General features: G+C 72.9%; 112 protein-coding genes, 1 tRNA gene, 3 pseudogenes and 1 riboswitch (2 of these 117 only partly in view). Of the genes and pseudogenes, 59 read left to right on the top strand and 57 right to left on the bottom strand.

The genetic code is table 11. The features are described 5' to 3' along the window. From fbaA to ACWGSR_RS04650, 7 genes are all read right to left on the bottom strand, one after another. Positions 1-909, bottom strand: the 5' portion of a protein-coding gene (fbaA, locus tag ACWGSR_RS04680; RefSeq protein ID WP_366373486.1) for a class II fructose-bisphosphate aldolase. It extends 114 nt beyond the left edge of the window; the window shows 909 of its 1,023 coding nt (coding positions 1-909); its start codon is at positions 907-909; its stop codon lies off the left edge, out of view. Positions 910-1,131: 222 nt separating this feature from the next. Beyond that, on the bottom strand, positions 1,132-1,671 hold the full coding sequence (gene pyrE / locus ACWGSR_RS04675; RefSeq protein ID WP_376233021.1) for an orotate phosphoribosyltransferase: 540 nt from the start codon (positions 1,669-1,671) through the stop codon (positions 1,132-1,134). A gap of 52 nt (positions 1,672-1,723) precedes the next feature. Further along, the gene (locus tag ACWGSR_RS04670) at positions 1,724-2,509 is read right to left on the bottom strand and encodes an aldose epimerase family protein (protein ID WP_376233175.1); all 786 of its coding nucleotides are present in this window, start codon (positions 2,507-2,509) and stop codon (positions 1,724-1,726) included. Positions 2,510-2,618: 109 nt separating this feature from the next. Then, complete coding sequence (locus ACWGSR_RS04665; protein ID WP_453563494.1) at positions 2,619-3,542, bottom strand: SRPBCC domain-containing protein; 924 nt, start codon at positions 3,540-3,542, stop codon at positions 2,619-2,621. A gap of 73 nt (positions 3,543-3,615) precedes the next feature. Further along, entirely contained in the window at positions 3,616-5,277 is a 1,662-nt protein-coding gene (locus tag ACWGSR_RS04660) for a polyamine aminopropyltransferase (protein WP_453563492.1), read from the bottom strand. 74 nt (positions 5,278-5,351) lie between these two features. Continuing rightward, positions 5,352-5,870, bottom strand: coding sequence for a DUF2617 family protein (locus ACWGSR_RS04655; protein WP_453563490.1), 519 nt, complete (start codon positions 5,868-5,870; stop codon positions 5,352-5,354). A 460-nt stretch (positions 5,871-6,330) separates the two neighbouring features. Beyond that, positions 6,331-6,651 (bottom strand): hypothetical protein, encoded by a 321-nt coding sequence (locus ACWGSR_RS04650; RefSeq protein ID WP_453563487.1) that lies wholly within the window; start codon positions 6,649-6,651, stop codon positions 6,331-6,333. Between the two features lie 91 nt (positions 6,652-6,742). Here ACWGSR_RS04650 and ACWGSR_RS04645 point away from each other — a divergent pair. Continuing rightward, a pseudogene (locus tag ACWGSR_RS04645) lies at positions 6,743-7,240 on the top strand (aminotransferase class I/II-fold pyridoxal phosphate-dependent enzyme); the annotation flags it as partial. A gap of 110 nt (positions 7,241-7,350) precedes the next feature. After that, a complete protein-coding gene (locus ACWGSR_RS04640; RefSeq protein WP_453563486.1) occupies positions 7,351-8,544 on the top strand; it encodes a pyridoxal phosphate-dependent aminotransferase in 1,194 nt (397 codons plus the stop codon). A 603-nt stretch (positions 8,545-9,147) separates the two neighbouring features. Here the strand turns inward: ACWGSR_RS04640 and ACWGSR_RS04635 are convergent. Beyond that, positions 9,148-9,681, bottom strand: coding sequence for a type III secretion system chaperone family protein (locus ACWGSR_RS04635; RefSeq protein ID WP_366373475.1), 534 nt, complete (start codon positions 9,679-9,681; stop codon positions 9,148-9,150). 121 nt (positions 9,682-9,802) lie between these two features. Between ACWGSR_RS04635 and ACWGSR_RS04630 the strand changes: the two genes are divergently transcribed. After that, on the top strand, positions 9,803-10,240 hold the full coding sequence (locus tag ACWGSR_RS04630) for a hypothetical protein (RefSeq protein WP_453563482.1): 438 nt from the start codon (positions 9,803-9,805) through the stop codon (positions 10,238-10,240). A 7-nt stretch (positions 10,241-10,247) separates the two neighbouring features. Here the strand turns inward: ACWGSR_RS04630 and clpB are convergent, their stop codons facing one another. After that, positions 10,248-12,842, bottom strand: coding sequence for an ATP-dependent chaperone ClpB (gene clpB / locus ACWGSR_RS04625; protein ID WP_453563480.1), 2,595 nt, complete (start codon positions 12,840-12,842; stop codon positions 10,248-10,250). Between the two features lie 153 nt (positions 12,843-12,995). Here clpB and ACWGSR_RS04620 point away from each other — a divergent pair, with 153 nt between their 5' ends. Continuing rightward, positions 12,996-13,400, top strand: coding sequence for a pyridoxamine 5'-phosphate oxidase family protein (locus ACWGSR_RS04620; RefSeq protein WP_376233043.1), 405 nt, complete (start codon positions 12,996-12,998; stop codon positions 13,398-13,400). A 160-nt stretch (positions 13,401-13,560) separates the two neighbouring features. On the opposite strand, the gene ACWGSR_RS04615 is transcribed toward ACWGSR_RS04620, so the two are convergent. Together ACWGSR_RS04615 and ACWGSR_RS04610 are read right to left on the bottom strand one after the other, a co-directional pair. Then, positions 13,561-13,881: a Rieske (2Fe-2S) protein gene (locus ACWGSR_RS04615; RefSeq protein ID WP_030206166.1), complete on the bottom strand. Its 321-nt coding sequence runs from the start codon at positions 13,879-13,881 to the stop codon at positions 13,561-13,563. Next, on the bottom strand, positions 13,878-14,174 hold the full coding sequence (locus ACWGSR_RS04610; RefSeq protein ID WP_366373468.1) for a hypothetical protein: 297 nt from the start codon (positions 14,172-14,174) through the stop codon (positions 13,878-13,880). The genes ACWGSR_RS04615 and ACWGSR_RS04610 overlap by 4 nt, the downstream gene beginning before the upstream one ends. A gap of 127 nt (positions 14,175-14,301) precedes the next feature. Here ACWGSR_RS04610 and ACWGSR_RS04605 point away from each other — a divergent pair, with 127 nt between their 5' ends. Together ACWGSR_RS04605 and ACWGSR_RS04600 are read left to right on the top strand one after the other, a co-directional pair. Next, positions 14,302-15,294, top strand: coding sequence for a helix-turn-helix transcriptional regulator (locus tag ACWGSR_RS04605; protein WP_376233046.1), 993 nt, complete (start codon positions 14,302-14,304; stop codon positions 15,292-15,294). Positions 15,295-15,302: 8 nt separating this feature from the next. Beyond that, complete coding sequence (locus ACWGSR_RS04600) at positions 15,303-15,788, top strand: hypothetical protein (RefSeq protein WP_453563659.1); 486 nt, start codon at positions 15,303-15,305, stop codon at positions 15,786-15,788. Between the two features lie 73 nt (positions 15,789-15,861). Here the strand turns inward: ACWGSR_RS04600 and ACWGSR_RS04595 are convergent, their stop codons facing one another. The 4 genes from ACWGSR_RS04595 to dnaK are packed head-to-tail and all read right to left on the bottom strand — an operon-like array spanning position 15,862 to position 20,019. Further along, a complete protein-coding gene (locus tag ACWGSR_RS04595; protein ID WP_121830304.1) occupies positions 15,862-16,305 on the bottom strand; it encodes a heat shock protein transcriptional repressor HspR in 444 nt (147 codons plus the stop codon). 4 nt (positions 16,306-16,309) lie between these two features. Continuing rightward, positions 16,310-17,485 carry a molecular chaperone DnaJ gene (gene dnaJ, locus ACWGSR_RS04590; protein WP_376233050.1) on the bottom strand — a complete coding sequence of 392 codons (1,176 nt, stop codon included), beginning with the start codon at positions 17,483-17,485 and terminating at the stop codon, positions 16,310-16,312. A gap of 30 nt (positions 17,486-17,515) precedes the next feature. Further along, positions 17,516-18,178, bottom strand: coding sequence for a nucleotide exchange factor GrpE (gene grpE / locus ACWGSR_RS04585; protein WP_376233053.1), 663 nt, complete (start codon positions 18,176-18,178; stop codon positions 17,516-17,518). Next, positions 18,175-20,019 carry a molecular chaperone DnaK gene (dnaK, locus tag ACWGSR_RS04580; RefSeq protein WP_376233056.1) on the bottom strand — a complete coding sequence of 615 codons (1,845 nt, stop codon included), beginning with the start codon at positions 20,017-20,019 and terminating at the stop codon, positions 18,175-18,177. Before dnaK ends, grpE begins: the two co-directional genes overlap by 4 nt. A 261-nt stretch (positions 20,020-20,280) precedes the next feature. Between dnaK and ACWGSR_RS04575 the strand changes: the two genes are divergently transcribed. From ACWGSR_RS04575 to ACWGSR_RS04565, 3 genes are all read left to right on the top strand, one after another. Then, the gene (locus tag ACWGSR_RS04575) at positions 20,281-20,829 is read left to right on the top strand and encodes a sugar transferase (RefSeq protein WP_453563475.1); all 549 of its coding nucleotides are present in this window, start codon (positions 20,281-20,283) and stop codon (positions 20,827-20,829) included. Between the two features lie 128 nt (positions 20,830-20,957). Next, entirely contained in the window at positions 20,958-23,219 is a 2,262-nt protein-coding gene (locus tag ACWGSR_RS04570) for a (Fe-S)-binding protein (RefSeq protein WP_453563472.1), read from the top strand. A 139-nt stretch (positions 23,220-23,358) separates the two neighbouring features. Beyond that, positions 23,359-24,237 carry a Yip1 family protein gene (locus tag ACWGSR_RS04565; protein ID WP_376233066.1) on the top strand — a complete coding sequence of 293 codons (879 nt, stop codon included), beginning with the start codon at positions 23,359-23,361 and terminating at the stop codon, positions 24,235-24,237. Positions 24,238-24,306: 69 nt separating this feature from the next. On the opposite strand, the gene ACWGSR_RS04560 is transcribed toward ACWGSR_RS04565, so the two are convergent. Continuing rightward, positions 24,307-24,804 carry a phosphoribosyltransferase gene (locus ACWGSR_RS04560; protein ID WP_062754055.1) on the bottom strand — a complete coding sequence of 166 codons (498 nt, stop codon included), beginning with the start codon at positions 24,802-24,804 and terminating at the stop codon, positions 24,307-24,309. A 13-nt stretch (positions 24,805-24,817) separates the two neighbouring features. Further along, entirely contained in the window at positions 24,818-25,393 is a 576-nt protein-coding gene (gene dcd / locus ACWGSR_RS04555) for a dCTP deaminase (protein ID WP_362104232.1), read from the bottom strand. 411 nt (positions 25,394-25,804) lie between these two features. On the opposite strand from dcd, the gene ACWGSR_RS04550 reads away from it, so the two are divergent. The 4 genes from ACWGSR_RS04550 (at position 25,805) to ACWGSR_RS04535 (ending at position 30,178) form a co-directional block, all read left to right on the top strand. Then, a tRNA-Gly gene (locus ACWGSR_RS04550) sits at positions 25,805-25,875 on the top strand. A 238-nt stretch (positions 25,876-26,113) separates the two neighbouring features. Further along, entirely contained in the window at positions 26,114-28,324 is a 2,211-nt protein-coding gene (locus ACWGSR_RS04545) for an MMPL family transporter (RefSeq protein ID WP_453563467.1), read from the top strand. A 5-nt stretch (positions 28,325-28,329) separates the two neighbouring features. Then, entirely contained in the window at positions 28,330-29,511 is a 1,182-nt protein-coding gene (locus ACWGSR_RS04540; protein ID WP_453563465.1) for a sensor histidine kinase, read from the top strand. 1 nt (position 29,512) lies between these two features. After that, positions 29,513-30,178 (top strand): response regulator, encoded by a 666-nt coding sequence (locus tag ACWGSR_RS04535; protein WP_453563462.1) that lies wholly within the window; start codon positions 29,513-29,515, stop codon positions 30,176-30,178. 207 nt (positions 30,179-30,385) lie between these two features. On the opposite strand, the pseudogene ACWGSR_RS04530 reads toward ACWGSR_RS04535, so the two are convergent. After that, positions 30,386-30,607: pseudogene (locus ACWGSR_RS04530) on the bottom strand (NUDIX domain-containing protein); the annotation flags it as partial. Positions 30,608-31,248: 641 nt separating this feature from the next. Here ACWGSR_RS04530 and ACWGSR_RS04525 point away from each other — a divergent pair. Both ACWGSR_RS04525 and ACWGSR_RS04520 read left to right on the top strand, forming a co-directional pair. Next, the gene (locus ACWGSR_RS04525) at positions 31,249-31,908 is read left to right on the top strand and encodes an SMI1/KNR4 family protein (protein WP_453563460.1); all 660 of its coding nucleotides are present in this window, start codon (positions 31,249-31,251) and stop codon (positions 31,906-31,908) included. A 4-nt stretch (positions 31,909-31,912) separates the two neighbouring features. Next, the gene (locus ACWGSR_RS04520) at positions 31,913-32,239 is read left to right on the top strand and encodes a hypothetical protein (protein ID WP_376233084.1); all 327 of its coding nucleotides are present in this window, start codon (positions 31,913-31,915) and stop codon (positions 32,237-32,239) included. Positions 32,240-32,537: 298 nt separating this feature from the next. On the opposite strand, the gene ACWGSR_RS04515 is transcribed toward ACWGSR_RS04520, so the two are convergent. Next, positions 32,538-33,431 carry a hypothetical protein gene (locus ACWGSR_RS04515; RefSeq protein WP_453563457.1) on the bottom strand — a complete coding sequence of 298 codons (894 nt, stop codon included), beginning with the start codon at positions 33,429-33,431 and terminating at the stop codon, positions 32,538-32,540. Between the two features lie 61 nt (positions 33,432-33,492). On the opposite strand from ACWGSR_RS04515, the gene ACWGSR_RS04510 reads away from it, so the two are divergent. Further along, positions 33,493-33,939, top strand: a complete 447-nt coding sequence (locus ACWGSR_RS04510) for a hypothetical protein (protein ID WP_453563454.1) — start codon at positions 33,493-33,495, stop codon at positions 33,937-33,939. A gap of 652 nt (positions 33,940-34,591) precedes the next feature. Then, positions 34,592-34,930 carry a MerR family transcriptional regulator gene (locus ACWGSR_RS04505; protein WP_376233093.1) on the top strand — a complete coding sequence of 113 codons (339 nt, stop codon included), beginning with the start codon at positions 34,592-34,594 and terminating at the stop codon, positions 34,928-34,930. A gap of 84 nt (positions 34,931-35,014) precedes the next feature. Here the strand turns inward: ACWGSR_RS04505 and trhA are convergent, their stop codons facing one another. Further along, positions 35,015-35,680 (bottom strand): PAQR family membrane homeostasis protein TrhA, encoded by a 666-nt coding sequence (trhA, locus tag ACWGSR_RS04500; protein WP_376233181.1) that lies wholly within the window; start codon positions 35,678-35,680, stop codon positions 35,015-35,017. 743 nt (positions 35,681-36,423) lie between these two features. Between trhA and ACWGSR_RS04495 the strand changes: the two genes are divergently transcribed. Continuing rightward, entirely contained in the window at positions 36,424-36,975 is a 552-nt protein-coding gene (locus tag ACWGSR_RS04495) for a DUF5994 family protein (RefSeq protein WP_376233096.1), read from the top strand. A 4-nt stretch (positions 36,976-36,979) separates the two neighbouring features. Beyond that, positions 36,980-37,189, top strand: a complete 210-nt coding sequence (locus ACWGSR_RS04490) for a hypothetical protein (protein ID WP_376233099.1) — start codon at positions 36,980-36,982, stop codon at positions 37,187-37,189. A 206-nt stretch (positions 37,190-37,395) separates the two neighbouring features. On the opposite strand, the gene ACWGSR_RS04485 is transcribed toward ACWGSR_RS04490, so the two are convergent. Beyond that, a complete protein-coding gene (locus tag ACWGSR_RS04485; protein ID WP_453563449.1) occupies positions 37,396-37,920 on the bottom strand; it encodes a DUF5994 family protein in 525 nt (174 codons plus the stop codon). Positions 37,921-38,219: 299 nt separating this feature from the next. Between ACWGSR_RS04485 and ACWGSR_RS04480 the strand changes: the two genes are divergently transcribed. Together ACWGSR_RS04480 and ACWGSR_RS04475 are read left to right on the top strand one after the other, a co-directional pair. Then, positions 38,220-38,525, top strand: a complete 306-nt coding sequence (locus tag ACWGSR_RS04480; RefSeq protein ID WP_376233104.1) for a hypothetical protein — start codon at positions 38,220-38,222, stop codon at positions 38,523-38,525. A 164-nt stretch (positions 38,526-38,689) separates the two neighbouring features. Beyond that, on the top strand, positions 38,690-39,895 hold the full coding sequence (locus tag ACWGSR_RS04475) for a PP2C family protein-serine/threonine phosphatase (RefSeq protein WP_453563447.1): 1,206 nt from the start codon (positions 38,690-38,692) through the stop codon (positions 39,893-39,895). 97 nt (positions 39,896-39,992) lie between these two features. Here the strand turns inward: ACWGSR_RS04475 and ACWGSR_RS04470 are convergent, their stop codons facing one another. From ACWGSR_RS04470 to ACWGSR_RS04405, 14 genes are all read right to left on the bottom strand, one after another. Next, entirely contained in the window at positions 39,993-40,577 is a 585-nt protein-coding gene (locus tag ACWGSR_RS04470) for a hypothetical protein (protein WP_376233110.1), read from the bottom strand. Positions 40,578-40,584: 7 nt separating this feature from the next. Further along, positions 40,585-40,845 (bottom strand): hypothetical protein, encoded by a 261-nt coding sequence (locus tag ACWGSR_RS04465; protein ID WP_376233112.1) that lies wholly within the window; start codon positions 40,843-40,845, stop codon positions 40,585-40,587. 33 nt (positions 40,846-40,878) lie between these two features. Further along, a complete protein-coding gene (locus ACWGSR_RS04460; protein WP_376233114.1) occupies positions 40,879-41,778 on the bottom strand; it encodes an EamA family transporter in 900 nt (299 codons plus the stop codon). Positions 41,779-41,781: 3 nt separating this feature from the next. Then, a complete protein-coding gene (locus ACWGSR_RS04455; RefSeq protein ID WP_453563657.1) occupies positions 41,782-42,288 on the bottom strand; it encodes a flavin reductase family protein in 507 nt (168 codons plus the stop codon). Between the two features lie 17 nt (positions 42,289-42,305). Next, entirely contained in the window at positions 42,306-43,799 is a 1,494-nt protein-coding gene (locus ACWGSR_RS04450) for an MFS transporter (protein WP_453563442.1), read from the bottom strand. Further along, positions 43,796-44,890 carry an LLM class flavin-dependent oxidoreductase gene (locus tag ACWGSR_RS04445; RefSeq protein ID WP_453563439.1) on the bottom strand — a complete coding sequence of 365 codons (1,095 nt, stop codon included), beginning with the start codon at positions 44,888-44,890 and terminating at the stop codon, positions 43,796-43,798. Before ACWGSR_RS04445 ends, ACWGSR_RS04450 begins: the two co-directional genes overlap by 4 nt. Beyond that, positions 44,887-46,170, bottom strand: a complete 1,284-nt coding sequence (locus tag ACWGSR_RS04440) for an ATP-grasp domain-containing protein (RefSeq protein WP_376233121.1) — start codon at positions 46,168-46,170, stop codon at positions 44,887-44,889. The genes ACWGSR_RS04445 and ACWGSR_RS04440 overlap by 4 nt, the downstream gene beginning before the upstream one ends. Next, complete coding sequence (locus ACWGSR_RS04435; protein ID WP_453563435.1) at positions 46,170-47,522, bottom strand: ATP-grasp domain-containing protein; 1,353 nt, start codon at positions 47,520-47,522, stop codon at positions 46,170-46,172. Before ACWGSR_RS04435 ends, ACWGSR_RS04440 begins: the two co-directional genes overlap by 1 nt. A 38-nt stretch (positions 47,523-47,560) precedes the next feature. Beyond that, positions 47,561-48,937 (bottom strand): ATP-grasp domain-containing protein, encoded by a 1,377-nt coding sequence (locus ACWGSR_RS04430; protein WP_453563433.1) that lies wholly within the window; start codon positions 48,935-48,937, stop codon positions 47,561-47,563. A gap of 237 nt (positions 48,938-49,174) precedes the next feature. Then, positions 49,175-49,939 (bottom strand): hypothetical protein, encoded by a 765-nt coding sequence (locus ACWGSR_RS04425; protein WP_376233127.1) that lies wholly within the window; start codon positions 49,937-49,939, stop codon positions 49,175-49,177. A gap of 59 nt (positions 49,940-49,998) precedes the next feature. Next, entirely contained in the window at positions 49,999-50,298 is a 300-nt protein-coding gene (locus ACWGSR_RS04420; RefSeq protein WP_376233130.1) for a 2Fe-2S iron-sulfur cluster-binding protein, read from the bottom strand. Positions 50,299-50,493: 195 nt separating this feature from the next. After that, positions 50,494-51,684 carry an NAD(P)/FAD-dependent oxidoreductase gene (locus ACWGSR_RS04415; RefSeq protein ID WP_453563429.1) on the bottom strand — a complete coding sequence of 397 codons (1,191 nt, stop codon included), beginning with the start codon at positions 51,682-51,684 and terminating at the stop codon, positions 50,494-50,496. 1 nt (position 51,685) lies between these two features. Further along, positions 51,686-52,615 (bottom strand): 2-dehydropantoate 2-reductase, encoded by a 930-nt coding sequence (locus ACWGSR_RS04410; protein WP_453563427.1) that lies wholly within the window; start codon positions 52,613-52,615, stop codon positions 51,686-51,688. A 239-nt stretch (positions 52,616-52,854) separates the two neighbouring features. Beyond that, a complete protein-coding gene (locus ACWGSR_RS04405) occupies positions 52,855-53,019 on the bottom strand; it encodes a hypothetical protein (RefSeq protein ID WP_376233137.1) in 165 nt (54 codons plus the stop codon). Between the two features lie 229 nt (positions 53,020-53,248). On the opposite strand from ACWGSR_RS04405, the gene ACWGSR_RS04400 reads away from it, so the two are divergent. From ACWGSR_RS04400 to ACWGSR_RS04385, 4 genes are all read left to right on the top strand, one after another. Then, the gene (locus ACWGSR_RS04400) at positions 53,249-54,220 is read left to right on the top strand and encodes a hypothetical protein (protein ID WP_376233139.1); all 972 of its coding nucleotides are present in this window, start codon (positions 53,249-53,251) and stop codon (positions 54,218-54,220) included. A gap of 144 nt (positions 54,221-54,364) precedes the next feature. Next, a complete protein-coding gene (locus ACWGSR_RS04395) occupies positions 54,365-55,165 on the top strand; it encodes an alpha/beta fold hydrolase (RefSeq protein ID WP_376233142.1) in 801 nt (266 codons plus the stop codon). Between the two features lie 66 nt (positions 55,166-55,231). Next, positions 55,232-55,456: a hypothetical protein gene (locus ACWGSR_RS04390; RefSeq protein ID WP_453563423.1), complete on the top strand. Its 225-nt coding sequence runs from the start codon at positions 55,232-55,234 to the stop codon at positions 55,454-55,456. A gap of 62 nt (positions 55,457-55,518) precedes the next feature. After that, positions 55,519-56,082, top strand: a complete 564-nt coding sequence (locus ACWGSR_RS04385; protein WP_453563421.1) for a hypothetical protein — start codon at positions 55,519-55,521, stop codon at positions 56,080-56,082. Here ACWGSR_RS04385 and ACWGSR_RS04380 read toward each other — a convergent pair. Next, positions 56,076-56,672 (bottom strand): RBBP9/YdeN family alpha/beta hydrolase, encoded by a 597-nt coding sequence (locus ACWGSR_RS04380; protein WP_453563418.1) that lies wholly within the window; start codon positions 56,670-56,672, stop codon positions 56,076-56,078. The two genes, ACWGSR_RS04385 and ACWGSR_RS04380, sit on opposite strands and share 7 nt — an antisense overlap. A gap of 336 nt (positions 56,673-57,008) precedes the next feature. On the opposite strand from ACWGSR_RS04380, the gene ACWGSR_RS04375 reads away from it, so the two are divergent. Then, the gene (locus tag ACWGSR_RS04375; RefSeq protein ID WP_453563416.1) at positions 57,009-57,422 is read left to right on the top strand and encodes a pyrophosphohydrolase domain-containing protein; all 414 of its coding nucleotides are present in this window, start codon (positions 57,009-57,011) and stop codon (positions 57,420-57,422) included. A 158-nt stretch (positions 57,423-57,580) separates the two neighbouring features. On the opposite strand, the gene ACWGSR_RS04370 is transcribed toward ACWGSR_RS04375, so the two are convergent. Further along, on the bottom strand, positions 57,581-57,991 hold the full coding sequence (locus tag ACWGSR_RS04370) for a VOC family protein (RefSeq protein ID WP_383329434.1): 411 nt from the start codon (positions 57,989-57,991) through the stop codon (positions 57,581-57,583). A gap of 170 nt (positions 57,992-58,161) precedes the next feature. After that, complete coding sequence (locus ACWGSR_RS04365; protein WP_453563413.1) at positions 58,162-59,550, bottom strand: glutamate decarboxylase; 1,389 nt, start codon at positions 59,548-59,550, stop codon at positions 58,162-58,164. Positions 59,551-60,018: 468 nt separating this feature from the next. Here ACWGSR_RS04365 and ACWGSR_RS04360 point away from each other — a divergent pair, with 468 nt between their 5' ends. The 5 genes from ACWGSR_RS04360 to ACWGSR_RS04340 all read left to right on the top strand — a co-directional run bounded on the left by ACWGSR_RS04360 (position 60,019) and on the right by ACWGSR_RS04340 (position 63,683). Continuing rightward, entirely contained in the window at positions 60,019-60,810 is a 792-nt protein-coding gene (locus tag ACWGSR_RS04360) for a class I SAM-dependent methyltransferase (RefSeq protein ID WP_453563410.1), read from the top strand. Between the two features lie 278 nt (positions 60,811-61,088). After that, a complete protein-coding gene (locus ACWGSR_RS04355; RefSeq protein WP_030206327.1) occupies positions 61,089-61,292 on the top strand; it encodes a cold-shock protein in 204 nt (67 codons plus the stop codon). Between the two features lie 195 nt (positions 61,293-61,487). Further along, positions 61,488-62,930 carry a DEAD/DEAH box helicase gene (locus ACWGSR_RS04350; protein WP_453563407.1) on the top strand — a complete coding sequence of 481 codons (1,443 nt, stop codon included), beginning with the start codon at positions 61,488-61,490 and terminating at the stop codon, positions 62,928-62,930. Positions 62,931-63,101: 171 nt separating this feature from the next. Beyond that, positions 63,102-63,380 carry a CBS domain-containing protein gene (locus ACWGSR_RS04345; protein WP_453563405.1) on the top strand — a complete coding sequence of 93 codons (279 nt, stop codon included), beginning with the start codon at positions 63,102-63,104 and terminating at the stop codon, positions 63,378-63,380. Between the two features lie 42 nt (positions 63,381-63,422). Further along, positions 63,423-63,683, top strand: a complete 261-nt coding sequence (locus ACWGSR_RS04340) for an SCO5918 family protein (RefSeq protein WP_376233163.1) — start codon at positions 63,423-63,425, stop codon at positions 63,681-63,683. 81 nt (positions 63,684-63,764) lie between these two features. On the opposite strand, the gene ACWGSR_RS04335 is transcribed toward ACWGSR_RS04340, so the two are convergent. Beyond that, positions 63,765-64,127: a hypothetical protein gene (locus ACWGSR_RS04335; protein ID WP_376231833.1), complete on the bottom strand. Its 363-nt coding sequence runs from the start codon at positions 64,125-64,127 to the stop codon at positions 63,765-63,767. A 105-nt stretch (positions 64,128-64,232) separates the two neighbouring features. Here ACWGSR_RS04335 and ACWGSR_RS04330 point away from each other — a divergent pair, with 105 nt between their 5' ends. The 4 genes from ACWGSR_RS04330 (at position 64,233) to ACWGSR_RS04315 (ending at position 68,038) form a co-directional block, all read left to right on the top strand. Then, positions 64,233-64,565, top strand: a complete 333-nt coding sequence (locus tag ACWGSR_RS04330) for a MerR family transcriptional regulator (protein ID WP_376231832.1) — start codon at positions 64,233-64,235, stop codon at positions 64,563-64,565. Positions 64,566-64,814: 249 nt separating this feature from the next. Then, complete coding sequence (locus tag ACWGSR_RS04325; protein WP_453563401.1) at positions 64,815-66,287, top strand: APC family permease; 1,473 nt, start codon at positions 64,815-64,817, stop codon at positions 66,285-66,287. After that, positions 66,284-66,721: a hypothetical protein gene (locus ACWGSR_RS04320; RefSeq protein ID WP_376231828.1), complete on the top strand. Its 438-nt coding sequence runs from the start codon at positions 66,284-66,286 to the stop codon at positions 66,719-66,721. Before ACWGSR_RS04325 ends, ACWGSR_RS04320 begins: the two co-directional genes overlap by 4 nt. Positions 66,722-67,078: 357 nt before the next feature. Next, complete coding sequence (locus ACWGSR_RS04315) at positions 67,079-68,038, top strand: D-2-hydroxyacid dehydrogenase family protein (RefSeq protein ID WP_376231826.1); 960 nt, start codon at positions 67,079-67,081, stop codon at positions 68,036-68,038. A 35-nt stretch (positions 68,039-68,073) separates the two neighbouring features. Here the strand turns inward: ACWGSR_RS04315 and ACWGSR_RS04310 are convergent. The 3 genes and pseudogenes from ACWGSR_RS04310 to ACWGSR_RS04300 form a co-directional block, all read right to left on the bottom strand. Then, positions 68,074-68,427, bottom strand: a pseudogene (locus ACWGSR_RS04310) (GntR family transcriptional regulator); the annotation flags it as partial. 2 nt (positions 68,428-68,429) lie between these two features. Then, the gene (locus tag ACWGSR_RS04305) at positions 68,430-69,383 is read right to left on the bottom strand and encodes a DUF1648 domain-containing protein (protein ID WP_376231825.1); all 954 of its coding nucleotides are present in this window, start codon (positions 69,381-69,383) and stop codon (positions 68,430-68,432) included. Between the two features lie 328 nt (positions 69,384-69,711). Beyond that, positions 69,712-70,158: a MarR family winged helix-turn-helix transcriptional regulator gene (locus tag ACWGSR_RS04300; protein WP_453563397.1), complete on the bottom strand. Its 447-nt coding sequence runs from the start codon at positions 70,156-70,158 to the stop codon at positions 69,712-69,714. A gap of 92 nt (positions 70,159-70,250) precedes the next feature. Between ACWGSR_RS04300 and ACWGSR_RS04295 the strand changes: the two genes are divergently transcribed. Next, positions 70,251-70,598: a DoxX family protein gene (locus ACWGSR_RS04295; RefSeq protein WP_376231822.1), complete on the top strand. Its 348-nt coding sequence runs from the start codon at positions 70,251-70,253 to the stop codon at positions 70,596-70,598. Between the two features lie 140 nt (positions 70,599-70,738). Here ACWGSR_RS04295 and cobN read toward each other — a convergent pair whose 3' ends face one another. After that, positions 70,739-74,356, bottom strand: coding sequence for a cobaltochelatase subunit CobN (gene cobN, locus ACWGSR_RS04290; RefSeq protein WP_453563395.1), 3,618 nt, complete (start codon positions 74,354-74,356; stop codon positions 70,739-70,741). A 39-nt stretch (positions 74,357-74,395) separates the two neighbouring features. After that, positions 74,396-74,533: riboswitch (cobalamin riboswitch) on the bottom strand. Positions 74,534-74,791: 258 nt separating this feature from the next. On the opposite strand from cobN, the gene ACWGSR_RS04285 reads away from it, so the two are divergent. The 3 genes from ACWGSR_RS04285 to ACWGSR_RS04275 are packed head-to-tail and all read left to right on the top strand — an operon-like array spanning position 74,792 to position 78,167. Beyond that, the gene (locus ACWGSR_RS04285; protein ID WP_453563655.1) at positions 74,792-76,027 is read left to right on the top strand and encodes a cobalamin biosynthesis protein CobG; all 1,236 of its coding nucleotides are present in this window, start codon (positions 74,792-74,794) and stop codon (positions 76,025-76,027) included. After that, positions 76,024-76,674 (top strand): precorrin-8X methylmutase, encoded by a 651-nt coding sequence (locus ACWGSR_RS04280; RefSeq protein WP_351971109.1) that lies wholly within the window; start codon positions 76,024-76,026, stop codon positions 76,672-76,674. The genes ACWGSR_RS04285 and ACWGSR_RS04280 overlap by 4 nt, the downstream gene beginning before the upstream one ends. Next, positions 76,671-78,167: a precorrin-2 C(20)-methyltransferase gene (locus tag ACWGSR_RS04275; protein ID WP_453563391.1), complete on the top strand. Its 1,497-nt coding sequence runs from the start codon at positions 76,671-76,673 to the stop codon at positions 78,165-78,167. The genes ACWGSR_RS04280 and ACWGSR_RS04275 overlap by 4 nt, the downstream gene beginning before the upstream one ends. Before the next feature lie 173 nt (positions 78,168-78,340). Here ACWGSR_RS04275 and ACWGSR_RS04270 read toward each other — a convergent pair whose 3' ends face one another. Beyond that, positions 78,341-79,072 carry a cobalt-precorrin-6A reductase gene (locus ACWGSR_RS04270; protein ID WP_453563389.1) on the bottom strand — a complete coding sequence of 244 codons (732 nt, stop codon included), beginning with the start codon at positions 79,070-79,072 and terminating at the stop codon, positions 78,341-78,343. A gap of 12 nt (positions 79,073-79,084) precedes the next feature. On the opposite strand from ACWGSR_RS04270, the gene ACWGSR_RS04265 reads away from it, so the two are divergent. After that, positions 79,085-80,209 (top strand): cobalt-precorrin-5B (C(1))-methyltransferase, encoded by a 1,125-nt coding sequence (locus ACWGSR_RS04265; protein ID WP_453563386.1) that lies wholly within the window; start codon positions 79,085-79,087, stop codon positions 80,207-80,209. Between the two features lie 81 nt (positions 80,210-80,290). Beyond that, positions 80,291-80,365: a 50S ribosomal protein bL37 gene (locus tag ACWGSR_RS04260; protein WP_372460710.1), complete on the top strand. Its 75-nt coding sequence runs from the start codon at positions 80,291-80,293 to the stop codon at positions 80,363-80,365. Between the two features lie 140 nt (positions 80,366-80,505). Here the strand turns inward: ACWGSR_RS04260 and cobM are convergent, their stop codons facing one another. After that, positions 80,506-81,255: a precorrin-4 C(11)-methyltransferase gene (gene cobM / locus ACWGSR_RS04255; RefSeq protein ID WP_376231812.1), complete on the bottom strand. Its 750-nt coding sequence runs from the start codon at positions 81,253-81,255 to the stop codon at positions 80,506-80,508. Next, positions 81,252-82,580 (bottom strand): precorrin-6y C5,15-methyltransferase (decarboxylating) subunit CbiE, encoded by a 1,329-nt coding sequence (gene cbiE / locus ACWGSR_RS04250; RefSeq protein ID WP_453563383.1) that lies wholly within the window; start codon positions 82,578-82,580, stop codon positions 81,252-81,254. Before cbiE ends, cobM begins: the two co-directional genes overlap by 4 nt. 191 nt (positions 82,581-82,771) lie before the next feature. On the opposite strand from cbiE, the gene ACWGSR_RS04245 reads away from it, so the two are divergent. From ACWGSR_RS04245 to ACWGSR_RS04230, 4 genes are all read left to right on the top strand, one after another. Continuing rightward, the gene (locus ACWGSR_RS04245) at positions 82,772-83,851 is read left to right on the top strand and encodes an LLM class flavin-dependent oxidoreductase (RefSeq protein WP_376231845.1); all 1,080 of its coding nucleotides are present in this window, start codon (positions 82,772-82,774) and stop codon (positions 83,849-83,851) included. A 4-nt stretch (positions 83,852-83,855) separates the two neighbouring features. Then, positions 83,856-84,479 (top strand): FMN reductase, encoded by a 624-nt coding sequence (locus ACWGSR_RS04240; protein ID WP_453563380.1) that lies wholly within the window; start codon positions 83,856-83,858, stop codon positions 84,477-84,479. Positions 84,480-84,553: 74 nt separating this feature from the next. After that, complete coding sequence (locus tag ACWGSR_RS04235; RefSeq protein WP_376231808.1) at positions 84,554-84,979, top strand: universal stress protein; 426 nt, start codon at positions 84,554-84,556, stop codon at positions 84,977-84,979. A 119-nt stretch (positions 84,980-85,098) separates the two neighbouring features. Next, a complete protein-coding gene (locus tag ACWGSR_RS04230) occupies positions 85,099-85,473 on the top strand; it encodes a VOC family protein (RefSeq protein ID WP_376231807.1) in 375 nt (124 codons plus the stop codon). A 20-nt stretch (positions 85,474-85,493) separates the two neighbouring features. On the opposite strand, the gene ACWGSR_RS04225 is transcribed toward ACWGSR_RS04230, so the two are convergent. The 5 genes from ACWGSR_RS04225 to ACWGSR_RS04205 all read right to left on the bottom strand — a co-directional run bounded on the left by ACWGSR_RS04225 (position 85,494) and on the right by ACWGSR_RS04205 (position 90,462). Then, positions 85,494-86,579: a MerR family transcriptional regulator gene (locus ACWGSR_RS04225; protein ID WP_453563375.1), complete on the bottom strand. Its 1,086-nt coding sequence runs from the start codon at positions 86,577-86,579 to the stop codon at positions 85,494-85,496. Positions 86,580-86,754: 175 nt separating this feature from the next. After that, on the bottom strand, positions 86,755-87,621 hold the full coding sequence (locus ACWGSR_RS04220; RefSeq protein ID WP_453563373.1) for an ABC transporter permease: 867 nt from the start codon (positions 87,619-87,621) through the stop codon (positions 86,755-86,757). After that, positions 87,618-88,586 carry an ATP-binding cassette domain-containing protein gene (locus ACWGSR_RS04215; protein WP_376231804.1) on the bottom strand — a complete coding sequence of 323 codons (969 nt, stop codon included), beginning with the start codon at positions 88,584-88,586 and terminating at the stop codon, positions 87,618-87,620. Before ACWGSR_RS04215 ends, ACWGSR_RS04220 begins: the two co-directional genes overlap by 4 nt. A gap of 36 nt (positions 88,587-88,622) precedes the next feature. Next, entirely contained in the window at positions 88,623-89,030 is a 408-nt protein-coding gene (locus tag ACWGSR_RS04210) for a hypothetical protein (RefSeq protein WP_376231802.1), read from the bottom strand. A gap of 97 nt (positions 89,031-89,127) precedes the next feature. Then, positions 89,128-90,462, bottom strand: a complete 1,335-nt coding sequence (locus tag ACWGSR_RS04205) for an aminotransferase-like domain-containing protein (RefSeq protein WP_376231801.1) — start codon at positions 90,460-90,462, stop codon at positions 89,128-89,130. 76 nt (positions 90,463-90,538) lie between these two features. Here ACWGSR_RS04205 and ACWGSR_RS04200 point away from each other — a divergent pair, with 76 nt between their 5' ends. From ACWGSR_RS04200 to ACWGSR_RS04190, 3 genes are read left to right on the top strand one after another with little or no spacing between them, the layout of a single operon-like run. Beyond that, positions 90,539-91,336 (top strand): alpha/beta fold hydrolase, encoded by a 798-nt coding sequence (locus ACWGSR_RS04200; protein ID WP_376231800.1) that lies wholly within the window; start codon positions 90,539-90,541, stop codon positions 91,334-91,336. Positions 91,337-91,373: 37 nt separating this feature from the next. Further along, complete coding sequence (locus ACWGSR_RS04195; RefSeq protein ID WP_376231798.1) at positions 91,374-91,874, top strand: DUF7144 family membrane protein; 501 nt, start codon at positions 91,374-91,376, stop codon at positions 91,872-91,874. A gap of 4 nt (positions 91,875-91,878) precedes the next feature. Continuing rightward, the gene (locus ACWGSR_RS04190; RefSeq protein ID WP_453563368.1) at positions 91,879-92,307 is read left to right on the top strand and encodes a hypothetical protein; all 429 of its coding nucleotides are present in this window, start codon (positions 91,879-91,881) and stop codon (positions 92,305-92,307) included. A 55-nt stretch (positions 92,308-92,362) separates the two neighbouring features. Here the strand turns inward: ACWGSR_RS04190 and ACWGSR_RS04185 are convergent, their stop codons facing one another. Then, positions 92,363-92,731, bottom strand: coding sequence for a hypothetical protein (locus tag ACWGSR_RS04185; RefSeq protein WP_453563366.1), 369 nt, complete (start codon positions 92,729-92,731; stop codon positions 92,363-92,365). Between the two features lie 142 nt (positions 92,732-92,873). Between ACWGSR_RS04185 and ACWGSR_RS04180 the strand changes: the two genes are divergently transcribed. The 6 genes from ACWGSR_RS04180 to ACWGSR_RS04155 all read left to right on the top strand — a co-directional run bounded on the left by ACWGSR_RS04180 (position 92,874) and on the right by ACWGSR_RS04155 (position 99,429). Next, entirely contained in the window at positions 92,874-93,926 is a 1,053-nt protein-coding gene (locus ACWGSR_RS04180) for an endonuclease/exonuclease/phosphatase family protein (RefSeq protein ID WP_453563363.1), read from the top strand. 18 nt (positions 93,927-93,944) lie between these two features. Then, positions 93,945-94,181: a DUF2630 family protein gene (locus ACWGSR_RS04175; RefSeq protein ID WP_376231792.1), complete on the top strand. Its 237-nt coding sequence runs from the start codon at positions 93,945-93,947 to the stop codon at positions 94,179-94,181. Positions 94,182-94,229: 48 nt separating this feature from the next. After that, positions 94,230-94,607 (top strand): nuclear transport factor 2 family protein, encoded by a 378-nt coding sequence (locus ACWGSR_RS04170; protein ID WP_376231791.1) that lies wholly within the window; start codon positions 94,230-94,232, stop codon positions 94,605-94,607. A gap of 123 nt (positions 94,608-94,730) precedes the next feature. After that, positions 94,731-96,689 (top strand): FUSC family protein, encoded by a 1,959-nt coding sequence (locus tag ACWGSR_RS04165; RefSeq protein ID WP_376231790.1) that lies wholly within the window; start codon positions 94,731-94,733, stop codon positions 96,687-96,689. 194 nt (positions 96,690-96,883) lie between these two features. Continuing rightward, complete coding sequence (locus ACWGSR_RS04160) at positions 96,884-98,356, top strand: APC family permease (RefSeq protein WP_376231789.1); 1,473 nt, start codon at positions 96,884-96,886, stop codon at positions 98,354-98,356. Positions 98,357-98,421: 65 nt separating this feature from the next. Next, on the top strand, positions 98,422-99,429 hold the full coding sequence (locus tag ACWGSR_RS04155; protein WP_453563360.1) for a hypothetical protein: 1,008 nt from the start codon (positions 98,422-98,424) through the stop codon (positions 99,427-99,429). Between the two features lie 25 nt (positions 99,430-99,454). Here ACWGSR_RS04155 and ACWGSR_RS04150 read toward each other — a convergent pair whose 3' ends face one another. Next, positions 99,455-101,506 (bottom strand): PhoX family protein, encoded by a 2,052-nt coding sequence (locus ACWGSR_RS04150; protein ID WP_453563358.1) that lies wholly within the window; start codon positions 101,504-101,506, stop codon positions 99,455-99,457. Between the two features lie 259 nt (positions 101,507-101,765). On the opposite strand from ACWGSR_RS04150, the gene ACWGSR_RS04145 reads away from it, so the two are divergent. After that, positions 101,766-103,451: a VWA domain-containing protein gene (locus tag ACWGSR_RS04145; protein ID WP_453563357.1), complete on the top strand. Its 1,686-nt coding sequence runs from the start codon at positions 101,766-101,768 to the stop codon at positions 103,449-103,451. A 3-nt stretch (positions 103,452-103,454) separates the two neighbouring features. On the opposite strand, the gene ACWGSR_RS04140 is transcribed toward ACWGSR_RS04145, so the two are convergent. Both ACWGSR_RS04140 and ACWGSR_RS04135 read right to left on the bottom strand, forming a co-directional pair. Further along, positions 103,455-104,543, bottom strand: a complete 1,089-nt coding sequence (locus ACWGSR_RS04140) for a sensor histidine kinase (RefSeq protein ID WP_453563355.1) — start codon at positions 104,541-104,543, stop codon at positions 103,455-103,457. Continuing rightward, positions 104,540-105,193 (bottom strand): response regulator transcription factor, encoded by a 654-nt coding sequence (locus ACWGSR_RS04135; protein ID WP_376231783.1) that lies wholly within the window; start codon positions 105,191-105,193, stop codon positions 104,540-104,542. Before ACWGSR_RS04135 ends, ACWGSR_RS04140 begins: the two co-directional genes overlap by 4 nt. 90 nt (positions 105,194-105,283) lie before the next feature. Here ACWGSR_RS04135 and metG point away from each other — a divergent pair, with 90 nt between their 5' ends. Then, a complete protein-coding gene (gene metG, locus ACWGSR_RS04130; protein ID WP_453563353.1) occupies positions 105,284-106,891 on the top strand; it encodes a methionine--tRNA ligase in 1,608 nt (535 codons plus the stop codon). A 70-nt stretch (positions 106,892-106,961) separates the two neighbouring features. Here metG and ACWGSR_RS04125 read toward each other — a convergent pair whose 3' ends face one another. Then, positions 106,962-107,300 carry a DoxX family protein gene (locus ACWGSR_RS04125; RefSeq protein WP_453563351.1) on the bottom strand — a complete coding sequence of 113 codons (339 nt, stop codon included), beginning with the start codon at positions 107,298-107,300 and terminating at the stop codon, positions 106,962-106,964. Between the two features lie 448 nt (positions 107,301-107,748). Between ACWGSR_RS04125 and ACWGSR_RS04120 the strand changes: the two genes are divergently transcribed. Next, positions 107,749-108,618, top strand: a complete 870-nt coding sequence (locus ACWGSR_RS04120) for a helix-turn-helix domain-containing protein (RefSeq protein ID WP_453563349.1) — start codon at positions 107,749-107,751, stop codon at positions 108,616-108,618. Between the two features lie 14 nt (positions 108,619-108,632). Here the strand turns inward: ACWGSR_RS04120 and ACWGSR_RS04115 are convergent, their stop codons facing one another. After that, a complete protein-coding gene (locus ACWGSR_RS04115; protein ID WP_453563348.1) occupies positions 108,633-109,277 on the bottom strand; it encodes a hypothetical protein in 645 nt (214 codons plus the stop codon). Between the two features lie 74 nt (positions 109,278-109,351). Here ACWGSR_RS04115 and ACWGSR_RS04110 point away from each other — a divergent pair, with 74 nt between their 5' ends. Both ACWGSR_RS04110 and ACWGSR_RS04105 read left to right on the top strand, forming a co-directional pair. Further along, positions 109,352-109,804 (top strand): hypothetical protein, encoded by a 453-nt coding sequence (locus ACWGSR_RS04110; RefSeq protein WP_453563346.1) that lies wholly within the window; start codon positions 109,352-109,354, stop codon positions 109,802-109,804. After that, on the top strand, positions 109,755-109,890 hold the beginning of the coding sequence (locus ACWGSR_RS04105) for a hypothetical protein (RefSeq protein WP_453563345.1). Its footprint extends 332 nt past the window's final position; only the first 136 of its 468 coding nucleotides appear in the window; the start codon lies at positions 109,755-109,757; the stop codon falls past the right edge of the window. Before ACWGSR_RS04110 ends, ACWGSR_RS04105 begins: the two co-directional genes overlap by 50 nt.

The following is a 109,890-nucleotide window of genomic DNA, read 5'->3' as shown; positions in this document are numbered from 1 at the left end:
GCCGACCTCGCCGTCGACCTTCAGGACGCCGTCGTAGTTGCGGAACATGTGGTCCACGACCGGACGGGTGAAGGCGTACTGGGTGTCGGTGTCGAGGTTCATCTTCACGACGCCGTTCTCCAGGGCCGTGGCGATCTCCTCGGCCGTGGAGCCCGAGCCGCCGTGGAAGACGAAGTCGAACGGGTCGGCCTTGCCGAACTTAGCGGCGACGCCGGCCTGGAGGTCCTTGAGCAGCTCGGGGCGGAGCACGACGTTGCCCGGCTTGTAGACGCCGTGCACGTTGCCGAAGGACGCGGCGAGCAGGTAGCGGCCCTTCTCGCCCAGGCCCAGGGCCTCGGCGGTGCGGATCGCGTCATCGACGGTGGTGTACAGCTCGTCGTTGATCTCGTGGGTGACGCCGTCCTCCTCGCCGCCGGTCGGGGTGATCTCGACCTCAAGGATGATCTTGGCGGCGGCGGCCTTCGCGAGCAGCTCCTGGCCGATGGCCAGGTTGTCCGCGAGGGTCTCGGCGGAGCCGTCCCACATGTGCGACTGGAACAGCGGGTTCTCGCCCCGGGCGACGCGCTCGGCGGAGACGTCGAGCAGCGGACGGACGTAGCCGTCCAGCTTGTCCTTCGGGCAGTGGTCGGTGTGGAGGGCGACCGTGATGTCGTACTTCGCGGCGACGATGTGCGCGAACTCGGCCAGGGCGACGGCGCCCGTGACCATGTCCTTGTTGTACTGACCGCCCAGGAACTCGGCACCGCCGGTCGAGATCTGGATGATGCCGTCGCTCTCGGCCTCCGCGAAGCCGCGCAGAGCAGCGTGCAGGGTCTGGGACGAGGTCACGTTGATGGCCGGGTAGGCGAACTTGCCTGCCTTCGCCCGGTCGAGCATCTCGTTGTAGACCTCGGGGGTTGCGATGGGCATTCGTCCGCTCCTTGTGATGTGCGGGGTGTGTGCTGTTGCTGTCCCTGACCTGGGGGCGACGTCATCGTCGCCCCCATCCTTCCAGACTCTTGTCCGGGCTCCCATGGGCCCGGCACGCCGAGGGGCGGGGTGTTTCACGTGAAACACCCCGCCCCTGGCAGAAAGTGCAGGTCAGGACCGTTCTCGCCCTGCCCCGGACCCTAAGTCACGACTTCGCGGCAGTTACGCCAGGCCGAGGTCGCCGAGCTGGTAGCCGGTGAGGTACGGCAGCCCCGCCCCGGCGATGGCGTCGGCGGCGCCCCGGTCCACGATCGTCGCCACGGCGACGACCTCGCCGCCCGCCTCGCGGACGGCCTCGACGGCGGTCAGCGGCGAGCCGCCGGTGGTCGAGGTGTCCTCGACGACGAGGCAGCGGCGGCCCTTGACGTCCGTGCCCTCGATGCGGCGCTGCATGCCGTGCGCCTTCTGCGCCTTGCGCACGACGAAGGCGTCCAGGCGCTGCCCGCGCGCGGCGGAGGCGTGCAGCATCGAGGTGGCGACCGGGTCGGCGCCCAGGGTCAGACCGCCGACGCAGTCGAAGTCCAGGTCGGCCGTGAGGTCGAGCATGACCTGACCGACCATCGGCGCGGCCTCGCCGTCCAGCGTGATCCGGCGCAGGTCGATGTAGTAGTCGGCTTCCAGACCCGAGGAGAGGGTCACCTTGCCGTGCACCACGGCCTTGTCCTTGATCTGCTGGAGCAGCTCAGCGCGTACGTCAGTCATGTTCCTGAGCTTAGGGCCTGGCCCGCCGACCAGGCCCTGAGGGGCTCACCGGTCAGAGGCGGCGCCAGCTCCACGTGCTCTCGATCTCCAGGGGGTCGATCGGGGTGACCAGGCGCGGGTGGGTGTTGAGGCCGTTCGGGGGACCGGACTGCGGCTCGACGCAGACCGCCTCCGCCTGCTCGTCGTAGATCACGACCCACTCGGTACGGCCGGTGACCCTCAGCTCCAGCTCCTCCGGCCAGGTGAGGGCGACGTCGACGCCGCCGGGCATGCCGAAGCAGTCGTCCCAGGGGCCGGGGAGGGGGTCGATCCGGCGGCCGGTGGGGAGGTGGTCCTCGCCGCGCTCCTCCTGCCAGGCGGGCGTGAAGTCGACCCGTACGTCCTGACCGCCGCGCCCGAGGTTGCGCAGGAACCAGGGGTGCCAGCCGGCCTGGGCCGGGAACGAGTCGTCGTAGGCCTCGACGCCGAAGCGGAGGCTGAGGGAGTCCTCGGCCAGCTCGAAGACCTGGGTGACCCGGCCCCCGTACGGCCAGGGGTCGCCGAGCTCGCAGACGAACACGGCCTCGGTCGCGGAGGTGCGGGCGGTCTTCCAGGCGAGGTCGCGGACGGTGCCGTGGATGGCGTGCGGAGGCGCGTTGACCGGGAGCCGGTGGGTGGTGGCGCCGTTGCGGAAGCGCCCGTTCCCGGTCCGCCCGCACCAGGGCGCCATCGGGAAGCACCCGTACCGCTCGCCCTGGCGCAGCACCTCGGTGCCGCCGATGCGCAGGCCCTCGATCCGGCAGCCGTTGTCGGGGTTGATGGTCAACTCGGCGTCGCCCGCCGTCAGTCGCGTCTGCATGCTCACGCTTCGACCCTAAGCCCGCGCGGCACGGAACGCGGCCGACCGTTTCGGGGGCGGCGCCGGGGTGTGCGGCAAGGCGCCCCCGGCGGCTTCGCCGGGCGGTTCCTCAGCGGCGTCGCCGCAGGGCCCGGCCGACGACGACGGCGGAGGCGAGCGCGAGGGCCGCGGCCGGGGCGATCCAGCGCAGGGTGGCCCCGGCGCTGGTCGTCTCCGGCGCGGGGACGGGGGCGTACCGGCCGCGCGGCGGGGCGTGGTCGACCTCCTCGGCGCTCCGGCCGATCATGGTCCGGCGCGCGTGGGCGGCCTCGGCGGCGGGCTGCGGGGCGGGGAACTCGGCCGGCGCGTCCCCGAAGCCCTCGTCGGGAAGGGGGTCGAGGGCGGGGGGCGGCACCGGGGCGTCGAAGACGGCGCCGTGGTCGGAGGGCTCCTCCACCCCGTCGTCGACACCGTCGTCGTCGGCGCCCTCGGCGCCCTCGGCGTCTTCGGCGTCTTCGGCGTCTTCGGCGTCTTCGGCGTCGAGTGCGTCGGGCCCATCGAGCACGTCCGGTGCGTCGGGCCCATCGAGCGCGTCGAGTACGGGATCGGCACCGGCGCTCTCCCCCGGCTCCTCCCCCGCGACCTCCGTCAGCGACTCCACGAACCGTTCGAGCAGGCGCGTGCCCGCCGCCTCCCTGGTCGCGTCCGTCTCCTCGGCGAGCCGGCCGGTCGCCGTCAGGGCGCCCGTGAAGCTCAGGTTCGTGCCCTCGGCCAGCGGAGTGAGGACCACGGTGAGGGACAGCTCCGCCTCGCCCTTGCCCCGGGCCTCGGTGCCCTCGCCCTCGTAGGTGATGGCGCCGTCCCGCTCGACGATCCGCAGCGCGCCCCGGTAGGTGATGGTGTGGCCGCCGACCCGGACCTTGAGCCTGCCCGCGAGGGGCTCCGCGTCGGCGTCCCGCTGGAGACCGGGCACGCAGCGCACCACGCGGACCGGGTCCGTGAGCGTCGCGCGCAGGGCCTCGGCCGGTACCGGGACGAACACCTCATGCTCCATGGGAGCCGAGCCTACTCAGACCGGGGCTCCGCGTCGCCTGTTCGCTCCGCATCGGAGGCCCCGGGCCCGGTCCTCAGTCGCCGTACCGCGGGTGCACCAGCGTCGAGGAGGGCGGGGCCTCGGCGCCCCGGGTCCGTTCGGCGCGGACGGCGGCGACCGCCAGGGCGTCCGCGTCGAGCGAACGCGGCCGGGGCGCGTCGGGGGCGAGGCCGAGGGCGGGCGGCCGGTCGCCCGGGACCGCCAGGAGGAAGCCCCAGTCGCAGGGTCCCGGCCCCGTACCGGTGGCGCGGTCGGCGCGGTCGGGGCCCGCGGCGAAGCCGGGGGTGCGGCCGCTCGCGCTGTAGGGCCGGGTCGCGAAGCCGGCGGCGCGCAGGGTGGTGTCGACCGTCCAGTAGGTGCGGGACCGGTCGGTGACCGAGCCGGCGTGGACGGCGAACCGCCCGGACGGACCGAGGACCCGGGCCACGAGCCCGTAGAACTCCTCCGAGTACAGCTTGGTGCTGGAGGTGATCCCGGGGTCGGGCAGGTCGGAGAGGACCACGTCGTAACGTTCCCGCACCCGGTCGGCGGCGCCCCGCAGCCAGTGGAAGGCGTCCTCGTGGACGACCCGGACGCGCGGGTCCAGGAACGCCCGCGCGTTGAGCCGGGCGAGCGCCGGATCGGTGCGGGCGAGGCGGACGACCACGGGGTCGAGCTCCACGACGGTCACGGACCGGACGCCGGGGTGGCGCAGCACCTCGCGGACGGCCATCCCGTCCCCGCCGCCGACGATCAGGACGCGCGCGTGCGGGCCGTTCATCGCGGGGTGGACGAGCGCCTCGTGGTAGCGGTACTCGTCCCGGCCCGAGACCCGCAGCCGGCCGTCGAGGAACAGGTCGGGCGGCCCCTCCGGGCCCCCGGTCACCACGACCTCCTGGAGGTCGGTGTGGACGGCGACCCGCACGTCCTCCCCGTAGACGGCCCGGCGCGCGGCCTGTTCGAAGTCGTCGACGAGGACGGTCGCGGTGGCGAGGACGGCCAGGACGCCCAGGTTCACGGCGAGGAGCAGGGCCCGGGAGCGGGCGGTCAGGTCGCGGCGGAACACCCAGAGGACGAGCCCGCCGCCCGCGACGGCGTTCACCGCGCCGGTGACGAGCGCGCCGGTGAGCTGGCCGAGCCAGGGAAGCAGCAGGAACGGGAAGGCGAGGCCGCCGACCAGCGCGCCGACGTAGTCGGCGGCGAAGAGGTCGGCGACCGTCCCGGCCGCGTCGTCCGGCTCCCCGGCCCCCGCCTTCCGCCCGGTCCGCTGCATCAGCGACATCAGGAGGGGGATCTCCGCGCCGATGAGCACCCCGATCGCGAGCGAGAACGCCACGACCACGTACCGCGACTCGCCGAACCAGGCGAAGGCCGCGTACAGCACCATCGCCGAGCAGCCGCCGACCAGCGCGAGCGCGGCCTCGACCAGGCCGAAGCCGACGGCGGCGCGGCAGCGCAGCCGCTTGGCGAGGAGCGAGCCCACTCCCATCGCGAAGACCATCACGGAGAGCACGACGGAGGCCTGGGTGACCGAGTCCCCGATCAGGTACGAGGAGAGCGCCACCAGTTCGAGCTCGTAGACCAGGCCGCAGGCGGCGCAGACGAAGACCACCGCGAGGACCGGGAACCGTACCGCCTCGCGCGGCCGGACGGGCCGCCGCGCGGGCGCCCGCCGTGCCCGTTCCTCGGGTGGCACGGTCAGGGTCGGCTCGATCATGCAGTAACGCTACGTCACGCCCCGAGCGCCCCCGGTCACCCGGACGAGTGCGCAGGGGGCTTTCGGGGGGCGCATCAGAGTGCGGCGGGCATGCGCGCGCCGATCCTGGTCCTGGTCACCACCAACTGCCCTTCCTGCGGGTAGGCGTGCCAGGTGCGCCAGCGGACCTGGCCCTCGTGGCGCTGGGCCAGCATCGCGGTGAAGGCGTGCGGGGAGCCGGGGAAGGTGCCGGCGAGACCGTGGGGGTGGTCGGCGACGAGGGCGAGCAACTCCTGGGCGCGGCCCGCGAAGGAGCCGTCCGAGAGCGTCTCGACGCGCGCGGCGAACTCGTAGTCCCAGCCGCCGACGCGCTTGGAGACGCCGAGCGGGAGCGGGGTGCTGCTGCCGGGCATGCACGCCACGGTCTCCGAACAGGTGCGCCCCTCCTCCTCCAGGAGAACCTGGTGGGAGGCGCCGAGCAGCCTCAACTGGAGCTTGGCGCCGGAGAGTTCGAGGTCGAGGGCGGCGAGGGCGGGCAGCGGCTCGCGCCCGAGCGCCCAGGCCAGGTCGGCCGCGCGCGTGTCGGTGTAGGAGGTCTTCAGGGTGGTGAGCATGGGTCGGCTCCGCAAACACGGTTTGACGGGTGGGCCGGGGGCGCCCCGGTGAAGGATTTCAACGGGAGTGGGGAATCGCCGGCTCGGGTCCACACACGGTCCGAGGGCTGTCTCTGTCAGGAGCGAGAGAACCACGGACGCCGGACGACTCGCAGCGTTTTTACCCAACTTGCCGTGGTTTCCAACCCCTTCGGGGACCCCACAGTTCAATTGTTCAACCGGAACCGACCGCCGGGGCGCACGCCGGCGGACGGCCCCGTGTGCTCGGTGCCGCCGCCCGCCGACGGTCCCCGCGCGCTCGGAACCGTCGACCTCGCTCGGGACCGTCGACCGCGCACCGGACCACCGCCCGCACACGCGTACCGACGGACCACCGCCCACACAGGCGTACCGACAAACCACCACCCGCACACGCGTACCGACGGGCCGCCGACACCCCCGTGGCCGGCGGCCCGCCCGCTCAACTGCCGCCGCAGCCGCCGCCACCGCAGCTGGAGCCGCTGGAGCCGCTGGAACCACAGGAGCTGCTGGACCCGCAGGAGCTGCCGGAACCGCAGCCGCCCCCGGCGACCCAGCCGCTGCTGCCGCTGCTGCTGCCGCTCTTCCGCCGGCCGCTCCGCTTCGTGCTCCCGGAGCGGGCGGCCGCGACGCGATACGCGGCGAGGGACTTGCGGATGGCGGCGCGCTGCGCGGCGGCCTTACGCCGCTTCTCGGCGGTGGCGACGAGAACGATGACGACGACGACCGCCACCGTGAGGACGATGCCGATGATGAGTGCCATGAGTACTACCCCCGTTCTTCTGTGCGAGGGAGATTCCCATGCCGTTCCCGGCCCAAAGCACACTTGAGCAAGTCCAGAGCTTGGGCCCAGGATGGCGGGCATGACACGGCCGCCGCTCAACCGCCGCCTCGCCGAGTTCGGCACGACGCTCTTCGCCGGGACGTCCGCGCTCGCCGCCAGGACCGGCGCGATCAACCTCGGCCAGGGCTTCCCCGACACCGACGGTCCGGAGGAGGTCAGGGAGGCGGCGGTGCGCGCCCTGCGGGACGGCCGGGGCAACCAGTACCCGCCGGGGCCGGGCGTCCCCGAGCTGCGGGCCGCCGTCACCGACCGGACGCGGCTGATCCCGCTCAACACCCCGCACAACCCCACCGGCACCGTCCTCACCCGGGCCGAGCCGACCGCCGTCGTCGAGCCGGCGGTCGAGCGGGACCTGCTCGTCGTCACGGCCGAGGTCTGCGAGCACCTGGTCCTCGACGGCGCCGAGCACGTGCCGATCGCGAGCCTGCCGGGCATGCGGGAGCGCACGGTCACCCTCTCGTCGGCCGGCAAGACGTCCTCGTTCACGGGCTGGAAGGTCGGCCAGGTCGATCCCCTTTCACCCGCCCGTTGGGCACTGGCCGCGTGACCTCCCCGCCCGGCATCGGCCAGGATGGCGCTCGAAGCATCGACGGACACTCGAGTGAGGACGGTGGAGACATGAGCGGCAGGCCGCTGCTGAACCGCAGGCTGGACGGGCTCGGGACGACGATCTTCGCGGAGATGTCGGCACTGGCGACAGCGACGGGCGCGATCAACCTGGGCCAGGGGTTCCCCGACACGGACGGCCCGGAGTCCGTACGCGAGGCTGCCGTACGAGCGCTGCGCGACGGCCGCGGCAACCAGTACCCGCCGGGCCCGGGCGTCCCGGAGCTCCGCCGGGCGATCGCCGACCACCAGCGCCGCTTCTACGGCCTGAGCCTCGACCCCGACACGGAGGTCCTGGTCACCGCGGGCGCGACGGAGGCGATCGCGGCGGCCATGCTCGCGCTGCTGGAGCCCGGTGACGAGGTGATCGCCTTCGAGCCCTTCTACGACTCCTACGCGGCCTGCGTCGCCATGGCCGGCGCGAAGCGGGTACCGCTCACCTTGCGGGCCCCGTCCTTCCGCCCGGACCTGGACGAACTGCGATCCAAGATCACCCCGCGCACTCGCCTCCTGCTCCTCAACACCCCGCACAACCCGACCGGGATGGTCCTCACCGCCGACGAGCAGAGCGCCATCGCCGCGCTCGCTGTCGAGCACGACCTGCTCGTGGTCACCGACGAGGTGTACGAGCACCTGGTCTTCGACGGCGCCGCCCACGTCCCCATCGCGAGCCTCCCCGGCATGCGGGAGCGGACCGTCACCATCTCCTCGGCCGGCAAGACCTTCTCCTTCACCGGATGGAAGGTCGGCTGGGTGACGGCGGACGGCCCGCTCGTCTCCGCGGTCCGGACCGCCAAGCAGTACCTGACGTACGTCAGCGCGGGCCCCTTCCAGTACGCGATCGCCGAGGCGCTCCGGCTGCCGGACGCGTACTTCGACGGCTTCCGCGCCGACCTGCGGCGCAAGCGCGACCTGCTCGGCGACGGCCTGCGTGCGGCCGGCTTCGAGGTCTACCAGCCGGAGGGCACGTACTTCATCACCACCGACATCACGCCCTTCGGCGAGAAGGACGCCCACTCCTTCTGCCGCACCCTCCCCGAACGCTGCGGCGTCGTCGCCATCCCCAACTCCGTCTTCTACGACGACCCCGACGCCGGCCGCAGCCAGGTCCGCTTCACCTTCTGCAAACGGGACGACGTCCTCACCGAGGCCACCACCCGCCTGCAGCGCTTGGCGTCCTCGACCGACGCCCTTCGTCCCGCATGAGGTCCGGCAGGGCCCTCGGCCCGACCGTGTTGGCAAAAGCACAGGTCAACAGCTTGGTATAGGTCTCCCCGCGGAGAGCCCGGAACCCCCGCCGGGACGTGACGGGGGTGCGGGCCGGGGCGGGGTGGCGTTCCACTTCAAGGTGGTCCCGCCACCGGACGCGCCGCCGCCGGTCGTCCCGCCACCGGACCGGCCGGCACTCGTCGAGCGCCTCACGGAGGTGCCGGGCGTGGGCCTGGTGGACATGACGGAGATTCCCGTACCGTCCGGACGGCGCGTCGGTACGGCCGGAGCCGTCGGTGTCGTGTACGGCTCCGCCCCGGCCCCAGGGAGGCCCGACGGCCCGGCCCGGCCCGCCCCGGACGGCCAGGAGCCGGTCATCGTCCGCCTGCTCGCCGACGGCGTGAAGGACGGGGCGATCGCCCGCCGCCTCGGCGTCTCCTCCCGCACCCTGAGCCGACTGGTCTCCGGCCTCCTCGACACCCTGGGCGTCCAGACCCGCTTCAGGTCGGCGAGGTGGGACGGGGTGCCCGGCAAGGGAGTAAGGAAAGGAGCCCGGCCCCCTGTGACAGGGGGCCGGGCTCCTTCGCGCTCGGGCGGGGCTCAGGCCTCGTCGCCGCCGGCCTTGTCCTCCGGGGACTCCAGGCCGAACTGCTCCACGATCCACTTGTCGAACTCGATGGAGGCGCGGACCCAGCTGACCGTGGAGGACACGAAGTGCTCCAGGGCGACGCCGGTGCCGATCAGCATCTGGGCCTCGCCGATGAGGCGGAGGGTGGCGGAGCCGTCCTCCTCCTCGTGCAGGTGGGTGTAGACCTTGGGCCACAGGGTGCGGCGGTTCCAGTCGTCGATCGCGTCGAGGATCTTCACGCGGTCGTCGGCCGAGTGCGGGCGGTCGTAGAACGTCCGGACCGAGAAGACCTGCTGCTCGTCCTCGCCGCGGAACATGAAGTAGGTGCGGAACTCCTCCCACGGCGCCGCGAGGTCACCCTCGTCGTCGACGACGTACTTCAGCTCCATCTGGTCGAGGAGCTGCTTGACGAGGTCCTGGTCGGGGACGACGGGGCCCGCCGGTCCTGCGGCCTGAGGCTGGGGCTGGCCCCCGAAATTCGGAATCGAGGACGGGTCGATGCTCACCGTGTATTTCCCTTCGTACGGATGCTCGCCATCCTCCCCCATCCCGGCCGGTCCATGGCAACCCCCGCTCCCGCGATCCGCTGCGGGCTGACAAGATCTGGTGCACATGGGGGAAGAAGCGGTGCCGAAACGGAAGCCGGTGAAGGCGCGCCCGTGGACCTGGGTCTGGGCGACGGCCGTGGTGACGGTGGTCTGCGGCGGGCCGATGGCCCTGCTGGCCTGGGGCGCGACGGCCTGGAGCGAGATGGGCCGGACGCAGCAGGTCGACTGCACGAAGGCCATGGAGTTCGCCCGGGGGACGCTCCCGGCGGACGCCCGGGACGCCCGGTGCACGGCGGCGCACTTCCAGGACACGCAGGTCGAGGCGGAATTCCGGACGGGCCGGGCCGGGGTCGGGGCCTGGCTGGCCGCGACCTATCCGGCCGGGGAGCCCGAGTCCTTCTGCGAGGTGGACGTATGCGTGCGGGCGTCGTACGACGAGGTGCTGTTCGTGGACGTCTCGATCGCGTACGAGGACGAGGGGACCGCCCTCGTACGCGTCAAGGCCTTCGACCTCTGACCTGCGGCTAGCGGGCCGCCGGGCCCACGATCAGGCCGTCCTCGAACCGGTCCACCCGGACCGTGTCGCCGTCCTGGACCTCGCCCGCCAGGATCTCCCGGGCGAGCCGGTCGCCGATCGCCGTCTGGATCAAACGGCGCAGCGGCCGGGCCCCGTACGCCGGGTCGTTGCCCTCCTCGGCCAGCCACTCCAGGGCCTCCGGGGTGATGTCCAGGGTGAGGCGCCGCTCGGCGAGCCGCTTGGCGAGCCGGTCGATCTGGAGCCGGGCGATCCGGCCCAGCTCGGCCCGGTCGAGGGCCGAGAAGACCACCAGGTCGTCCAGCCGGTTGAGGAACTCCGGCTTGAAGCTGGCCCGCACGACCTCCAGGACCTGCTGCTTCTTCACGTCCTCGGAGGTCGCCGGGTCGACCAGGTACTGGCTGCCCAGGTTCGAGGTCAGGATCAGGATGGTGTTGCGGAAGTCCACCGTCCGGCCCTGTCCGTCGGTGAGCCGGCCGTCGTCCAGGACCTGGAGCAGGACGTCGAAGACCTCCGGGTGCGCCTTCTCGACCTCGTCGAGCAGGACCACGCTGTACGGGCGGCGGCGGACCGCCTCCGTGAGCTGGCCGCCCTCCTCGTAGCCGACGTAGCCGGGAGGCGCGCCGACCAGGCGGGCGACGGAGTGCTTCTCGCCGTACTCCGACATGTCGATGCGGATCATGGCCCGCTCGTCGTCGAAGAGGAAGTCCGCGAGCGCCTTCGCCAGCTCGGTCTTGCCGACGCCGGTCGGGCCGAGGAAGAGGAAGGAGCCGGTGGGCCGGTCGGGGTCCGCGATCCCGGCGCGGGTGCGGCGCACCGCGTCGGAGACGGCCCGGACGGCCTCGGACTGGCCGATGAGCCGCTTGCCGAGCTCGTCCTCCATGCGGAGCAGCTTCTGCGTCTCGCCCTCCAGGAGGCGGCCGGCGGGGATGCCGGTCCAGGAGCCGACCACGTCCGCGATGTCGTCGGGGCCGACCTCCTCCTTGACCATGGTGTCCTTCGAGGACTCCTGCCGGGCCTCGGCCTCCGAGGCCTCCTCCAGCTCCCGCTCCAGGGCCGGGATCTCGCCGTAGAGCAGCTTGGAGGCGGTGTCGAAGTCGCCGTCGCGCTGGGCGCGCTCGGCGCGGCCGCGGGCCTCGTCCAGGCGCTCCTTCAGCTCGCCGACCCGGTTGAGGGACTGCTTCTCCTTCTCCCAGCGGGCGGTGAGGCCGCGCAGCTCCTCCTCGCGGTCGGCGAGGTCGCGCCGCAGCTTCTCCAGGCGCTGCTTGCTCGCCTCGTCGGTCTCGTTCTTCAGGGCCAGCTCCTCCATGCGGAGCCGGTCCACGGAGCGCTGGAGCTCGTCGATCTCGACCGGGGACGAGTCGATCTCCATGCGGAGCCGGGAGGCGGCCTCGTCGACGAGGTCGATGGCCTTGTCGGGCAGGAAGCGGGAGGTGATGTACCGGTCGGAGAGGGTCGCGGCGGCCACCAGGGCGGAGTCGTTGATCTGCACCTTGTGGTGGGCCTCGTACCGGCCCTTGAGGCCGCGCAGGATCGCGATGGTGTCCTCGACCGTCGGCTCGGCGACCAGGACCTGCTGGAAGCGGCGCTCCAGGGCGGGGTCCTTCTCGATCCGCTCGCGGTACTCGTCCAGGGTGGTCGCGCCGACCATGCGCAGCTCGCCGCGGGCCAGCATCGGCTTGAGCATGTTGCCCGCGTCCATGGCGGAGTCGCCGCCGGCGCCCGCGCCGACGACCGTGTGCAGCTCGTCGATGAAGGTGATGATCTGGCCGTCGCTCTCCTTGATCTCGGAGAGGACGGTCTTCAGGCGCTCCTCGAACTCGCCGCGGTACTTCGCGCCGGCGACCATCGCGCCGAGGTCGAGCGAGACGAGCCGCTTGTTCTTCAGGGACTCGGGGACGTCGCCCTTCACGATCCGCTGGGCGAGTCCCTCGACGACGGCGGTCTTGCCGACGCCGGGCTCGCCGATGAGGACCGGGTTGTTCTTGGTGCGGCGGGAGAGCACCTGGACCACGCGCCGGATCTCGTGGTCGCGGCCGATGACCGGGTCCAGCCTGCCCTCGCGCGCGGCGGCGGTGAAGTCCGTGCCGAACTTCTCCAGCGCCTTGTACTGCCCTTCCGGGTCGGGTGTGGTCACCCGGCGTCCTCCCCTGTTCGTCTCGAAGGCGTCCAGCAGCCTCTTCGCGCTCGCGCCCTGCCGGTCGAGGATCTCACCGGCCCGGCCGCCCCGGGCGGCGACACCGATGAGGAGGTGCTCGGTGGAGAGGAAGTCGTCCCCGAGCTCCTCGGCCCGCCGCGCGGCGTCCGCGATGACCGCGAGCAGCTCGCGGTTGGGCTGCGGGGGCGCGACCGTGGAGCCGGTGACGCTCGGCTGGGCGGCGAGGAGCCGCTCGGCCTCGGAGCGCACGGCCGCCTGGTCGGCCTCGACGGCGGCGAGCAGGTCGGTGATGTTCTCGTTGTCCTGGCCGGCGAGGAGGGCGAGCAGCAGATGGGCCGGGGTCAGGTCCGGGTGTCCCTCGGACACGGCGCGGCTGGTGGCCGCGTTGATCGCGTCCCGGCTCCTGTTGGTCAGTTCGGCGTCCATGTGCGGTTGCTCCTCCTCGGCATGCGTCGCCTGCGCGGTCCCGTACGGGTGCGGGTCCGCTCCACGATTTCCGTGACCCTTACAGGGTACACAAAGTTGAGCCGAAGGCGCTCAAGTTAACGGAGGGGGCGGTCCGGCGGGTACTTTCCGGGTATGGCAACGGATCCCAGGAACCCCTCCGACTCCTACCTCGCCTTCTGGCGCGAGAAGCACGTGTGCACCCTGACCACGCCGCGCCCGGACGGCACGCCGCACGTGGTGGCGGTCGGCGTCACGTACGACCCCGAGGGCGGGTACGCGCGGGTGATCGCCAACAGACACAGCCGGAAGATCGCCAACGTCCTGGCGGCGGGCGAGGAGGGCGCGCGGGTCGCGGTCTGCCAGGTCGACCGGGCGCGCTGGGCCACCCTGGAGGGCGTCGCCCGGATCCGCACGGAGCCGGAGGCCGTCGAGGACGCCGTGGCCCGCTATGCGGAGCGCTACGGCCGCACGCCGGCCCCGAACCCGGACCGGGTCGTGATCGAGATCGCCCTCACGCGGGCGATGGGCCGCGCCTGAGGCGGACCGGGGGCCCGGAAGGAACACGGGCGCCCGGGAAGAACACGGGCGTCCGGAAAAAACACGGGCGCAGCACAGCGGCGCCATCGCGTTTCAGGTCCGCGATGGCGCCGCTGTGTGGGGGAAGTACCTGGGCGACCTACAACGACGGGGGGATCGCTCAGGCACTGCGGGGGGTGGCGGTGATGGTCTCGGGTTCGATCAGCTGGTGGTCACGCTGGTCGAGGTTGACGAAGATCATGCCGTACCGGATGGCACAGCGGATGGGCTGCGGGGCGCCGCGCGGCCGGCGCAGGCACCGGTAGGCGCGGACGTCCTCGTCCTGCTCCCGTGCGACGACGATCGGTTCTCCGAAGAGGGTGACCTTCAGCGAGTCGCCACGGTGGGGGATGGCCGTGGCGAGGTCGACGAAGTGCCAGCCCGACCGGTAGGCCGAGGCCATCTCCCGACGGAACCTGCGGTCGTCCGGTGGGACGCTCACGCTCCGACGCCCCTGGGCGCGATCTCCCAGGAGGGCTCCCCCTCCAGCGGGGCGACCTCCCACGAGGGCTCGCCCGGCTTGGCGAGCACCCCATGTGCCGGGGCGGTCTCCCACGAGGGCTCACCGGGCTTGGCGAGCAGCTCGCGCGCCGGGGCGGTCTCCCACGAGGGCTCGTTCTGCCCCGCCACCGAGTGCGCCGGGTGCGTCTCCCACGAGGGCTCGCCAACGGCGAGCGCACCGAGAGCAGCCGCCGCAACGGCTATGGCGCCAAGTGCACGAACCATCCTGGTCATGGCCGATCTCCACCTCTTTTGATCACTACCTCCCCCCCGCGCTTTAGACGATGGCTCACACCAGCTCCTTTTCACCACCCAAGCCGGGCATCATGTTCCTGTAATGCATGACCCTGAGGGGGTGTAAATGGGGCTTGAATGTGACGCTTCCACACATAAGCACAGTCGCGGGGAACTGTGCGCCGTGGGCAAGGACCTGTACGCGAAAGCCCTCCGCACGGGCCGAATAGCCCGTTCCGAGGCCGAGGCCGCCCCCTGCCTGAAGGAACTGTCGCTCCTGCACCCGGATCCGGACGACAGCCAGTGGCTGCACCCGATCCCGCCCACGATCGCCCTGAACCAGCTCATCCACCCCATAGAGCAGGAGATCCAGGCGCGCCGCCAGCACGCCATCGCCCTGGCCGACGTGTTCGAGCCGTTCCTCGCGATCCACACGCCGGACCCCTCCGCCACACAGGCGATCACCGTCCTCGAAGGCCTCAGCGTCATCAACGCCACGCTGGACCGCGTCATCAACGAGTGCACGACGGAGCTCCTCACCGTCCAGCCGGGCAGCGGACGCCGGCCCGAGACCCTCGAAGCGGCCCTGCGCCGCATGGAACCCCTGCTCGACCGGGGCGTCCGCATGCGCACGCTCTACCAGCACACCGCCCGGCACCACCCCGCCACCCTGGCCTACGTCGAGCGGGTCGCCCCCTACGGGCTCGCCCTGCGCACCCTGGAAGAGATCATCGACCGGCTGATCATCGTCGACCGGAAGGTGGCCTTCGTACCGGCCCGCAGCGACCGCCAGGTCGCCCTGGAACTGCGCCACGAAGGGCTCGTCCAGTACCTCGTCGGCGTCTTCGAGCAGTTCTGGCTGCACGGCGTGCCCTGGGACGAGGAGATCCCCTACAAGCCGTCCGTGGACGGCATCGGCGGCGTCCAGCGCTCCATCGCCCGGCTCCTCGTCGAGGGGCACGTGGACGAGGCCATCGCCCGCCGGCTCGGGATGAACGTGCGCACCTGCCGGGCCCACATCGCCAAACTCGCCGCCACCCTCGGCAGCGGCAGCCGGGCCCAGCTCGGCTACCTCATCGCCCGGTCCGGCATCCTCGAACAGGACGAACCAGCACGGTGAACACCCCCATGGACATGGACGCGGACGTACGGATCGAACTCGACGGGCCCGCCGGGACCCTGCGCGTCTCCGGGCCGGGACTGCCCGTCGTGGAGCTCGTACGGGCCCCCGGGACCGCGCCCGTGGACCACGTCCCGATCGGCACCCGCAAGGCGGCCCTCCTCGCGCTCACCGTGGACGGCGCCCCGGCCGTCCTCCGCCCCGCCCGGGGGCGGCTGCTGCGCCGCTCCTACCGGGTGGACGCCGTCACCGGCGGGGTCCGCCACCGGCTCGTCCCCTGCTCGTACGCGGAGAGCCGGCTGACCCGGGACGGGCGGCGGCTCGGCACCCTGGTCTCCGGCGGGGACGGGCGCGTGGACGCCGAGTGGCCGCCGGACCGCGCCCCCGAACCGCTCGACCTCGCCGTCGGCACCGCCCTCGCCGCCGCCTTCGGCACGGGCGCGGCCCCCTGGTGGGAGACGGTCGGCGACATCGTGACCGAGCTGATCCCCTGATCCCCCGGGACGCGCGCGAGGCCCCCTCCGCGGGTGCGGAGGGGGCCTCGTGGCATGAGGGCGAAGTGCGGGGCTACTCGCCGCGCTTGGGGCGCCAGACCACCAGCGCGCTGGCCTGCTGCACGTCCTGGTACGGCACGAGGTCGCGCCGGTAGGAGGCGTGCACCTGGGCCTCGCGCTGCCGCATCGCCGCCGCCGCGCCGTCCACCGCCGCCGACAGCTCGGCGATCCGGCTCTGGAGCGCCGCGACCTGGTTCTCCAGTTCGATGATGCGCTTGATCCCGGCCAGGTTGATGCCCTCGTCCTGCGACAACTGCTGCACCTGGCGGAGCAGTTCGATGTCGCGGGCCGAGTAGCGCCGCCCCCGGCCCGCCGTGCGGTCCGGGGAGACCAGACCGAGCCGGTCGTACTGACGGAGGGTCTGGGGGTGCAGACCGGAGAGCTGGGCCGCCACCGAGATGACGTACACCGGCGACTCGTCGGTCAGTTCGTACGGATTGCGTCGGCGCCCTTCCACCGGGTCACGCTCCCTTCGCGGCCTGGAACAGCTCGGCCCGCGGGTCCTCGGAGGCGGTCGCCTCGCGATAGGTCTCCAGGGCCTCGCGTGCCTTGTCGTCCAGCTCCTTCGGCACGGCGACCTCGACCGTGACGAGCAGGTCGCCGCGCGTGCCGTCCTTGCGGACCGCGCCCTTGCCCCGGGCCCGCATCTTCCGGCCGTTCGGCGTGCCCGCGGGCAGTTTGAGGGTGACCGCGGGGCCGCCGAGGGTCGGCACCTTGACCTCGCCGCCGAGCGCCGCCTCCGTGAAGGAGACCGGCACCGTGACCGTGAGGTTGTCGTCCTGGCGGCCGAAGACCGGGTGGGCGTCGACGTGCACGACGACGTACAGGTCGCCGTTGGGCCCGCCGCGCTCGCCCGGCGCCCCCTTGCCGCGCAGCCGGATCTTCTTGCCGTCGCTCACGCCGGCCGGGATGCGGACCTGCATGGTGCGGGAGGACTTGGCCCGGCCGCTGCCCTTGCAGACGTCGCAGGGGGTCTCGGCGATGAGGCCGCGCCCCTTGCAGTCCGCGCAGGGGTCGGTGAGCGAGAAGCCGCCGCCGCTGCCGCGCGAGACCTGCCCGGTGCCGACGCAGGTCGGGCACACCCGGGGGGTGCCGTTCTTGTCGCCGGTGCCCGAACACGCCGTGCACGGCTGCTGGCTGGACATCCGCAGCGGCACGGTCGCGCCCTCGATGGCCTCGGTGAAGCTGAGCGTCACCTCGGACTCGACGTCCTGGCCGCGCCGCGGCTGGGTGCGGGCGCCGCCCCCGCCGCGGTTGAACAGGCCGCCGAAGACGTCCCCGATGCCGCCGCCCCCGCCGCCGAAGCCGCCGGGGCCGCCCTGGGCGCCTCCGAAGAGGTCGCCCAGGTCGAAGTTGAACGAGCCGCCGCCCCCGGGACCGCCGGCCCGGAGGCCGCCGTTCCCGAAGAGCGCGCGGGCGTCGTCGTACTCCTTGCGCCGCTTGGGGTCACCGAGGACGTCGTTCGCCTCGGAGATCTCCTTGAAGCGCTCCTCGGCCTTGGTGTCGCCCTTGTTGGCGTCCGGATGGTTCTCGCGGGCGAGCTTCCGGTACGCCTTCTTGATCTCGGCCTCGGTGGCGTCCTTGGGGACGCCGAGGACCTTGTAGTAGTCCTTCTCGACGAAGTCCTTCGTGCTCATCGACGTCCCTCCTTCCGGACGATCGTTGCGTCACCCCTCCTCGGGGGCACCGCTCTCCTCGTCGGCCGACTGCTTCTCGTCCTTGGCCGGGGCCGCGCCCGGCTGGGGCTCGGCGACGGCCACGCGGGCGGGCCTGATGGTCCGCTCGCCGATCCGGTACCCGGGCTGCAGGATCGCCACGCAGGTCGTCTCGGTGACGTCCGGCGCGTACGAGTGCATCAGGGCCTCGTGGATCGTCGGGTCGAAGGGCTCGCCCTCCTTGCCGAACTGCTGCAGACCCATCTTGGCGACGACGGTCTCCAGCGATTCGGCCACCGACTTGAACCCGCCCACGAGCTCGCCGTGGTCCCGGGCCCGGCCGACGTCGTCGAGCACGGGAAGGAGCTCGGACAGGAGGCTCGCGACGGCGATCTCCTTGACCGTGACCCGGTCCCGCTCCACGCGGCGGCGGTAGTTCTGGTACTCGGCCTGGAGCCGCTGGAGGTCCGCGGTGCGCTCGTCGAGCGCGGAGCGCACCTGGTCCAGCTGGGCGGTGAGGCCCGCGGTACCGGCCGGCTTCTGGCTGCTTGCGTCCCCGGCCGGGGCCGTCGCGTCCTCCTGGGCGGAGTCCTCGACGGCCTCGGCGGCGTCGTCAGGGGTGGCGCCGGAGGGGACGTCGGGCTTCTCCTCGAAGCCCGGGGTCTCCTCGGTCACGCCTGACCGCCCTTCTTGGGCTCGTCGTCCACGATCTCGGCGTCGACGACGTCGTCGTCGGCCTTCGCCTGGCCGGCGGCACCGGCGTCGCCGGCCGCCTGGGCGCCCTGGGCGTCGGCGTACAGCGCCTGGCCCAGCTTCTGCGAGACGGCTGCGACCTTCTCGGTGGCGGTGCGGATCTCGGCGGTGTCCTCGCCCTTGAGCTTCTCCTTCAGCTCGGCGAGGGCCTCCTCGACCTCGGCCTTGACGTCGCCGGGGACCTTGTCCTCGTTGTCCTTGAGGAACTTCTCCGTCTGGTAGACGAGCTGCTCGCCCTGGTTGCGGGACTCGGCGGCCTCGCGGCGGCGGTGGTCCTCCTCCGCGTACTGCTCGGCCTCCTGGCGCATCCGGTCGACCTCGTCCTTCGGCAGCGAGGAGCCGCCGGTGACGGTCATCTTCTGCTCCTTGCCCGTGCCCAGGTCCTTCGCGGTCACGTGCATGATGCCGTTGGCGTCGATGTCGAAGGCGACCTCGATCTGCGGGACGCCGCGCGGGGCCGGCGGGAGGCCGGTCAGCTCGAACATGCCGAGCTTCTTGTTGTACGCCGCGATCTCGCGCTCGCCCTGGTAGACCTGGATCTGCACGGACGGCTGGTTGTCCTCGGCCGTCGTGAAGATCTCGGACCGCTTGGTCGGGATCGTGGTGTTGCGCTCGATGAGCTTGGTCATGATGCCGCCCTTGGTCTCGATGCCGAGGGACAGCGGGGTGACGTCGAGGAGCAGGACGTCCTTGACCTCGCCCTTGAGGACGCCGGCCTGGAGGGCGGCGCCGATGGCGACGACCTCGTCCGGGTTCACGCCCTTGTTGGCCTCGCGGCCACCGGTGAGCTCCTTGACCAGCTCGGCGACGGCCGGCATGCGGGTCGAGCCGCCGACGAGGACGACGTGGTCGATCTCGGAGAGGGCGATGCCCGCGTCCTTGATGACGTTGTGGAACGGAACCTTGCAGCGCTCCAGGAGGTCCGAGGTCAGCTGCTGGAACTGGGCGCGCGTGAGCTTCTCGTCCAGGTGCAGCGGGCCCTCGGCGGAGGCCGTGATGTAGGGCAGGTTGATCGTGGTCTCGGTCGAGGACGAGAGCTCGATCTTCGCCTTCTCGGCCGCCTCGCGCAGACGCTGGAGGGCCATCTTGTCCTTGGCCAGGTCCACGCCGTGGCCGTTCTGGAACTGGGTCACCAGGTAGTCGACGACGCGCTGGTCCCAGTCGTCGCCACCGAGGTGGTTGTCACCGTTGGTGGCCTTCACCTCGACGACGCCGTCGCCGATCTCCAGGAGGGACACGTCGAAGGTGCCGCCACCGAGGTCGAAGACGAGGATCGTCTGGTCGTCCTTGTCGAGGCCGTAGGCCAGGGCGGCCGCGGTCGGCTCGTTGACGATGCGCAGGACGTTGAGGCCCGCGATCTCACCGGCCTCCTTGGTGGCCTGGCGCTCGGAGTCGTTGAAGTACGCCGGGACGGTGATGACCGCGTCGACGACCTTCTCGCCCAGGTAGGCCTCGGCGTCCCGCTTCAGCTTCTGCAGGATGAAGGCGCTCATCTGCTGCGGGTTGAAGTTCTTGCCGTCGATCTCGATCTTCCAGTCGGTGCCCATGTGGCGCTTGACCGACCGGATGGTCCTGTCGACGTTGGTGACGGCCTGGCGCTTGGCCACCTCGCCGACGAGCACCTCGCCGTTCTTGGCGAAGGCGACGACGGACGGCGTGGTCCTGGCGCCCTCGGCGTTGGTGATGACGGTGGGCTCGCCGCCTTCCAGAACGCTGACGACGGAGTTAGTCGTGCCCAGGTCGATGCCGACCGCACGTGCCATTTCGATTCCTCCAGCTGACTGACTTGAGTGGTACTGGCTCAAGGATGCACGACTCCGGGGGCCGAGTCAACAGACCTGAGTCGATTCGGCTCAACTCTTCGTCGGCCCATTCGCTCAAAGGCCCGGCCCGGAGGGGTGAGGGAGCGCGTCATTCCCCTTCCCGGGAGGGCGACCCGTGAGAGAGTCCGGGTGCCCCTTCCCGGGCAAAGAGGGCATATTCCACGAATATCCCATGATTCTCACGCGGAAGGATGTGGGGGAATGGCAGCGGATACGGGAACGGCGGCCGGCAGGGGAACGGCGGCCAAGCGCGCCTTCGACGTCCTGGGCGGTCTCGCCCTCCTCGCCGTCCTGTCCCCGCTGCTCACCGCCGTCGCCCTCTCCGTCGCGCTCGGCTCGGCGACGCCCGGCCGCGGGGTGCTGCGCCGCCGGACGGTGGCGGGCCTGGAGGGGCGGCCCTTCACGATGCTGACCTTCCGCACCAGGAGCCCGCTGGCCGCGCTGCCCCTGCTGCTGCACGTCGTGACGGGCCGGATGTCGCTCGTCGGACCGTGTCCGCTGACCCCCGGCCACCGGGAGTGCGCGGGCGAGGGACGCCGCCGGCTCTCCGTACGACCGGGGGTCACCGGGCCGTGGCAGATCAGCGGCCGCTCGGACCTGCCGTGGGAGGAGCGGGAGCTGCTCGACCTCCACTACGTGGACCACCACTGGCTGGGGACGGATCTGCTCGTCCTGGCGCGTACGCTTCCAGCAGTGCGCAGACGCCGCGCGGCAGGCCGCGCGGCGGGTCGCCCGGCAAGGATTGCCTAAGTCCCGGCAAGGGTTGCCTGAGCGACACAGATCACCGCGAGGGCCCCTGCATCAGCGGGCCCCGAACGGGTAATCTCAGCACGGACTCCATAAGTTACCGCTTAGTAGGCCCGCCCGAGGAGCCCCTCATGCAACTCGCCGCGATCATCGTGTCGATCGCCATCACGGTGGTGGCCGTCGCGCTGTTCGGCCGTGCCACCGTGCAGATCTACCGGTTCGTGCGCCTCGGGCAGCCCGTGCCCGCGGGCTCCCGCACCGGCGACCCCACCCAGCGCACGGTCACCCTGGTCAAGGAATTCCTGGGCCACACCCGGATGAACCGCTGGGGCATCGTCGGCTTCGCGCACTGGTTCGTGGCCGTGGGCTTCTTCTCGCTGCTCCTCACGATCGTCAACGCCTTCGGCCAGCTCTTCCAGGCCGACTGGCTGATCCCGATCATCGGCGACTGGCTGCCGTACGAGATCTTCACCGAGTTCCTCGGCCTGATGACGGTCCTCGGCATCGTGACCCTCATCGTGATCCGGCAGCTCAGCAACCCGGCCAGGGCGGGCCGCAAGTCCCGCTTCACCGGCTCCAAGACGGGCCAGGCCTACTTCGTCGAGGCGGTCATCCTGATCGTCGGCGTCTGCATCATGACGCTGCGGGCCCTCGAAGGCGTCCAGCACCACGTGACGGGCTGGGAGCCGGGCTTCTTCGCCTCGTACCCGCTGATCGCGCTGCTCGACGGCCTCGACCTGAGCACCGTCCAGCACCTCACCTACTTCTTCGCCGCGCTCAAGATCGTCACGTCCTTCACCTGGATGATCACGGTCTCGCTCAACACCAACATGGGTGTGGCCTGGCACCGCTTCCTCGGCTTCCCGAACATCTGGTTCAAGCGCAACGCCGACGGCGCCACCGCGCTCGGCGCGCTCCAGCCGATGACCACGGCCGGCAAGGAGATCGACTGGGAGGACCCGGCCGAGGACGCCGTCTTCGGCGTCTCCCAGGTCGAGCAGTTCTCCTGGAAGGGCATCCTCGACTTCTCCACCTGCACCGAGTGCGGCCGCTGCCAGTCGCAGTGCCCCGCCTGGAACACCGGCAAGCCCCTCTCCCCCAAGCTCCTCATCATGTCGCTGCGCGACCACGCGCACGCCAAGGCGCCCTACCTGCTCGCGGGCGGCGGCAAGACCATGGAGGGCGAGGAGAAGGCCACCGAGGAGCAGCTCAAGGACGTCCCCGCCGCCGCCCTGGCCGAGGCCGAGCGCCCGCTGATCGGCACCGCCGAGGAGAACGGCGTCATCGACCCGGACGTGCTGTGGTCCTGCACCACCTGCGGCGCCTGCGTCGAGCAGTGCCCGGTCGACATCGAGCACATCGACCACATCGTCGACATGCGCCGCTACCAGGTGATGATCGAGTCCGCGTTCCCGTCCGAGGCGGGCACGATGCTCAAGAACCTGGAGAAGAAGGGCAACCCCTGGGGCCTGGCGAAGAAGCAGCGCGTCGAGTGGACCAAGGAGGTCGACTTCGAGGTCCCGATCGTGGGCAAGGACGTCGAGGACCTCTCCGAGTTCGACTACCTCTACTGGGTCGGCTGCGCCGGCGCCCTGGAGGACCGGGCCAAGAAGACCACCAAGGCCTTCGCCGAGCTGCTGAACATCGCGGGCGTCAAGTTCGCGATCATGGGCGGCGAGGAGAAGTGCACCGGTGACTCCCCCCGCCGCCTGGGCAACGAGCCGCTCTTCCAGCAGCTCGGCGCCGAGAACGTCGCCATGCTGAACATGGCGTTCGGCGAGGACGACGAGGACGAGTCGACGAAGAAGCCGAAGTCGGCCAAGAAGATCGTCTCGACCTGCCCGCACTGCTTCAACACCATCGCCAACGAGTACCCGCAGCTCGGCGGCGACTACGAGGTCATCCACCACACCCAGCTGCTCCAGCACCTCATCGACGAGGGCAAGCTGATCCCGGTGACCCCGGTCGAGGGCCTCATCACCTACCACGACCCCTGCTACCTGGGCCGCCACAACAAGGTCTACACGCCCCCGCGCGAGATCATGTCCGCCGTCCCCGGCCTGCGCCAGCAGGAGATGCACCGCCACAAGGAACGCGGCTTCTGCTGCGGCGCCGGCGGCGCCCGGATGTGGATGGAGGAGCGCATCGGCAAGCGCATCAACAACGAGCGCGTCGAGGAGGCCCTGTCCCTCAACCCGGACATCGTCTCCACCGCCTGCCCCTTCTGCCTCGTCATGCTGACCGACTCGGTCAACGGCAAGAAGAACGACGGCAAGGCCAAGGAGTCCGTCACGGTCGTCGACGTCGCCCAGCTCCTCCTCGACTCGGTGAAGACCCCGGCCGACCCGGAGCCGGCGGAGGAGCCGGAGCAGGAGCCGGAGCCCGCCGCGTAACGGCATCGCGTACGGAAGGAGAGGCCGCCCCGCACGACATGCGCGGGGCGGCCTTTCCCGTACGTAACGTCCCTTAGGGGATGTCACAGGTCAGCCGCAAAGAGGCGCCCGACCGGCGGAAGCGGGTACGTTCATTGACGTGGCTGGATTCAGGAACGGACGCGGCCGGGACAACCGCCCCCCGCAACAACGACCGCAGCAGGCGCCGTACGGGTACGACGCGGCCCCGCCGCCCCACGCACGGCAGCAGTGGCCCCAGCAGGGCCAGGGCCAGGCGCCGTACGGGCAGCAGGGCGGCCATCAGGGCGGACAGCAGCCCTACGGCGAGCCGGAGTACTTCGGCGACCCGTACGGGCAGGAGCAGCACCCGCACGCGGCCACGGCGAACAACCCGGGCCACACGCAGATGTTCAGCGTGGACGACCCGTACGGCCCGGCCACGCCCCACCACGCCGGCGCGGCCCCCGTCCCGACGGGCCCCCGGCTCCCCTGGAAGGCCCTCCTGAGCGGCATCGTGCTGCGCCCCGCGGACACGTTCCTGCGGACGCGGGACCACGCCGTCTGGGGCCCGGCGCTGATCGTCACCTTCCTCTACGGCCTGCTGGCGATCTTCGGCTTCGACAAGGCCCGCGACGAGGCGATCAACGCGACCCTGTCGACGGCGATCCCGTACGTCCTGATGACCGCCCTCGGCTTCGTCGTCGGCGGACTGATCCTGGGCGCGGTCACCCACACCCTGGCCCGCCAGCTCGGCGGCGACGGCTCCTGGCAGCCGACGGTCGGCCTGTCGATGCTGATCATGTCGATCACGGACGCGCCCCGGCTGGTCTTCGCGCTCTTCCTGGGCGGCGAGAACGGCCTGGTCCAGGTCATCGGCTGGCTGACCTGGCTGGCGGCGGGCGCGCTCTTCACCGTGATGGTGAGCCGCTCCCACGACCTGCCGTGGCCGAAGGCGCTGGGCGCGTCGGCGATCCAGCTGGTGGCGCTGCTGAGCCTGATCAAGCTGGGCACGCTGTAGGGAACGCGACGGCCGTACGGAAAGGCCCCCGCCGGGTGTCGGCGGGGGCCTTCTCCATGTCCTGGGGACTCAGGCGTCGAGGACCTGACCCTCACGACGGACGACGGGCGGCTCGACGCTCCAGGGAAAATTGATCCACTCGTCGGTCTTCTTCCACACGTACTCGCACTTCACGAGGGAGTGGGACTTCTCGTAGATGACGGCCGAGCGGACCTCGGCGACGTGGTCGACGCAGAAGTCGTGGACGAGCTTCAGGGTCTTGCCGGTGTCCGCGACGTCGTCGGCGATCAGCACCTTCTTGTCGCTGAAGTCGATCGCGTTGGGGACGGGCGCCAGCATGACGGGCATCTCAAGCGTGGTCCCCACGCCGGTGTAGAACTCCACGTTCACGAGGTGGATGTTCTTGCAGTCCAGGGCGTAGGCCAGACCGCCGGCGACGAAGACGCCGCCGCGGGCGATGGAGAGCACCACGTCGGGCTCGTAGCCGTCGTCGGCGATGGTCTGCGCCAGCTCGCGGACCGCGAGGCCGAACCCCTCGTACGTCAGGTTCTCGCGTACTTCACTCATGACTGCGACCGCCTCACACCTGGGTCCGATGGAAGTTCATGTACGAGCGGGAGGCCGTCGGTCCCCGCTGGCCCTGGTACCGCGAGCCGTACCGCTCGCTCCCGTACGGGAACTCGGCGGGCGAGCTCAGCCGGAACATGCACAGCTGGCCGATCTTCATCCCCGGCCAGAGCTTGATCGGCAGGGTGGCGAGGTTCGACAGCTCCAGGGTCACGTGCCCGGAGAACCCGGGGTCGATGAACCCGGCGGTCGAGTGCGTCACGAGCCCGAGCCGCCCGAGGGAACTCTTCCCCTCGAGCCGGGACGCGATGTCGTCCGGGAGGGTGATGACCTCGTAGGTGGAGGCGAGCACGAACTCGCCCGGGTGGAGGATGAACGCCTCGTCGCCCTCCGGCTCGACCTCGCGCGTCAGGTCGAGCTGCTCGGTGGCGGGGTCGATGTGGGGGTAGCGGTGGTTCTCGAACACCCGGAAGAAGCGGTCAAGCCTCACGTCGATGCTCGAGGGCTGCACCATGGATTCGTCGTACGGGTCGATGCGCACCCGTCCGGCGTCGATCTCGGCCCGGATGTCCTTGTCTGAGAGAAGCACGCCCCCACGATACGCAGGGGGCGCGGGCCCGCCCCAATCGGCGGGGCTCCGCGCCCCCTGCCCTCTTGTTCAGCTCCGCTCGAGCTCCACCGGCACGGCGTGCCGCAACCGCGCACACCGCGGACACCGGATGAGCCGCCCGGGCCCGATCCGCCCGGCCCCGAGCTGCTGGAGCGGGAACGAGGCGGTACTGAACACGTGCCCCTCGGCACAGCGGACGACGGTGCGCTCCATGGAACCCATCAAGTCCCTTCCCCTACACATGCGGTGGACGAGACAGCCACATTAGGCGACCGCGGGCCCCACCCCGGGACGGCACTCCGCACACGCGCCGGAGGGAGGGCGACTTCGTCTCGGGTGGCACATGGGGTACAGTGTGCAACGATGCGGCAGAGATCATCGGGCCGCTGCGCGGATGTAGTTTAATGGTAGAACATGAGCTTCCCAAGCTTATAGCGCGGGTTCGATTCCCGTCATCCGCTCTTGCAGGAAGGCCCAGGTCAGCGACCTGGGCCTTCTTCGTTGTCCGTGCCTGTTCCGGAGTCCCGCAGCACTCGTGCACCATTTCCCTCCCGGCCGGCCTGCTCGGCGGGCTTCCACCGGGCGTGTGCGAGGTCGTCGGCAGCGGTGGCGCTCCCCTGCCGTCCACCGACAGGTGGACGGCAGGTTCAACCGGCCGGGCGTGTCGGGCCATGCCCCCCGCCGACCAGGATCTCCGGTATGAGTCAACTCCCTGTGCGGATAGCCCGTTGGAGCGCCCAGCACGCATGGCGTGCGATCGCCGGCTGGTTCGCGTTCGTCATTCTGTGCCTCGGCATCGGCATCGCGGTCGGCACCAACGAAGCCACTGTCGAGGACTTCCGGGTCGGTGAGGCGGGGCGCGCCGAGGCGGCGGCAGCCGAAGGGGGCCTGCAGCGCCGGCCCACCGAGCAGATCATCTTCTACGCCAAGTCCGGACCGCCGGACATGGCCGCAGCCGACGCCGCGGCCCGGGACCTCACCGCGCGGATGCGGAAGCTGCCCGAGGTGGAGAGCGTGGCGGCCCCGGTCCGCTCCACGGACGGCAAGGTGCTCAGAGTCTCGGTGGTCCTGAAGGGCCCCGAGCTGGACGGCAGGAAGAACGTCGTCCCGCTCCTCGAACAGACGGCGAAGGTGCGCGACGACCACCCGGACCTGGTCGTGGAGGAGACCGGTTCCCCCTCCATCAGCAAAGGCGTCAACGATCAGCGCGGGAAGGACCTCGCGCTCTCCGAGCGCATCACGCTGCCGGTTACGCTCATCACCCTGCTCATCGTTTTCGGCTCAGTGGTCATGGCCGGTGTGCCGCTGCTCCTCGCGCTCTCCTCGATCGCCGGCGCCCTGGGGCTGTCCATGGTCGCCTCCCACGCCCTGCCCGACCCCGGTGTCGGGACCAACATGATCCTGCTCATCGGCCTGGCAGTCGGAGTCGACTACACGCTCTTCTACCTCAAGCGTGAACGCGAGGAACGGGCCCGTGCCGGTGGTCGGCTCGACTCGGAAGCCCTGGTGGCGCTGGCATCGGCGACCGCGGGCCGGTCCATCGTGGTCTCCGGCCTCGCCGTGATCGTCTCCACCGCCACCCTGTATCTGGCCGGGGACGTCATCTTTTCCTCGCTGGCGACGGGAACCATCCTGGTGGTGGCGGTCGCCATGGTCAGTTCCCTGACCGTACTTCCCGCACTCCTTGTGAAGATCGGCCACCGGACCGAGCGCCGTTCGGCCCGTAAAGCCGCCCGCCGGGCGAGCCGCGGCAAGCCGGTCCGTACGAAACGGGCGGAGGCCGAAACCGGCCGGGTGTTCGGCGCTCTGCTGCGGCCCGCGCGGAAGCGTCCCGCCCTCACCCTGTGCGTATCGGTGCTGGTCATGCTCGCCCTGGCGGCGCCCGCGCTCGGCATGAAGCTCATCGACCCGGGCAAGGACACCTTCTCCCGCGACATCCCCGCCATGCAGGTCTACGACCGGCTGAACGCGGCCTTCCCGGAGCTTTTGGTCAAGCACGAGGTCGTCGCCCGCTCCACCCCGGACCGGGCCGCGGAGGTGAGGCAGGCTCTGGCGGATCTCGGCCGGCGGGCGCAGGCCGATCCCCTGTTCACCAGGAGCGCCGAGCCGGTGGTGCGTACGTCGGCCGACGGCCGGATCAGCGTGCTGGAGCTGGCCGTCCCGTACCCCGCGCCCTCCGACGAAGCGATCGAGTCGCTCGGCCATCTCCGTAAGGACCATGTGCCCGCCACGGTCGGCAAGCTGTCCGGAGTGGAGACGGGGGTGAGCGGTGACGTGGCCCGCGGCCGCGACTACGTGCATCACGAGAAGAGCAAGCTGCCTCTGGTCATCGGGTTCCTGCTGCTGGTGACCTTCGGGATGACCGTGTGGGCGTTCCGCTCGGTGGTCGTCGGCCTGATCGGCGTCGTACTCAATCTGCTGTCCGCCGGGGCCTCGCTCGGCCTGCTGGTCGTCTTCTTCCAGGGGACGTGGGCCGAGGACCTGCTGGCCTTCGACTCCCTCGGCGCGATCGCGTCCCGGGTGCCGCTGTTCCTCTTCGTGATCCTCTTCGGCCTGTCGATGGACTACCAGGTGTTCGTGGTCAGCCGGATCCAAGAGGCCATGCACAACGGGATGCCGGCCCGCGAGGCGGTGCTGGACGGCATCACCCGGTCGGCCAAGGTGGTGACCAGCGCGGCGATCGTCATGGTGACGGTGTTCGGCGCTTTCGTCGCCCTGCACCTCACCGAGATGAAGCAGATGGGCTTCTGTCTGGCGGTGGCCGTGCTGCTGGACGCCGTGGTCATCCGGCTCATGGTCCTGCCGTCTCTCCTGCTGCTGCTCGGTGAGCGGGCGTGGTGGCCGCTCCGGCCGACCCTCACGGCGCCGATCACCACCCCGGCCGCCCGTCCGTGCGAGAAAGTAGTCTGACGATCATGCTTCAACGGCCGCAGCGCGGCGACCCGTTCTGGATATGGACGCTCCACTGGTGGGACGTCATGTCCTGGGTGATCATCGGCCTGCTGGCCGTGATCACCATCGTGGGAGACACCCCCCGCACGACCGGGTACGGGTCGCTGGCGCTGCTGGCACTTCTCGGCATCTGCTACGGGCTCGTACGCAGACGCCCCGGCAATCCGGTGCTCGGTGCGTACGCCTATCTGGCCCTGTTGGTCCTCGTCCTGGGCGGACTCGCCTACCTCCGCGACGGCTTCGGGGTGCTGTACACGCTGGCGCTCCCGCAGTTCGTCATCTTCGTGAACAGTCTGCGGGCCTCGATCGTCTACAGCGGGCTCGGCGCCATGGCCATCACGGTCGGCGGCAGCCTGCGGGAGGGTTGGAATGCCGATGTTCTCACCACCAACACCCTCTCTTCGATCGGCGTCTACGCGGTGGGCATCCTGATCGCCGTACTGACGCCCCGGGCTCTTGAGCTGCGCGACGAACGTGTGCAACTACGTGCCGAGTTGAAGAACGCCCAGCTGAGCCTGGACGAGGCGCACCGGCTCCAGGGCGCCGCAGAGGAGCGCGAGCGCCTCGCACGGGAGATCCACGACACCCTCGCCCAGGGCTTCGCCTCCATCATCGCGCTGGCGGAGGCGGCACGCTCCGGCCTCGAAACCGATACGGAGAGGAGCGCGCAGCAGCTGCGGTCCATCGAGCAGACCGCCCGCGAGAACCTCGCCGAGGCCCGCGTCCTCGTCGGCTCGGCCCCCCGGAGCGGCGTGGCTCCCGGCTCGGCGGCCAGAACCCTGCGGCGGACCCTGGACCGGTTCACCGAGGACACCGGGGTCACCGTCACCGCAGACCTGCCGGACATCGAGTGCGACCAGCCGACTCGGATCGCGCTGCTCCGCTGCACTCAGGAGTCCCTCGCCAACATCCGCAAGCACGCGGCGGCCTCCGCCGTGGATGTCGTCCTGGCACTGCAGCCGTTCGGCATCGAGCTGGAAATCATCGACGACGGACGGGGCTTCGTGGTCGAGGAGTCGCGAGGCTTCGGACTCAACGGCATGCGCAAACGCCTTGCCGAACTCGGTGGCGAACTCACCGTCACCAGCTCGGTCGGAGACGGCACCCGCATCCTCGCCATGATTCCCACGACCGGTCAGGTGTGACATGACGACATCGGCAGACGTGCTCCGCATCATCCTGGCCGACGACCACACGGTGATGCGTGCCGGCCTGGTCGCGCTGCTGGCCTCCGAGCCCACCATCGACATCGTCGGCGAAGCGAGCGACGGCCGGGAGGCGGTCGAGCTGGTCGACCGGCTGCGGCCCGACCTGGCGCTGCTTGATCTGCGGATGCCGGTGCTCGACGGGGTGGGTGCCACCGCGGAAATCGTCGTGGGCCGTCCGGGTACTCGCGTGCTGATCCTGACCACCTACGACACCGACACCGAGATCGAGCATGCAGTAGAGGCGGGCGCGACCGGCTACCTCCTCAAGGACGCCACCCGCGAGCAGCTCGTCGAGGCCATTCACTCGGCGTCCCGGGGCGAGACCGTCCTGGCCCCGCGCGTCGCACAGCGTCTGGTGGCCAAGATGCGCCGGCCCTCGCCGGTGACGCTCACCGCACGCGAGGTGGACGTGCTGAGCGCGGTCGCGGACGGCCTGTCCAATCCGGAGATCGGCAAGCGTCTGGTCATCTCCGAGGCCACGGTGAAGACCCATCTGCTCCGGATCTTCGCCAAGCTGAACGTCAGCGACCGCACGCGCGCGGTCGTGCTGGCCCTGGAAGGGGGTCTGCTGAACCGGCGTCAGCCCGGCTGCGGCTCGACCTGAGCGGCCTGCGGAGTGGCTGCGGACGCAGGCGTCGATGGCGCCGCGCAGGACGTGGGCGATCTCCTCGGGCTTGAGGTCGATGCCGTCGAGGCCCTCCACGGTCAGCGGGATCTCCTCCCGTGCGTATGCGCCGCGTCCCTCGGCGCTGAACTGGGGGCCGGTGCGGCCATCGAAGGACCACGTCGTGATGCGGGCGAGGTAGCAGAGCTGACGCTCGGTGTCGGACTCCATCGTGCGCAGGAGGCGGACGATGTCGGCCTTCCCCGCGATCTCCTCGTGGATCTCCCGGTGGAGAGCGGCCTCTCGGGGCGCGTCGCCCTCCTCGACCCCGCCGCCGGGCAGGAGGCCCTCGTCGCCCGGCTCCTCCCCACGCTCCCGGCTCTCGCGCCCGGAACGGGCCCGCTTCCTCCGCGAGCGGCCGGCCACCATCACCCGGCTGCTCGCCGAGCACCTTCCGGACCGGCGCTGGCAGGCACTGCAAGATGGCTCCGTTCTGTGGGTCCAGCTACCCAGGGGCACGGACGCCCGGCTCTACGCGCAGATGGCTCTGCGCCACGGCGCGGAGGTCATCCCGGGCGCCACGATGGACGCGACGGGCGCCTACTACGACTACATCCGCCTGCCCTGTTCCTTCGCCCTGGAGACCGCGGCAGCATGTGCCGACGGCTCGCGGCGGCCTGGACCGCGCTGTCCCGGAGCATTCGCCCTCACCGTGCCAGTAGGGGCGGTGAACAGCGGTTGCCAAGGATTCGGACGGCGTAGCCAGGACGAGTGCTTTGGCCTGCGTTCCCGCAGGTCAGAGGCTATGCGTGGACCCAAGTGCCGAGTGATTCCCACGCTTGTGGCGCGGGTTCGATTCCCGTCATCCGCTCTTCTACGAAGCCCCAGGTCAGCGACCTGGGGCTTCGTCGTACAGATCTCTCAGCGCGTATGGTCGGCGGGTCGGCCGACCTGTTACCCCCGTCGCAAGCGATCACGCCGGCCGCGGCAGAGGACAGCGTGCGCCGAGCATTCTCGCTCCGGAGATAAACCCCGTGTCGGTGCGGTGCGCGTCTCACTAGCGTGTGCCCATGAATGAGGTCACCTGGGTGGGGGTGCGGGAGCGGGTTCTCCGGCTCGCCGAACACCCTGAAGCAGACAAGGCCTTCGGCGTGCGGGGGCACGGCTTTCGCCTCGGTCCGGTCATGAGCGAGGAGCAGCTCCGGGTGCTGGAGGTGGAGCTGGGCGTCGGTCTGCCCGCGCAGTACCGGAGCTTTCTCCTCCATGTCGGAGCAGGTGGAGCCGGTCCTCACTACGGCCTGATGACACCGTCCTTGGGCGACGGTGGGTGGCAGTGGCGCGGCATCGGGCTCGCGTTCTCCGCCCGGCCGACCACCGCCGAGTTCGCCGGGCGGCCCTTCGTGGCCGAGGTGCTGCAGGGTGAGCTCGACGCGCTCGACGCTCAGGAGCCCGAGAAGGACGCCTTCGCGACCGACGAGGAGTTCCATCATGCTCACGCGGCCTGGGACGCGCGCTACGAGGAGCTGTACGACGCGCAGGAAGCGGGCGCGGTGTTCCTCAGCGAGCAGGGATGCGGCTACACGTCGCTGCTGGTGATGACAGGCCCGCACCGGGGGGCCATCTGGGAGGATCTGAGACCGATGGACCGGGGGATCGAGCCGACCGGACACGACTTCGCGCACTGGTACCGAAGCTGGCTCGAGCGCACCGAGCAACGGCTCGATACCTGACAGGGTGACGACGATGCAGTACTGCGAACGCCACGAAATGCACAACTGCGCGGACTGCGCTCCGCCCGCACCGCGCAGCAGCGCACCCACCAGCGAATGGGAGGGCTGGCCGGCAGCCGCGATCATCATCCACGCCAGCGGCAAGGCCCACCTTCCCGGCTGCATGCACATCGTCCCGGCCGATATCCGGCCACCCCGCTACGGCTGGGTGCTCACCCCATCACCCGGGGCCTGGCGCCGCCTCGCGCCCTCCAGCCCGCTCCGCGCCACCCAGGGCAACACCGAGCGGGCGGCCATGAGTCGCTGCGAGAGCTGCGACGCGACGCAATAGGGACGCGGCTCGATTCCCGGGGGAGAACCTGTCCGTTCAGGTTCAGCCGACCGTGCCCCAAGCGTGCCCTTCGGAGCGGTGAACAGCGGTCAGAACGGGTACGGCCGGATCACCGTCAAGTGCCGCCCATGAGAGCGTTCCCACAGGCCAGGGGCGGGATGATCGACCTGAGCTTCGGTGATTCCCGCGCTTATGGCGCGGGTTCGATTCCCGTCATCCGCTCTTGCGCGAAGCCCCGGGTCAGGGACCCGGGGCTTCGTCGTTGTCGCTCCTTGCGAAGGGGACCGCGAGGGGGTCGCTAGGCGAAGGCGGGAAGGGCCAGACCGAGGGTGCCCCAGCCGAGGAGGGCCGTGAGGGCCGCCGAAACGGCTGACCGGAACAGCCGCTTGCAGAGGTACGCGTCCAGGCCCCTGCACACGACCGCGCGGGCGGGGTGCTTGAGGTGGTAGGCGATGTTGTACGGCGTCCCCTGTGCGTCGTGGGGCGCGCGGCGGAGCTTTCCGTCGGTGGCGGTGTAGCCGTAGCGGACCTGGCCGCGGATGAGGGTGGGCACCGTCTCGACCGTGACGCCGTGGCGGGGCAGGTACCAGATGTTCCACGGGACCGACGCCGCGCCGATCGTCACCCGGGCCATCAGCAGTGTGACGGCGCCGACCAGGAGCACCGCGAGTGCGCGGGACGCGTGGTCCCCGGCGATCACCACGCCCGCGGCGAGGGCGACGAGTCCGAGGCCGAGTGCGGCCGTCACCCCGGTGACGACGAGAGCGGCCGGCGTTCTCGGCTCCGTGTCCTCCTCGGCCTCCCGCTCCCGGAGTGCCCGCGCCTCCCGTTCCTCCCGTGCCTCCCGCTCGGCGTCCTCCGCCGCCTCGTGCGTGATCGTCACGAGCGTCGAGCCGTCCACCGGGTCCTCGCCGGCGGGACGTTCGGGCAGCGCGCCGTTCACCGCCTCCCCGAAGACGGTCGCCGAGGCGCGGGACACCCCCTCGATCCGGTACCGGGTCGGCTCGGTCCCGGCGGGTGCCGTCAGCTCGACGGCGACCGCCCGCCCGTCCGCGTACACGCGCGCGACGGCGGCGAGAGGGATGCGGACCTCTTCGCGAGGGCAGCGCAGCAGCAACCCGGCCGGGTCGGACCGGAGTTCGGACCCCTGGGCGCCCCGGAGGACGGGTACGGACGGGAAGGTGATCGGCATGCGGGCGATCGTAGGGGACGGGGATTCCCGGTGAGTACCCCGCTGGCATACGGTCTGCGCTGTGAACGCGGTCACCCAGGTACTCATCCTGTTCGTCTTCGTGGGCCTGGCGGTGGTCGCCCTCGGCCTGCTGATCATCGGCGGCCCGAAGGCCGAACTCCGCAACATGAGGGAGCTGGAGAAGACCGGCGTCGAGGTCCCTGCGACCCTGGTCTCGATGGCGCCTCACAAGACCTACCTGACCGTCGTCTACGAGTACACGACCGCGGACGGTTCCCAGGCCCGCCACACCTCATCGACCGGCCGCAACCCCCTGCACGTCGTGGGCGAGACGTACCCGCTGGTGCGGACGGCGCACCCGTCCAAGAACGTCTGGATGGGGACGATGGCCGCGGTGCGCCATGAGCGCGCGGGGACCGAGCATCACATCCGCTTCATGGTGTGCGTGATCCTCGCGGGTGTCACGACCTGCGCCGTGGCTGTGACGGGCCTGGTCCTCCTCCCCTGACTCACGTCGTCAGAGGGATGCTCCTCGCGGCGGGGGGAGTCGGGTACCGGGGCAACCGGATCCCGTGCCCCCACCGGGAGCCGCCCCGCCGTCACTCCGCCGGCCGCGTGCCCCGTTCGTGCCCGTCAACGCGGCGAACAGCGGTCACCGCTCTTGCGCGAAGCCCCGGGTCAGGGACCTGGGGCTTCTTCTTCGTCCGAGCCCGGCCACCGCTTCCCCCGGTCCTGCCGTTGCCGTCGCCGATTAGCTCACTGACGGACACGCGAAAATCTGTCACGGCCATGGTAGACATTTGACGGGGGCGTGGTTATGTTTTCTCTCGTAGCCGAGGAAGACAGCAGGCCTGGCAGAGACGAACTGCCGGCAAGCGGTATCAGCAGTGCACGCAGTCGCAGGACGGTACGGCGGTGGAGTTCCGAAGCCAGGGTTGTCGCAGGACGGTGACGGGGCTGACGGCCGGACCGGGTGGCCCGCAGTGATCAGGGGCCGCCGGCACGGGACCGCGGTCATGGCGGATGCGGTACTCGTGAACGCAGTACGCAGCAAGAAGGCCTGTGCGGCATCAGGGCCGGCAGGTGGTGTAGTAGTTCCTTCGGGGCCCTGGTGCCGTACGGCACCAGGGCCCCTCGACGCGTTGCAGAGAGAGGTGCAGATGACAGCGGACGACACACGCGGGCGTCTCGACGACGACGACTACCCCGCCTACACCATGGGCCGGGCCGCCGAGATGCTCGGCACCACCCCCGCCTTCCTGCGGGCCTTGGGCGAACACCGTCTGATCACCCCGCTGCGCTCCGAGGGCGGCCACCGCCGCTACTCCCGTTACCAGCTGCGCATCGCCGCACGCGCCCGCGAACTCGTCGACCAGGGCACCGCCGTCGAAGCCGCCTGCCGCATCATCGTCCTCGAGGACCAGCTCGAAGAAGCCCAGCGCATCAACGCCGAATACCGCCGCGCCGCCGGATCGGCCGCACCGCCGGTCTCCGACTGAGGCGAGTTCACCCGTCGCCCCCGTACGTCGACGGGACGCTCCGGCACCGGGGCCCGTGGGCGGGATCAGGCTCCCGGCAGGGCGTCATGACCGGTGGACGGCGAGGAAGACGGCCGTGCAGTGTGCGGCGAAGGCTGCCACGGTCAGCGTGTGGAAGACCTCGTGGAAGCCGAACCAGCGGGGCGAGGGGTCGGGGCGCTGGAGGGCGTAGACGACCGCGCCCGCGCTGTAGAGAAGGCCGCCGGTCACGATCAGGGAGACCACGGCCGCCCCGCCGCCGTGCAGGAAGTCGGGCAGGTACCGCGCGGGTGCCCATCCCAGGGCCAGGTAGCAGGGGGTGTACAGCCAGCGGGAAGCCCCGACCCACAGGACACGGAAAGCGATGCCGACGAGAGCGCCCGTCCACACGATCCACAACAGGACGGACCACTGGCCGGGGGAGAGCAGGAGGACGGCGAGCGGAGTGCACGTGCCGGCGATGATCAGGAAGATGTTGGCGTGGTCGAGGCGGCGCAGGACGGCCTCGCCGAGTGGACCCCAGGTGCCGAGGTGGTAGACGGCACTGGTCCCGAACAGCAGCCAGGCCGTGACGGAGTACACGGTGCAGGCCAGCACGGCCTGCGGCGTCCCCGCACGGCAGATGAGGACGATGCCCGCCGCCAGCGACACGGGGACCATGCCGGCGTGGAGCCAGCCGCGCAGCCTCGGCTTGACCTGTTCCGCCAGGTCGGCGGCCAGGTCGGCGGCCAGCTCGGCCGGACCGGCGGCGGGGCGGGCGTCCTCGGCGGCACCGTCGTGGCGCGATCCGGGGGCGGGACCGGCCGGACCGTGTCCCGCGACCGCCGGTGCGGAAGAGCCGCTGCCGGCTTCGACGTCGTCTCGGGACACCGCTTCCTCCCTTACCGAACCGGACTGTGGGGCATCACGGCCGTCGCGGTCATCACGGCCATCGAGGTCATCACGGCCATCGCGGGCAACCATGTGCACATGGTAAGGATCTGCCCGGAGAAGACCCCTGGAGCTCGCCCCGTCGTACAGGAGGCGATCCGGGCAAGGGCCCACGCCCGTCGTCTCCTCGGGCCGGGCACCATCCGACGGCTCAAGCGCCGTGCGGCTCCCGAGCTTGTGGCGCGGGTTCGGTTCCCGTCATCCGCTCCCGGGGCTTCACCGCTCGGTGAATCTCGCCGGGACGGGGCTTCCGCGGAAGGGGAAGTGCCGGGTTCCGCCATGGCGGACCGTCCGCCCGCACGGGGCCACCGACACGTCACGGCCGGTGCGACGTCACCACGGCCCCACGGCACCCCGCGCGTCCGCCGACCGGACGGCGCCCTCGGCCGGAAACTCCTGCGCCGGGAACCGCTCGTCCGGCCACGGGGCGGAGTACGCTGGAATTACCGGGAGTAACTCGTACACCCGCTCCCACGCGGACGTCGTTTCCGGCGATCACGACACTGGGCCGCTCCGCGGAGCGGCCCGGGAACGGATCCGCGATCATGACCACCGTCGTTCCGCCGCCCCCGGCACGTCTGACCCTGATCCCGAGGACTCCCCCCGCCAGCCCGCTGGACGGTGCCTGGTGGCCTCGTTCACGCGATCTCGCGGTCGAACTCCCCTCACTGGCCGATGCGTTGGAGAGCCGCTTCGGGCGCATCACGCGCATCGCGGTGAATCCCACCCGCTGGCCCGTCGTCCCGCACAAGGTTTCCGTCACCGGGCACACCGTGCATGTGGGCCGGTTCACCGAACAGGATCCCGACAAGGTGATCCTGCTCTCCTACTCCGTCGGCCGCTGCGACCTGCTGGTGATCCCGCCCGGGACCGAACCCGCCGCGGCGGCCCGGCTGATGGACGCTGCCGCCACCCCCGGCGGCGCCCTCACCGCCGGCGCGCTGATGTCCGGCGAGGCCGCGGCCGACCGCGGCACGCGGGACGTCCGAGGCCGCGAGGACTCCTGGGAGACCGACGGCGGGGCCGCCCCGCCGCCTCTCCGGCACCCAGCCGTCGGGGCAAGGATGATCTCCCTGCCGGGAACCGTGCGGAGGTGACGACATGGAGATCCTGATCACGCTCGCGGTGGGCGCCGTCCTGATCGTGCTCGGCCTGTTCCTGATCCACCGGCTCAACGCCCAGCACGACGCACGCATCGCGGCCCATCACTTCGGCACCCCCTTCCCGACCGTGGCCCGGCCACCCGGCCACAGCCCGCGCAGTTCGTCGGGACAGGCACCCGGCCGCAGGCGCACGGGCATCCGGCCCTGATCCCCGAACCACCGCTCCGACCGAAGGTTCGGCACGCTCCTCCTCATCGCCGACGTCCTCCGCTTCGCCGTGAGATCGATGCCGCACCGCCGACGCCCGGCACGAGGAGACGACCGCCGCTCCGCACCCGCCCCGGTCCCCCTCCGGGAAGCCGTCTCGTGGCGCGGGTTCGATTCCCGTCATCCGCTCGTGGACGAAGGCCCCGGTCAGCGACCGGGGCCTTCGTCGTCGTCCGGGGCGGTGTCGCCCGACGGGGCCGCGGGGTGCGGGAGTTCGGCCAGGAGGATCTCGGCCGCCCGGGTGGTGTTGCCGGTGTGGACGGCGCGGGCCATGGCGGTGCGGGCGGCCTCGGGCGCCGTGTCCGGCGGGACGACCATGAGGGAGAAGTGGTCGTTGTCGCCGCGGGTGATCAGGACGGTGTCGTCGCCGACGGAGAAGGAGTCGAGGTGCACGACCCGCTCGTCGACGGTCAGACGGGGCGGGATGCCGTTCCAGGCGGAGGCGTCCAGGCCCACGCGGGTGAGGGGGCCCAGGTGTTCGGTCAGGGCGGTGACCAGGGGCGGGAGCTCCTGTTCGACGTCGCGCGTGCGCGGCCACCACGCACCGTCGAGGAGGCCCTGCCGGGAGTGCGTCGTCTCCAGGCGCAGCAGGGCGGTGCCCGGTCGGACGGCACGGTGGATCTCGTCGGGCAGGAGGAGCGGGGACGTGGGGGGAGTGCCTGCGTCGGTCATGACCGGCCCGCCTGTCTGCAGGAGGTCACCGCCGCCCGGGGTGTGGCCACGGCGGGTGCCGGGCCGACGGGCGGTGCGGGGCCCCGTTCCTTCACCGTACTCCGGGGGTTCCGCGCACGCGCCGCTTACTCCGGGGGTTCCGCGCACGCGCCGCTTACTCCGGGGGTTCCGCGCACGCGCCGCTTCGCCGACGCGTGAGAGGCCGACGGTGCCGGACGTACGGTGGACGTACCGGGAAGCGCGCCGGGCCCGCTCCGGCCACCCGTGGACGCGTCCCCGGTGGAAGGACGGTGCCCGCCGTGGAGCACAACGACCCCGAAGCCCTGCCGGCACCCGCCGTGGAGCACAACGACCCCGAAGCCCTGCCGGCACCCGGACACGCCGAGGTGCGCATCGTCTCCGCCACCCCGGACGCCGCCCGCGCGGTGGCGGAGATCCTCCGCCGCTGCTTCGCCGGCAGCGAGCAGCGCAGCTACCCCGCTCCGGACGGTGGCGTCCGCCTCCACCTCACCGTCGACACCGCTCGCACCGCCGGCCCGGCCCGGTCCTGGCTGGCCACCAGCAGGCCCCCGAGCGGCACCGGATCCCATCCCGAAGAGCCCTGACCGGTCCCCCGGCGGCAGGACGACACGGCGTCCTCCGCCCCGGTCGGGCACGCGTGGCGCCCCCGGCCGCCGTGCAGCATCCTGGAAGCCGCACCGCGATGCCGCCGGATCGGCACGCCGGCACCGGCCCCGGTCGTCGCCCCGCCGCCCTCCTGGAGGCCCCGATGACCGTCGGACGGTACGAGCACGGGGATCCCGACCGCTCGGAGAGCTTCGGGGAGGCGCTGCTGGGCGGGCTCCTGGACCGCGCGCACGAGCTGCCGCCCGACCGGGTCGGGCCCGTCGTCGCCGACCTGCTGGCCCGGCTCGGATGCCGGGAGGTGCAGATCCTGCTCCAGGACTACGGGCAGCAGAAGCTGGTCCCCCTTCCCGGGGAAGGACTGGCGGGCGGCGAGCCGCTGCCGGTCGACCGCTCGGAGGCCGGCCGGTGCTTCCTCACCTCACGCCCGGTCGAGACCGCGTCGGCCGAGGGGGTACGCGTCCACGTACCGCTGCTGGACGGCGGTGACCAGGCCGGGGTCCTGGCCGTCACCCTGGACGCGGTCGACGACGACGACCGCCGCATCCTGCGCAGGGTCGCGGGTCTGGTCGCCGACCTGCTGCGGACCAAGAACGGTTACACCGACCTCTTCTTCCGAACCCGCCGCGGCGAACCGATGAGCGTCGCCGCCGAGATCCAGTGGTCGCTCCTGCCGCCCCTGGCCATGTCGATGCCCCGCGTCGCGGTCGCCGGGGCCCTGGAACCCGCCTACGACGTGGCCGGCGACAGCTTCGACTACGCCCTGAACGGCGACGCCTTCCACCTCGCCATGATCGACGCGATGGGACACGGCCTGGACGCGGCGACCATGGCGACCGTGGCCATCGGCGCGTACCGGCACGCCCGCCGGATCGGCGTCGAGCTGTCCGAGATCTACCTCTTCATGGACCGGGCCGTGGCCGAGCAGTTCGCCCCCGACCACTTCGTCACCGCGCAGATGATGCGGCTGGACACGGACACCGGCCGCCTCCAGTGGGTCAACGCCGGGCATCCCGCCCCCATGCTGATCCGCGAGCACCGCGTCGTACGCCGCCTGAACAGCCCCACGACCCTCCCCGTCGGCTTCGGAGGGGATCAGCCGCAGGTCGGCGAAGTGACGCTCGAACCCGGCGACCGCGTCCTCTGCTTCACCGACGGCCTGGTCGAGGAACACGAGAGCGGACGGGAACAGTTCGGCGAGGACCGGTTGATCGAGTGCGTCCACCGACTGGACCGGGCCGACCGGAGCGTCCGGGCCGTGGCGCGCGACCTGTCCCACACGCTCGTACGTGCCCGTGACGGGGCCACCACCGACGACGCGACGCTCGTCCTCGTCGAATGGCGCGGATGACGGAAGCCCCTCGTGCCCGGCGGTGCGGCCGCGAGGAGGGGCCCGGCCGTACGCCCTCGCCCGGCCCCCGGCCTCCAGGGCTCGCCCTGACGTCGCTCTACGGCCCGCCGTGGCAGTGGACCCGGCCGAGGGCGGCGGGGTGGGCGAGGGCGGCCGGAGCGAGGTCGTGGTCGGGGAGGTCGACGACCGCGAGGGCCGTCCGGGGCAGGTGCGGGGAGCGGGCGGTGGCGGTCAGGCGGGCGAGGGTCCGCAGCCGCGCGGTGGCGTCGGGCGGGCGGGGCGGGGCCGGCTGCTCGGCGGGCGCGCCGACGGCCAGGGCGAGCGGTCCGTACGGGGCGAGCGCGAGCAGCCAGCGGTGGTCGCGGTGCACGACGGCGACCACCGGCGCGCCGGTGCCGGGCTCGCCGGTCAGCCGGGCGGCGCGGAAGTCGCTCGCCGGGTCCCAGCGCAGCCCGACGCGCTCCGGGGCGATCCGCAGGTGCTCGGCCAGGGCGCGGCGGGCGCCGGCGCGGGCGGAGAGGAACCAGATCCGCTGCTCCTCGTGGGCGATGCGGGCGCCGCGCAGCTTCTCCTCCCGGTCGAGCAGCGCGACGTCGGCCCGGCGGGTGGCGCGCTCCCCGCCGACGCCGTACCAGACGTGCACCGTGCCCGGGGCCGGGCGGATCACCGCGCGGCCCGACACGCGGCCGTCACGCCCGGCCCCCGGGGCCCAGCCGGACGCCCACCGAGCAGGGCGCCTGGAAGGCGTCGTCCGGGCGGCCGGCGACGAGCTGGGCGCCGAGCCCGCGGACGTGCTCCCCGGTCAGGATCAGCTCGACGTAGTCGCCGCCGTCCCTGATCGACACGTGCAGCGACACGTTGCCCTCGGCGTCGTGGGACAGGCCCATGGTGCCGTCCACCACCCCGGGGATCATCGACGGCGTCCGGCGGGTCGGTGCGTACGAGGTCATCGTTTCCTCCAACGGGAACGGCGGGTGCCGGGGTCAGGTGCGGGCGTCCGCCCGGCGGCGGGCGGCGAGAGCGGTGGTGATCCGTCCGCCGAACAGGCCGACGAGGAGGCCGAGGACGATCAGCACGAGGCACAGGGCCTTCGCGGCGGGGACCTCCTCGCCGAAGATCACCATCGAGCCGACGATCCCGAAGACCGGGACGAGCAGGGACAGCGGGGCGACGGTGGAGACCGGGTACTCCCTGAGCAGCCAGTTCCACATCCAGTACGCGAACAGCGTGTTGGGGTAGACCTGGAAGAGGACCGAGGCGACGGCGGTCAGGTCCACCTGCTCGGCCAGCCGGGTGTAGCCGGCGGTCCCGTCGACCAGCAGGTCGAGGGCGAACAGCGGTATCGGCGAGAACAGGCAGGACCACACCAGGAAGCCGAGGACGTCCTTGGGGGCGGCCTTCTTCATGATGATGTTGGCCACGCTCCAGGCCGCCGCGCCGCACAGCACCAGGCCGATCCCCGCCAGGGTGACGCTGCCGTCCGTGATGAAGGCCGTGCAGGCGAGGCCGGTCAGGGCGACCGCGGCGCCGGCGAACTGCAGGCCGGTCAGCTTCTCCCGGAACACGAAGGCGCCGAGGAAGAGCGTGAAGAAGGCGCTGGCCTGGAGGACCAGGGAGGCGACGCCGGCGGAGAGCCCGACCCGCACGCCGAGGTTGACCACCCCCCACAGACCGACCCCGAACACCAGGCCGTACCCGGCGAGGTGACGCCAGGGGACGTCGGGGCGGCGGATGAACAGGACCGCGGGGAAGGCGCAGAGGGCGAAGCGGATGCCCGCCAGGATGAACGGATCGACCGCGTCGAGTCCGATCTTGATCACCGAGAAGTTGACGCCCCAGATCGCGGTGATCAGTACCGCGAGTGCGATGTGACGGCCTTTCACGGCTCACACCACCTCTCGCGTGGAGTGGAACCCCCGGCGGTGCCACAGCAGCGGCTCGGCCGCCCCGTCCGCACGCACCCCGGTCACCTCTCCGACGAGGAGGTGGTGGTCGCCGGCCGGGATCAGGTCGGCGGTGCGGCAGCGCAGGGCCACCGCCGCGTCCGTCAGGTACGGAAGGTCGGTGCCGGTCCAGTCCTCGAAGTCGAGGCCGGCGAACCGGTCGACGCCGCGGGACGCGAACCGCCGGGCCACCGGCGTGTGCCGGGCGCCCAGCACGCTGACGGTGAACCCCGTGGCCGCGGTGAGCGCGGCCCGGCAGCTGGAGTCGTTGGACAGACCCACCAGGATCAGCGGCGGGTCCAGCGACACCGAGGTCACGGCGGAGGCGGTGAAGCCCCTGCGGCGCCCGTGTTCGTCGCGGGTGGCGACGACGGTCAGCGGGGCCGCGAGCAGTGCCATCGCCTCGCGGAAGGTGGGACCGTCCACGGGTGTGGACGGGTCCAGGGCCATTACGGTCACGGTTTTCCTCAGGTGTGGGTGCGTACGGGCCGCTCGGGCCGCCGGAAGGGGTTCTGGGGTCTCCGCGGGCGCGGGCGCGGGATGCCCGCCGGGGGGTTTCCGGCCGCGCTGTCCGGGGCCGCCGTCTCCTGGGGAGCGCCGTCCGGGGCCGCCGTCTCCTGGGCCGTGCCCTCCCGGGCCGCCGTCTCCCGGGGAGCGCCGTCCGGGGCCGCCGTCTCTTCGGTCGCGATCCCGTCGGCCTCGACCGCTGCCCCGTCGGCCGCAGCCGCGACTCCGTCGCCCCCGGCCCCGTCACCCGCCGCCGTGGCCCGGCGGAAGCTGCGGATGGTCAGCGGCAGCACGACCGCTCCGAACGCGCCCAGCAGCACGGCGAGTGCGCCCACCAGCCGCTGCGGGCCGATGGCGGCGCCGACGCTGCTGATGAGCAGGCCCCCGATCGGGTACGAGAGCAGGCCGATGAGGAAGAACGGCCCCATCACCTTGCCCAGGTGCCGCTGCGGAATGACCTTGACCCGCTCGGTCCGGTTGAACACGTTGAAGTACGCGACGCCGCACAGCGCGGCCACGAACGCGGGCGCGTACACCGTGAACGTCGGAGCGGACCCGAGGACCAGCAGGCACACGCACATCACGACGTAGCCGAGCACGCCGAGCAGCCACACGCCGAAGCGTTTCAGCAGCCTCGGTGTCATCAGCAGGTTGACCAGTCCGGCGACCCCCACCAGCATGTTCAGCAGGGCGAACGAGGACTCCGGGGCCTTGAGGACGTCCGTGACGACGGCCGCGTTCGCACCGAGCATGGTGGCGAAGACCAGGTTGATCGCGAAGTTCAGGCTCGCCAGCAGCATCACCGGGCGGTTGCCGAGCAGCAGTCTCCAGCCCAGCCGCAGTTCGCCCAGGTTGCCCCGTACGGTGCCGGCGCCCCCGGTGCGGGTGCCGCGGGGCAGCTTCAGCCAGCCGGCCGCGGCGGCCAGGAACATCAGCGCCGCGAGGCCCAGCAGCCAGACCTTGCCGAGGACCGCCACCGCCAGGATCGCCAGCCCCGGCCCGAGGGCCATCGCCAGCAGCTCCATGTTCTGGAACAGCGCCTGGTTGCGCGGCAGGTCCTCCGGGGAGGAGAGCTGCGGCACGGTCTTCTCGATGGACATCCGCACCGGTGCGATCAGCGTGGACAGCAGCGCTCCGTTGACCATGAGCACGCCGACCGTCCAGGACGGCACGGCGAAGCAGAGCACCACGGTCACGCCCAGGACCGCGGCGCGCGCGGTGTTGGCCAGGGAGAAGAGCCGGGTGCCGCCGTCCCGGTCCGCCATCAGCCCGGCGAAGGGGTAGACCAGCAGACAGGGCAGCCACTCCACGGCGTAGGCGAGGCCGAGCATGGAGAGCCTGCCGGACTCCTGGAAGATGATCAGCGGCACGCTGAAGAGGACCAGTTGCTCGGCCATCAGGCCGAGCAGCACCCCGCCGCCGAACAGCGCCCGGCGCGTCCGCACCCCGCTCATCGGGCGGCCGCCGCGAGCCGGCCGGCCGCGCCCCGCTCCTCGGCGCGCTCCAGGTCGCGCAGCAGCGGCAGCACCCCGGTGTAGAAGTGGCGCATCTCGTCGCGGGCCGGCCAGCCGGAGAAGATGAACTGCGTGACGCCCGCCGCCTTGTACGCCATGAGCTCGGCGGCGATCTCCGCGTGGCTGCCGACCAGGCACAGGGCGGGTCCGCCCCGGTAGGCGACGGCACCGGACCACAGGACCGGCGACATCCAGCCGTGGCCCGCCTCCTCGGCGAGGCGGAACGAGTTCTTGACGGCGGCCGAGTCCGCCGAGGCGACGAAGTCCGACACGAAGGCCCGGTGGTTCTCGTCCGTGCCGCGCATGACCTCGGCGAGGTCGCCGAGCGCCTCCTCCCGGGTCGGGCGGCTCAGCACCTGCATCCGCAGGCCGACGCCGACGCCGCGGTCCCGGAACGGCCGGGCCGCCTCCGCGACGGCCTCCGGGGTGTCGCCGTAGCGGAACCAGCAGTCGCCGTGGGTCAGCGCCGTCCGTTGGGCGACCTCTGAGGCTCCGCTGATGTAGATCTCGGGCCGGCCGCCGCCCCAGAAGCCGAGGCCCAGCTGGGCGTCCTTCAGGCGGTAGTGGTCCCCCTCGTACGTCAGCGGGGTCTCGCCGCGCCAGAAGCGGTGCAGGACGTCGAGGAACTCGTCCGCCCGCGCGTAGCGGTCGTCGTGCGCGAGGAAGTCCCCGTAGTACGCCTGCTCCACCGGGGAGATCCCGGCAACCAGGTTGAGCGCGACGCGTCCCTTCGACACCCACGAGACGGTGTTGACCAGCTGGGCGAAGAGCGTGGGGGACAGCAGGCCGGGCCGGTAGGCGAGGATGAAGCGGACCTTCTCCGTCTCCCGTGCCAGCACCGAGAGCACCGGCAGCGGGTCGGGCAGGCCGTAGCTCTGCGCCATGAGCAGGGACTCCACGCCGAGGGCGTCCGCCTCCCGGGCGTACTCCACCGCGCCGTCCAGGTCGAGCAGGTCCGAGCGGTACTTCTCGGTGCTCTTCTTCTGCCCGCTGTCCAGCGATGAGCCCCAGTGGATCCTGAGCCCGGTCATGCCTGTACTCCGCTCTGCCTGTGGTTCGGGTTCCCGGCGGTGCCGGTGGTGGTCCGTATGCGCAGGGACCGGAAGAGCGAGGCCATCCAGTCCCGGGTGCGCGCCGGGGAGGAGGCGGCCGCGATCCCGGCCAGCGCCGTCTCGTGGGCGCCGTAGGTGATGTGCCCGGGCAGCGGGGCACCCGGCGGGAGCTCGTGCCAGGTGACGGCCTCGGGCGCGGTGCGGTACTCCTCCGCCCCGTCGAAGCCGTCGAACAGCTCGCCCGCCAGGTGGTGGCCGGGGTGGACGAACCAGCCGTACCAGGAGCGTTCCGCCGCCGGCGGGGGCAGCTCGTCCGCGACCCGCTCGCCGAGCAGGATGCGCAGCTCCCAGGAGGGCAGGTGGATGCCGGTGGCCAGCTCGAAGACGGCGACCACGTCGGCGCCGCCGACCCGGTTGCCGACCTCCAGGAACACCGGCTCGCCCTCGTGGACGATCGCCTCCAGGTGGAAGCTGCCGTCCTCGATGCGGACGGCCGCCAGCACCTTCGCCACCCAGTCGCGCACCTCTTCGGGGCAGTCGATCTGGTACGAGCCCATCGGCAGGCCCTGCGCGTACGCCAGGCAGGTCCCCAGGTACTCGCTGGCGCCCACGACGAGCACCTCGCCGCCCTCGACCAGGCCGTCGTAGTGGCGGACCGGGCCCTCCACGAACTCCTCGACCTCGAACTCGGAGACGGCCCCGGCGCGCTCGGCCGCGTCGAGTCCGGCGATGCCGGTGCGCCGTCCGGCCACGGCCTCGTGGGCCTCGGCGGCGCTGCCGAAGACCGTCACGTCGACGCTGGAGGCGCCCCGGTGCGGCTTGAGCACGGTGGCCCCGGTCCAGGGGGCGTCGCCGCCCCGGTCGAGGAAGTCGGCCAGCGACAGGAACCGCGGCGCCCGCAGGCCCGCGTCGGCGACGGCCCGCTTCATCAGGATCTTGTCCCGGGCGAGTTCGACCTGCTCGACGGGGGCGCCGGGCACGCCGTACCGCTCGCGCAGCCGGGCCGCGTCGAGGAGTTCGTACTCGGAGAGCGAGACGATCCGGTCGAAGGGCCGCCGCACGCCGTCCAGCCAGGCCGCCGCCTCGTCGAACGCCGACCGCGTGCCGGCCCGCTCGACCCGCTCGCACGGCAGGTCGGCGGGGAGCGTGTCGAGCGCCGCCCGGGTGCCCAGGTAGGTGACCCGGTGCCGGGTGTGGTCGATGCCCCGGGCGTACTCGATCTTGGGGTACGGAACCCGGTGCAGGATCAGGATGTCCATCAGCATGCCTCCAGCTCGGTCGCGAGGTCGGGGAGGAAGGTCCGGTCCCGGCCGCAGCCGGCGTCGAGCGCGGCCGGCCAGACCTCCCTCAGGGTCCGCACCACGTCCCGGACGTCGACCCGGTCGGTGTGCAGCGTCAGACAGCCCTGGGCCGCGAAGTCCGCGTTGTCGCGCGGCTCCGCGTGCAGGGTCCGCCGGCCGGACACCAGCCAGCCGAACTCGCGGGCCACCAGCTCGCCCGGGCGCAGGCCCAGCACCCGCGCGGTCGTGGCGAGCGCGTCCTCGAACGGCGTGGCCCCGGGCCGCAGGTCCTCGCGGGAGAAGAGCCGGTCGGAGGCGACGCCCAGCATCACGGTGGCCGCCGAGCAGGACGGTGCGGGCAGGACGCCCGGGACGTCGGCCCCGAAGGCCGAGTCCACCCAGGCCCGGTACAGGTCGATCCCGTACACCCAGCGCGCCAGCGACCAGATCTTCATGCCGGCCGGACGGCGGTTGGGCTCGACGACCGCCGCACGGCGGTCGTCGCCGCTCAGCTTGATCTCGTTGTGGAACGGCCCGTCGCACTGGCCGACCAGCACGTTGGCCTGCCGTCCGGCGCGCTCCAGGGAGGCGAGGCCGGTCTCGGTGACCCGGGCGGGCAGCACCTGGGCGCACTCCACCGGGTAGCGGCCCGCGGCGCTCAGCTTCTCGGTGACGAAGGACAGCCGGCCCAGCCCGTCGTAGGAGTACTCGCGGTCGTAGGGGATGATCTGCTCGCAGATCACGCCGTCCGCGACGTACGGCAGCACCTCGGCGAAGGCCGCGCCCAGGTCGTCGCCGGGGCGCACCAGGACCACTCCGCGGTTGTTGCCCTCCTTGGTGGGCTTGACCACGAAGCCGTCGGGGTGGCGGGCCGCGAACTCCCGCAGTCCGTCCAGGGATTCGATCCGGGCGAACCCGGGCACCATGATCCGCTGCGCCGCCAGCAGTTCCCTGGCGCCGTCCTCCGCGCGCCGGTAGGTCAGCTTGCAGAACGCGGCCTCCGCCAGGTCCGGGGAGTCCACCGGCAGGCCGAGGCGGCGCAGCAGTTCGGCGCCGCCGCGCACCGCGTCGTCGGAGAAGACGATGCCGGCGGCGAACTCCTCGCGGCGCCCGCCGAGCAGCTTCTCGCCCGCCTCGGCGAAGTCCGGGCGCAGCGGGTCGAGGTCGACGACCTCGTCGCAGACGAGGCGGTCCGCGTCGGTGGGACGGGCCCGGACCAGCGTGACCTCGGCGCCGTACGCCCGGTGCACGTGGTCGCGTATGCGGCGGACGTCGTCGATGCGGCTCAGGTTGTAGTCGACAATCAAGAACCGCGTCGGGCCGAGCGGCATCGTGGTCTCCTGCCTTTCCGGCGCAGTGCCGGACGGTGTCACGTCTCGTACTGGACTTCGACGGCGTCGCGGGACGCCCGGATGAGTTCGGGGAGCAGCCGCTCGCGCTCGTCGAGGGGCATGCTCCACAGCAGTTGGCCGAGGAAGACCTCGCGGGCCTCGGAGTCGATCCGGTCGCCCGCCCGGGCGAGGATCTGCACGACGGCGGGCCGGACCGGGAGGTCCTCGGCGAGCGCGATCCGCGCGATGCGGCCGCGCTCGCCGAAGAAGACCCGGAAGAAGGTGGCCCGGTCCGCGGGCGAGGTGCCGTCGGGGCGGTACGAGATCTCCGCGAGCCGCCGGTTCCAGGCGCCGAGGGCGTCGGGGTCCGGCCGGCCGGCCGCCAGCAGCAGGTCGATCCACAGGCCGAGCAGGTCGTCCGTGCCGTTCAGCGCCTTCACGCTGTGCGAGATCAGGCTGCCGCCGACCCGGGGGTTCACCTCGATCAGTTCCCACCGGCCCTCGTGGTGGCGGGCCTCGATGTGGAAGCAGCCCCAGCGCAGGTCGAGGCGGGCGAGCAGGGCGAGCACCCAGGTGCGGCCCGCGGCCAGGCCGGCCGGGTCCAGGGAGTCCGGCGGGCTGGTGCAGGCGTTCTCCAGGACCGCTCCGGCGGTCTCGGTGACCTCGCACTTCTCGTGCACCGCGACCAGGTGCGCGGTGCCGTCGGCGACGAGCAGTTCGAAGCTGAACTCCCGGCCCGGCACGTAGTCCTCGACGAGGAACGGCACGCCGGGCCCGAACGCCGAGGCGTAGACCGGGTCCCGGCGGGCCTCTTCGGCGATCCGCTCGATGTCGGCCCAGGTGGTGGCGGCGGTGAGGGGGAAGGTGCCGAGCGAGGCGATGCCGCTGACCGGCTTCACGAAGTGGCGGCCCCCGTCGGCCTGGCGGGCGGCGAGCGAGTCGGGCGTGAGGGCGGCGGCCCGGGCGCGGCCGAGACCGGCGTCGGCGAGCGCGTTGCGCAGCGCGAGCTTGTCGCGCAGTGCCAGGACCTGCTCCTCGGCGAGGTCCGGGAGGTCCAGGAGGGAGTTGGCGTGCGCCATCAGGTGGCGGTAGCCCTCCCAGACGGTGAGGCAGCCGAGGACGCGCTCGCCGCGGCGGCCCAGTGCGGCGATGTGCTCCTCGACGTCGGCGCGGGTCAGCACGTGGGAGTCGGTCGACCGGACGTCGTACGCCTTGGCGGCCAGGTCGTCGAGCCGCTCCGGCAGGTGCTCGGGCAGCGGCAGGGACGTCAGGACGTACGCCTTGGTCCCGCGGCTGTCGAGCGCGCCGATCAGGTCTTCCAGGAAGGAGAACCCGACGTGGCTGAGGAGGAGGACGCCCCCGCGGTCGGCGGGATCGTGCGGGCTGGCGTCGTGCGGGCTGCGGGGGTTGTTCACCCGGCCGTCCTTTCGCGGGGAGGTCAGAACCGGTGCGCGGGGCGGCGACGCGGCGGGCCCGTGCGTACGGGAGGGGTGCCCTCGTGCGTACGAGGGGGTGCCCCCGTGCGTACGGGGGTGCGGCGGGCGCCGCGGGAGCGGGGGTGCGGTGGGTCCCCGCGCGGGCGGGGTGGGTGCGGCGGGCGCCGTGGGGGGTGGTGTGGAGGGCGCCCGCCGCGTTCCCGGCCGGGCCGCCGGTCAGACGGCCGCGAGCTCCGTGGCCTTCTCGGCACCGAGGATCGTGTCCTCGTAGAGCTCCTTGTAGTAGAGGGCGAGGATCGACTGGTGCTCGCGCAGGTAGGTGCGCAGCGCCGCGATGTCCTCCTCGCCGCGGATCAGGAAGCGCAGCGCGGCCCAGACCTCGCCCGGGTGGTCGTCGTTGATGTCGGTGTGCGAGTGGCTGATCTGTCCGGCCAGCTTGTCCTCGCCGACCGAGTCCTTGAGCGCGACGAGCTTGCGCGGCTCCAGCTTCACGTTCACGTACTCGACGAGGTACGAGTACGCGACGACGCCGAGCGGGCCCTCGTGGTCGAGGAGGTAGGAGAAGTAGCCGGTGAGCAGCTTCGTCGACAGGTACGGCTCGATGGCGAGGAACTCCTCGCGCGAGACGCCGACCTTGGCGAGGTCGTCGATGAAGAGCTCGTCGTGGAGCATCTCCTCCTGCTCGTAGTTGGCCCAGATCTGCGCGGCCTCGGGGCTGCGCTTGGCGATCTCGGACAGGGCCTTCGACTCGGCGACGCGCAGCAGGCGGATGCGCCACGCCGTCTCGACCAGGTGGCGCTTGTAGTACGCCGAGTCGACGTTCTTGCCCTCCAGGTGGGCGGCGTGCGGCACGGTCTCGTACCACTCCTGCACCTGCCGGTCGATCTGCGCGTCCATCTCGGCACGCAGTTCGAGGGAGCGGGCGGCGTTGAGGAACGGGAATCGGTTCTCGTAGCCGGCGTTGATGACGCGGTTGGTCATGGTGGTGACGGTTCCTTCTGGTGTAGGGATGAGCTGGTGTTCCGGGTGGGTCGGACGGCTCAGGCGTCCGCGACGCGCAGGGTCGCGGAGTCCAGGAGGCGGCACTGGCAGGCGAGGCGGTGGTTGCCGCCGGACTTGCCGAGGTCCTCCAGGAAGTCGAGTTCTTCGTCGTCGGGTTCGCCCAGGGCCTCCGTGCCGCCCTCCAGGACTTCGACCACGCAGGCGCCGCACGCCCCCGAACGGCAGCCGAAGGGGATGACGCGCTCCTGGATCTCGTACTCGAGGTCGGTGAGGCGGGAACCCGCCGGGAGCAGGACCTCCAGGCCCTGCGGCTGGAGCGTGAGCTTCTTGAGCTTCATCGGGGTTGGGGTTTCCTAGGGGGTGTCTGACACATGAGCGCGGAAGAAGGAGCGGTGTCCGGTGCGTGCGATCGCAAGGCGCCGGAGTGCCCTCGTGGCGGAGCCACGTGGGCGGTTCGGCAACGCGGCGAGGGTGCGTGCCGGACACCGCGACGCCGCGGGCATGTGGCAGACACCCCCTGGACGGTCGGCCGGTCACCTCGCGGCTAGTACGCCGGGCGTGGCGACCGGGGGCGGGACGGTGTCGGAGGAGTGCTCCGGGGCGAGCCGGGAGCCGGGGCGCAGGGCCACGGCCGCGTGGTTGACCGCGGTGGCGGCCTCGCCGAAGCCCACCGAGATGAGCGGGACGCGGCCGGGGTGGTCGCAGCCGTCGCCGGCCGCGTAGACCCCGGGCAGGCTGCTGCGCATGGACCGGTCCACGGAGATCCGGCGGTTGTCGAGGGCCAGTCCCCAGTCGGCGATCGGGCCGAGCCGGCTGGTGAAGCCGAGCGCGGCGACGAGGGCCTGGGCGGGCCGCTCCAGGACGGTGTCGCCCGAGGTGATCCGCACGCCCTCCAGGGCGGCACCGCCGTGGCAGGCGGTGACCCGGGCGTCGGTCAGGACGTCGACCGGGGAGCGGTGGAGCTGCGCGACGCTGTGCTCGTGCGCGCGGAAGGCACCCCTGCGGTGGACGAGGGTGACGCTGCGGGCGAGCGGGGCGAGGGCGAGGGCCCAGTCGACGGCGCTGTCGCCGCCGCCGACGACGACGACGTCCTGGTCGCGGTGGTCGTCGAGGCGGGCCACGTGGTAGGCGACGCCGCGGCCCTCGTACGGGACGGCGCAGGGCAGGGTGCGCGGGCTGAAGCTGCCGAGGCCGGCGGTGATCACCACGGCCCCGGTGCGGACCAGCCGGCCCGCGTCGGTGCCGACCAGCCAGCCGTCGCCGTCCCGGACCAGGGTGGTGGCGGTCTGCCCGAGCAGGTACCGGGTCCCGAACGGGGCGGCCTGGGCGAGCAGGTTGTCCACGAGGTCGCGTCCCCTGATCGCGGGGTGCCCGGCGATGTCGTACAGGAACTTCTCCGGGTAGAGCGCGGCGACCTGCCCGCCCGGGTGGGCGAGGGTGTCGACGACGGTGGTGCTCAGACCGCGGAATCCGGCGTAGTACGCCGCGTACAGGCCGGCGGGTCCGGCGCCGATGACGGTCAGGTCGGTCGTGTGGTCGGGTGCGGGGCCGGTCGTGAGGTCGGGTGCGGGGTCGGGTGTGCCGGGCGGGGCTTTCGCGTCCGTCGGGGTCTCGGTGTACGGCGGGGCTTTTGCGTCCGTCGGGATCTTCGCGTCCGTCGGGGTCTCGGCGTACGGCGGGGCTTTCGCGTCCGGCGGGCCGGTCTCGTCGGTCCGGATGGTCATGTCACGCCTCCGCGCGGGCACGTTCCTCGCGCAGGGCGAGGAGCTGGTGGAGGAGGTCGTGGAGCGGCGCGGGGATCCCGGCGCGGGCGGCGAGTCCCGCCACCGCGCCGGTCCAGGCGTCGAGTTCGGAGGGCCGGCCCGCGGCGATGTCGCGCTGCAGCGAGGACGTGCCCCCGGCGGGCTGCGCGTCCACGAAGGCGAGGGTCTCCTCGACGATCCCGGCGGGCAGGGTGACCCCGTGCGCCCCGGCGACCAGCCGGACCTCCGCCATGGCGTCGGCGAGCAGCCGCCGGGTGCCGGGGCGGGTGCGCAGTTCGCCGATGGTCGCCCCGGTGACGGCACCGAGTCCGCCGAAGGGGACGACGAACAGGAGCTTCGCCCACAGCTCGGCCCAGATGTCCTCGGGCACGATGACGGGCACGCCCGCCCCGCCGAAGGCGTCGCGGATCCGGCGCACCCGCTCGCTGTCCCGGTTGTCCCACTCGCCGAAGGCGAGCGAGCCCGCGCCGCCGACGTGCCGGATCCGGCCGGGGCCCTCCAGCAGGGTGATGACCTTCGCGACGGCGGGCAGGACGGCGGCACGGCCGACGGCGGCGGCGGTCTCCTCCGGCGCGGTGACGCCGTTCTGCAGGGTCAGGACGGCGGTGCCGGGCCCGACCAGCGGATCGAGGAGCGGGAGCGCGGCACCCAGCTGCCAGGTCTTCACGGCGAGCAGGACCAGGTCCACCGGGCCGGTGCCGTCGGTGGTGTCGGAGGCCGACACCTGCGGCAGGGTCGTGGTCCCGTCGGGTCCGGCCACCGTCAGGCCGTGCTCCCGCAGCGCCGCGAGATGCGCGCCGCGGGCCACGAAATGCACCTCGTGTCCCGCCCCGGCGAGGCGGGCGCCGAAGTAGCCGCCAATGCCGCCGGAGCCGACCACTGCCACCTTCATGCCATCGGTGCGGTTCGCCCTAATAGCGTCCGTTCCCATTTCAGAGCCCTCTGATATAGTCCATTTTCGAGCGGTGCCCCGTCCTGCGTGCACCCGAACGGTGTGCGCAATCGGATCACGCGTGACAATTCCGCAATGAGGCAGGTGTCGGGGTGGGCGTTCACGGGGCAAGCGCCGCACTGCCGCTTTTATAAGTCCGGTTTCCGGTCGGCGGGCAGTCGGCCCGGCAACTCTGCCGATCAGGGCTTCAGCGTGTGCCAGATGAATTCGTCGGTCACGTTGCCGTAGGCCACGGCAGGCGCACCGGCCTCGTTCACCGTAGCCCCGGAAATCCCGGACTGTGCCACGACGCCGGCAAGAGCGAGCGCGAGCAGAAATGCAGAAGCGATACGTGCGGTAACCATGGTAAAGCGTCCCCCCAAAGCATGTTTCGATCCGAAGGGCCATCCCCCGGCCCTTCCGGTATCAGCCTGCCGAAGTAATCGCCCGACTGCCACCGAAACCCGGTGACGACAAGTCGCAGACAACTTCCACTCACCCTCAAGGGAATCCAGGAACGTGATAAACCGGACAGATGAGGCATCGGAACACAGAATTCCGGAGTTTTGTGAACTCCATGTGACGCTCTACCGCATGGCGTTGGAGTGCGGCTCGCTGCATCCGGTCGCCGCCACGCTGGAGCTGGACCGGCCGGCGGACGAGGTCGAGGCGGCGGTGGCCGACCTCGCCACCCTCGGCCTGCTCCGCCCGCGGCAGGCCACGCGCCCCTGTGAGTCCACCGACAGTCCGGTCGAATACCTCCCCAGTAACCCCGAGGTCGCCGTCACCCACCTGGTCGGCCCCATCGAGGCCGACATCAGGCGGCTGCGCCGCCGGGCGGACGAGCTCAGCGCCCATGTGATGGCGATGAAGCCGGTCTTCGAGGAGGCGTGGCAGGGCCACTTCACGAAGGCGCCGATCGAGTACCTCACCACGCTCGACGCCATCCGCGTCGCACTGGAGCGGATCTCGGCCTCGACCCGGGTCGAACTCCTCGCCGCCCACCCCCAGGTACCGCCGCCCGAGGCCCTGGACGACGGCTACAGCCGCACCGCCGAGACGGTCGCCCGCGGCGTCCTGTGCCGCACCCTCTACCCGCACGCCGCCCTGTCCCACGGCTACATACGGCAGCACCTGACCCGCATGACCGCGCTGGGGGTGGAGTACCGCACGGTCAGCCACATCCCCGACCGCCTCCTGCTGGTCGACGCCAGCACCGCGATCATCTCCGATCCCGAGCAGCCGACGGGCCAGGGCGCTCTCGTCGTGCGCGAACCGTCCCTGGTCCGCCACCTCTACCGCTCGTGGCAGAACGTCTGGGACTCTGCCCGCCCCTTCGCCGACACCGAGGCGGCCGTCGCCCAGCCGTCCCCCAGGGAAGAACTCCGCCGCTCCATCCTCCAATTGCTCGACGCGGGCATGAAGGACGAGATGGCCGCCCGCCGGCTCTCCATGTCGACGACCACCTACCGCCGCCACGTCGCCGACCTGCTGACGGAGCTGGACGCCCAGAGCCGCTTCCAGGCCGGCAGCTACGCCCGCCGCGCCGGCTGGCTGACCGACTGACCGCCGCCTCCACCTCCGAAGCCTCCGTCGCCGCCTCCGTCGCCGCCTCCGCCTCCGCCGCCGGGCGAAGGCGGCCCACCGCGTTCCCGACCCTCCCGAGCACCTGTGCTCCCCCTGCCCGACACCCCGTCCGAAGGACCCTCCATGACCTGGTCGGAACACACCGTCGTCCGTGAGGGCGTCCGCCTCTCCTGCCGTGACTGGGGAGGGTCCGGAACGCCCGTCGTCCTCCTGCACGGACTGGCCGGCCACGTGGGCGAATGGGACGCCACGGCAGCGGATCTGACGACCCGTCATCGGGTCGTCGCCGTCGACCAGCGCGGTCACGGCGCGAGCGAGCGACGTCCGCGGGACGTCTCCCGGGCCGCGTACGTCGCGGACGTCGTCGCCGTGGTCGAACAGCTCGGTCTCCGGCGGCCCGTCCTGGTGGGCCAGTCGCTGGGCGGCCACACCGCCATGCTCGCCGCCGCCGAGCACCCCGGACTCTTCCGGGCCCTCGTCCTGGTGGAGGCCGGGCCGGGCGGCCCGAACCCCGCCGTACAGGCGGAGATCGGGGGGTGGCTGGACTCCTGGCCCACGCCTTTCCCGTCGCGGGAGGCCGCCGTCGAGTTCCTCGGCGGCGGTGCGGTCGGCGAGGGATGGGCGGCCGGACTGACGGAACGCGACGGCGGCTGGTGGCCGCGCTTCGAACGCGACGTGATGGTCGCGTCGCTGGCGGAGAACGCCCGGCGGTCCTTCTGGGACGAGTGGTCGAACGTGACCTGCCCGACCCTGACCGTCCTCGGCCAGGGCGGCATCATCCCGCCCCCGGACATCGCCGAGATGCTCCGACGGCGGCCGGAGACCTCGGCCCTGAGCGTCCCCGGCGCGGGACACGACGTCCACCTGGAACGACCGGACGCCCTGCGGCACGCGCTCCGCGAGTTCCTCGGAACGGTCGCGTGACCACCCGCGTCACGTCCCGCACGCCCCTGCCGGACGCCCGGCCTCTGGCACGAGATGGAACGCGCCATGAAGAAGGCCGTCAAGGAGATCCTGGGAGATGTCGAGAAGTTCCGGTCGACCGCGCCGCCCGGTGAAACCAGTGGCCGCAGCGTGTTCAAGCAGCCGGTGGACCCGAGCGACCCGAAGTCCGGGTACGAGGAAGGAGGGCTCGACGCCAAGGCGTACGACGTGAACGGCATCGAGACCCGCATCAAGTACGACAGCGGCCGCACCCGCCGTTCACGGTCATGACGTCGATGCCCTACAGGCCCGCCCCGCAGACCCCGTAAAGCCCCTAGAAAGGCCCGCACCCCATGCAGTCCGTCGACCAGTCGTCCTGGGACGCCGCCGTGCGCCACCTGTACAGGGACGCGTACGGGTACATCGCCACGGGGCCGCGCCGCCACGAGGACTGGGTCCTCGACTTCCTCGCGGTGACGGCCCGGGTCCCCGACCCCCGGGGCTGGGCCGTCATCGACAACCCGGAAAAGGACCCGGAACGCTTGGGGAACCCCACCTACCCCTTCGCCGTCCACCCTCCCGAGTACGTCGCACCGCGTCTCCAGGAGATCGACCGGGACAGCGCCGAGGACCTGCTCCTCGCCCTCACGGAGGAGGGCTGCACCCTGTCCAACCTCCGGTACTTCGACGAATCCCCGGACGAACTGCGGGCGATGGCGCGCACGATCCTCGCCCGCTACGGCGACGAGGCCACCTACCACACCAACGTCAGCAAGCGGGGCAGCGCGCCCGGCACCCTCGACTTCACACAGGAGGGCCTGGGGTACAGCCCGCTGAGCACCCTCGTGGAGGACTGCGGCCTCGTCGTCGTCACGGACACCGAGGTCGGTCTGTTCTGGACGTTCGCCGACTACTGATCGGACTTCCGACGATCCCCACCGACGGCACCGCCCGGGGCGGACGGAAGTCGCTTCAGTACGGCTCCGGAGTGGCGGGCGACCAGGGTCGCCGCGTGGTCCCACGGCCCGTAGCCGTCCCGGGTGGCCAGGTGGCCGCCGCCGGGGACGACCTCGACGGTGGCGTCCCACGCCTCCGCGAGCGCCGCGCCCCGGTCCCGCGACAGGTGCGGGTCGTCGTCGGAGACCACGAGGTGGGTCCGCAGGGGCAGTGCGGAGGCGGGCAGGGGGGCCTGGGACCGGATCGCGTCCAGGGCGCCGGGGGCCTCGACGTCCGCCGGGGCGACCAGGAGGGCGCCGGTGACGCGGGCGTCGTAGCGGGTGGCTGCCCACTGCGCGACGGTGACGGAGCCGCAGCTGTGGCCGACGAGGAACACCTCGCCGTCGACGGCGCGCACGGCCTCGTCGAGCCGGGCGACCCAGCGGTCGCGGTCGACGGTCTCCCAGTCGTCCTGGACCACGCGGGAGAAGCCCTCGTAGGTGTTCTCCAGGTGGGTCTGCCAGTGGTCCGGTCCGGAGCCGGTGTAGCCCGGTACGGTCAGGAAGCGCACGGCCCCGCCTTTCGGGGCCGGGGGCCCGGTTCCGCCGCCCTCGGTGTGCGCGGGGCGCACACCCGCTCCGGGCGATCTCCGTGACCGCGGGCCGGAACGGTCCGGTCGGCCGTGCTCGTGCGTCGCGATGCCATCGTTCCTGTTCGAGCCCTCGGAATCCCCCGAAGCCCCGTGCTCCCCTCCCCCGACGGGGTGCGATTCTATCGCGTGCGAAGAAAGCGACAGGGCCTCGAACCCCTGCCCCCGGCCCGGCACTTCGCCTCGCTTCACTTCGCTTCGCTTCGAGGAAATTCAACCGCCTGGGAAAGGAAGAGAGTTGAACGAGAGGAAGGCCTCATGACCGCCCCCGCCCCGCAGGACCTGGTCCGCGAGTTCCACCGGGCCTTCGGCACCGGCACCGGCACCGGCCGCCCGGCCGCCGTCTCCCCCGAGCTGGCCCGGCACCGCCAGGCGCTCCTGGAGGAGGAGGTGGCCGAGGTCGCGGAGGCGACGGAGGCGGGCCGCCTCGTGGACATCGCGCACGAACTGGCCGACGTCGTCTACCTCGCGTACGGCACCGCCCTCGTCCACGGCGTGGACCTCGACGCCGTCCTGGCCGAGGTCCACCGCGCCAACATGTCGAAGCTCGGCCCGGACGGCCGCCCCGTCCTGCGCGAGGACGGCAAGGTCCTCAAGGGACCGTCGTACCGGCCGCCACGGGTCGCGGAGGTTCTGGCGCGCCAGGGCCACCGGGAGGAAGAGGGGGCCTGAGCCGTGCCCGCCGCTCCCCCGGAGGGAGCGGCGGAGCCCCCTCCGAGGACCCGGCGGCCGTCGCCCCCTCCTCCAGGTCCTTCAGTCGCTGCGCCTCGGTGCGGGCGCGGGCCCACGCGGGGTGGCACATGGCGGACTTCCCCTTCCGTCCCGGTGGGTCAGCGGAGTTCCTGGACGCGGATCAGGTTGCCCGCCGGGTCGCGGAAGGCGCAGTCGCGGATGCCGTACGGCTGCTCCGTCGGCTCCTGGACGACCTCGGCGCCGGCGTCCCGCACCTTCTCGAAGGTGGTGTCGAGCGCGCGGGTGGCGAGGAGGATCCAGCCGTACGTGCCCTTGGCCATCATCTCGGTGACGACGCGGCGCTCGTCCTCGGTGACGCCGGGGTCGGCGGCGGGCGGCGCGAGCAGGATCGACGTGCCGGGCTGCCCGGCCGGGCCGACCGTGATCCAGCGCATGGCCCCCTCCCCGACGTCGCTGCGCACCTCGAAGCCGAGGGCGTCGCGGTAGAAGGCCACGGCGGCGTCCGGGTCGTCGTGCGGGAGGAAGGTGGTGTGGATGGTGAGGTCCATGGACATCACGCTAGCTCCGCCCTCCCGGACACCGCTTCTCGAATCCTGACCGATCCCGACCGATGCCGGACCGGGCTCCGACCCGACCTCGACCCCGACCCCGGCCGGCTCCGACCCGACCCCGGCCGGACTCCGGCCCGCCCCCGGCCGGACTCCGGCCCGCCCCCGTCTCAGTGGTGGAAGCCCGCCCGTTCCGAGTCCGCCGGCTTGCCCTTCCTCAGGCGTTCCAGGGAGTCGCGCATGTCCCGGGCGAGCAGGTCGATCTCGTCCCGGCCCACCCCGTGCCGGATCAGGACCCGCTGGATCACGGTCTCCTGCCGGTCGGCGGGCAGCGGGTACGAGGGGACCTGCCAGCCGCGCATCCGGAGCTGGTCGGACAGGTCGTACAGGCTGAAGCCCGCGCCCGCCGGATCGGTGAGGGTGTACGAGACGGCCGGCAGCGCCCCCTGCCCGTCGTAGAGCAGGGTGAACGGGCCCATCTCCGCCACCTGCCCGGCCAGGTACCGGGCCGTCTCCGCGCACACCCCCTGGACCCGCCGGTACCCGGCCCGCCCCAGGCGCAGGAAGTTGTAGTACTGGGCGACGATCTCACCGCCGGGCCGGGAGAAGTTGAGGGCGAAGGTCGGCAGGTCGCCGCCGAGGTAGTTCACGTCGAACACCAGCTCCTTCGGCAGCAGGTCGGCGCTGCGCCAGACCGCCCAGCCCACGCCGAGGGGCGCGAGGCCGTACTTGTGGCCGGAGGCGTTGATGGAGGAGACCCGGTCGAGCCGGAAGTCCCAGACCAGGTCCCGGTGCAGGAAGGGGGCGACGAAACCGCCGCTGGCGGCGTCCACGTGGATCGGGACGTCGATCCCCGTCTCCTGCTGGATCCGGTCGAGCTCGGCGGCGATCTCCGCGACCGGCTCGTAGTCGCAGGTGAAGGTGACGCCGAGGATCGCGACGACGCCGATCGTGTTCTCGTCGACGTACGCGCGGAGCTGGTGCGGCCGCAGGCCGGTCGCGCCGTCCTCCAGGGGGACCTGGCGCAGCTCGACGTCGAAGTAGCGGGCGAACTTGTCCCAGCAGATCTGCACGGGCCCGGCCACGATGTTGGGCCGGTCGACGGGCTTGCCCTCGGCCCGGCGCCGCTCCCGCCACCGCCACTTCAGCGCCAGGCCGCCCAGCATGGCGGCCTCGCTGGAGCCGGTGGTGGAGCAGCCCATGGCACGGCCGCCCTCGGCCTCGGGGGCGTTCCACAGATCGGCCAGGATGTTCACGCACCGCGCCTCGATCTCGGCGGTCTGCGGGTACTCGTCCTTGTCGATCATGTTCTTGTCGAGGCACTCGTCCATCAGCCGGCGGACCTCGTCGTCCGACCAGGTCGTGCAGAACGTCGCCAGATTCTGCGCCGCGTTGCCGTCGAGCAGCAGCTCGTTGTGGAGCATCGCGTAGACGGCCTCCGGCATGGAGGGCTCCTCGGGCATGCGGTACTTCGGCAGGACCCGCTCGCTGAGCGGCGAGGCGAACACGTCCGTCCTCGCGTCAGCACTCGTCGGGGCCTTCATCTCGTGGAGCGCCACGGCTTCCCCTTCGCTCGACAGCACGACAGCACGACGGCTCGACGGCCCGACGGCTCGACGGCTCGACGGCTCGACGGCACGCCCACCGCGGACGGCCCCGTGCCTCTCATCAACCCACGGGGGCGGGGGCGGCGCCCGGCAGCGGGGAGGCCGTTGGCCCAGGTGGGTGAGGGGGAGCGCCGCCCGGCCCCGTCCCACGCCGCCTTGACGGCTCCGCCCCCGCTGACCTGCGGTTTCGTACGACGGGCCGGATCGGGGGTTCACCCGTTGGACGGGTGACGTGCCGGCGGCGCCGGCCCCCGGCGGGCCCGCCGTACCCCCTCCGACCTGCGGAGACGACACCCCGGGAGCAAGCCGACACGACCGATCGGGCGGATACCGGCACCACGGGACAAGCAGTACGTTCCGGGAGAAGTGGATCATCCACGATGCCCCCCCCCTGTCGACCGAGGCCGAAAGGCGACCCGCATGAGCAGCAGCACCACCCGAAAGGAAGCCGACACCGGCGACACCGCCGAGAACGCCGAGAACGCCGAGAACGCTGAGAACGCCGAGAACTACGACTCCTACGACGACCTCCCCGAGCGCCTCATCGGCTACCCGGCCGTCTTCCACGCCCTCGGCATCGGCTCCTCCGCCGTCCGCACCGTCCTGGACCACGGCTGCGGGCCCGGCAAGGTGGCCGTCCGGGTCGTCGAGGCCTCCGGCGCGCGCGTCGTGGCGGCCGACGTCTCGCCGCACATGCTGGCCGTCGCCCGCGAACGGCACCCTCACCCGAGGGTCGACCACCGGCTGATCGAGGACGACGGACGCCTCGCGTTCCTCGACGACGGCTCCGTGGACGCCGCCATGTCCTGCTTCGTCTACGTCACCGTCGGGGAGATCGAGGGGCTGCACGACATCGCCGCCGAGGTCCACCGCGTCCTGCGCCCCGGCGGCCGGTACGCCGTCCTCGACGCCAACCCGCGCAGCACCGGCGTCCGCTTCTCCACCTTCCGCGCCGGCGACCCCGGCCGCGTCTACACCAAGGGCGAGCTCCGGCCGACCCTCCTCGAACGGCCCGACGGCGCCGCCCCGCTGGAACAGGCCGGCCACCACTGGCCCTGCCAGACGTACCTCGACGTCCTGGGCAAGGCCGGCTTCACCGACCTGGACGTCCACGAGCCCGTGCTCCCCCGGCACTCGGCCCTCCTGGGCAGCCGCCCGGCGGAGGCCGACCACCCGCCGTTCCTGGTCGTCTCCGGGGTGAAGAGGGCATGAAGAGGTGACGGGCCGGACGAATAAATCTGTTCCCGCGAAGTGAGAATTCAGCACCACGCGCCGTGAGCATTTCTCACCGGACCACGCGGAAAGAATTACTCACCACGCACTCCGCCCTCCACCGTGCTACTGTCGACATCAGTTGCAGTTGTGGTTCCCGAAGCATGAGCGTCAACGGTCATGAGAATTGCCGGTCTTTTCCGGTTGGGGCGATCATCGCGGCGACACGGAATCCGCACGGTGCGGATTTCCGGGCACTGCCCCGAAGGAGAATTGATATGGCTTCCGGTACCGTCAAGTGGTTCAACGCGGAAAAGGGCTTCGGCTTCATCGAGCAGGACGGTGGCGGCCCCGACGTGTTCGCCCACTACTCGAACATCGCCTCGCAGGGCTTCCGTGAGCTCCAGGAAGGCCAGAAGGTGAACTTCGACATCGCGCAGGGCCAGAAGGGCCCGACCGCGGAGAACATCGTCTCCGCCTGACGCTGTCACTGTCGCGCAGCGCTTCTCACGAAGCGCTGCGCGCAGCACGAGCTGGGGCCCGCACCTTGGGGTGCGGGCCCCAGCTCTTTGCATAGAAGGACCCGTCGATTTCGGTCCGGCTTGTCTCGCAATTGTCCGTGCTGCATTTCTGCTGCGGAAATTCCTTGATATGCGCCGCATCGAGGAAGGTTCGCCATGAACCGCACGCGCACGCACACGCATTCCACCCGCTCCGCCCGTTCCGCCCGTTCGCAGCCCCGCGGCCGCACCCGCCCCCAGGGCGGGGGCCGGGCACCCTCGGGTCCGCCGGCCGAGTTCGCGCTCCCCCGGACGGTCACCCCCGCGCTGCCGGCCGTCGAGTCGTTCGCCGCGCTCGACCTGCCCGCCCCGCTGCTCGCCGCCCTCGCCGCCGAGGGCATGACCGTGCCGTTCCCGATCCAGGGCGCGACCCTGCCGAACACCCTCGCGGGCCGCGACGCCCTGGGCCGCGGCCGGACCGGCTCCGGCAAGACCCTGGCCTTCGGCCTGGCGCTGCTCGCCCGGACCGCCGGGAAGCGCGCCGAACCCCGGCGGCCCCTCGCCCTGGTCCTCGTGCCCACCCGCGAGCTGGCCCAGCAGGTGACCGACGCCCTCGCCCCCTACGCCCGCTCGCTCCGGCTCCGGACGACCACCGTCGTCGGCGGGGTGTCGATCGGCCGTCAGAGGCACGCGCTCCGCTCCGGCGCCGAGGTCGTCGTCGCGACCCCCGGCCGCCTCAAGGACCTCATCGACCGCGGCGACTGCCTGCTCGACCAGGTGGGGACCACCGTCCTCGACGAGGCCGACCAGATGGCCGACATGGGCTTCATGCCGCAGGTCACCGCGCTCCTCGATCAGGTGCGGCCGGAGGGGCAGCGGATGCTGTTCTCCGCCACCCTGGACCGCAACGTCGACCTGCTCGTACGCCGCTACCTGAACGACCCCGTCGTCCACTCGGTCGACCCGTCCGCCGGCGCCGTCACGACGATGGAGCACCACGTGCTGCACGTCCACGGCTCCGACAAGCAGGCCGCCACGACGGAGATCGCCGCCCGCGACGGACGCGTGATCATGTTCCTCGACACCAAGCACGACGTCGACCGGCTGACCCGCGACCTGCTCCTCAGCGGCGTACGGGCCGCCGCGCTGCACGGCGGGAAGTCGCAGGCGCAGCGCACCCGCACCCTGACGCAGTTCAAGACCGGCCACGTGTCCGTGCTCGTCGCCACGAACGTCGCCGCCCGCGGCATCCACGTCGACCGCCTCGACCTCGTCGTCAACGTCGATCCGCCCGCCGACCACAAGGACTACCTGCACCGCGGCGGCCGCACCGCCCGCGCGGGCGAGTCCGGCAGCGTCGTCACCCTGGTCACCCCGGGCCAGCGCCGGGGCATGGTCCGCCTCATGGCGGACGCGGGCATCCGGCCCCGCGTCACCGAGGTCCGCTCCGGCGGGGACGAACTGCGCCGCATCACCGGCGCGCAGGCCCCGTCCGGCGTCCCCGTCGTCATCGCGTCCCCCGCGGCCGAACGGCGCCGCGACGGCGCTCCCGCCCGCTCCCGCCGCGGCGGCCGCCCCCACCGGGTCGGCCGCCGGCCCGGCGCACGCGACGCCGCGTAGGACCGCCGCACGCGCACGCCGCACGCGACCGCCGGGGCGCGCCCGGCGGACCGGAACCCCCGGAGCCCCGGGCGCCCTCGCCCCGGGTGACCGGAGCCCCGGGCGCCCCGACCGGTCGCTCGCGTCCCCCCGTACGGCGTCCCCCCGTCACTTCCCCGCAGGAGGCCCCCCGTGACCCCGCTCCGCACGCAGCTCCGCCGGACCTCCCCCGACGAGACCATGGCGCAGGCCATGACGCAGACCGTGACGCAGGCCGCCGACCACATGACCGTCGAGGTGGCCCTGTCCGTCATGGCAGCCGCCCGTACCGGGCGGCTGCTCGTCTGCGACGGCGACGACCGGCCCACCGGCCTGGTCACGCGGGCCCAGCTCGCCGCCGCCCGCGCCGCCTCCTCGTACACGGACCGGCTCCGGCTCCGGGACGTCGTCGACGCCGCGCCCGCCCTCTGAACGTCCCTCCACCCGCCGTCCCCACCACCCCTGAGAGGCATCATGCGCTGTGTCATCGCCCGTTTCCCCTTCGACCTGACGAAGAGCGGCGTGCTGGAATCGATGAGGGGCGTCAAGCCCGAGCCGGGCACCGGCGAGTTCGTCACCATAGGCCGCCGCCAGTACCCCGCGAAGCAGGTCGGTGAGGTCCTCACCCGCCAGGACCGGCGCGACTTCAGCGCCGGCGAGGTCGTACGGGCCATGACCCGCCTCGGCTTCACCTGCGGCACGTTCCCCGTGGAGACGGCCGCCGAGACCTTCTGACCCCGTCCCGGACGCCCCGGGCACGGCGAGGGCCCCACCGGAACGTTCCGGTGGGGCCCTCGCCGTGCGTCCGCCGGCGGCTCAGTGGTCGGAGTACCGGAAGTCGCCCACCGTCCACGCGCTGACGTCCGCGATCGCGACGCGGTACATCCCGCCGGTCTCGGGAATGCCCACCGTGCCCTGGAGGATCCGGGCCAGGTGGAAGTGGAGGTGCGTGGGACGTTCGTCGTCCTTCCGTTCGGCGGGCGAGAAGACCCTGGAGAACTCGCCCAGCCGGGCGGAGTCCGTCAGGACCTCCGACACCCGCTCTCTCCAGAGGGCCTCGGGGGCCAGGCGCCCGGTGATGACCACGCCCCCCGCGACCACGGTCAGGGACATCTGATTGCTCTGCCCGGACTCCACCGTGGCGGCAATGTCAATCAGCAGTTCGTCAGGCTTCGACATGAGAGCCGATTCTAGGCGGCACGCCCTCCGGTGGTTGAATTTCCTCCCGGGGCTCCGAAGCCGTACGGCACCGGGGCCCCGAAGCGTCCCCCGGAAGAGGTGCAGATGACAGCGGACAATCCGCTCGGCGGCCGACTCGACGACGACGACTACCCGGCCTACACCATGGGACGGGCCGCCGAGATGCTCGGCACGACCCCGGGTTTCCTCCGCGCCCTCGGCGAGGCCCGCCTGATCACCCCGCTCCGCTCCGAGGGCGGCCACCGCCGCTACTCCCGCTACCAGCTGCGGATCGCGGCCCGCGCCCGGGAACTCGTCGACCAGGGCACTCCGGTCGAGGCGGCCTGCCGCATCGTCATCCTGGAGGACCAGCTGGAGGAGGCCCAGCGCATCAACGCCGAGTACCGGCGGGCGGCGGAACGGGCTGCGGAGGAGTAGGCGGAGGAGCCGACCGGGCGGACGCGGAACGCGCCGCCGAGGAACCGGCGCAGGCGTAGGCGGAGAGACCGACCGGGCGGACACCGGAACGCACCGCCGAGGAACCGGCCGGGCGGGCCGGGCCCCCGGCGCCGGGACGGGCCGGGCGCGGTTAGCCCTTCCGGGCGTCTCCGGTTGCCGTACCCCCGGGGCCGTTCGAGCGTGAGGGGATCGATCTTCCGACGCCCGACGCCCATGCCCGGAGGGCCCATGAGCAGCATCGACACCCCGGCCGACGTTCCCCGACCACGGGCGGCGGCGACGCGGCCCGCGCCCACCACCCTCACCTGGGTGACGCTGGCCCTGATGACGACCGCGTCGGTGGCGAGCCTGCGGGCCGCGCCGACGATGGCCGTCTACGGCCTGGCCTGCGTGTTCCTGTACCTCGTCCCGGCCGTCGTGTTCCTGCTGCCCACGGCCCTGGTCTCCGCCGAGCTCGCCTCCGGCTGGAGCGGCGGCGTCTACCGCTGGGTGTCCGAGGGCCTCTCCAAGCCGCTCGGGTTCCTCGCGGTCTGGTGCCAGTTCGCGATGACGATCTTCTACTACCCGAGCCTGCTCGCCTTCGTGGCCTCGACCATCGCGTACGTCATCGACCCGTCCCTCGCCTCGAACGGCGTCTACACGGCGATCGTCATCATGGTCCTGTACTGGACCGGCGTGTGGGTCTCCTCGCGCGGCACGAAGGCCCTCGCCGGGCTCTCCAGCTGGGGCCTGATCATCGGGACCCTCGTGCCCGGCACGGTCCTCGTCGTCCTCGGCATGGTCTTCCTCGGGCAGGGCAACGCGTCGGCCGCGCCGATGGACGCGAACCACCTGCTGCCGCAGTGGACGGGCCTCGCCAGCCTCGTCCTGATCGTCAACAACTTCCTGTCGTACTCCGGCATGGAGATGAACGCCGTGCACGTCTCCTCGCTCAAGGACCCGGCGAAGGAGTACCCGAAGTCGATGTTCCTGGCGGTGGGCCTGGTCCTGCTGATCTTCATCCTGCCGGCGCTCGCGATCAGCTGGGTCGTCCCCTCCGACCAGCTCAGCCTGACGGCCGGCGTGATGCAGGCCTTCAACGCCTTCTTCTCGTACTTCCACGTCGGCTGGATGACCCCGATCGCCGCCGTCATGCTGATCTCCGCCTCCCTCGGCGGCATGCTGACCTGGCTCGCCGGGCCGTCCAAGGGCCTCCTGGAGATCTCCCGCAGCGAGGGCTACCTGCCGCCGTTCCTGCAGAAGCTCAACAAGTACGGTATCCAGCAGAACATCCTGGTCACGCAGGGCGTCGTGACCTCGGTCATCGCGCTGCTCTACGCGCTGATCCCCAACGTCTCCAGCGTGTACTGGATCTTCTCCACCATCACCACGCAGGTGTACCTGATCGTCTACCTGCTGATGTTCGTCGCCGCGATGCGCCTGCGGAAGACCCAGCCGGACCATCCGCGCGGCTACCGGGCGCCCGCCCTGGGCCTGCTGTGCTCGGTCGGCCTGCTCGCCTCCCTCGCGGCCCTCGCCATCGGCTTCGTCCCGCCGTCGCAGTTCGGCGGCAGCAGCGTCTGGTCGTACGTGCTCGTCATCGGCGGCGGTCTGGTGGTCCTGGGCCTGCTGATCCCGGCGCTCTTCCTGAAGTTCCGCAAGCCGGACTGGCGCACGGCCGCCGCCGACGGACCGCACGCGACCGAGGGAGAGCAGGCATGAGCCCCACCCGCTTCGCCTCCGAGCACCGGTGGATCTACTGGGGCTCGATCCTGATCCTGGTCGCCCTCGTCGTCACCGGTCTGATCCGCTACGAGTCCGTGAAGCGGAACAACGAGACGCTGTCCAAGGCCAACCGGCTCCAGGAGGAGCTGGTCAGGGCCGGATACCCGTCCCCGGACACGGACACCGTGGAGCGGCTGCTCGGCACGGACGGCGGACAGGTCTGCGAGGCACCGGGCAACGCCCTGAAGACGGCGCTGTGGAAGATCCAGCAGTCCAACGGCGCCACCGGGCCCGGCCAGCGGCCCGTCATCTCCGACGACAAGGCCGTCGAGGCCGAGCGGATCGTCCTGAAGGTCTACTGCCCGGACAAGCTCGACGAGTTCGAGGAGGAGCTCGCGGACCTCAAGACCGACGGCACCGTACGCCGGTGAGGGGCGGGGTACCCGCCCCTCCGTCGCCGGGGTGTACGGCGGGCGGGCCGAGACCGTGGTCGTCGCGGACGGCGCCGTGCTGTCGGTGACCGTCGGGGACCGCACCCTCACCTCCGCCGTCACGGCCTTCCCGGACGTCGCCCGGCTCGACCGGGCCGGCTGGACGAGGAGTTCCCGAGGGGTGCCTGACCGGTGTGCCGGGGCGGACGGGGAGGTCCCGGGGACGGCCCGATCAGTGTCCCGGGGCGGACGAGGAGGTCCCGAAGGCGACCCGACCCGTGCCCCCGGCCGGGCGAGGAGGTCTTGAAGGCGACCCGACCCGTTCCCCCGGCGGAGCCCGTACGCGATCATGGCCCCATGAAGCTGCGCTGCGCCGTACTCGACGACTACCAGGGTGCCGCCCTCTCCTCCGCCGACTGGAGTCCGCTCGACGGCCGCGTCGAGGTGCGCGTCCTGCGCGAGCACCTCACCGGCCGGGACGCGCTCGTCGACGCCGTCGGGGACTGCGAGATCCTCGTCGTCATGCGGGAGCGGACGCCGGTCGACGCGGCGCTCCTCGACCGGCTGCCCCGGCTGCGACTCCTGATCACCTCCGGCATGCGCAACGCCTCGATCGACGTCGCCGCCGCCCGCGCCCGGGGCGTCACCGTCTGCGGCACGGCCAGCAGCTCCGAGCCGCCCACCGAGCTGACCTGGGCGCTGATCCTCGGACTCGCCCGGCACGTGCCGGCCGAGGCGCGGGCGGTGCGGGAGGGCGGGCCCTGGCAGTCCACCGTCGGCACCGACCTGGCCGGCCGGACCCTGGGGCTCGTCGGCCTCGGGAAGATCGGCGCCAAGGTGGCCCGGATCGGCCTCGCCTTCGGCATGGACGTCGCCGCCTGGAGCCCGAACCTGACGGAGGAGCGGGCGGCCGAGCACGGCGTGCGGTTCGTGGCGGACCGGCGGGAGCTGATGGCGGAGGGCGACTTCGTCTCCCTGCACCTGGTGCTCTCCGACCGCACCCGGGGCCTGGTCGGGGAGCCCGAACTGCGGGCGATGCGCCCGTCCGCGTACCTCGTCAACACCTCCCGGGCCGGTCTGGTCGACGGCGGGGCGCTGCTGCGGGCGCTGCGCGAGGGGTGGATCGCGGGGGCGGGCCTCGACGTCTACGACACGGAGCCGCTGCCCGCCGACGACCCGCTGCGGACCCTGCCGAACGTCCTGGCCCTCCCCCACCTCGGGTACGTGACGGAGGGGAACTACGGACGGTACTTCGGGCAGGCGGTGGAGGACGTCGAGGCGTTCCTGGCGGGTTCGCCGGTCCGCGAACTGGCCTGACGCGCGGCCCCTCCCGGGGCGCGGGACGCGCCCTGGCCCAGGCTCGTCCGCGCCAGGTCCAGGAACTCCTCCTCCGAGAGGCCCAGTCCGCGGGCCTCCGCCGCCGCCTCGCGCAGCCGGGAGACCAGCCGGGCGCGGTCGGGGGCGGTGGCGCCGGGGACGACGATGGCGCCCCGTCCCCGGCGGAGTTCGATCAGCCCCTCCTCGCGCAGCCGCTGGTAGCCGCGCAGGACGGTGTGGACGTTGACGCCCAGGGAGTCGGCGAGCTCCCGGGCGGCCGGGAGCCGTTCGCCGGGGGCGGCCGAGCCGTCGGCGAGCGCCCCCCGGACGCAGGCGGCGATCTGGTCACCGAGGGGGACGGCCGAGGCCGGGTCGACGCGGAAGAGCACGGTCAGAGCCTCCCACGCCGCTCGACGAGGGTGTTGAGGAGGGCGGCCGCGGTGTGCGCGTCGGACACGGTGACGGCGAACTCGCGCCCGCTGTCCCGCCGTACGACGAGGGCCTCGCCGGAGCGCAGGATGACGCCCGTGCGCTGCGGCCACACCCGGTAGCCCCAGCCGCCGAACTCGGCGACGGGGTCGACGTCGCGGACGGTGGCGCCCGTGACCTCGTCGAGCGGGACGCGGACGCGGGGCCGGGGGGCGAGGGCGGGCCGGACGGTGAGGCCGCGCCGGTCGACGGTGACCCGGACGCGGGCGAGGGCGAGGCCCGGCACCCCGACGACCAGCCCGAGGAGGGCGAGCCAGGCCTCGGGCCGGGGGGCCAGGAGCAGGGTGACGGGGACGGCGGCGAGGGCGAGCACCGCGAGGACGGTGAGGGTCCGGGAGCCGGTGGAGCGGGACCAGCCGGCGACCTCGCTCGGGCCGAGCGGGAGCCGGGGCCCGTCCGGGGTGCCGGGTCCGGGGGCCGGCTCCTCCTCGGGGACGAGCCGGGTCAGGGCCAGGCCCGCGAGGGCGAGGACGGCGGCGACGGCGGCCGCGACGGTGAGGTCGGCGAGGGGGGAGACGACCTCGGCCGCGTCGGCGGCGTCCAGGTTGTCCCGCAGGATCAGGACGAGCAGCGCTCCGGTGAAGCCGGCCGTGGCCCAGGCGCCCCAGAGGGCGGTGCGGCGGACGAAGAGGTTCCAGCCGGCGGCGGCGCCGAGGAGCAGGCCCGTGCTGACGAGGGCGTAGGCGGCGCGGCCGGTGAAGCCGTCGGCGCGGCCCCCGCCGTCGGGGCCGAAGTGGGTGGCGAGGGGGTCGGGGAGCCGGTCGTACCAGAGGGCGAGCACCAGCAGGTACGCGGCGGTCGCGAGGACGAAGGGGAGCGCGGCGAGCACGCGGAGACGAGGTGTTGCACGGTTCACGAAAACCTCCCTTGTTCGCACTCTACTAGAACAAGTGGCTTCAGGGAGGGCCCTCGGGCAGCGCGAATCGTCCGCCGAACGGCGTGAATCAGCGCAAAGGGGAGGTTTTCAGGCGTCGTTGGCGACCCCTCGCCGCGTCCTCGAAGGGTCGGCGAGGGAGGCGTGCGGGCGCAGGGGGTACGGGGGAAGTACGGCGGGTACGGCGGGTACAGCAGGCCCGGGGGCCCGGGGGCCCGGAGGCCCGGGGGCCCGGGGGCCCGAGGGCGCGGAGGACCGGCGGCGCGGGGGCGCGGGGGCCCGGAGGACCGGCGGCGCGACCTCCGGAGGGCTACCCGGCCCCGCAGTCGTGGTCGGCCGGGTCGACCACGACCCGGTCCAACAGACTTCGCAGCAGGGCCTGTTCGGCGCCGGTGAGGCCGCCGAAGAGCTCCCGCTCCGCCGCGTTCACCGCCGTGTCGACCCGCTCCAGGGCGGCCGCGCCCGTCTCCGTGATCTCCACGATGTGCCGGCGCCGGTCGGCGGGGTCGCGCCGCCGCTCCGCGAGCCCCTGATCCTCCAACTCGTTCAGGATCGCGACCAGTTGGCTGGGGTCGACTTCCATGGCGGCGGCCAGGTCCCGCTGGCTCATGGCGCCGGGGGCGAGCTGCATGAGCGTCATGACGCTCCTCGGGTGCAGCCCCGCGACGCCCAGGGCGGCACGGATGCGCGCGCCGGTGAGCTCCCCGCGGAAGGAGAGGAGGAAGCCGAGGCGGTCGTTCGGGAGGGCTGCTGCCATGCCCTCCACCGTAACAGCGGCCCTATTGTGGAGCGCCGTGAATCGTTGATACAGTTCAACGATTGAAGCTAACTTACCGTTGGAGTGCTCCCATGTTCATCGCCTATGCCGTCGTCGCGGTGCTGCTCGCCCTCGCGCTCTCCGGCTCCGCCTTCTTCACCTTCACGCGCAACCCGCAGATCACGGGCAGCATGACGAAGCTCGGCGTCCCGGAATCCTGGTTGCCGTGGCTCGCGACCGCGAAGGCGGCCGGCGCGATCGGCCTGCTCGTGGGCCTGGCCGTGCCCGCGCTCGGCGCGGCGGCGGCGATCGGCGTGGTCCTCTACTTCCTCGGCGCCCTCGTCACCCACCTGCGCGCGAAGGACTACGCGGTGGCCCCGGTCGCGGTCCTCGTCCTCCTCGCGGCGGCCGCCCTGGTCCTGCGCATAGCCTCCGCCTGACCGCACCACGGGAGCGGTGGCACGGGCACCGGTGTCGGCACCGGCACCGGCACCGGCACCGGCACGGGAACGCGAAACGGCCCGGCCGAGTGGTCGGCCGGGCCGTGACGCCGTACGCGACGGCGCGGAAGGGTCGCGCGTCAGTCGTCCGAGCCGTCCGCGTCCCCTTCGAGGTCGCCCTCCGTCTCCAGGAACACCTGCCGCAGCGCGGCCAGGGTCTCCGGGTCCGGCTTCTCCCACATGCCACGGGACTCGGCCTCCAGGAGGCGCTCCGCGATGCCGTGCAGGGCCCAGGGGTTGGCCTCCTTCAGGAAGGCCTGGTTCTCCGGGTCGAGGACGTACTCCTGCGTCAGCTTGTCGTACATCCAGTCGGCGACCACGCCCGTCGTGGCGTCGTACCCGAAGAGGTAGTCGACGGTCGCCGCCAGCTCGAACGCGCCCTTGTAGCCGTGGCGGCGCATCGCCTCGATCCAGCGCGGGTTGACCACGCGGGCCCGGAAGACCCGGGAGGTCTCCTCGACCAGGGTGCGGGTGCGGACGGTCTCCGGACGGGTCGAGTCGCCGATGTACGCCTCGGGGGCCGTGCCCTTGAGCGCGCGCACGGTCGCCACCATGCCGCCGTGGTACTGGAAGTAGTCGTCCGAGTCCGCGATGTCGTGCTCGCGCGTGTCCGTGTTCTTCGCGGCCACCGCGATCCGCTTGTACGCGGTCTCCATCTCGGCCCGCGCCGGGCGCCCTTCGAGCCCGCGCCCGTACGCGTAACCGCCCCACACCGTGTACACCTCGGCGAGGTCGGCGTCCGTGCGCCAGTCGCGGGAGTCGATCAGCTGGAGGATGCCCGCGCCGTACGTTCCCGGCCGGGAGCCGAAGATGCGGGTGGTGGCGCGCCGCTCGTCGCCGTGCTCGGCCAGGTCGGCCTGCGCGTGCGCCCGTACGTGGTTGTCCGAGGCGGACTCGTCCTCCAGCCCGGCCACCAGGCGTACGGCGTCGTCCAGGAGGCCGATGACGTGCGGGAACGCGTCGCGGAAGAAGCCCGAGATGCGCAGGGTGACGTCGATGCGCGGACGGCCCAGCTCCGCGAGCGGGATCGGCTCCAGGCCGTTCACGCGGCGCGAGGCCTCGTCCCACAGAGGGCGGACGCCGAGCAGGGCGAGGGCCTCGGCGACGTCGTCGCCGGCGGTGCGCATCGCGCTCGTGCCCCACAGGGAGAGGCCCACGGAGGTCGGCCACTCGCCGTTGTCGGTGCGGTAGCGCTCCAGGAGGGAGTCCGCGAGCGCCTGGCCGGTCTCCCAGGCGAGGCGGGAGGGGACGGCCTTCGGGTCGACGGAGTAGAAGTTGCGGCCGGTCGGCAGGACGTTGACCAGACCGCGCAGCGGGGAGCCGGACGGACCGGCCGGCACGAAGCCGCCGTTGAGCGCGTGCACGGCGTGCGCCAGCTCGTCGGTGGTGGCGGCCAGACGCGGCACGACCTGTTCGGCGGCGAACCGCAGCACGGCCCGGACGTCGGGGCCGTGGTCGGCCGCGACCGACTCGACCGCGTCCACCGCCCAGTCCGCCGCCTCCATCGCCTCGACGAGCTCGCGCGCCTTCGCCTCCGCCTCGTCGGCGGTGGTGCGGGTCGCGGCCGACTCGTCCAGGCCCAGGGCCTCGCGCAGACCGGGCAGCGCCTGCGTGCCGCCCCAGATCTGGCGGGCGCGCAGGATGGAGAGGACCAGGTTGACCCGGGCCTCGCCGGCCGGGGCGCCGCCGAGGACGTGCAGGCCGTCGCGGATCTGGGCGTCCTTGACCTCGCACAGCCAGCCGTCGACGTGGAGCAGGAAGTCGTCGAAGCCGTCGTCCTCCGGGCGCTCCTCCAGACCGAGGTCGTGGTCGAGCTTGGCGGCCTGGATCAGGGTCCAGATCTGGGCGCGGATCGCGGGCAGCTTCGCCGGGTCCATGGAGGAGATCTGCGCGTACTCGTCGAGGAGCTGCTCCAGGCGCGCGATGTCGCCGTACGAGTCGGCGCGGGCCATCGGCGGCACCAGGTGGTCGACCAGGGTGGCGTGCACGCGCCGCTTGGCCTGGGTGCCCTCGCCCGGGTCGTTGACCAGGAACGGGTAGACCAGCGGCAGGTCGCCGAGGGCCGCGTCCGGGCCGCAGGCGGCGGACAGGCCGGCGTTCTTGCCGGGCAGCCACTCCAGGTTGCCGTGCTTGCCCAGGTGGACCATGGCGTCGGCGCCGAAGCCGCCGTCCTCGGCGCGGGCCGCGATCCAGCGGTAGGCGGCCAGGTAGTGGTGGGACGGCGGGAGGTCGGGGTCGTGGTAGATCGCGATCGGGTTCTCGCCGAAGCCGCGCGGCGGCTGGATGAGGACGAGGAGGTTCCCGCGCCGCAGGGCGGCGAGCACGATGTCGCCCTCCGGGTTCCGCGACCGGTCGAGGAACATCTCGCCGGGCGCCGGGCCCCAGTGCTCCTCGACGTGGGTGCGCAGCTCCTCGGGGAGGGTCGCGTACCAGCGCTTGTAGTCGGCGGCCGGGATCCGGACCGGGTTCTTGGCCAACTGCTCCTCGGTCAGCCAGTCCTGGTCGTGGCCGCCGGCCTCGATGAGGGCGTAGATCAGCTCGTCGCCGTCGCCCGAGACCAGGCCGGGGAGGTCCTCGGCGGGCCCGAAGTCGTAGCCCTCCTCGATCAGCCGGCGAAGGAGGGAGACGGCGGAGGCCGGGGTGTCGAGACCGACGGCGTTGCCGATGCGGGAGTGCTTGGTGGGGTACGCGGAGAGGACGAGCGCGAGCCTCTTCTCGGCATTCGGGATGTGCCGGAGGCGGGCGTGCCGCACGGCGATCCCGGCGACGCGGGCCGCGCGCTCGGTGTCCGCCACGTACGCGGGCAGGCCGTCCTCATCGATCTCCTTGAAGGAGAACGGGACGGTGATCAGGCGCCCGTCGAACTCGGGGACGGCGACCTGGCTGGCGGCGTCCAGCGGGGAGAGGCCCTCGTCGTTCTCCTCCCACGCGGACCGCGAGCCGGTCAGGCAGAGGGCCTGGAGGATCGGCACGTCGAGCGAGGCGAGCGCCCCCGCGTCCCAGGCCTCCTCGTCGCCGCCGGCCTGCGCCTCGGCGGGCTTGGTGCCGCCCGCCGCGAGGACGGTGGTGACGATCGCGTCGGCGGTGCGGAGGGTGTCGAGCAGCTCCGTCTCGGGGGCGCGCAGGGAGGCCACGTACAGCGGGAGGGCCCGCGCGCCGGCGTCCTCGATCGCCTCGCACAGGGCGCCGACGAAGGCGGTGTTGCCGCTCATGTGGTGGGCGCGGTAGTAGAGCACGGCGATCGTCGGGCCCTCGGTGGCCTTCGGGGTGCGCTCCAGCGGGCCCCAGGTCGGGGCGGCGGCCGGGGCCTCGAAACCGTGGCCGGTGAGCAGGACGGTGTCGGAGAGGAAGCGGGCGAGCTGCTCCAGGTTGGCGGGGCCGCCGTGCGCCAGGTAGGCGTGCGCCTCGGTGGCGACGCCGACGGGCACGGTGGACGCCTCCATGAGCTGCGCGTCGGGCGCCTGCTCACCGCTGAGCACGACGACCGGCTTCCCGGCGGCGCGGATCGCGTCGAGCCCGTCCTGCCAGGAACGGAGCCCGCCGAGGAGCCGGACGACGACGAGTTCGGCGCCGTCGAGGAGCCCGTCGAGATCGGCGAGCGGGAGCCGGGCGGGGTTGGCGAACCGATACTCCACCGGTCCGCCGGCCGCGCGGGCGCTGAGCAGGTCGGTGTCGGAGTGCGACAGCAGCAGAAGCATGGCGAGCGCAGGCCTTCCTCGGGGTTGTCCGCGCCCCGGGTGGTCGTGTGGACGGCAGGAGTTCCTGACTCACCGGCCCGAGAACACCGGGCCGGCTCACAGTGGCGGGACCGCGCCGGAATCTCACCGGGCTTCCTCCCCGGGGTCCTGGGACCCCATGCCGCTTGCATCCTAGATCGTGAGCTCCGGACGCCGGAGGGAGCGGGAGGGTCGGGCGGATCACACCGGCACCGGGCCGGGACCGGGCCGGAGCGTGCCGGGCCGGCCCGCGCCTGTCCGACGCGCGGAAAGCCGGCCCTCGCGCCCCCGCCGACTCCCGGAAAGCCGGCCCCCCGCCCCCACCTCCCCACTCGTGGGAAGCCGGTCCTCGCGCCCCCGCCCGGGCGCCCCGAGTCAGGCTGGTCACACCCCGTCGACCGCCGGTTTCCCGTGGGTATGCTCGCCGCCATGCCGCCCGTCCCGCCCCCGACGCCCGCCCCCGGCGCACCCCGTGTGCGGGAGCGCGGCGACGCCTGCCCCGGGGCGCTGCGGCTGCACTCCGCCGACGACGGACACCTGGCCCGACTGCGGCTGCCCGCAGGAAGGTTGACGGCGCGTCAGGTGGAGGTCCTGGCGGACGCCGCCGAGGCCCTGGGGGACGGGCGGATCAGCGTCACCTCGCGCGGGAACGCCGAGCTGCGCGGCTTGGCGGACGGCTGCGGGGCGGAGCTCGCGGCGCTCCTGGCGGAGGCGGGCCTGCTGCCCTCGCCCACCCACGAGCGCGTCCGCAACATCGTGGCCTCCCCGGCCGCGGGCCTCGACGGACTCGGCGCCGCCGACGTGCAGTTGTGGGCCCGCGAGCTGGACGAACGGCTCTGCGCCGCGCCCTGGGCCGCCGCGCTCTCGGGCCGTTTCCTCTTCGTCCTGGACGACGGCCGCGGCGACGTCACCGGCCTCGGCGGGGATGTGACCTTGGTCGCAGTGGACCCCCGCACCGCGCTCCTGCACCTGGGCGGCCGGGCCGTGCGCGTCGCCGCCGACGACGCGCCCCGCGCCGCCCTCGCCGCCGCCCGCGCCTTCCTCTCCGCCGCCCGCGCGGCCGGCACCGGCGCCTGGCGCGTACGGGAGCTGCCGGAGGGCCACGGGGCCGGCGTACCGGAAGCACTCGCGGCGGCCGGGACAGCGGCGGAAGAGGTGCCCGAGCCGGTCCTGCCGCAGGGGCCGCCGCCCGTCCCCGGCCCCCTCGGCCCCGCCTCCCTCCACGTGCTCGCCCCTCTCGGCCGCCTCACCGCCGCCCAGCTGCGGGCCCTGCTGCCCGCCGACGAGGTGCGGCTCACGCCCTGGCGCGGAGCCGTCGTCGTCGGCGCCGGGCCCGACCGGACGCCCGCGCTCGACGCGGCCGGACTGATCACCCGGCCCGACTCCCCCTGGATCGGCGTCAGCGCCTGCACCGGGCGGCCCGGCTGCGCCAAGTCCCTCGCGGACGTCCGGGCGGACGCGGTCCCCGGCCGTCCCGGCCTGCCCGTCCACTACTCCGGGTGCGAGCGCCGCTGCGGACACCCGCACGGCGACTGGATCGACGTCCTCGCCGCCCCCGGCGGCGGCTACCTGGTCGACGGCGCCCCCGTCCCCCGTACCGAACTGGCCCCCGCGGTCACCACGGCCCGTACCGCGCCCCGCACAACGAGATGAGCGAGAACAGGATGTTCGACTACGAGAAGGACGGCACGGAGATCTACCGCCGCTCCTTTGCCACGATCCGCGCCGAGGCGGACCTCACGGGCCTGCCCGCCGACGTCGCCCAGGTGGCGGTCCGGATGATCCACGCCTGCGGCATGACGGACCTCGTCCAGGACATCGCGTACTCGCCGGGCGTCGTCGCGAGCGCCCGCGCCGCGCTGCGGGCCGGCGCGCCGATCCTCTGCGACGCGCGGATGGTCGCCAGCGGCGTCACCCGCAAGCGGCTGCCCGCCGACAACGAGGTGCTCTGCACGCTCTCCGACCCGGCCGTGCCCGCCCTGGCCGCCGAGCTCGGCACCACCCGCTCCGCCGCCGCCCTCGAACTCTGGCGGGACCGCCTCGAAGGCTCCGTCGTCGCCATCGGCAACGCGCCCACCGCCCTCTTCCACCTCCTGGAGATGGTCGCGAAGGGGGCGGGGCGGCCCGCCGCCGTCCTCGGCATACCGGTCGGCTTCATCGGCGCCGCCGAGTCCAAGGACGCCCTCGCCGCCAACACCCTCGGCCTCGACCACCTCGTCGTCCGGGGCCGGCGCGGCGGCAGCGCCATGACGGCCGCCGCGATCAACGCCCTCGCGCACGAAGCGGAGATCCAGCAGTGACCGGGAACATCGTCGGCAGGCTGTACGGCGTGGGGCTCGGCCCCGGCGACCCGGACCTCCTCACCCTCGCCGCCGTGAAGGCCATCGCCGGGGCCGACGTGATCGCCTATCACTCGGCCCGCCACGGGCGCTCCATCGCCCGCTCGATCGCGGCCCCGCACCTGCGCGAGGACCACGTCGAGGAGCGGCTGATGTACCCGCTCACGGTGGAGACCACGGACCACCCCGGCGGCTACCGGGGCGCCCTGAACGACTTCTACGAGGAGGCGGCGGCCCGGCTCGCCGCCCACCTGGACGCGGGCCGCACGGTCGCGGTCCTCGCCGAGGGCGACCCGCTCTTCTACGGCTCGTACCAGCACATGCACAAGCGGCTCGCGCACCGCTACGACACGACCGTCATCCCCGGCGTCACCTCGGTGAGCGCCGCCGCCGCCCGGCTCGGCGAGCCGCTGTGCGAGGCGGAGGAGGTCCTGACGATCGTCCCGGGCACGCTGCCGGAGGACGAGCTGACGGCCCGGCTCGCGGGCACGGACTCGGCGGTCGTGATGAAACTCGGCCGCACCTTCCCCACCGTGCGGCGGGCCCTGGAGCGGGCAGGCCGCCTGGAGGACGCGCGGTACGTGGAGCGGGCGTTCATGGCGGGCGAGCGGACTGGGCGCCTGGCGGAGGTGGACCCGGAGTCCGTCCCGTACTTCTCGGTGGCCGTCCTGCCCTCCCGCGTCGACGAGGAGCCGCCGGTACGGGAGCGGGGCGAGGTCGTCGTGGTCGGCACGGGTCCGGCGGGCGCGCCCTGGCTGACGCCGGAGTCGCGCGGCGCGCTCGTCAACGCGGACGACCTGGTCGGCTACACCACCTACCTGGACCGGGTGCCGGTCCTGCGCCCCGGCCAGCGGCGCCACGGCTCCGACAACAAGGTGGAGTCGGAGCGCGCCGAGTTCGCCCTCGACCTGGCCCGGCGCGGGCACCGGGTCGCGGTCGTCTCGGGCGGCGACCCGGGCGTCTTCGCGATGGCGACGGCGGTCCTGGAGGTGGCTTCGGAGCCCGCGTACGCGGACGTTCCCGTACGGGTCCTGCCGGGCGTGACCGCCGCCAACGCGGCCGCGGCGGCGGCGGGCGCCCCGCTCGGCCACGACTACGCGACGATCTCGCTCTCCGACCGCCTCAAGCCCTGGGACGTCATCGCGGGCCGGCTGCGCGCGGCGGCCGGCGCGGACCTGGTGATCGCCCTGTACAACCCGGGCTCCAAGTCCCGCACCCATCAGGTGGCGGCCGCCCGCGACCTCCTCCTGGAGGTCCGCTCTCCCGACACCCCAGTGGTCGTCGCCCGCGACGTGGGCGGCCCCGAGCAGTCGGTCCGGGTGCTGACCCTGAAGACCCTGGACCCCTCCGAGGTCGACATGCGCACCCTGCTCCTGATCGGCTCCTCGCAGACCCGGGCGGTGGAGCGCGCGGACGGCCGCACGATCACGTGGACGCCGCGCCGGTACGGCTAGGGCGTGTGTCGAAAGTAGCGCCGTCTGCCCGAAGGGCAGGCCCGGCGGTGTCCGGTGCGTGCGATCGCAAGGCGGAGGGTCGCCCCGATACTGGTTGTATCGGGGTGATCCCGACAACGCGGCGAGCGTGCGTGCCGGGCGCCGCCGGGCAGGCGGGACTTTCGACACACGCCCTAGGAGGGTCCCTCCAGCGCCCAGGCGGCGGCCTCCTCGGGGGTCGTCGCCACCGGGACGCCCTCCGGGACCGGAGGCCGGCGGACGACGACGACCGGGATGCCGGCCTCGCGGGCGGCGGTCAGTTTCGGGGCGGTGGCCGCGCCGCCGCTGTCCTTGGTGACCAGGACGTCGATCCGGTGGCGGCGCAGCAGCTCGCGCTCGCCGTCGAGGGTGAAGGGACCCCGGTCGAGGAGGACCTCGGTACGGACCGGCACCGGGGCCTCCGGGGCGTCGACCGAGCGGACGAGGAACCACTCCGGGCGGTCGGCGAAGGCGGCCAGGCCCATGCGGCCGGTGGTGAGGAACACGCGGTCGCCGAGGCCGTCGAGGGCGGTGGCGGCCTCCGCCAGGGAGCCCACGTCACGCCAGTCGTCGCCCTCCTCCGGGACCCAGCCGGGTCGGCGCAGGGCCAGCAGGGGAACATGGGCGGTGGCGGCCGCCCGGGCCGCGTGGAAGCTGATCCGCTCGGCGAAGGGATGGGTGGCGTCGATGACCGCGTCCACCGTGTGTGCGCCGATCCAGGCCGCGAGCCCGTCGGCGCCGCCGAAGCCGCCGATCCGGACCTCTCCCTCGGGCAGCCGGGGCCGGGCGACCCGTCCCGCGAGGGAGCTGGTGACCCGGACGCGGGGGTGGAGCAGTCCCGCGAGGGCGCGGGCCTCGGTGGTCCCGCCGAGAATGAGTACGTGCACAGGAGCCCCTTCGTGAGTTCAGGCGGCGGGCGCGAGGCCCAACTCAAGCACACCGGTCTGCGCCCGGGCTGGACGACCGGTGCCTGCGCGACGGCGGCGACGACGGCCGCGTACACGGCCCTGCTGACCGGGGAGTTCCCGGACCCGGTGACGATCACGCTGCCGAAGGGGCAGACGCCGTCGTTCGCGCTCACGGCCGAGAAGCACGCCGGGTACACGGCCATGGCGGCGGTGGTGAAGGACGCGGGCGACGACCCGGACGTCACGCACGGGGCCGTGATCCGCTCGACGGTACGGCTCCTGCCGCCGGGCTCGGGCGTGGTCTTCCGGGCCGGCGAGGGCGTCGGCACGGTCACCCTGCCGGGACTGCCCCTCGACGTGGGCGAGCCGGCGATCAACCCGGTGCCCCGGCAGCTGATGCGCGAGCACGTGGCGCGGGTCGCCGCCGCGCACGGCGGCACGGGGGACGTGGAGGTCACGGTCTCCGTCGACGGCGGCGCCGAGATCGCCCGCTCCACCTGGAACCCCCGGATCGGCATCCTCGGCGGCCTGTCGATCCTCGGCACGACCGGCGTCGTCGTCCCGTACTCCTGCTCGGCCTGGATCGACTCGATCCGCCGGGGCGTGGACGTGGCCCGCGCGGGCGGCCTCACGCACGTCGCCGGCTGCACCGGCTCGACCTCGGAGCGGACGGTGACGGACCTGTACGACCTGCCGGAGATCGCCCTGCTCGACATGGGCGACTTCGCGGGCGCGGTCCTCAAGTACGTCCGCCGCCACCCGGTGGACCGCCTGACGGTCTGCGGCGGCTTCGCGAAGCTCTCCAAGCTGGCGGCGGGCCACCTGGACCTGCACTCGGCCCGCTCCCAGGTCGACAAGGGCTTCCTGGCGGACCTGGCCCGCTCGGGCGGCGCGTCCGAGGCCCTGGCGGCGGAGATCGCCGCCGCGAACACCGGCCTGGCCGCCCTCCGCCTCTGCGAGGCCGCCGCCGTCCCCCTCGGCGACCTGGTCGCGGCCCGCGCCCGCGACGAGTCCCTGGCGGTCCTGCGCGGCGCCCCGGTCGCGGTGGACGTGGTCTGCATCGACCGGGCGGGGACGGTGGTGGGACGGTCGTCGGTGAAGGGGCCGGGGGCGTGAGACCGGCACGACGTGCGGACCGGGAGGCACGCCCCTAGGCTTGCCAGCGAACACCCGACCGAGCGACCGAGAGGGAGACTCATGTCGAAGCGTGGCAACAAGCGGCGGGCCCGGAAGAAGAAGGGCGCGAACCACGGCAAGCGGCCGAACACCTGAGCCGAGCCGTGGTGACGGAGGGGCCCCGGGGATCTCCCCGGGGCCCCTCCGCGTGTCCGGCCGCCCTCCGTGTGTCCGGCCCTTCCGCGTAGTCCGGCCGCCCTCCGCGTGTCCGGCCGCCCTCCGCGTGTGCGCGGTCGTCAGCAGGCGTGGCGGTCGCGGGCCGGGTCGTACAGGTGGCTGTCGCGGAACTCGGAGGCCGCGAGGGTGCGGCCCACGAGGATGACGGCGGTCTTGGTGATCCCGGCCGCCTTCGTCTGCGCCGCGATGTCGTCGAGGGTGCCGCGCAGGACGACCTCGTCGGGGCGGCTGGCCATCGCGACGACGGCGGCCGGGCAGTCCGCGCCGTAGTGGGGGACGAGCTCGGCGACGACCCGGTCGACGTAGCGGGCGGCGAGGTGGAGGACGAGCAGGGCGCCGCTGCGGCCCAGGGTCGCCAGGTCCTCGCCCTCCGGCATCGGCGTGGCCTGCTGCGCGATCCGGGTGAGGATGACGGTCTGGCCGACCGTCGGGACGGTCAGCTCCCGCTTCAGCGCGGCCGCCGCCGCCGCGAAGGCCGGGACGCCGGGGACGACCTCGTACGGGATGCCGAGCGCGTCCAGGCGGCGCATCTGCTCCGCGACCGCGCTGAACACCGACGGGTCCCCGGAGTGCAGCCGGGCCACGTCCCGCCCGGCCTCGTGGGCGGCGGCGATCTCCGCGACGATCTGGTCCAGGTCGAGAAGGGCCGTGTCGACGAGCCGCGCGTCCGGCGGGCACTCGGCCAGCAGCTCGACGGGGACGAGGGAGCCGGCGTAGAGGCAGACCCCGCACGACGCCAGGGTCCGCGCGCCGCGCACGGTGATCAGGTCGGCCGCGCCGGGGCCCGCGCCGATGAAGTAGACGGTCATCCCTCTTCAGAACCTTTCGTGACGGGCCGCCGCGTGACGGACCCCTCCGTGACGGACCGCTTCGTGACAAGCCCCTCCGTGACGGGCCCCTCTGCGACGGACCCCTCCGTGACGGACCGCTTCGTGACGGACCACTGCGTGACCGGCATCGCCTGCCGCCAGCCGGTGAAGCCGCCCACGGGGACGGCGGTGGCGACCGCGAGTCGGACGAGTTCCCCGCCGTGGCGGCGGTGGGCCTCGGCGAGCAGCGCCTCGGATTCGAGCGTGACGGTGTTGGCGACGAGCCGGCCGCCGGCCGGCAGCGCGTCCCAGCAGGCCGCGAGCAGGCCGGGGGCGGTCAGGCCGCCGCCGACGAAGATCGCGTCCGGGGTCGGCAGGCCCGCCAGGCCCTCCGGCGCCGGGGCGGTGACGACCTTCAGGGCGGGGACGCCGAGCGCGTCGGCGTTGCGCGCGATGCGGGCGGCCCGCTCGGGGCTCTTCTCGATCGCGACGGCGCGGCAGGCGCGGTGGGTCCGCATCCACTCGATGCCGATGGAGCCGGAGCCGCCGCCGACGTCCCAGAGGAGTTCGCCGGGGGCGGGCGCGAGGGCGGCGAGGGTGGCGGCGCGCACGTACCGCTTGGTGAGCTGCCCGTCGTGCTCGTACGCCTCGTCCGGCAGGCCCGGCGCGGCGCCGAGCCGGAGCGCGTCCGGGTCGCGCACGCAGTCGAGCGCGAGGACGTGGAGCGCGTCGGTCCGCTCGTACGGCCAGGTGCCGGCGGTCCCGTCGAGGAGCCGTTCGCGGGGCCCGCCGAGCTGTTCCAGGACCCGGATCCGGGTGCCGCCCCAGCCGGTGTCCCGCAGCAGGGACGCCACCCGGGCGGGGGTCTCCGGGCCCTCGCCGAGGACGAGGATCCGGCGCCCGGGGTGCAGGACGGCGGCGAGGGCGGCGAGCGGCCGGGCCACCAGGGACACGGTCTCGGTCTCCTCCAGGGGCCAGCCGAGCCGGGCGCAGGCGTACGAGACGGAGGACGGGTGCGGGTGGATCCGGAGCCGGTCGGCGCCGACGGTCTCCGCGAGGGTGCGGCCGATGCCGTGGAAGGAGGGGTCCCCGCTGGCCAGGACGGCGATCGCGCGCCCCTCGTGGGCGGCGAGCAGGCCGGGCACGGCCGGACGGAGGGGGGAGGGCCAGGCGATCCGCTCGCCGGGGCAGTCGGCGGGCAGCAGGTCGAGCTGGCGGGGGGCGCCGATCAGGACCTCGGCGGCGCGCAGGACGCGGCGGGAGGCCCCGGGGAGTCCGTCCCAGCCGTCCGCGCCGATCCCGACGACCGATATCGCACCGTTCACACCCGCACCGTTCACGCCGCCGAACTCTACGGGAGCGCCCGTCTCCCTTCCTCGTGGGCGTGGTCACGTCCGGGCCGCGCACCGGGGCCGGAGCGCCCGGAATACCCGGAGGGGTGACACCGTTGGACGTGATGGTTTAAGATTCAACCACTAGCCGGGAAAGGCACCCGGGAACGCGAGAGGTGAGCACGATGCAGTTCGGGATCTTCACCGTCGGCGACGTGACGACCGACCCCACCACCGGCCGCACCCCCAGCGAGCACGAGCGGATCAAGAACACCGTCGCCATCGCGCTCAAGGCCGAGGAGGTCGGGCTCGACGTCTTCGCGACCGGGGAGCACCACAACCCGCCGTTCGTCCCGTCGTCCCCCACCACCCTCCTCGGGCACATCGCCGCCCGCACGGAGAACCTGGTCCTGTCCACGTCCACGACCCTGATCACCACCAACGACCCGGTGAAGATCGCCGAGGACTACGCGACCCTCCAGCACCTCGCCGACGGCCGCGTGGACCTGATGATGGGCCGCGGCAACACCGGCCCGGTCTACCCGTGGTTCGGCCAGGACATCCGCCAGGGCATCCCGCTCGCCATCGAGAACTACGCGCTGCTCCACCGGCTGTGGCGCGAGGACGTGGTCGACTGGGAGGGCAAGTTCCGCACCGCCCTCCAGGGCTTCACCGCCACCCCGCGCCCGCTCGACGGCGTCCCGCCGTTCGTCTGGCACGGCTCCATCCGCTCCCCGGAGATCGCCGAGCAGGCCGCCTACTACGGCGACGGCTTCTTCGCGAACCACATCTTCTGGCCCAAGCAGCACACCGAGAAGATGGTCCGGCTCTACCGGCAGCGGTACGCGCACTACGGCCACGGCACCCCCGAGCAGGCGATCGTCGGCCTCGGCGGCCAGGTCTTCCTGCGGAAGAACTCGCAGGACGCGGTACGGGAGTTCCGCCCGTACTTCGACAACGCGCCGGTCTACGGCCACGGCCCCTCCCTGGAGGAGTTCAGCCGCGAGACCCCGCTGACCGTCGGCTCGCCGCAGGAGGTCATCGAGCGCACCCTGTCCTTCCGCGACTACGTGGGCGACTACCAGCGCCAGCTGTTCCTGGTCGACCACGCCGGACTGCCCCTGAAGACCGTCCTGGAGCAGCTCGACATCCTCGGCGAGGAGGTCGTCCCGGTGCTGCGCAAGGAGTTCGCGAACCTGCGCCCGGCCGGCGTCCCCGCCACCGCCCCGCTCCACCCCGCCGTCGTGAAGTCCCAGGAGGTCTGACGCCATGCGCACGCTCAAGCTGGTCGCCGTCTCGGCCGGTCTCAGCAGCCCCTCCTCGACCCGGCTCCTCGCCGACCGGCTCCTCCGGGCGGCCCGCTACCGGCTCGCCGAGCAGGAGTACGCCGTCGACGTCGAGGTGGTCGAACTCCGCGACCTGGCCGTCGACATCGCCAACGACTTCGTCACCGGCTTCCCCTCCGGGCGGCTCCAGGAGGCGATCGACACGGTGACCGGCGCGGACGGCGTCATCGCGGTGACCCCGGTCTTCACGGCCTCGTACAGCGGTCTGTTCAAGTCGTTCTTCGACCTGGTCGACCCGGCCGCGCTGACCGGCGTCCCGGTCCTGATCGGGGCGACCGGCGGCACCGCCCGCCACTCGCTCGTCCTGGACCACGCCCTGCGGCCGCTCTTCGCCTACCTGCGGGCCCTGACCGTCCCGACCGCCGTCTACGCGGCCTCGGAGGACTGGGGTTCGGGCGGCGACGAGTACACGGAAGGGCTCCCCGCCCGGATCAACCGGGCCGGGTACGAGTTCGCGGACGCGGTCGCGGCCCGGCCGGCCCGGGAGGCGGACGAGGACGAGGTCGTGCCGTTCGAACGCCAACTGGCCGATCTGCGCCTCGACTGACCGTCCGGTCCAACCGATTTGTTACGTTGGAGGCGGATCTCACAGATGTGCCGTACGACGGACGGAGGTCGGCGATGGCCGGCAGGATCGTGGTGGGCGTGGACGGGTCGGAGCCCGCGCTGAAGGCCCTGAAGTGGGCGGCCGGGCAGGCCGCCCTGACCGGGGACTCCCTGGAGGCGGTCATCGCCTGGGAGTACCCGGCCTCCTGGGCGACGCTGATGCCGGGCGTGCCGGCGGAGTTCGACCCCGAGCGGCTCGCCGCGCAGATCCTGGACCAGGCCCTGGCCGACGCGCTCACCCCGGAGGCGGCGGCCGACGCCACCCGCACGGTGGTCGGCGGAAACGCCGCGCAGGCCCTGGTCGACGCGGCGAAGGGCGCGAGCCTCCTCGTCGTCGGCGACCGCGGCCACAGCGGCTTCCGGGCCGCCGTCCTCGGCTCGGTCTCCACCCAGGTCGCCCAGCACGCACCCTGCCCGGTCGTGGTCGTCCGGGGCGAGTAGGACCCCGGCGGGACCCCGCCCCCGGGCCTTCCCGAGCGGCGGCGCGCGGCCTCCCGGCGCATGATGCCGGTGGGGCCGCGCGGTGCGGCCCGCGCCCGTGAGGAGCGTGAGGAGCCCGTATGGACATCAAGCTGGAGCTGATCGGCGTCCCCGTCACCGACGTCGACCGGGCCAAGGCCTTCTACGAGAAGGTCGGCTTCCACGCCGACCACGACGTCACCGTGAGCGAGGACGTCCGCTTCGTCCAGCTCACCCCGCCGGGCTCGGCCTGCTCGATCGCCCTCGGCAGGGGCGTCACCGGAATGGAGCCGGGCTCCCTGGACAACATGCAGGTCGTCGTCGCCGACATCCAGGAGGCCCACGACGACCTCGTCGCGCGCGGCATCGAGGTCAGCGAGATCGACGACAAGCCCTGGGGCTCCTTCGTCCACTTCGCCGACCCCGACGGCAACCGCTGGTCGGTCCAGCAGACCGTCCCGCGCACGGCCTCCTAGCCGCCTGGCCACTCAGCTACTCAGCTACCTGGCTCCTGGGGCCCGTCCGCCCCCGACGGCAGCACGTCCGCCACGACGCACGACGCGTTGTCCGGGCCGCCCCGCCCGTCGGCCAGGGCGAGCAGGGCCCGGGCGGTCCCGTCCGGACCGGCGCCGCCCGCCAGGACGGCCCGCAGCTCCTCCTCCGGCACGACCGCCGACAGGCCGTCCGTGCACAGCAGCCAGCGGTCCCCGGGCCGCCCCTCGTGCAGGCTCAGATCGGGGGCGGGCCCGTCCCCCGTCCCGTCGAGGGCCCTCAGGAGCAGCGCCCGGTCGGGGTGGGCCGCCGCCGCCTCCGGGTCGAGCTCGCCCGCGTCCACCCGCGCCTGGACGGCGGTGTGGTCACGGGTGAGGCGCACCAGGCTCCCGGCCCGCAGCAGGTACGCGCGCCCGTCCCCCACGTGCGCGAGCGCGAGCCGGGACCCCGTCCACACCCCGGCCGTCAGGGTCGTCCCCGAGCCGGGCGCCGCCGCGCCGACCTCCGCGTCCGCGCGGCGGACGGCGTCCTCCAGGGCGTTGAGCAGGTCCCCGGCCCGGTCGCCGGGCGCCGCGATCCCCCCGACGGCCGCGAGGGCGGCCGCCGCGGCCCGCTCGCCCGCCCCGCCGTAGCCGTCCGCGACGGCGAGCAGGCGCGGGCCGGCGTGCGCCCGGTCCTGGTTGGTCCCCCGCACCCGGCCGCGCTCCGAGAGCGCGGCGGCGAGCAGGGCGTGGGGCCGTACGGTCGTCGTCATACCGGTGCTTCCTCCCAGTCGGTCCAGCAGGGAGGCGGCCAGGTCGCGCCGCTCCGCCGTCTCGGCCTCGACGCGCGCCCAGTGGGCACGGACCGCGCGGGCCGCGGCCCCCGGGTCCGTGCCGTGCAGCGCGCACACGTCCCGGACCCCGTCGAGCGGCATCCCGATCCGCCGCAGCCAGGCCACCAGGCGCGCCCGCTCCACCTGCGCGCCGGCGTAGTACCGGTAGCCGGTGTACGCGTCGACGCGGGCGGGCGGGAGCAGGCCGAGTTCGTCGTAGCGGCGCAGCGCCTTGGCGGAGAGCCGGGACGCGCGGGCGAACTCCCCGATCGTCATGAGCGGTTCCCGCGCGCCGGCCCTTCCGGCCGTCCCGCGCCGTTCCCCCGCCCCGTCCCGTCCGTGCCCTTCCACCGGCGTGCCGCCTCCCCGTGCCGGCCGCCCCCGTGGCGCCCGGCCCCACCGATCCTCGACCTTCCCCGCCGGGGAAGGTCAACCGTCTCCCGTGCGCCCGCTACTTGCGGTTGTACAGCCGCATCGTGACCCAGCCGAAGACGAGGACGAAGACCGCCGACCAGCCCAGGGACCAGGCGACGTCCACGCCCGGCCAGCCGCCCGCCATCAGCTCGCGGACCGCGCTCGCCACGTGGGTCACCGGGTTGTTGTTCACGAAGGCCTGGAGCCAGCCCGGCATGGTCCTCGGGTCGACGAAGACGTTCGACAGGAAGGTCAGCGGGAAGATCACCATCATCGAGACGCCCATGACGGACTTCTCGCTGCGCAGCAGCAGGCCGAACATGGTCCAGATCCACGAGAAGGAGAACGAGAACACCAGGAGCAGCGCGACCCCGAGGAGCACGCCGGGGAGGCCGCCGTCCGGCCGGTAGCCGATGATCACGCCGACCGTCAGCATCACGGCGGAGGCGATCAGATAGCGCACGACGTCGCCGAGGAGGTAGCCGACCATCGGCGCCGGGCGCCAGATCGGCAGCGTGCGGAAGCGGTCGAAGACGCCCTTCTCGATGTCGGTGTTGACCGAGACGCCCGTGTACATCGTGATCATCACGACGCTCATCACCAGGATGCCGGGCAGCAGGAACTGGACGTACGAGGAGACCGAACCGGCCAGCGCGCCCCCGAAGAGGTACGTGTACATCAGCACCATCATGATCGGGAACGCCGTCACGTCGAAGAGCTGCTCCGGCACGTGCTTGATCTTCAGCATGGCCCGCCAGCCGAACGTCATCGAGGCGGAGAGCGCGCCCGGACGGGGCGGCCGTGACCGTCCGACGAACAGTTCCGCGAGATCCTCCGCCCTGGGGGCGGTGAACTCGGCGGTGTCGGTGCCCTTCGCGTCCTTGCCGGTGGTGACAGTGGTCATGCCGCCGTTCCCTTCCTGTCCGTCAGCGCCAGGAACACCTCGTCGAGGCTGGGCTGCCCGAGCGCGAAGCTGTCGACCGTGATCCCGGAGCGCGCCAGCTCCGCGAGCGCCCGTGCCGCCTGTTCGGCGGCGCCGAGGTCCGTCCCGTGGCCGTCGACGGTGGCGGTGAGCGCGACCGGGTCCGGGTCGAGCTGCACGGTGGCCCGCAGCGTGCCGCGCAGGACCCGCTCGGCCTCCCGCCGCCGCTCGGGGTCCCGGAGCCGCACGTGCACCGAGCCCGAGCCGACCGAGGCCTTCAGCTCGCCCTTCGTGCCCTCCGCGATCACCTTGCCGTGGTCGATGACGGCGACCCGGGAGGCGAGCTGGTCCGCCTCGTCCAGGTACTGGGTGGTCAGCAGGACGGTGGTGCCCTGGGCGACCACCGCGCGGACGATGTCCCAGACCTGGTTGCGGCTGCGCGGGTCGAGGCCGGTGGTCGGCTCGTCGAGGAAGAGCAGGTCGGGGGTGTTGAGGATGGAGGCGGCGATGTCGATGCGGCGCCGCATGCCGCCCGAGTAGTTCTTGATCTGCTTGTCGGCGGCCTCCGCGAGGCCGAACGCGGCGAGGAGCTGCTCGGAGCGCTCGCGGGCGGCGGGCCGGGAGTGGCCGAGCAGCCGGCCGAGGAGCACCAGGTTCTCCGTGCCGGTCAGGTCCTCGTCGACGGAGGCGTACTGGCCGGTGAGGCTCACGCGCCCGCGTACGGCGTCGGCGTCCTCGACGACGTCCTTGCCGAAGACGCCGGCCCGGCCCCCGTCGGGCCGGAGCAGGGTGGCGAGCACCTTGACGACGGTCGTCTTGCCGGCGCCGTTGGGGCCGAGGACGCCGTAGACGGTTCCGGCGGGGACCCGCAGGTCGACGCCGTCCACGGCCCGGTTGGTGCCGAAGACCTTGACCAGGCCCTCGGTCTCGATGGCGAGGTCGGTCATGCGGTTCCTCCGTCGTCCCCGGCGTCCGGGTTCCGGTCAGCGGGTCGCGGGGCGGCCCGCCGCGCCCTCGTGGGTGTAGAAGAAGTAGTGGGCGGCGACCGTGGTGGCCAGGGCGGACGCCAGGCCGAGCCCGCTCGACGAGAGCACGGTGGCGTTGGTGAGGCTGTAGGCGTAGCCGACCGCGATGCCCACCAGGGCACCCCACGCGGCGGCGCGCGGCACGCGGGGCAGGGCCCGGCCGTAGCGGTGGAGGGCGTAGATCGCCACGGAGAGCACGACGGCGGAGACGAGGCCGATCCAGAGCTGGCTCAGGGCGAGGGGACCGCCGTGGCGGGCGTTCGTCTCGGCGTAGAAGCCGTACAGGACGCCGATCGTGATCGGCACGGCCCAGCCGTGGGTGCTGACGTGGCGCCGCCGGGCGGGCAGCGCTGCATGTGCGGCCATGGCAGGAGCTCCTTCGTCTCGGGCGCCTCCGGCGCCTCTCACCCCCTGGTTCCCGCACCCTCCAGGGCACACCCGCGGCCGGTGCGCCGCAAGTGGATCAGCCGGGCCCGGACGCCGCGAGGTCCGCGAGGCGGGCGAGGGCCCCGTCGAGCACGGCGTGCGGCGGCGAGGCCAGGCCCACCCGGATCGCGCCGGGCGCCGCCCCCGGGCCCGTCGCGAAGGCGCCGCCGGGGGTGACCGCCACGCCCGCGCGTGCGGCGGCCGCCGCCGCGAAGGTCTCGGCGCGCCAGGGCGCGGGCAGCTCCCACCAACAGAAGTAGGCGTGCGGGGAGGTCCGGAAGGCCTGTCCGGCGAGCCGCCGCAGGACCAGGGCGTGCCGGGCGACCACGTCCGCCCGCTTGGCGGCGACGGCCTCCGCGACCGTCCCGTCCCCGGCCCAGCGGGTGGCGGCGGCGAGGGCGAACCCGTCCGCCGTCCAGGCGCCGGAGCGCAGCGCCTCCGCGACCGCCGCGCGCAGCCGGCCGGGGACGACGAGGTAGCCGACGGTCAGGCCGGGGGCGAGCCGCTTGGAGAGGCTGTCCACCAGGACGACGCGCTCGGGCGCGTGCGCGGCGAGCGGGGCGGGCGCGGCAGGGTCGAGGAAGGCCCAGGTGGTGTCCTCGACGGCCGTCAGGTCGAGCCCGCGCAGGAGTTCGGCGAGCGCGGCCCGCCGCTCCTCCCCGGCGGTCGTCGCGAGCGGGTTGTGCAGGGTCGGCTGGAGGTAGACGGCGGCGAGCGGCGCCGTCCGGTGGGCCGCCGCGAGCGCCCCGGGCCGCACCCCCTCCGCGTCGAGGGCGAGGGGCACGAGCCGGATGCCGAGCCGTTCGGCGACGGCCTTGAGGGGTGGGTACGTGAGCTCCTCGACGCCCAGGCGTCCGCCGGGCGGCACGAGCGCGGAGAGCGCGGCGGCGACGGCCCGGCGGCCGCTCCCGGCGAAGAGGACGCTCCCGGGGTCCGGGGCCCAGCCGGTCCCGGCGAGCACGGCCGCCGCCGCGTCGCGGGCCTCCGGGGTGCCGTCGGCGGCGGCCGGCCGCACCAGGGTCCCGGTGAGGACGCCGGGCCGGGCGAGGGCCGTGAGCGCGCGGGCCATCAGCTCCGACTGGCCTTCCGCGACCGGGTAGTTGAGCTGGAGGTCGACGGGCGCGGTCCCGGTCGCCTCGACGAGCGCGGGCCCCGGCGGCGGGGGCGCCGCCCGGACGAAGGTGCCGCGCCCGACCTCCCCGACGACCAGCCCCCGGCGCGCCAGCTCCCCGTACACCCGGATCGCCGTCGAGTTCGCGATCCCGTGCCGCCGGGCGAAGACGCGCTGGGGCGGCAGCCGGTCGCCGGGCCGCAGCCGCCCGTCCCGCACGGCCGCCTCGACGCGGTCCGCGATCCTCCGGTACTCCTCCACGGGGCACCCCTCTCCCATTGCACCGAGGGCAAAGTTTTCATTGCACCGAGAAGTCGGCGCTGCCTAGCCTGCCGTCATGCCCGTCTCCCGAACAGCCGGTACCGAGACCTTCTACGAGGACCGGGGCTCCGGACCCGTCCTCCTCCTCGTCCACGGCCACCCCTTCGACCACACCATGTGGCGGCCCCAGCTCGACCGCTTCTCCCGCACGCACCGGGTGATCGCCCCCGACCTGCGCGGTTACGGATCCACCCCGCTCGCGACGGACGCGAAGGCCGTCGGGCTCGACGTCTTCGCCGGGGACCTGGCCGCCCTCCTCGACGACCTCGGCGTCGAGGACTGCGTCCTCGCCGGGCTCTCCATGGGCGGCCAGATCGCCATGGAGTTCCACCGCCGCCACCCCGGCCGCGTCCGGGGCCTGGTCCTCGCGGACACCTTCCCCGCCGCCGAGACCGAGGAGGGGAAGGGCGTCCGGAACGCCATGGCCGACCGGCTCCTCGCCGAGGGCATGCGGGGGTACGCCGACGAGGTGCTCGACCTGATGGTCGCCCCGTACAACACGCACGCCGCGCCCCACGTCCACCGCATGATGTGCGCCACCGACCCCGTCGCGGCGGCGGCCGCCCTTCGCGGCCGGGCCGAGCGGCCCGACTACCGGGAGTCGCTCGCCGCCGCCACCGTGCCCGCGCTCGTCGTGGTCGGCCGGGACGACACGTACACCCCGGTCTCCGGCGCGGAGGAGACGCACGCGCTGATCCCCGGCTCCGCGCTCGTCGTGGTCGAACGGGCCGCGCACCTGCCCAATCTGGAGCGGCCGGAGGAGTTCGACGCGGCCCTGGCGGCGTTCCTGCGTTCACTCGAACGGACCGCTTGAAGGTTCGCCGGCGCGCGGACGCTCCCACGATGGGCCCATGAGCCAGAACGACGACGGGACCGCGCGTCCGGGCCAGGGCCAGAGCCAGGGCCAGCACGCAGCGCCGCCCCGCAACCCGAACGCAGCACCGCCCCGCAAGCAGAGCACCGCCGGTGCCTGGGCCTCCGGCGGCACCCTCTTCGCCGGTGTCCTCATGCTGGTCATCGGCTTCATGGACGTCTTCCAGGGCATCGCGGGCATCGCCGAGGACGACGTCTACACCCGGGTCGGCGACTACGTCTTCAAGTTCGACCTCACCACCTGGGGCTGGATCCACCTGATCCTCGGCGTGATCCTCGTCATCGCCGGGTCCGGCATCCTCAAGGGCGCCGAGTGGGGCCGGGTCGCGGGCATCACGCTCGCCTCCCTCAACGTCCTCTTCCACTTCCTCTCCCTGCCCTACCAGCCCTGGTGGGCGCTCTTCTCCATGGCCGTCTCCATCTTCGTGATCTGGGCGCTGGCCACGGACGACGCGTACGGCCCGGACGAGAGGTACTAGCGGTATGGGACGCACCGCCGGCGCCGCCGCGGTCCTCGCGGCGGCGCTCGCCCTCACCACCGGCTGCGACGCCGCCAAGGACGCGGCCGGCGGTGCCGTCTCGTCCGCGACGGCGGCGGTCGCCTCGGCCGCCGAGCGGAAGATGAACGAGGTCGAGGACGGTGTGGACGCGAAGGGCGACGTGAAGGCCGGGGAGCCCCGCGCCGACGGCGACCGCACGGTCGCGGAGGTCACCGCGACCAACCCGAAGGACAAGGACGCCGACTACACGGTCAAGGTCGACTTCCGCGACGGCGAGGGGAAACTGCTCGACTCCGTCGTCCTGAACATCGACGCCGTGGCACCGGGGAAGTCCAAGTCCGGTACGGCGCGCAGCAATCGGCAGCTCTCGGGCGTGACGAAGGCGGAGATCGGCCGGGCCCTGCGGCACTGAGGGCCCGGGGCGTCCGGAAGGCGCCTGGGTCCCGTCGGTGGCGAGGGCGCCCCGGTCACCACGAGAGCACGACCAGCGCGGAGAGCGCCGCGACCGCGAGGGGCGTCGTCACCGTCCACCCGGCGCCCGGCCGGTTGGCGGGGTCCACGAAGGCCGCGACCAGCAGCAGCAGGGCCGCCGGGAGGAACAGGAACACGCAGAGGACGGCGGCGACCAGCGACCAGGCCAGTAGACCGGTCCCGATGAGGAGACAGGCCCGGGCGCACGCCTCGGGCTGATCCCGCATGAAGAGCGGCGGAATGGTCACACACCCGCTGATCAGGAAGAACAAGGCCAGGTACGGGCCGATCAGGAACCCCAGGAACACCGCGCACCCCGCGGCCGCGACGCTCGCCACGACCCATGCCCGCTGCCGTGCGGACACTTGCCGTTCCTCCCCCATGACACCCACCCCGTTCCCGAACTCTTGAACGCGTTCAATTGAACGCGTTCAAGATAGCTCACGCGGGGCGTCCCGGTAAGGGCGGGCCGACGGGAGCCGCACGGTCCCTGCGACACTGAACGGCGTGGACCCCGACCCCGCCGCCGCGCCGGCTCCGGAGCGCGAACCGGCGCTGAGGCCCGAGCCTGTGGCGGCGGGTGCCGCCGCACCACCGCCGCCGCCCCTCCGGCCCCGGCGCCGTCCGGCCGCCCTGACGGCCGGACTTCTGCTCGTCGTGCCCGCCCTGATCACCGCCTGCCGCCTCCTGGACACGGACGGGATCACCCCCGTCCCGCAGCTCCTCTCCTTCCTCCCCTGGCTGACCGTCCCCGCGGGACTCGGCCTCCTCCTGGCCGCCGTCGCCCGCCGCCGGGGCCTCGCGTTCACCGCCGCCGTCGTCCTCGCCGCCACCGCCTGGAGCTCCCTGCCGTACACGACGTGGGCCGTCGTGGGTCACGGCCTCCCGCTCGCCCGGGTCCGCGTCCTCGCCGCCAACGTCGAGTTCGGCCAGGCCACGGACGCGCTGATCGCCGCCGTCCGGCGCGAGCGCCCCGACCTCGTGTACGTCTCCGAGTGCGACCGCGCCTGCGGGCGCGCCCTCACCGCGGCGTTCGCGGCCGAACTCCCCCACCGCGCCGCCGTCGAGGCCGACGGATCGGCGGGCTCCGTGCTGCTCAGCGCCCATCCGCTGCGCGACCGGCGGATCATCCCGGCGACGATGGGGATGCCGGGCGCCACGGCCGAGATCGCCGGGCGTTCCGTACGCGTCCAGCTCGCCCACCCGATGCCGCCGGTGCCGGGCCAGGTGGACGTGTGGAAGCGGGAGCTGGGCCGCATCGGGGACTTCGCCGCCCCGCGCACGGGCCCGACGCTGATCGCCGGGGACTTCAACGCCTCCCAGGACCACGCGGCCTTCCGCGCGATCCTGAAGGAGGGCCGCCTGCGGGACGCGGCCTGGGAGGCGGGGAAGAGCCGCGTCGCCACCTGGCCGACGGAGGGCCCGCTCCCGCCGTACGTACAGATCGACCACGTCCTGGTCGGCGACGGGTTCAGCGTGGCCGGGGTCCGCTTCCTCGACCTGGCCGGCACCGACCACCGGGCCGTCCTCGCCGATCTCGACCTGCGGGGAGAGCGCTGATCGGCCACGCTGGAAGGCATGGACAACGAGGAGATCCTGGACGACATCGGCGCCCTCGTCGAGGAGGAGCGCGCCCTGCGGCAGCGCACCGGCGGCCTCCTCCCCGAGGAGCGCGCCCGCCTGACCGAACTGGAGGTGCGCCTCGACCAGTGCTGGGACCTGCTGCGCCAGCGCCGCGCCAAGGCCGAGTTCGGCGAGGACCCGGACACGGCGACCCTCCGCCCGGCGGCCGAGGTGGAGTCGTACCGCAGCTGAGCGGAGATGCCGGGCCGGTTGTCGGACCCCTCTGACAGAGTGCGCGCCATGGAGTCGTCGAGCGTGGTCGAGTCGTTGTGGGAGCGGATGGAGGCGCGGGACTGGGACGGCCTGGCCGCCCTGTTCGCGGCGGACGCCGTCGTCGAGTGGCCGGTCAGCGGCGAGCGGATCACGGGCCGGGACGACTACGTCGCGGTGAACCGCGCGTATCCCGAGGGCTGGTCGATCCGGGTGCTGCGGATCGTGGCCGGGGACGGCGAGGCCGTCTCCGAGGTCGAGGTCCCGCACGAGGGCGTCGGAGTGTTCCGCGCGGTGTCGTTCTGGACCGTCCGCGACGGCCGGATCGTCCGGGGGACGGAGTACTGGACGACCCCCGGCTCCGACCCGGGCCCCGCGTGGCGGGCCGCGTTCGTCGAGCCCATGTGACGCACCCCGGGTGGCGGGCCGCCCGCGTCGAGCCCCTGTGACGCGCCCCGTCGAGCCCGTGCGACGGCCCGGGGCCGGGCGCGGGCGCGGCGGCGCGGGCGCCCCGCCAGTACGTTGGTGGGCATGGCGCGATCAGAAGGAGCCGGACGGCTCACCCCGCCCGCCTGGCTGACCGCCGGAATGCGGCCCGCCCCCGCGCCGGTCCCGTGGGCCGCCGTGCTGCGCGCCGCCGTCGCCCTGTCCGCGCCGCTCGCCGTCGGCCTGGCCGTCGACCGGCCCGCGTACGGGGCGCTGGTGTCGATGGGCGCCCTGTCCGGGGTCATCGGGGACACCGCCGACGCCTACCGGATGCGGGTCTTCAACATCGCCGTGCCGCAGCTCTTCGGGGCCGTCGGCGTCACCCTCGGCACCCTCGTCTTCGGGTACGGCTGGGCCGCCGTCGCCGTCCTCACCTGCGTCGCGCTCGTCTCCGGGATGATCTCCTCGATCGGCGCGGTCGCCTCCGTCTCCGGCCTGCTCCTGCTGCTCAACGCCGTCGTCGGCGCGGGCCTGCCCATGCCCGACCCGTGGTGGACGGCGCCGCTGCTGCTCGCCCTGGGCGGGCTCGTCGTCCTCGTCCTCACCCTGCTCGGCTGGCCGCTGCGGCGCGACGCGCCCGAGAAGGCCGCCGTCGCCGCCACCTACCGGGCGGTCGCCGACCTCTACGAGGCCGCGGGGACCTCCGCGTACGACGAGCGGCGGCGGGCCGTCACCGCCGCCCTGAACCACGCGTACGACCTGGTCCTGGCCCGCCGGGCCCGGCAGCACGGCCGCGCCGCCGCCCCGGTCCGGCTGCTCGCGCGGCTCAACGTCGTCGTCCCGCTCGTCGAGGCCGCGCCCGCCGCCCACCTGCGGGCCCGGATCGCCGGCCCGCCGCCCGCCGAGGTCCCGGCCGCCGTCCGGGAGCTCGCGGACGCCGTCGAGGAGGGCCGCACAGGCGACCCCGTCCTCGACCTGCCCGCCCCCGAGCGCCCCTCCGAGAAGGCCGTCGACCACGCGCTGCGGCACGCGGCGCACGTCGTCCACGAGACGGACCCCGACCCCCACAACGTCGACGACCGGCTCGGCCGGCCCGCCGCGCTCCGCGTCCGGATCCGCCGCACCACCCGCGCCGTCCTCCTCTCCGGGGCCTCCTGGCGCTACGGCCTGCGGCTCGCGCTCTGCATCGGCCTCGCGCAGGCCCTGGTGTCGCTGATCGCCGTGCCCCGCTCGTACTGGGTCGCCCTCACCGTCACCTTCGTCATGAAGCCCGACTTCGGCTCGGTCTTCTCCCGGGCCGTGCTCCGCGCCTTCGGCACCGCCCTCGGCGTCCTCCTCGCCGCCCTCGTCCTCGCCGAGGTGCCCCGCGGCTGGTGGGACGTGCCCGTCCTCGCGGTGCTCGCGGCCCTGATCCCGGCGTTCTCCGCGAAGGGGTACGCCTTCCAGACGGCGGCCATCACCCCGGTGATCCTGCTGCTCTCCGACACCCTCAACCACCAGGGCTTCGGCCTCGTCCTGCCCCGCCTCTACGACTCGCTCATCGGCTGCGGGATCGCCCTCGTCGCCGGCTACCTGCTCTGGCCCGAGTCCTGGCACACCCGGATCGGGGACCGGCTCGCGGACGCCGTCTCCGACACCGCCGACTACGTGGCCCGCGCCTTCTCCCCGGGGGAGGGCCCCGACCCGCACGCCCGGCTGCGGGCCCGCCGGGCGCTCTACCGGGACCTGTCGACCGTCCGCACCGAGTTCCAGCGGGCCCTGACCGAGCCCCCGCCGACCGGCACCCGCGCCGCCGCCTGGTGGCCGCTGGTCGTCGCCGTCGAGCGGATCGTGGACGCCACCACCGCCGCCCGCATCCGGATCGACCACGGCGCCCCCGCGCCCGCGCCCGAGGAGGCCGCCGAGGTGGAGCGGGAACTGCGCGAACTCGCCGACGGGCTGCGCGCGGACGACACCCTCGTGGAGGTCCGCACCGAACTGCCCGGGGACGAGAACGGAGTCCTCGAACCGCTCCGCCAGGAGGTCCGCGCGGCCCGCGCCATCGCCGGTCCCGACCTGCGATAAACCCCCTTCCGGGGGCGCACGGGAGAACTTACCGGCGGTCACGGAACGGAACCCTCCCCGCCGCCGTTACCGGAAGCCGTCCCGGCGACTACGATGCGCCCATTCACGGTGATCCGCGCCCGCCACCGCCGGCAACCGGCCCGGCGGACGCGCCACTTCGCCCTGTCTCACCCCCCGCGCCCCGAGGATCCGCCATGCGCACCACCACCAGCAGCAGAGGGCTCCAGCCCAATGTCCTCGGCACCTTCGACACGATCGTGATGGCCGTCGCCGGCAGCGCCCCCGCCTACTCGCTCGCCGCGACCACCGCCGTCCTCTTCGGCGCGGTCGGCGTCGGCGGCCCCGCCGCCCTGCTGTACTGCGCGATACCCATGCTCGGCATCGTCCTCGCGTACGCCCGGCTAGGCCGGATCGACGTCAACGCCGGTGCCGCGTACTCCTGGGTGGGCCGCGCCCTCCACCCCTTCCTCGGCTTCCTCTCCGGCTGGGCGCTCGTCTTCTCCACCACCGTCTTCATGGTGGCCGGTTCGCTGCCCGCCGGTTCCCTCACGCTCTCCCTGGTCGCCCCGGACCTCGCCGGCCACACCGCGCTCGCGGCGGCCGTCGGCGCCTGCTGGTTCCTGGTGATGCTGCTCGTCGTCCTGGGCGGCGCCCGGCTCACCGTACGGGCGCAGCTGATCATGTCCGGGGTCGAGATGCTGATCCTGGCCGGCTTCGTCCTCGCCGCCGTGGCCCACCGGGGCCACGCCACCGCCTTCGACTGGTCCTGGTTCGGCCTCGCCCAGTTCGACGGGCCCGGGGGGTTCGCCGCCGGCGCGCTGATCGCCGCGTTCTACTACTGGGGCTGGGACGTCACCAGCAACCTCAGCGAGGAGACCCGGAACAGCCGCCGGACCGCCGGGGTCGCCGCGCTCGTCGGCGTCGGCTTCGTCTTCGTCCTCTTCGAGGCCATCACCGTCGCCGTCAACGTGCTGCTGACCTCGGAGGAGATCCACCGCGCCGGGCCCAACGTCCTCGCCGTCGTCGGCCAGGAGGTCTGGCCCGGCGTCGGCGGCAAGCTCCTCGTCGTGGCCGTCCTCCTGTCGACCGTCGCCACCCTGGAGACCACCCTCATCCAGGTCACCCGCTCGCTCTTCGCGATGGGCCGCGACCGGACCCTGCCGGCCGCGCTCGGCACCGTCCACCCGCGCTGGAACACCCCGTGGGTCGCGATCGCGGCGGTCGGCGGGGCGGCGCTGCTGCTGTTCGCCGCCGCGGCGGCGGCCGGCTCCGTGCAGCAGATCCTCCGGGACGCCGTCTCCGCGATCGGCCTCCAGATCGCCTTCTACTACGGCCTGGCGGGCATCGCCGCCGTCGTCGCCTACAAGGGCCTGCTCCTCCGCTCCGTGAAGAACCTGGTCGTCGGCGGCCTCTGGCCGCTGCTCGGCTCGGCGTTCATGCTCTGGGCCTTCGTCGAGTCGCTGGGCGAACTCTCCACCACCGCCCTCGCCATCGGCCTCGGCGGCCTGCTCCTCGGCGTGGTCCCGCTGGCCGTGTACGCCGGGAAGGGCAGCGACTACTACCGCCGCCCGGCCCGTCTCGACGCCGTCCGCGCCCTCGCCGCCTCGGCCGCCGCCGGGGCGGCCACCCCGGGCGCCCGGGACAAGAGCTACGCGACAGACTTCTGAGCCGTCCGGCGGCCGCCGGACGGCTGCCCCGGACGACGGCAGGCGAACCCGAAGGAGGACCAGGCATGGCCGTACGCCGCCGCTCCGCGCGGCCGTCGCGCCCGGAGCGCTTCGTGCCCGACTTCGACCCGGACTTCGGGGACCGGGCACTGACCGAGGCGCGCCACGACATCGTCATCGGCCGCTGGCAGGGCGTGCGCGACCTGCTCGCCGCCACCGGCGACGACTGGGCGCGCCGCACCCACCGGATCCGGCTCCTCTCGCACGCCGCCGCGGGCAGCTCCACCGTCGAGACCTGGTGGGCCGCCGAGCCGGGCAACCCGGACTCCGCCGTGCTGCGGGCCGCGACCGAGGTGGTGCGGGTCTTCGACGCGGCCATCGCGGCCGGCCGGGGCGCGGCCGTCGACCGGGGCCGGATCGACGCGGCCGTGGACGCCTGCCGGGGCGCGGCCTCGGCCGCGCCCGCCGACCCGATGCCGTGGGTGTCGCTCCTGTCGGTGGCCAGGCTGTACGAGGGCGGGGTGCCGCGCCGCGAACTGCGCCACTGGTTCGACGAGTTGCGGCGCCGCGACCCGTACAACACCGAGGGCCACATCCAGGTGCTGCGGTACTGGTCGGCGCGGTGGCACGGCACGCACGGCAGCATGTACGACTTCGCCCGCGACGCGGCGGGCGTGGCGCCGCCCGGCTCCCCGCTGCCGGTCCTGGTGCAGGTGGCCCGGGTCGAGGAGTACCGCTACATCGCGGACGGCGCCCTGGGCCGGGGCCCGGTGCGCGGCTTCGACCAGCACTGGAAGCACGAGCTGGCGGTGACCGAGCTGCGCCGCACGCACGCCCGCTGGATCGACGGCCGCGACCCGGCGCTCCCGGTGGCGCCCGAGGAGGTCGGAGACCTCAACTTCCTCGCGCACGCCGCCTGTTACGCGGGCCAGGTGGACATCGCCAGGGAGCTGCTCGGGATGCTGGGGCGGCGTGCGGCGTGGGTGCCGTGGGCGTACACGGGGGACCCGGAGGAGCAGTTCACCCGGTTCAGGGAGGGCCTGGGGGTGGAGTGCCCCCGGGCCCGCGACTGAGACCGGTTCCGCTGTACGGCTCCGGTCAGACGCCGATGTCGCGCCCGTCCGTGCGCCAGACGGCGACGACCGACGGGCGGACGATCTTCCCGGGCCCGTCGGGCCAGGTCGACGCGGGCTTCTCGACCGACGCCCCGTCGATCTCGCCCGGGTGCTGCACGGCGACGAGCACGCGCCGGTCCTGGACGATCGGGCCGCAGGTCTCGGCGCCCTTCGGCACGGTCAGGAACTGCTTCAGCTCACCGCGCCGCTCGCCCTGCACCGCGACGCCGAACAGGCCGTCGTGCGAGCCGAGCTGGGCGCCGTCGGTGGAGATCCACAGGTTGCCGTGCGGGTCGAAGGCGACGTTGTCCGGGCAGGAGATCGGGGAGACCTTCTCCTTGGGGAAGCCGGCGAAGTAGGTCGCCGGGTCGTTCGGGTCGCCCGCGACGAGGAAGAGGCGCCAGGCGAAGCCGTCCGAGGACGGGTCGTCCCAGTGCTCGGCCAGCTCCAGGATCTGCCCGTGCTTGTTGAGGTTGCGCGGGTTGGCCTCGTCCGCGCCCGCCTTGCCGGCCTTGCCGCGGTCGGTGTTGTTGGTGAGCGCGACGTACACGCGGCCGGTACGGGGGCTGGGCTCGACGTCCTCGGGGCGGTCCATCTTCGTCGCCCCGACCTTGTCCCCGGCGAGGCGGGTGAAGACGTACACCTCCTCGGCGGTCATGCCGGGGACGTGCGAGACGTTCCCGGTGGCGAGCGGGATCCACACGCCGGAGCCGTCGAACTCGCCGTCGTTCGGGAGCTTGCCGGTGCCGTCGACCTCGGCGGCCGGGGAGTCGCCGGTCAGCTTGGCGACGTACAGCGTGCCCTCGTCGAGGAGGGTGAGGTTGTGCTCGCGGGCGGCCCGCGAACTCCCCTTCTTCATCCGCTTGCTGGACACGAACTTGTAGAAGTAGTCGAAGCGCTCGTCGTCGCCCATGTAGACGACCGGGCGCCCGTCGGCGGTGAGGCGGGGCTGCGCGGCCTCGTGCTTGAAGCGGCCGAGCGCGGTGCGCTTGCGGGGCGTGGAGTCGGGGTCGTACGGGTCGAGCTCGACGACCCAGCCGAAGCGGTGGACCTCGTTGGGCTCCTGCTTCAGGTCGAAGCGCTTGTCGAACCGCTCCCACTTGCGCTCGGTGGCGCCGGAGCCGACGCCGTAGCGCTTGTCGGTGGCGCTGGAGCCGTTGGCGAAGTACTGGTTGAAGTTCTCCTCGCCGTGGAGGGTGGTGCCCCACGGGGTGGTGCCGCCGGCGCAGTTGTTGAGCGTGCCGAGGACCTTGCGGCCGGTCGGGTCGACGGAGGTCTTCAGCAGGTCGCTGCCCGCGGCGGGCCCGGTGACCCGGAACTCGCTGGTGGTGTGGAGGCGCCGGTTGAGGTGGTGGCGGGAGACCGGCGTCAGCCTGCCGCTGCGGCGCTCCTCCTCGACCACGACGACGGACAGGCCGTGCGCGGCCCAGGCGGTCTCGACCTGCTCGCGGGTCGGGTTCGCGGGGTCGTAGCCGCGGAACATCAGGACTTCGTCGGTGTACTCGTGGTTGGCGACGAGGACCTGGCGGTCGCGCTCCCCGGACAGCGGCAGCAGGGAGAGGAAGTCGTTGTTGTAGCCGAACTGGCCGGCCTGGGCCTTCGCGGTCTGCTTCTCGGCGTCGAAGGCGGGGGCGCCGCGGAGGATGGGCTCGCCCCAGCGGATGACCACGTTCTGGGAGTAGCCGGAGGGGACGGTCACCTGGTCGGCGGTGTTGGGCGCGACGGGGGCGAAGCGGAGGCCGCGGGCGCCGTCGGCCCTGCCGGGCCGGTGCCCGTGACCGCCGTGGGCCTCGGCGGCCGGGGCCTCGCCGAGCACGGCGGCGCCGCCGACGGCGGAGGCGACGGTGACGACGGCGGCGGCCCGCAGGGCGGAACGGCGGGAGAGGACACCGGCTATGAGGTCGCCGGCGTACTCGTTGTCGCTGGTGTTGGGCACCTCGTGGAAGCAGGCGTCGCCACAGCGGTAGCGGCAGGTGAGAGCGGAACGGCCGCCTCCGTGCGGGTTCGTGCTCAGGAGCGGCAGCAGTTTGCGCACTTCGTCCTCCTCCGGCGCAGCACTGCGCCGACATGGTGTCGGGATGTCTTCGGCGGTGACGCTAGGTGCGGGTCCCTGCACGGGGGCGGCGGCGGAATGAACGCCGGATGAATGCGGGGCGTCCGAGGGCGACCGGGGCACGGAGGTGGCGGGAAGTGGCCGCTAACCTTACGTATCCGCCCTGGCCAGGGATGAAAGTCCCGAAACACCCAGTACGGACATTCACACTGCACCCCCACTCATGCGAAAGGGTTCGCCCATGGGTATTCGGAGCATGCTGCGCAAGGTGTTCGGCCGGGACCGCGAGGAATCCCCGGCAACCTCCGTCCCGCCCCAGTCGCGTGAGGAGACGGTGGAGACGGCGGAGACGGCGGAGGCCGTGAAGGCCTCGGAGACGTCGGATCCGGTCACGTCGGCGGCCCCGGTGGCCCCGGTGGCTCCGGTGGCCCCGGAAGCTCCCGAGGAGGAGGCCCGCCGAGCGGCGGACGACTTGGTGGCGGCGTCCTTCGACAACCCGCAGGTCCCGAAGGCCCGGAAGGCGGAGCCGGAACCGGAACCGGTCGTCGCGGAGGAGCCGGCGCGGGTCGCTCCCACGGAACCGGAAGCGGTGACGGAACCGGCCACCGAGACGGCCACCACGACGACTTCCGCTGCTCCGGAGGAGCAGGTGGAGGAGGAGCCCGAGGCGACCGCCGTCGCGGCTCCGGCCGAGCCGGCCGAAACGGCGGCCGGGACCCCGGCCGAGCCGGAGGCCACCACCGAGGCTCCGGAAGCGGAACCGCAGGCCGAGCCGGCCGCCGCCATCGAGGAGGCACCGGAAGCCGAGCCGCAGGCCGAGGCCCCGGCCGAGCCCGCCGCCGCTCCCGCTCCGGAGGAGCAGGCGGAGCAGCCGGCGGACAACACCGACGAGCCGCAGCCGCAGGCGCAGGCAGCCGCCCCGGCGGAGCCCGAGACCCCGGCCGAGCCGGAGGTCCAGCCCGAGAGCACCGCCTCCGAGGTCCAGGTCGAGCCCGAGCCCGCCGAGGCCACCGCCCCCGAGGCCCAGCCCGAGCCCGAGGCCACCGCTCCCGTGGCCCAGGCCGAGCCCGAGGTCCAGCCCGAGCCCGCCGAAGCCACCGCTCCCGAAGCCACCGCGCCCGAGGCCGCACCCGAGCCCGAGGCCACCGCACCCGAGCCGGAGGCCCCCGCCCCCACCCCCGTACCCACGCCGGAAACCCCCGTGATCACCGCCCTGGAGCCCGAGGCTCCCGCGACTCACGAGGCTCCCGTCCCGGCGACCGCCGGCCCCGCCCTCCCCCTCGCCAAGGTCAAGGCCGTCGCCCCGCACCTCGCCGACGCGTACAAGGCCGCCGGGACCGTGCTCAAGAAGCAGGGGCTCGACGGGGCGCGGGCCGCCGTGTACCTGGTCGTCGACCGGTCCGGCTCGATGCGCGGGTACTTCAAGGACGGCTCCGTGCAGCGGCTCGCCGAGCAGACGGTGGCGCTCGCGGCGCACCTCGACGAGGACGCCGCCGTCACGGCCGTGTTCTTCTCCACGGACATCGACGGCACCGCCGAGCTGACCCCCGCCACGCTCTCCCCCACCGGCATCGAGGAGATCAACGCCGGCCTCGGCCGCCTGGGCCGCACCCACTACCACCGCGCCGTGGAGGAGGTCCTCGCCCACCACGAGAAGACCGACCCCACCCGCCCGGCCCTGGTCGTCTTCCAGACGGACGGCGCGCCGGACGCGAAGACGGCCGCCACGCAGGCGCTCGCCGGGGCGGCGGACCGCCCGCTGCACTGGCGGTTCGTGGCCTGGGGCGAGCCGGACAACAAGGCCTTCGACTACCTCAGGAAGCTCGGCGGCACGCCCCGTACCGCCGCGTACTTCCCGGGCGTGACCCCGGCCGGGACGGCGCACGCCGCCTTCTACCGGGGCCTGCTCGAAGGCCTGGAGCTGTAAAAGCTACGGCCGGGTGGCGGTGACCGGCAGGGTCACCGTCACCACGAGTCCGCCGCCCTCCCCTGCGCCCCGCGCCACCGCCGTCACGTTCCCGCCGTGGGCGACGGCGATCGACCGGACGATGGAGAGCCCGAGCCCGGCGCCGGGCCCCGTGCGGTCGCGCCCCTCACCGCGCCGGAAGGGCTCGAAGAGGGCCTCGACGTCGCCCGGCGGAACGACGGGCCCGGTGTTGACCACGGTCAGCACACCGCCCGCCACCCGCACGTCCACGAAACCCCCCGGCACGTTGTGGACGACCGCGTTCGCGACGAGGTTCCGCACGAGCTGCCGGAGCAGCACGCGACTCCCCCGTACGACACCGCCCTCCGCGCCCACCACCGCGTCCTCGTACTCCTCCGCGACGACCTCGCCGAAGGGCACGTCCTCGCGTTCGGCGAGTCCGCGCTCGCTGCGGGCGAGGAGGAGCAGGCCGTCGAGGAGGCGCTCGCTGTGCCGGTTGGTGTCGAGGAGGACCTGCCGGACCTCGCAGTCCTCGTCCAGGCCGACCTGGAGGGCCGCGCGCTGGGTGGCGAGCGGGGTGCGCAGCTCGTGCGAGGCGTTGGCGACGAACCGCCGCTGGCTGTCGAAGGCGGTCTCCAGGCGCCCGAGCAGCGCGTCGATCGTGTCGCCGAGCTCCTTCAGCTCGTCGTCGGGCCCGCGCACCGCGAGCCGCCCGCCGAGGTCCCGCTCGGAGAGGCGCCGGGCGCGGGCGGTCATCTCGTGCACGGGCCGCAGGACGCGCCCCGCCGTCCACCAGCCCACGACCACGGCGCCGCAGGCGATCACCAGCAGGGCCAGGCAGGACCACATGAGCATCTGCTCGTTCGCGGCCCGGCCGACGTCGTCCCCGATCCGGTACGCCTCCACGAGGGCGACGTCGCCGGCCCGCGCCACGATCGCCTCCGTCTCCCCGTCCGTACCGGCCCTGACCAGCAGGTTCACCACGAGCAGCAGCAGGGCGCCGAGGACCAGGAAGACCCCTCCGTACACGAGGGCGATCCGGGTCCGGACGGTCGACCCGGCCCCGAGGTATCCGGTTCCGGAGGGGCTCACAGCACGTACCCCACGCCCTGCACGGTCCGGATCGGCCCCGGCTCCCCCAGCTTGGCCCGCAGCTTGCTCATGCAGACGCGCACGGCTCCGGTGAAGGGGTCGGCGTGGGCGTCCCAGGCGCGTTCGAGGAGTTCCTCGGCGGAGACGGCGGCGCCGTCGGCCTCCAGGAGGATCTGGAGGACGGAGAACTCCTTGGGGGAGAGGTCGAGGGCGCGCCCGTCGCGGTCGGCGGTCCGCCGGACGGTGTCCATGCGCAGCCCGTCCCGTTCGAGGAGCGGCGGCAGGGGCCGGGCGGAGCGGCGGCGCAGGGCGCGGACGCGGGAGACCAGCTCGGGGAACTCGAAGGGCTTGCCGAGGTAGTCGTCGGCTCCCAGATCGAGCCCCGCCACCCGGTCCTCGACGGCCGTGGCGGCGGTCAGCATCAGGATCCGGGTGCGGGAGCCGCCGGCGACGAGGCGGCGGGCGACGTCGTCGCCGTGGAGGCGGGGCAGGTCGCGGTCGAGGACGAGGACGTCGTACGCGTTCAGGCCGAGCCGCTCCAGGGCGTCCTCGCCGTCGTGGACGGTGTCGACGGCGAATCCGGCCCGCCGCAGGCCGGTGGCGACGAACCCGGCGAGAACCCGCTCGTCCTCGGCAACCAGTACACGCATGCCGCCATCCTCACCGAGCCGCCCGTGCTCCCCTCCCCCGGGGTTCAAGTGAGGTGAGTGGATCTTCGCGGGGCCGTTAGGATTTCGACCATGGCGGCCACTGGATCCGAGAAGCAGGGGACGAAGGCGTTCTACGTCACGACCCCCATTTACTACGTCAACGACGCTCCTCACCTGGGCCACGCCTACACGACCGTCGCAGGCGACGTGCTCACGCGCTGGCACCGTCAGCGCGGCGAGAAGGTGTGGTACCTCACCGGCACGGACGAGCACGGTCAGAAGATCATGCGCACGGCCGAGGCGAACGACGTCACGCCCCAGGCCTGGTGCGACAAGCTCGTGGAGGAGGCGTGGAAGCCCCTCTGGGAGCACCTGAACATCGCGAACGACGACTTCATCCGCACCACGCAGAAGCGTCACACGGACCGCGTGCAGGAGTTCGTGCAGGACCTGTACGACAAGGACGAGATCTACAAGGGCGGGTACGAGGGCCCGTACTGCGTGGGCTGTGAGGAGTTCAAGCTCCCCGGCGACCTCATCGAGGCGGAGGACGGCACGAAGCTGTGCCCCGTCCACAAGAGGCCGGTGGAGATCCTCAAGGAGGAGAACTACTTCTTCAAGCTGAGCGCGTACGGCCCGAAGCTCCTTGAGTTCTACGAGGCGAACCCGGGCTTCATCCAGCCGGAGTCGGCCCGCAACGAGGTCGTGAACTTCGTCAAGCAGGGCCTGGAGGACCTCTCCATCTCGCGCTCGACGTTCGACTGGGGCATCCCGGTGCCGTGGGACGAGAAGCACGTCATCTATGTGTGGATCGACGCGCTCCTGAACTACGCGACGGCCGTCGGCTACAACGAGAACCCGGCGAAGTTCGAGGAGACGTTCCCTGCGGACGTGCACCTGATCGGCAAGGACATCCTGCGGTTCCACGCGGTGATCTGGCCGGCGATGCTGATGGCGCAGGGCCTGCCGGTCCCGGGCCGGGTGGCGGCCAACGGCTGGCTGATGGTCGGCGGCGAGAAGATGTCGAAGTCGAACCTGACCGGCATCAAGCCGCAGGACCTGACCTCGCACTTCGGCGTGGACGCGTACCGCTGGTACTTCCTGCGGGCGATCGCGTTCGGCCAGGACGGCTCGTTCTCGTGGGAGGACTTCACCGCCCGCTACACGAGCGAGCTGGCGAACGACTACGGCAACCTCGCCTCGCGCGTGGCGGCGATGGTCGGCAAGTACTTCGGCGGCGAGCTGCCGGCGTCGGCGGCGGACGGCGACGCGGAGAAGGCGGTCCAGGACGGCCTGGCGAAGGCGGTCGCGATCGCCGACGCGAAGATCGGCGAGGAGCTGGACTTCCAGGCCGGCATCCTGGCGATCTTCGACTTCGTGAAGCAGGTCAACGGCTACATCACGGAGCAGGAGCCGTGGAAGGTCGCGAAGGACGAGTCGGAGGAGGGCCGCGCCCGCCTGGCGACGATCCTCTACACGGCCGCCGAGTCCCTCCGCGCCGTCGCGGTCCTGCTCAACCCGATCATGCCGGAGACCTCGCAGGCCCTCTGGGACTCCCTGGGCGCCGAGGCGCCGCTCGGCACCCTGGCCTCGCAGCCGGTCCAGGACGCGGCCACGTGGGGTCAGCTCCCGGCCGGCGCGACGGTGACGAAGGGCGCGGTGCTGTTCCCGCGCCTGGAGGAGCCGAAGAAGGACTGACGGCCCCGCTGCCGCGCCGAAGGCCGCCGTTCCCGTACGCACGGGGGCGGCGGCCTTCGCCGTACGCACCTCACACCAGGGCGAGGACGGCCACGGCGGGCGCCATGTAGACCAGCGGGAAGGGCACGTGCCCGTACGCGCGGGCCCGCAGGACCGTGATCACGGCCCCGGCGAAGTACAGGACGATCCCTATGGCGGCAAGGACGCCGACGACGGGCACGGCGTACCCGACGAGCAGCCCCACGGCCCCGGCGACCTTGACGGCCCCGAGCCGGTTCCACCAGGAACGGGGCACGCCGTACGCGGCGAGCGGCTCCACGACGAACTTCGCCCTCACGAGGACGGCCACGCCGGAGAACCCGGCCATGAACGCGGCGACGGCGGTGACGACGGTGGCGGTGGTGGACATGAGGGGCTCCTTCGGCGTTCCCGGCGCCCGACCCGACCGGGCCGGACACCACGTCGACGGAGCGGGGAGGGGAAGTGTGACGGCCCGCCGGAAACTACTTCGGGCGCCGGCCGCGTACGCCACGAACCGGGCCCCGTACCGCGGAAGACGGTCCGGGCCGAACTCGACCCGGTGACACGACCGTGGCACGGGAACTCGTGCTCCGGTGGTTCGGGCCGCCTTCCAAAGGAACGAGGAGAGAAAGAACCCTCACCAAACCCCACCCTTTCCGGCCCCGTTGGGCACTCACTCCCAGGAGTGAAAACCACCGAAACGACTGGCTGAGGGGTGGGTTTCCGGATCTATGCTCGGCGCGATTGGCATATGACCGCAGACATGCGTCGGCCCCCGCCGGAACTGGCATTCCAAAGGCGGGGGCCTGACCACCAAGGAAGAAGAGAGCTTCCCGATGGGTACCCAGAACACTAGCGCGCGCCCCCTCGCCCCGTCCCGCAACGGCAGGCAAAACCGCCCCGTGAAGCTCGGCATGAGGTCCGTTCGGGCGGGTGGCGTCATCCACGAGAACGTCCGCCACACCACCCGGTTCACGGTGGTCGGCAACCACCTCTCCCAGCACGCCGAGCTGTCGCTCGTGGCCATCGGCCTGGCCGTGCACATCCAGTCGCTGCCCGGCGGGTCGCCCGTCGACATCAAGAGCCTCACCAGGCGCTTCCGCGAAGGGGCGTGCCGGATCGCCGCCGGGCTGCGCGAGCTGGAGGCCCACGGCTATCTGCGCCGCGAGCTGGAGCGCGACGCCACCGGGAAGATCGTCACGCTCACGATCTCCTGCAACCACCCGGGGCGGTCGGCCGCCGACGAGGAGGCGGTACGCAGGGCCCCGGCCCGCCGTACGGAGGCCCCGCGCCGGGCCCTGCCCGCCGTACCGCAGCCCGCGTACCCGTCCCCCGACCTCCTGCGGACGGCCCTCGGCGTCCTCGCCGGCCTGCGGCGCGAGGACCCCCGTCTGCACCTGTCGGCCACCGAGGCCGAACACCTGGCGCCGGGGGTCGTCGCCTGGCTGGAGCGCGACCTCACGCCGGAGGCCGTCCTCCGGGTCCTGACCTGCGCCCTGCCCCAGGAGCCCCTGCGCCGCCCGGCCGCCCTCCTGGCCCACCGCCTGTCCGCCCAGCTCCCGCCCCTGCCACCGCTCGGCACGAGGGACCCGGAGGCCCCCAAGCACCCCCTCCAGAACTGCGACGCCTGCGACCGGGCCTTCCGGGGGCCGGAGCCGGGCACGTGCGAGGGCTGCACACCGGCGGGGCGAAGGCAGCACGCGTAACGCCCCCGGGGCGGTCAGTGGCCGGGGTTGCCGCCCGCCGCGACGGTCCGGATCCGGTCGACCTGGACCTTGGCCGCGTACTGCACGTCCTCGGTCTCGATCCTGCTGACCCTCATGTACGACACGACGGTGCCGACGCGCATGTAGACACTGGTGAAGTCCGAGCGGCCGAGGGCCCGTGTCTCGTCGGCCCCGGCCTCGACGGTCACCGGCTGGTAGGAACCGAAGGAGTCCTTCCTCGCCTTCTGCCGCTCCGCCGCACCCTTCACGAGGGCGGCCGCCTCCTTCTCCGTACCGAAGGTGAGGAGCATGAAGTCGATCCGCTGCTCGCGGGAGCTGGAGCCGCGCACCACCATCTCCTTGAGCCCGGCGGCCGTCACCCCGGTACAGGCGCCGTCGAACTGCTCGCCGCAGAACTGCGCGGCCTCGGCGCCCTGCACCATGACGGGGTCGCTGCCGACGAACACGTCACCCACCGCGGACTCCACGGGCAGGGCGTGCATCAGCCCGGTGGGGTCGAGCGAGACCACCTGGGCCTGGGGCTGCCCCTGGCTCTGCCCCTTCCCCAGCACCGCATCGGTCGCGTCGACGTCACCGTCACCGCCGTCGCACGCCGTCAGACTCATCACCAGAGCCGCCGCGACGGCGATCCCCCGCATACCGATCCTCATCCGAAGTCCCCCTGTGGCTTCGCCGATTGTCATGATCATCAACTCTAAAGGAGCCCGGTCCCGTGCCTCCCCGCCTCCGTGCGACGCTCACGTCCCTCGGCACCCCGCCCGATCCCACCGCCCTCGACGAGATCGTCCGGGCGGTCGGCGGTTCGTGGGCGGAGCTGGACCGCCTGCGACGTACGGCCGGAACGCCGGTGGACGTCTCCGGGATGACGGAAGCCGAGCTGCGCGCCCGTCTGGCAGCTCAACTCCCCAACGGTGGAGGGGTGGTGAAAACCGCGTGGCCCGCCGACGGGATTGCGGCGAGAATGACGGCGGCGCGGTTGATCACGTCGATCGACGACCTCTGGTACCCCGCGACGGACGACCTGGTCGTCCTCCACGAGGGCGCGGACGGCACGTCGGTGCTGGTCCTCGACCACGAGGAGCGGTTGACGGGCATACGGTTCCACGGGGGTGGACATGACGGAGCGGGACGCGGACAGGGACCGACGGACTTCCGGCCTGCTTGAGGCCCTCGGGCGGCAGGGGGTGGTGGAGGCGGACGGGGGAGTACCGGAGAACGCACCGGACCCCAAGAGCGCCTTCCACGCCATGG

Source organism: Streptomyces sp. NPDC055632 (assembly GCF_053618675.1).
The sequence above is the reverse complement of the archived record's forward strand: the minus strand, read 5'-3'. Positions and strand labels throughout refer to the sequence as shown.

Coding starts and splice junctions, on each gene's coding strand:
- ACWGSR_RS04485 (WP_453563449.1), bottom strand. CDS start 37,920: ATGACCGACGCAGGCACTCCCCCCACGTCCCCGCTCCTCCTGCCCGAC.
- ACWGSR_RS04650 (WP_453563487.1), bottom strand. CDS start 6,651: ATGGCACTCATCATCGGCATCGTCCTCACGGTGGCGGTCGTCGTCGTC.
- ACWGSR_RS04350 (WP_453563407.1), top strand. CDS start 61,488: ATGAACCGCACGCGCACGCACACGCATTCCACCCGCTCCGCCCGTTCC.
- ACWGSR_RS04240 (WP_453563380.1), top strand. CDS start 83,856: ATGCGCACGCTCAAGCTGGTCGCCGTCTCGGCCGGTCTCAGCAGCCCC.
- cobM (WP_376231812.1), bottom strand. CDS start 81,255: ATGACCGTCTACTTCATCGGCGCGGGCCCCGGCGCGGCCGACCTGATC.
- ACWGSR_RS04175 (WP_376231792.1), top strand. CDS start 93,945: ATGGACAACGAGGAGATCCTGGACGACATCGGCGCCCTCGTCGAGGAG.
- ACWGSR_RS04115 (WP_453563348.1), bottom strand. CDS start 109,277: ATGCGGGGGATCGCCGTCGCGGCGGCTCTGGTGATGAGTCTGACGGCG.
- ACWGSR_RS04420 (WP_376233130.1), bottom strand. CDS start 50,298: ATGAAGCTCAAGAAGCTCACGCTCCAGCCGCAGGGCCTGGAGGTCCTG.
- ACWGSR_RS04370 (WP_383329434.1), bottom strand. CDS start 57,991: ATGGACCTCACCATCCACACCACCTTCCTCCCGCACGACGACCCGGAC.
- ACWGSR_RS04415 (WP_453563429.1), bottom strand. CDS start 51,684: ATGACCATCCGGACCGACGAGACCGGCCCGCCGGACGCGAAAGCCCCG.
- ACWGSR_RS04375 (WP_453563416.1), top strand. CDS start 57,009: ATGACCGCCCCCGCCCCGCAGGACCTGGTCCGCGAGTTCCACCGGGCC.
- ACWGSR_RS04125 (WP_453563351.1), bottom strand. CDS start 107,300: ATGTCCACCACCGCCACCGTCGTCACCGCCGTCGCCGCGTTCATGGCC.
- ACWGSR_RS04285 (WP_453563655.1), top strand. CDS start 74,792: ATGCTCGCCGCCATGCCGCCCGTCCCGCCCCCGACGCCCGCCCCCGGC.
- ACWGSR_RS04390 (WP_453563423.1), top strand. CDS start 55,232: ATGAAGAAGGCCGTCAAGGAGATCCTGGGAGATGTCGAGAAGTTCCGG.
- ACWGSR_RS04165 (WP_376231790.1), top strand. CDS start 94,731: ATGGCGCGATCAGAAGGAGCCGGACGGCTCACCCCGCCCGCCTGGCTG.
- ACWGSR_RS04200 (WP_376231800.1), top strand. CDS start 90,539: ATGCCCGTCTCCCGAACAGCCGGTACCGAGACCTTCTACGAGGACCGG.
- ACWGSR_RS04490 (WP_376233099.1), top strand. CDS start 36,980: ATGGAGATCCTGATCACGCTCGCGGTGGGCGCCGTCCTGATCGTGCTC.
- ACWGSR_RS04225 (WP_453563375.1), bottom strand. CDS start 86,579: ATGACGATCGGGGAGTTCGCCCGCGCGTCCCGGCTCTCCGCCAAGGCG.
- ACWGSR_RS04400 (WP_376233139.1), top strand. CDS start 53,249: ATGGCGTTGGAGTGCGGCTCGCTGCATCCGGTCGCCGCCACGCTGGAG.
- ACWGSR_RS04605 (WP_376233046.1), top strand. CDS start 14,302: ATGGGGCTTGAATGTGACGCTTCCACACATAAGCACAGTCGCGGGGAA.
- ACWGSR_RS04135 (WP_376231783.1), bottom strand. CDS start 105,193: ATGCGTGTACTGGTTGCCGAGGACGAGCGGGTTCTCGCCGGGTTCGTC.
- ACWGSR_RS04355 (WP_030206327.1), top strand. CDS start 61,089: ATGGCTTCCGGTACCGTCAAGTGGTTCAACGCGGAAAAGGGCTTCGGC.
- ACWGSR_RS04465 (WP_376233112.1), bottom strand. CDS start 40,845: ATGACCTCGTACGCACCGACCCGCCGGACGCCGTCGATGATCCCCGGG.
- ACWGSR_RS04405 (WP_376233137.1), bottom strand. CDS start 53,019: ATGGTTACCGCACGTATCGCTTCTGCATTTCTGCTCGCGCTCGCTCTT.
- ACWGSR_RS04505 (WP_376233093.1), top strand. CDS start 34,592: ATGACAGCGGACGACACACGCGGGCGTCTCGACGACGACGACTACCCC.
- ACWGSR_RS04525 (WP_453563460.1), top strand. CDS start 31,249: ATGAATGAGGTCACCTGGGTGGGGGTGCGGGAGCGGGTTCTCCGGCTC.
- ACWGSR_RS04315 (WP_376231826.1), top strand. CDS start 67,079: ATGAAGCTGCGCTGCGCCGTACTCGACGACTACCAGGGTGCCGCCCTC.
- ACWGSR_RS04425 (WP_376233127.1), bottom strand. CDS start 49,939: ATGACCAACCGCGTCATCAACGCCGGCTACGAGAACCGATTCCCGTTC.
- ACWGSR_RS04610 (WP_366373468.1), bottom strand. CDS start 14,174: ATGACCAGGATGGTTCGTGCACTTGGCGCCATAGCCGTTGCGGCGGCT.
- ACWGSR_RS04620 (WP_376233043.1), top strand. CDS start 12,996: ATGGCAACGGATCCCAGGAACCCCTCCGACTCCTACCTCGCCTTCTGG.
- ACWGSR_RS04445 (WP_453563439.1), bottom strand. CDS start 44,890: ATGACCGGGCTCAGGATCCACTGGGGCTCATCGCTGGACAGCGGGCAG.
- ACWGSR_RS04360 (WP_453563410.1), top strand. CDS start 60,019: ATGAGCAGCAGCACCACCCGAAAGGAAGCCGACACCGGCGACACCGCC.
- ACWGSR_RS04600 (WP_453563659.1), top strand. CDS start 15,303: ATGGACATGGACGCGGACGTACGGATCGAACTCGACGGGCCCGCCGGG.
- ACWGSR_RS04495 (WP_376233096.1), top strand. CDS start 36,424: ATGACCACCGTCGTTCCGCCGCCCCCGGCACGTCTGACCCTGATCCCG.
- ACWGSR_RS04455 (WP_453563657.1), bottom strand. CDS start 42,288: ATGGCCCTGGACCCGTCCACACCCGTGGACGGTCCCACCTTCCGCGAG.
- ACWGSR_RS04435 (WP_453563435.1), bottom strand. CDS start 47,522: ATGCCGCTCGGCCCGACGCGGTTCTTGATTGTCGACTACAACCTGAGC.
- ACWGSR_RS04300 (WP_453563397.1), bottom strand. CDS start 70,158: ATGGCAGCAGCCCTCCCGAACGACCGCCTCGGCTTCCTCCTCTCCTTC.
- ACWGSR_RS04540 (WP_453563465.1), top strand. CDS start 28,330: ATGCTTCAACGGCCGCAGCGCGGCGACCCGTTCTGGATATGGACGCTC.
- ACWGSR_RS04160 (WP_376231789.1), top strand. CDS start 96,884: ATGCGCACCACCACCAGCAGCAGAGGGCTCCAGCCCAATGTCCTCGGC.
- ACWGSR_RS04385 (WP_453563421.1), top strand. CDS start 55,519: ATGCAGTCCGTCGACCAGTCGTCCTGGGACGCCGCCGTGCGCCACCTG.
- ACWGSR_RS04295 (WP_376231822.1), top strand. CDS start 70,251: ATGTTCATCGCCTATGCCGTCGTCGCGGTGCTGCTCGCCCTCGCGCTC.
- ACWGSR_RS04330 (WP_376231832.1), top strand. CDS start 64,233: ATGACAGCGGACAATCCGCTCGGCGGCCGACTCGACGACGACGACTAC.
- ACWGSR_RS04220 (WP_453563373.1), bottom strand. CDS start 87,621: ATGACCACTGTCACCACCGGCAAGGACGCGAAGGGCACCGACACCGCC.
- ACWGSR_RS04170 (WP_376231791.1), top strand. CDS start 94,230: ATGGAGTCGTCGAGCGTGGTCGAGTCGTTGTGGGAGCGGATGGAGGCG.
- cobN (WP_453563395.1), bottom strand. CDS start 74,356: ATGCTTCTGCTGCTGTCGCACTCCGACACCGACCTGCTCAGCGCCCGC.
- ACWGSR_RS04655 (WP_453563490.1), bottom strand. CDS start 5,870: ATGCTCACCACCCTGAAGACCTCCTACACCGACACGCGCGCGGCCGAC.
- ACWGSR_RS04230 (WP_376231807.1), top strand. CDS start 85,099: ATGGACATCAAGCTGGAGCTGATCGGCGTCCCCGTCACCGACGTCGAC.
- ACWGSR_RS04280 (WP_351971109.1), top strand. CDS start 76,024: ATGAGCGAGAACAGGATGTTCGACTACGAGAAGGACGGCACGGAGATC.
- ACWGSR_RS04325 (WP_453563401.1), top strand. CDS start 64,815: ATGAGCAGCATCGACACCCCGGCCGACGTTCCCCGACCACGGGCGGCG.
- ACWGSR_RS04210 (WP_376231802.1), bottom strand. CDS start 89,030: ATGGCCGCACATGCAGCGCTGCCCGCCCGGCGGCGCCACGTCAGCACC.
- ACWGSR_RS04570 (WP_453563472.1), top strand. CDS start 20,958: ATGCAACTCGCCGCGATCATCGTGTCGATCGCCATCACGGTGGTGGCC.
- ACWGSR_RS04545 (WP_453563467.1), top strand. CDS start 26,114: ATGAGTCAACTCCCTGTGCGGATAGCCCGTTGGAGCGCCCAGCACGCA.
- ACWGSR_RS04145 (WP_453563357.1), top strand. CDS start 101,766: ATGGGTATTCGGAGCATGCTGCGCAAGGTGTTCGGCCGGGACCGCGAG.
- ACWGSR_RS04535 (WP_453563462.1), top strand. CDS start 29,513: ATGACGACATCGGCAGACGTGCTCCGCATCATCCTGGCCGACGACCAC.
- ACWGSR_RS04450 (WP_453563442.1), bottom strand. CDS start 43,799: ATGAGCGGGGTGCGGACGCGCCGGGCGCTGTTCGGCGGCGGGGTGCTG.
- ACWGSR_RS04575 (WP_453563475.1), top strand. CDS start 20,281: ATGGCAGCGGATACGGGAACGGCGGCCGGCAGGGGAACGGCGGCCAAG.
- metG (WP_453563353.1), top strand. CDS start 105,284: ATGGCGGCCACTGGATCCGAGAAGCAGGGGACGAAGGCGTTCTACGTC.
- ACWGSR_RS04475 (WP_453563447.1), top strand. CDS start 38,690: ATGACCGTCGGACGGTACGAGCACGGGGATCCCGACCGCTCGGAGAGC.
- ACWGSR_RS04340 (WP_376233163.1), top strand. CDS start 63,423: ATGCGCTGTGTCATCGCCCGTTTCCCCTTCGACCTGACGAAGAGCGGC.
- ACWGSR_RS04335 (WP_376231833.1), bottom strand. CDS start 64,127: ATGTCGAAGCCTGACGAACTGCTGATTGACATTGCCGCCACGGTGGAG.
- clpB (WP_453563480.1), bottom strand. CDS start 12,842: ATGGACGCCGAACTGACCAACAGGAGCCGGGACGCGATCAACGCGGCC.
- dnaK (WP_376233056.1), bottom strand. CDS start 20,019: ATGGCACGTGCGGTCGGCATCGACCTGGGCACGACTAACTCCGTCGTC.
- ACWGSR_RS04640 (WP_453563486.1), top strand. CDS start 7,351: ATGAGCGGCAGGCCGCTGCTGAACCGCAGGCTGGACGGGCTCGGGACG.
- ACWGSR_RS04120 (WP_453563349.1), top strand. CDS start 107,749: ATGGGTACCCAGAACACTAGCGCGCGCCCCCTCGCCCCGTCCCGCAAC.
- ACWGSR_RS04320 (WP_376231828.1), top strand. CDS start 66,284: ATGAGCCCCACCCGCTTCGCCTCCGAGCACCGGTGGATCTACTGGGGC.
- ACWGSR_RS04235 (WP_376231808.1), top strand. CDS start 84,554: ATGGCCGGCAGGATCGTGGTGGGCGTGGACGGGTCGGAGCCCGCGCTG.
- ACWGSR_RS04410 (WP_453563427.1), bottom strand. CDS start 52,615: ATGAAGGTGGCAGTGGTCGGCTCCGGCGGCATTGGCGGCTACTTCGGC.
- ACWGSR_RS04245 (WP_376231845.1), top strand. CDS start 82,772: ATGCAGTTCGGGATCTTCACCGTCGGCGACGTGACGACCGACCCCACC.
- ACWGSR_RS04215 (WP_376231804.1), bottom strand. CDS start 88,586: ATGACCGACCTCGCCATCGAGACCGAGGGCCTGGTCAAGGTCTTCGGC.
- ACWGSR_RS04195 (WP_376231798.1), top strand. CDS start 91,374: ATGAGCCAGAACGACGACGGGACCGCGCGTCCGGGCCAGGGCCAGAGC.
- ACWGSR_RS04190 (WP_453563368.1), top strand. CDS start 91,879: ATGGGACGCACCGCCGGCGCCGCCGCGGTCCTCGCGGCGGCGCTCGCC.
- ACWGSR_RS04660 (WP_453563492.1), bottom strand. CDS start 5,277: ATGATCGAGCCGACCCTGACCGTGCCACCCGAGGAACGGGCACGGCGG.
- ACWGSR_RS04515 (WP_453563457.1), bottom strand. CDS start 33,431: ATGCCGATCACCTTCCCGTCCGTACCCGTCCTCCGGGGCGCCCAGGGG.
- ACWGSR_RS04560 (WP_062754055.1), bottom strand. CDS start 24,804: ATGAGTGAAGTACGCGAGAACCTGACGTACGAGGGGTTCGGCCTCGCG.
- ACWGSR_RS04155 (WP_453563360.1), top strand. CDS start 98,422: ATGGCCGTACGCCGCCGCTCCGCGCGGCCGTCGCGCCCGGAGCGCTTC.
- ACWGSR_RS04670 (WP_376233175.1), bottom strand. CDS start 2,509: ATGCAGACGCGACTGACGGCGGGCGACGCCGAGTTGACCATCAACCCC.
- ACWGSR_RS04665 (WP_453563494.1), bottom strand. CDS start 3,542: ATGGAGCATGAGGTGTTCGTCCCGGTACCGGCCGAGGCCCTGCGCGCG.
- pyrE (WP_376233021.1), bottom strand. CDS start 1,671: ATGACTGACGTACGCGCTGAGCTGCTCCAGCAGATCAAGGACAAGGCC.
- dnaJ (WP_376233050.1), bottom strand. CDS start 17,485: ATGAGCACGAAGGACTTCGTCGAGAAGGACTACTACAAGGTCCTCGGC.
- ACWGSR_RS04440 (WP_376233121.1), bottom strand. CDS start 46,170: ATGGACATCCTGATCCTGCACCGGGTTCCGTACCCCAAGATCGAGTAC.
- ACWGSR_RS04395 (WP_376233142.1), top strand. CDS start 54,365: ATGACCTGGTCGGAACACACCGTCGTCCGTGAGGGCGTCCGCCTCTCC.